Below are 103453 nucleotides of genomic sequence, written 5' to 3'. Positions count from 1 at the left end.
GAATATGTGCTTTGCCTGCAGCTTTATGCTGGCCTAGGCTTAATCGCGCAAAAGTTGCGCTCCCACAGAAGCTGATCTTTACAGAAGTAGATTTTCACAGAAGCTGACCAGCGCGCTAACCTGCTAAAAACTTGTGGCTAACCTAGGCTTTATCGCGCAAGAGTTACTCTTTTATGTCAGCGCAATAATCCGTTTCAACTACCGCTGGTGTATACCAGATAAAATCTGCACTGCCACTGTCCACTTCTTGATCGGCTTCAGCCAATATAACAACGATCTGTTTAAGCGGTTCTGCATTCTGCAAGTCATGGATATGCAAGGGTACGCCCAGATCGTAACGTACGTGATAGGCACCAGCGATTAACAATGTTGGCTTGGGCGCTTCAAGTAAAACCTTCGCCATACTGCGATCGCGCTGTTGTTGCACGGCTAGCATCGCAGGTAATTGCGCCTCAGGCAGTTTATTACAATGCCCTTCACGGATTTGTTCAGTTAAATGCTCGATTACATCGGCTCGTGTCGACTCAACGCCTGTTAACTGCGGTGGGTTACGATAAATCGCCATCAAGGCGTCACGATTTAAATTGCCCGCCAGTAATGGATAAGGTTGCTGCAGGCTATGGGATACCAAGGCGGCATACTGTTGCCAATCCCAACCTGAATGCCAGTTTAATGCTTGGGGTAAATCCTCAGCCTGTTCACCGCTCTGTATCTGCCTTTGCACCTGACTGACTGTTGTTTGCTGATCAAGCGTGAGCATTTCCATCACCACAGAGCCTTGTGGACGTCGCGCCTCAAGCGCCTGTAACAACCATAGCTGTAATGCATGATGATCCGGGTTATCGTGTTTCTCGCCCAGCAATACCAATGGCGCATCTGCTAATTCATTAATCAAATGCTCCACTGTTACTTGAGCACGGCTGTGCAGGTCCACAATTTTTCCAACCCGTGGATGACTGCGTTCACGCGGGCTCTGCCATTCAGGTAAGGTACGCTCAGTGCTTACGCGCATGGAATCTTCGAACTCTAAAGGTGCAACCTGGCAGGCCCCTAGCAATCCACCTAGCGTTAACAATAACCAGCGCATACCCACTCCAAAGAACGTCGTAAAATTGTGAAAATAATAGAATGCCTTACAACGACAAGCTAGGTTACATAAATCACCCAATTTAAGGCAAAAAAAAGAGCGCTCATCCAGCGCTCTTTTTTGTATCGAGGGGAGATTAACCGTATATGTCAAACACGCCCAAGATGTCTCCTAACCATAGGTGGACTAACATGCTGGCAACATAGCCTAAGAAAATCACCGGCATCCAGCGCAAGTGGCTCATAAAAGTGTAATGACCACGGGCTGCGCCCATTAGTGCCACACCAGATGCTGAGCCTACAGACAATAAACTACCGCCCACACCAGCAGCTAAAGTAACCAGCAACCAATGGCCGTGACTAATCACAGGGTTCATTTCCAGTACCGCGAACATCACCGGGATGTTATCCACTACGGCAGAAATAACACCAATACCAAATGCAGCCCAAGTTGCACCAACGCCGTCAAATAACATGACTGACACTAGCTGCAAGTAGCCAAGGTAGCCTAAGCCACCTACACACATTACCACGCCATAGAAGAATAATAGGGTATCCCACTCGGCACGGGCAACGTTTTTGAAAATATCAAAAGGTACCACACTACCTAAATAACGTAGTTTTTCTTGGTCAGCTTTTTGTTCAGCAATGGTACGTTTTTTAGCTAACGAAGATGGCAAGCTCATGCGTAGGAAGTAACCGAAGAATTGTAAGTAACCCAAGCCGACCATCATGCCAAATACAGGCGGTAAGCCTAAGAATTGGTGACCGCAGACTGCAGTAACAATTGTTAGTAAGAAAAGCGCCATTACGCGCTTAGCGCCTCGTTTGGTTTCTACTTTTTCACTGATACTTGCTGGCTTACCTTTAGGAATAAAGAAGCTCATCACTAAGGCAGGAACCACAAAGTTGACTACCGCCGGCAAGAAGAGATCGAAAAACTCTAAGAACTCAACTTTACCAGCCTGCCAAACCATTAGCGTGGTGATATCACCAAAGGGACTAAACGCACCACCTGCGTTTGCTGCAACAACAATATTGATACAACACATAGCGATAAAGCGGTCTTGGCCTTCAGCCACTTTAAGTACCACTGCACACATGAGTAAGGCGGTGGTTAAGTTATCGGCTACAGGTGAAATAAAGAACGCGAGAATACCAGTGACCCAGAAAAGTGTCTGATAGCTGAAGCCTTTGCGTACCATCCATGCACGTAATGCCTCGAAAACGCGGCGCTCTTCCATAGCGCTGATATAGGTCATAGCAACTAACAAGAACAGCATCAACTCACTGAAATCGAGGAAGTTAGCGCTAAAAGCTGCTTTTGTTGCGGAGGGGTCCGTACTCACGATCCCAACCAGAACCCAGATAATACCCGCACCGATTAAAACAGGTTTTGACTTGCGCAGCTGTAGTTTTTCCTCGGCCACGACCACCAAATAAGCAATGGCAAAGACAAAAACAGCCAAATAACCAGCAAGGGTACTTGTAGCATTTAAATGCGGTACTGTTTCAAGGGATTCAGCCGCGAACGCAGGCGCTGATAAAAGCGCAGCAACAAACATAAATAAACTTCGTAGCATAAAATTCTTCTCAAGTGTGGCCTAAAGGAGCGTAGTGCAAGATAAGCGCTACGGTATGGCTACAAATAGTAACAAAATGTGAAGTGTTACGCATGGGTGTGCTAAGCAATTTTTATAAAAGCTTATTTAAAACAATTTTTACTAGTGCTTCATGCATTAACTGAGCTATTGCGGCTGCATTGCTACACACCTAGGAGTGTCATCGTTTTTTAAACGACGCTGGAAAAATAATCCGTCTATTGTTGTGGCTGGTTGAGTGGCTTATTGCACAACCACTCTTGCTACTTCATCGTCAGAAAACACGTGCATGATGATTTTGCTTGAGCAAAACACACGCATTACGGAAGCAATAAAAATAATGAGCGAGCGGATCGAGCAACTGACTAACAAACGAATGAAAAATGAAATTTGTAGACAAAAAAGCGTTAGGTTAACTTCGCAGAGCAGGGCCCAAGGTTGAAATCATGGCTTACAGCGGTGTTCATATTTGTGTATACTGCGCGGCCTGCACCCACAGCCCAGCTAGATAGAATGCACCCTCCGAAGGCAATAATGAAGGTAATTGCACATCTTCATTGAGCAGTATTTAAGTGACGTTTTGCTGAAAGATCGCATAAGCATCATGCTCCTCATTCAGTACCAACGTAAAACGAATATCGCGCAAGGCAACAGGTGAGTCTGCATCATGCACAAAATACTGCGTTCTAATGCGTCTATGCGTTCATCTTTTGGCTACTGCGCCAGCTCTCCCAGCGGGTTGTCTGGCAAGACTTTTTTCTGCCCTAATAGGCAATCCAAAGGGCGCGTATAGTGTACTAAATGCCCATCTTTACTTTGGCGCAGCAGAGTTACGCTGCCATCAAACTTCTTCGTGGTGGCCAGTAAAATACAGCGCTGATACAAGGCAACTTGAAAAGGGAAAAGATGCTGCAACATACTGACAGCCACTTGCGCCTTACCCTGAAGGTCCTGCTCTGCTGCAGCAATCAGCGCCTCTATATCTGTGCTCAACCCATTGAGCAGCTCGACACAGGCCTCTTGTAAACGCCGCACCAGAGTAAAGTTGCTTTTATCGAGTTGACCTTGCAGCAATGCAAACTGAGGTTACCCTAGGCCAAATACGCTGACAGCCGTGAGCAATGGATTTGACTGAGCTCTGGACTGGAAATCGAGCCAAAATAACGCTGCCCGCGCTGCTGAAAAAACGACCCCAAGGTCTGCCAAGCTTTCTGCATCAACAACCTATGATAGCCGTGCATCATGTAGCCCTAGATGTTTGCGGCTGAACTATACGGTGTGTCATAATCGCTGCCTTGCTCAGGCTGAAAAAGCAAGCAACTGCTACACTAAAAAGCATAACACTCACCAACAGTGTCACTATGATAAAGCCAAGCGATCCATATCTTTTCGAGACGTAGCACAGCACCTTAACCCTTATCACCAAGCTCACACAGTGACAAATATCGGTACCTGAGGTGAAAGAGCAACGCCTGCTCTTGTTCGCTAACACGCTTTGTCATCATTCTGTCACTTTCGCACGTTGTAATACTCATGACATATTTCATAGTGAAGGACAGGACTAATTCATGACCGGTAAAACAGTACTCATCGTGGATGATGAAGCTGCAATTCGCGAGATGATTGCAGTGGCTTTACAGATGGCGGGCTACCGCTGTTTAGAAGCTGACAATGCACAGAATGCGCACGCGATTGTCGTTGATCATCAGCCGGATATTATTTTACTCGACTGGATGATGCCGAACGTCAGTGGCATCGAGTTGGCGCGTCGTTTAAAAAGGGAAACAGCGTATGCCGATATCCCCATTATTATGCTCACCGCGCGCAGCGAAGAAGACAATAAAATCCAAGGTCTGGAAGCCGGCGCTGACGATTACATCACCAAGCCCTTTTCGCCGCGCGAGCTGATCGCCCGCTTAAAGGCTGTGTTACGTCGTACGGCCACAGCCGGTATTGATGAGTCGATAGAGATTGAGGGCTTGCGTTTAGACCCCAGCAGTCACCGGGTCAGTTCTGGCGACACCGAGTTAGAGTTTGGCCCTACAGAGTTTCGCTTGTTACAGTTTTTCATGACTCACCCTGAGCGCGCCTACACTCGCAGTCAACTGCTGGATTATGTGTGGGGCGGTAATGTTTATGTTGAAGAACGTACCGTCGATGTGCACATTCGCCGCCTACGTCTGGCGCTAGGCACAAAACACGAGCATTTGGTGCAAACTGTGCGCGGCACTGGCTATCGTTTTTCCACCAAGGTGTAATCAAATAATGATCAGCGGTCATTTATGAAGCGCTTATTGCAAAAAGAACTTCTGCGTCTGCTGGGCTGGGTGCTGTTTGCCGCTGGGCTCGGCTATCTGTGGGATCATCCAGCATTGGGGGCTGCGATTGCGCTGCTGATACTGCTGGGCCAGCACATTTGGCAATTACAACGCTTAACCCGCTGGTTACAAGCTCCGCATGAGGCACCACCTGAAGCACAGCGGCTCTGGGGTGAGGTTTTTGACGGCATCTACCATTACCAGCGCCGTCAAAAAGCCGATCAACAACAGCTCACTCAACTGCTCAAGCGCATCCAAGACTCCAGTCAAGCATTACGCGATGGTGTGGTGATGATTGATCACAAAGGTGATTTGGAGTGGTGGAATGAGGCTGCAAAACAGTTACTGGGGTTATCTGCCGCCAGCGATCGCGGTCAGCCGATCACCTATCTGCTGCGCCAACCGCAGTTTGTTGACTACTATGAAAGTCAAAACTACCTTGAGCCTTTAATACTGCCCTCGCATATCCATGAAGAACGCTTGCTTGAGTATCAAATTACTGTATTCGGGCAAAACGAACGTCTGTTACTCATCCGCGATTGCACTAAAATGCGCCGCCTTGAGCGCATGCGCCAAGATTTCATTGCCAATGTCTCACACGAACTACGCACACCTTTAACTGTGCTATCCGGTTATTTAGAAACCTTCAGTGACTATGCCGATGAACTGCCTGCGCAATGGCAACGTGGTTTGGCGCTCATGACGCAACAGTCTGCACGTATGGAACACTTGGTCTGCGATCTGCTGACCCTATCGCGATTAGAAACCAGTGATTTCAAGGCTGAAGCCGAGCCAATTAACGTTGCCGAGCTTTTGCACGCGATCCGGCTCGATGCACTGGCATTATCAGGGCATCAACACCAAGTGCTGCTGGATGTGGATCAGCAATTATATGTGCGCGGTTCTGCCAGTGAGTTGCGCAGCGCTTTCTCTAATTTGGTGTTCAACGCGGTTAAATACACTCCGCACGGCAGCACTATTGAACTGCGTTGGTATTACAACCCAGACGGAGCCTTTCTTGAGGTCAAAGATAACGGCCCAGGTATTGATAGCAAACACTTAGCCTTTCTCACGCAGCGTTTTTATCGTGTCGACAGCAGTCGCTCCAGCCAAACCGGTGGCACAGGTTTGGGATTGGCGATTGTTAAGCATGTGTTATTGCGCCACCAAGGGCGTTTACAGATTAGCAGTAGCGCGGCGCACGGCAGTTGTTTTACCTGTTGCTTCCCACTTAGCCAAACGTTATTAGCCCATGCGTCATAAGCGGCGCTTGGCAGTCACCGCCTGTAACGCATGTAAAACACTTAAGGCTAACCCTTAATTATTAGGCTGCAGCGAGCGTCCACGTTGAGCAATGGCAGCTTCAATCTGCTCGATTTCGCTGTAACGCACATCTTGCCCTTCCACGAGATAAATCACATATTCGGCAATGTTGCTGGCGTGATCACCGACGCGTTCTAATGAACGCAGCACCCACATAATGCTCATCACTTGTGAAATGGAGCGTGGGTCTTCCATCATAAAAGTGATTAAAGCGCGTGTGGCTGAACGGTATTCTAAATCGACATTTTCATCTTCGCGCAATACGGCCAGCGCCTGTTTGCTGTCAAAGCGCGCAAACGCATTTAAAGCATCTTGCACCATTTGTCTTACATGATTGCCCAAATGACGCACTTCAATATAGCCACAGGGTGAAGCGCCTTCTTCGGCCAATTTCAAGGTCGCACGTGCCACTTTACTGGCTTCATCACCAATGCGCTCCAGATCAGCGGTGGCACGAATCACCGCCAGCACCAAGCGCAGATCTGAAGCGGCGGGCTGACGACGGGCAAGAATCTGTGTGCAGTACTCATCGATATTCAACTGCAACTGATTGACTTGATGGTCTTTGGCGCGCACTTCGCTGGCTAATTGACTGTCACCATCGAGTAATGATTGCACCGCATCTTTAACTTGCTGCTCAACCATGCCGCCCATTTCTAGCAGCTGACTGCGGATCTCTTCCAGTTCTTGATTAAATTTCTGGGAAATATGCGTGCTATGGCTGTCTTGATTCATTTTCATATCACCTGCTCACCTGTGGATAAATAATTATATGCAATGTTTTTAGAGTCTCATTCTGTCACGCTGCCATTCTCGGTCGCGGGCATGGCCCGCTCCTACAAGATCCATGCCCAGCGCTCAAGGCCCTCATCTACAACAAGGCTATGGGAATGCATGTTTAGCGAATCTCTAGCCATAACGACCGGTAATGTAATCTTCGGTTTGCTTGTTGGCGGGGTTGGTAAACACGGTATCAGTGTTATCAAATTCCAGCAGTTGGCCCAAATACATAAACGCGGTGTAGTCAGAGACGCGCGCTGCTTGCTGCATATTGTGAGTGACGATCACAATGGTGAAGCGGTCTTTTAAATCGTTGAGCAATTCTTCAATTTTCAAGGTAGAGATCGGGTCCAATGCCGAAGCAGGCTCGTCCAGCAGTAACACTTCTGGCTTGACGGCAATGGTGCGAGCAATCACCAGACGCTGTTGCTGACCACCGGACATACCTAAAGCAGACTCATGCAGACGGTCTTTGGTTTCATCCCAAATGGCTGCCGAACGCAGCGCCCATTCCACGGTTTCATCCAGTAAACGCTTATTTTTAATGCCTTGGATACGCAAACCATAAGCGACGTTTTCATAAATGGTTTTCGGGAACGGATTAGGCTTTTGAAACACCATGCCAACGCGGCGACGCAAATCAGCCACGTCGACACCTTTAGCATAAATATCATGGCCATCAATGGTCACTTGGCCTTCAATGCGCACACCATCGACCAAATCATTCATACGATTAAACGAGCGCAATAAGGTCGATTTACCGCAGCCCGACGGGCCAATAAAAGCGGTGATGCGTTTTTTCGGGATTTGCATGGTGATGCCGTTCAAGGCTTTGCTGTCACCGTAGTACAGATGCATATTGTTGACATCAATACAGGGCGTTTCATCGGCCAAGCTCAGTTGCTGTACGGAACGGCCCAGTGCGGTGAATTTCATGGCATGGGATGCGGCTGTGGTTGAGTTCATCATGACTGCCTTTTGAGAAAATAAAAAATCAATTACATATCCAGCGCACGGAATTTCTCGCGCAGACGATTACGAATACCGATGGCGGTAAGATTGAGCACGGCAATCACCACAACCAACATTAAAGCAGTGGCATACACCAAAGGGCGCGCCGCTTCGACGTTGGGGCTTTGAAAGCCGACATCATAAATATGAAAGCCCAAGTGCATAAACTTGCGCTCTAAGTGCAGAAACGGCGCATTGAAATCCAAGGGTAAGTTGGGTGCTAACTTGACCACACCCACCAGCATCAGCGGTGCAACTTCACCGGCGGCGCGCGCGACCGCAAGAATCACGCCCGTCATCATCGCAGGGCTGGCCATTGGGATCACCACACGCATTAATGTTTCAAATTTGGTTGCACCTAATGCTAACGAGCCCTCACGCACCGAGCGTGGAATCCGTGACAAACCTTCTTCGGTAGCGACAATCACCACCGGTAAGGTCAGCAATGCCAAGGTTAACGAGGCCCAAAGTAAACCTGGGGTACCAAAGGTTGGCGCCGGCAAAGCAGCGGCATAAAACAGCTGATCTAAATTGCCACCAAGAAAGTAGACAAAAAAGCCTAAGCCAAACACGCCATAGACAATGGATGGCACGCCGGCAAGGTTATTCACGGCAATGCGAATAATGCGGGTCATTAACCCTTGGCTGGCGTATTCACGCAGATACACGGCGGCAATCACGCCAAAAGGTGTGACGATCAACGACATAATCATCACCATCAGCACGGTGCCAAAAATCGCTGGGAAAATACCACCTTCGGTATTGGCTTCGCGTGGATCGTCAGAGACAAACTCCACCAGTTTCAACACGTAGTGCTGCACTTTCTGCCATAGGCTCAGCGCGTTAGGCTGATAGAGACGTACCACTTCGCTGAAGTTAACTTCTTTATGTTGGCCATCAGCGCTGACTAACAGCAAGGTGTCACGCTTGAAGGGCGTATACAGCGCCATCAACTCCGCTTCTTGCGTAGCATAGTCGGCCTGCAATAGGGCTTTTTGCGCCTGTAACTCGGCTAAGTTTTGTGCGCTGTCTTGACCTTGCAGTTGCAAACTGCGCTCTGCGATACGCAGCTTTTCCAGCTCATAGTTGAGCGCAGCAATCGTTCCACCTTCTAAACTTTGAATACGCTGATAAATGTCACCGGCACGCTCAGCGCGGCGCTGCACTTCATCCCAAAGTTGATTCTGACCGGGCTCTTGTTCAGCAATCAGCTGGCCATTTTCTTTGATACCGACAATGTAGCCATAAAAATTACCCCACTCACGGCGCTCCAAAGCCACCGCATGTTTAGGGTATTGCAGATCGCTCAGCTGATGCTCTAAAACCCAGCGAAAGTCCGAACCATACAGCTCGCGGTTACCCACTTTAATCAACTGACGATCAAGAGTCTGCATCCCTTGCGGTACCGACACGCCGGCATTGCGAATCTGTTCTGCAGTCACTTGTTCACGCTGTACTCGCTCACCCAACACTGGGATGTGCATACCTTGGTCATCGGTATATTGGTATTGTTGCAGGCTGGCAGGCCAAAAATGCACTAACCCTCGCGAAGCAATCACACCCAATAAGCCCAAGACCAGCACCACACTGATGGCAACTGCCCCCGCATTCAACCATACCCAAGGGCTACCACTGGCCACCCATTTTTTCAGCGAAACCTGCATCTTCTCTGCTCCTAAACCTGTGTCAATCTGCTCGTAAAAATGGCCTATTAAAGCGTGCTGTATTTGTTACGCAGACGTTGTCTGACCAAGTCGGCCAAGGTGTTGACCACAAAGGTAAATAAGAACAGCACTAAGGCAGCTAAGAACAAAATTCGATAATGGCTGCTGCCCAGTGCTGACTCGCCCATCTCCACGGCAATGTTGGCTGCCAGAGTACGCATCCCTTCGAAAATATTGGCGCTCATCACTGGCGTATTACCGGTGGCCATTAAGACGATCATGGTTTCACCCACCGCACGCCCCATACCGATCATCACCGCAGAAAAAATACCTGGACTGGCGGTCGGCAACACCACCCTAACTAAGGTTTGCCAAGGCGTTGCGCCAAGGGCTAAAGAGCCATGGTTGAGTGATTTCGGTACACCAAACAAGGCATCTTCAGCAATCGAATAAATGGTTGGAATCACCGCAAACCCCATGGCAAAACCGACCACCATGGCATTGCGCTGATCAAAATCAATACCTAGATCATTACTCAGCCAGCTGCGCATATCGCCATTAAAAAACCACAGTTCCAGCGGCTGACTTACGCTAAACGACAACCACCCCAGCAACATCACCAGCGGCACTAAAACCACCACATGCCAGCCTTCAGGAATCAGATCACGGATACGCTCAGGCAATTGCGCCCAAGCAAAAGCAAAGGTGACGATACCCAAAGGCATCAGCAGCAGCACGGCAAACACTCCGGGCAAGTGGGTTTCCATAAAGGGTGCAAGGAATAAGCCCGCAAAGAAACCTAAAATAACGGTCGGCAAGGCTTCCATTAATTCAATCACTGGCTTGATTTTGCGCCGCACCGCGGGTGCCATAAAATAGGCAGTGTACATTGCGCCACACACCGCCAGTGGCACCGACAGCAACATCGCATAAAACGCTGCTTTCAAGGTGCCAAACGCAAGCGGTGTGAGGCTGAACTTAGGTTCAAACTCGTTAGAGGCTGATGACGACTGCCAGGTATGTTGCGGCTCGCTATAACCTTCGTACCACACTTTGCCCCAGAGTGATTTCAGCGAGGTTTCTGGATGCGGATTGTCGATCGCATAACGGTGAAAAACCCCCTGTGCATCTTGCATTAACAACATTGAGGCGCGTGGCGCTAAGGCCGCCAGCAGCGGCGCTGCATCGAGCAGCGGCTGATCAATCGCCTTTTTCTCTGCAGTGGTATTAAACAGCCCGACCCGACCGCGATCATCCACGGCCACAAAGCCCTTGCGGCGCTGCTCAGCTTCCAGAACTTTAATCGGTGCATCGGCTAGTTTTAAGGTGCGAATTTTCGTCAGCTGTTGCTGATTGTGCTCATCGCGCACCATAAAATACTGCGTAATCTGCCCTTGTGAGTCACCGATTAATAACGATTGCTGCGCCAGCTGAAAGATCATCTGGGTCACCTGCTGCCCAGGTTTAACCAATGCCAAGGTCTGCGCCAGCTCAATATTGTGCAGATCCCTTGAATCATACACATCCAAATGCCCGCTACTACGCAAGGCAAACATGTAGTGATGGTCCGGTGCGATCAACACACGCTGATATAACGTGGTACTTGGAAACTCGATAGGCTCTAGCGTTTCCTGTACTTCACCGGTGATAAAATTACTGCGCTGACGCAGTAAGGCCATTACCACCTCACCCTTATCCACTAAACCGGCCAGCAACACCCCACCAGGCGCTGTCTGCTGGGTAATGTAGTGCAAAGGGCGTTGCTGTGCGTCAAGCGGCACAGTTTTTCCGTTAAACAGCTGTGTGACCTGCGGTTTAACACCCAAACGCTGGCCTTGCGCATCAAAATCCACTTTAAAAGTGGTTGTCAGCGCCAGGGCTTGGCCATTATTGAGGCCCAGCAATAGCGTGTCATCGCCCGGTGTTTTACCTTTAATACTGCTAATTGCAGCATCCAGCAGCGGCAGTTGCTGTTCAGAGACAGGCTGGCCGTTGTGTGCATTAATAAACAGCAGCTTGCCACTTTCGCTCAGCAGCGCAGCAATTTCATTTTGCTCTTCGGTGAACAGGGTCAGAATCTTATCGCCATGCAGCGACTCTGGCAGCGCAAAACTGCTTTCTTGTTCAATGCTGGCGCTTTTAAACAGCGGCATCACTTCATACAACAAGTAAAAGAAAATCAGCGTAATCGCAACAATCACGCTCAAACCACCCAGTGCAATTGCCCGTCGCGCAAAGCGATCTTTCAAAGCACGAAAATTACGCCGAGTGCGCATGCCTGGACTGTTGAGTTCCTGCTCTAATAGCGACGATATATCCTGCATAGCCTGACCCTTGAAGAAACTTTGCCTGCACTTTAAGACTTTTATGTGACAGTTAAATGACAAACAAAAAAAGGAGCCGAAGCTCCTTTTTTAAATCGACCAACGGCTGTTACAACTCAAGGTCTTTATACAACTTCTCAACCACAGCGGACGGCAATGGAACATAACCATCACGGTTAACCACTTCTTGCCCCTGCTTGGATAGCATCAGCTTGACAAACTCACGATCTAACGGTGCTAAGGCTTGGTTAGGGCGCTTGTTGACATACACATAAAGGTAGCGTGCTAATGGGAAGTCGCCAGATGCCGCGTTTTCAGGCGTTGCCTCAATATACGCATCACCCGCTTTGACCGCCAAAGGCACAGCGCGTACCGACGATGTACGGTAACCAATGCCAGAGTAACCGATCGCATTCAATGATGAAGATACAGACTGTACAACCGAGGCAGAGCCAGGCTGCTCATTAACGTTATTTTTAAAGTCGCCATTACATAAGGCTTTTTCTTTAAAGTAACCATAGGTACCTGATACCGAGTTACGACCGTACAACTGAACCGGACGCTCAGTCCAAGCATCCGTTAAGCCCAACTCTCCCCAGCGCGTAATATCTTTGCCAGTACCGCAACGTCGTGTTGAAGAGAAAACCGCATCCACTTGCTCGATGGTCAACCCTGTAATAGGGTTATCTTTGTGCACATACACAGCCAAAGCATCAATCGCCACCGGAACAGCTGTCGGGCGGTAGCCATGACGCTCTTCAAACGCTTGAATCTCACTGTCTTTCATCATCCGTGACATCGGCCCCATATTGGCTGTGCCTTCCGCCAAGGCTGGCGGCGCTGTTGAAGAACCAGCGGCTTGGATCTGCACATTGACGTTTGGATAATTCTTTTTAAACTCTTGCGCCCATAAGGTCATCAGGTTGGCTAAGGTATCTGAACCAATACTGGTCAGGTTGCCTGAAATACCACTGGCGCGTTGATAGTCGGGCAGCTTTGCATCCACGGCAGCCGTAGCTGAAAACGTGGAAAACGCCGTGCAAAGCGTTAACGCTGTAGCAAGTGCTTTGATTTTCGCAGTCATAGAAATCTCCGATTGATTCATCAAGCTGATCTGATACCTTTGCATCAGCACGGAAGCCTGTGCTATCCGATGACTGCATCCTAAAACGCTTAAATGACAGTTTCATGAAAATGCTGATATTGCCATTTTTATTTATCAGAGTATTTCTGTCGGGCACTCAGTAAAAATGATTTATGCCATACTACGATCTGGATTTTCATCGAGAAAACAACCATGTTGCAGTCCATAAAATGGAAAACCATTTGTGCTCTAATCTTTGTCAGCGTACTCGCTGCATGGCTGTTGTTAGGTTCGAACCCTCTGGCCAATGCCAACGCCGGTCAGTTGATTCTGCAACAGCACATTGAACAACTGGCCGATGTTAAACAGACAACCACCGAATAAAGCGCCGGTCAAAGCTTTTGTTCCCAGTCAGTATCATAAACCTGACGCCAGCACACTCAAGCAACAACTGACTCGCGAGCAGTACCATGTCACGCAAAACACACGCCAAACGATCGTGACGCTGCTTAAGCATCTCACCCTGCTTTTCCACCGCAAATTCAGGGTAATCAGTGGCATTGGTTAAATCACAAAAAACCACTTTTTAGACAGGTTGCAAACGTGCTTTATTTGAAGGTCACTTTACGCGGTCAGGCAGCTAAGTTACACGCCTAAACTGGTGCGCAGAAACTGAATTTTTTCACTGACATGGGCACGCAACTGCTTAACTTCTTGGCTGCCAGCATTAGCGCTCTGCTCCATGGCCTGCATTTGTCGGCTAAAACTCGCAACACTTTGATATTGTTGCTCGGTGAGACTTGAGCTTTGTTGCGCCGTTTGTGACGCTTGCAACGAGTGCTCACCAACCTGACGAGAGATGCCTTGTAGGCTCTTAGCCAAATCACACTGGTACTCAGTAGAGTGCGAAACCGCTTCAATGTGCTGCTTAACACGGTCAGTCACGCTATTAAGCGCGCTAAGTAGCTCTGTCGATTGACTGACGGCTTGATGCGTTTTTTTTGATAGCTGACGTACTTCATCGGCGACGACAGCAAAGGCACGGCCATGCTCACCCGCATGTGCAGACTCAATAGTCGCGTTGATCGCTAATAAATTCGTTTGGTCGGAAATATGATTGATTTGATCGAGGATACCCATCACATGCTGTACCGCTTTAACTAGATCGAGCAACGCCAATTGGCTCAAATCAATTTTATTGATCGCTTGCTCGCCAGCAATGACCACTTCACCGGCACTATTCTCACTATTGCTCATTAGGCTTGCGGTTTCCTCAGCAAAGCGTCTGACTTTAGCGGAGCTGTCGTTAACCTGTTGTGCTAACTGATTAAGCTCTTGACTGATAACTCTAGCCTGCTGCAATTGCTCTCTCGTGGTGTCAGCGTTGGTAATGATAGAATCGAAGCTGCTGAGCAACTGCTCAAGCGTGACACCGATATCTTGTAGCTGCTGGTTTTTTTCTTGCTGCTGCCGTTGCATATTGGCAATAAGCTGATTAAAAAGCGCCGCAATTTGCCCCAACTCTGTACGATCAGCGTTCATACCGACCATACTCAAATGACCCTGCTCAACCAATGCCGCTAATGCAGACTGCAGCTTGGCCAGATTATTGATGACAAAACGTTTTTGAAACTCATAGAGCATCACAGCCATCAGCAATAACCCTGCGACAAATGCAAAAAATAGATTTTTAACCAATAATTCAATCTTATCTTTACTCTGATTAACGTATTGCTGGCCTTGAATAATTTCTTGCTCAAGGTTGTTAATAAGCTGATTCACCTGATTTGAGCTATCCGCCCGAGCCTGCAATCCTTGAATGGAGCGCTGCATTTCTAAAGGGTAACGCTGATGCAGACTACTGAGTTGACGTAAAATCTCATCGCCTTGCTCTTCAGCATTAGCATTTTTTGCACGCACTGCCCAACCCGCTAAACTCGCATACTCATTTTCTTGCTCTACAGGGTATAAGCCAAGACGCGGCAAGCGCTCAACCTTCTGCAATTCTTGGTTATATTGCTCGCGAGCTTTGTCGATTTGCTGCACATAAACATCGTTACCATTGCTCCAGAATTTTTCGCGCAAACTTTTTATCTCTGACAGCAAACGTGTTAAGCGCAAGGTTGCCTGTAAATACGCCATCGCCGTCTGCGGCTGCTGTTCTATTGCCTTTAATGCATAATTTTCCAATCGTTTAAGCGCTGCAGCTGTTTCTCGTTCGTTTTGATAGAGTAACGCTTGCTCATCTCCGGCCAGTTTCCCAGCACCTAAAAACTCATTGCTGAGTCCTGAATACAGAGCATCGGCGACAGGCTTGAGCTGTTTGGCTAAGCTGGCTGGCAAACCTGGCAGAACCTGTTGATTTAAATAATCTAAATCAGCCAATGCCTGGCTATTGAAAGTCGCATCACCGGTAGTTAAATAGGTTTGGATTTTAGTCCGCACATCCACGGCGACCTGACGATGTAACTCTGAGTAATTCAAGGTGCTGACAAAAGACTGATTAAGCTTATCTAGCCCCCAGTACAAAATCACCGCTAGAGAGAGAGCTAGCAAAGTCAGCATCACAGTAGCTATGCGACTGATGGTAATAATACGCATGACAAACCCCTAATAAGTTGCTCAACACCAGCTGCTAACAGTTTGCTTGGTTAACAAGCAATGCAAGTGCTCGTACTTAACCATTGCTGCCCACTTTGAGCTGTGGATGCTCAAATCCGGTCGGAAGATGGACAATCGCACCGGATAGCTCAGCAACTAAACTATTACCAATGGTATTTTTCGCTTCAGCTTTAATCCGGCTCAGCCGGCTGGACACTGTTGCCGCTGAATCTAAGTGTGTCGATGTTGAGTCAATGGCAGCGACAGAGATGCTCATTAGATTAAAAAAACGTTTTTCACCAAAACGGTCTTCAGCCCAAATGCCATTATTTTTTAAATGCTGGGAATTATAAAAAGAACAACACTGACGCCTGAACTCATCCAGCGCTGCTTGGACATAGGACTGCCAGTTGCTGCTACGAAAAACCACAACATAATCATCACCACCGACATGACCGACAAAATCAAGTTCAGGCTGGCAATGCTTTTGCAGTAACTGTGCGACCCCCAGCAGAACCACGTCACCCTTGGCGTAGCCATATTGGTCGTTATAGGGTTTGAAGTTATCGAGATCAAAGTAGCAGGCGACAAAGGGTTTTTTACTCGCGATCAGCTGATCAATATGTTCTTGAATCAACAGATTGCCTGGTAAGCCAGTCAGTGGATTGGCGTTTTTAGCATTTTTGACCTGTATCGCGGTCATCATTTTTAATAAGTCGATAACCTGACCTACACCAAAGTACTGACCTTGCTCGGTAATAATAAAGTCGTCCTGCAGTTGCTGACGATTTCTTTGCACGACTAATTGGCTAACCACTTCAAGTCGAGTATGCCGCTCCACACTGATAAACTTATCATCCAAAACCTGACGAACTGCTTTTTTAACGTACAAATCACGCCCAAAAGGTTTACTCAGTGTTTGTAGCAACTGTGAGCGTCTAATCACCCCAATGACCACGCCATCTGCCACAACAGGTAAAGAGTGCCAGTGTTCGTTACTCTCAAATATTGACACCACTTCTTCGATACACAGGTCAGGAGCAATCGCGCTAACGTCCAATTTCAATTGGCCAATCTGTTCCAGCTCCTGGTAGATTTCACGACTTTGCTTGACCTGCTGCCATATTTTTTGTGCACTTTTGCTAATCTGTTGTGCAGGTATGGGGCTGGGTTTGGCAAAGTAATAGCCTTGCAAATAATCCACACCAAGTTCGCTTAAGGTTTCAAACTCTTGTAAGGTTTCAATGCCTTCAGCAATCACTTGGCTGTTGACCGAGCGCGCGATATCAATGATCGAACGCACAAAGTCGCGTTTCACTCTGTCTTTTTCAATGCCATTAATAAAATGTCGATCTATTTTTACAAAATCCGGTTGGACTTCAGACCAGAGACGTAAGCTTGAATAGCCGCTACCTAAATCATCCAGCGCAATAGAAAACCCTTCCGCCTGATAATGTTTAACCGCACGACGCATCAGCTCGTAATCATGGGTTGGCGAATGCTCAGTTATTTCAATTACCACTTGCTCTGGACTGATACCAAAAGTGTTAATCAGCTCAAGGGTAAAACCTCGATGGTGATCGGGCTGTAGAAGCGTATCTGGCGATACATTAAGGAACAACTTGCCAGGTAACTGCTGCTGCGTAAATGTCGCAACGGCTTGCGTTCGACAGACACTTTCTAAAGCAAACAGCTTTTGCTGTTGCTTCGCTTGCTCAAACAAATTAATCGGACTAAAAAAGATGCTGCCTGAAGGTCCACGACTTAATGCTTCATAGGCGTAAATAGACTGCCCATCAGCACTAATAATCGGTTGAAAATATGTGTTAATCATTTTCTCATTAATAATGATTAACAATTCATTTTCTTTTTGCATCGAGTATGAACCCCTGTAACTTTAGAGAAGTGGGCGATTAGCGGTGCTGTATATCTGACTGTATAAGTGTGCAAAGGCATCCGAGAGAGTTCTCCCTATTTCTTAGCGACTGCAGATATGCGCCAATGGCTCAATGGCTAATTGATGTGATTATTACAGCAGTTCATCATGACAAAACGGTGACAGGGCACGCTAGCAACCGTGCACTTACAGTCTTTCGAGAACTTTTTAGCGCCCAATAAAAAAGAGCCATACCCTTCTATCTTGAGGTGTATGGCTCTTTTTGTGAGGCTAAGTTAGCTGTTACGCATTGAGCTTAGCGGCAATTTTAGCCACATGTGCACCCTGATGACGGGCGATCGCTAACTCACGTGGATCAGGCTGACGCAAGCCATCGCCACCAGCAATCGTCGAGGCACCATAGGGCGTGCCGCCACTCACCTGAGATATATCAAACAGCTCGGGCGTGGTGTAACCGGTTGGCACAATGATCATGCCGTGATGTGCTAGCGTGGTCCAAGTTGAGGTAATGGTCATTTCTTGGCCACCACCGGTACCTGTTGAAGTAAAAACACTGGCGACTTTACCGGCCAACGCAGCTTTTGCCCACAGGCCACCGGTCTGGTCGAAGAAGTTGCGCATCTGCCCGCTCATGCTGCCGAAGCGCGTAGGTGTACCAACGATAATGGCATCGTAATTCGCCAGCTCTGCTGGTGTCGCCACTTCTGCCGCTTGATTCACCTTACCGCCAGCATTTTTAAAGATTTCCGCATCCATGGTTTCTGGTACACGTTTTACCGTCACCTCGACACCGGCGACGCTGCGCGCCTTCAGCGACCGCATTGGCCATGGTTTCGATATGGCCGTACATTGAGTGATAAAGAACCAATACTTTAGTCATTTTTTGTTTCCTCTTTTAAGATTTAACGTTGTTGATTTGTTTGCCAATCGAGACAAGCCGCTTGCCAAACGTCCCTTGATAGCGAGGCTTCTGTTAAACGTTCAATGTTAAGGTCAGCGCAACTCACTACACCTTCATACTGAGCATGGATAGCCTATTTTAGGCGACATCCACCAGCACGATTTCGCTGTCCTGCTGAGCACTGACTTTGAGTAAAGATTCATCACTGATCGCCACACCATCACCGGCTGCAGCGACAACACTGTTGATCTCGATCTCACCACTGGCTGGCACTAGATACACTTTGCGCCCTGGGGCAATGTGATATTCGGTGCTTTGCCCAGCCTTCAAGGTTGCCGCGACTAAGCGAGCATTGGCACGAATCGGTAGCGCATCAGTATCTCCCGGTAAACCACTGGCCAGAGTAATAAAAGAGCCACTGCGCTGCTCCTTTGGAAAAGGCTTAGTCCCCCAACTCGGCGGCAAGCCCTTTTCGTCAGGCATGATCCATATTTGGAAAAGCTGAGTTGCTTCATTTTCTTCATTCATCTCACTGTGAATAATACCGCTGCCAGCGCTCATAACCTGCACATCGCCAGCCTCAGTGCGACCACGGTTACCCAAACTGTCTTGGTGAGTAATGGCACCGCTGCGTACATAAGTGATGACTTCCATGTCACGGTGTGGATGCGCTGGAAAGCCTGTATGTGGGGCGATAATGTCATCATTCCAGACACGCAGATGGCCCCAGCGCATGCGTTTAGGATCGTAATAATTCGCGAAAGAAAAATGATGGCGGGTCTCTAACCAGCCATGCTATGCCGCCTGCGGTGTTTAAAGCCTTTGCACGCAGTGTCAGCCGCGACTGGCACACAGCCCGTGCCGGTTTTGCGCAGCTGTGCGTGCAGGGCGAGCGCGGCGAGCATACCGATGCGGTGCTTGCACGACTCCAAGCCCCGGAGGCCGCAGCGCCCATGTCCAGCCTGAGCTGGCTCGAACAGCTCGACAACCGAGACGCGATTACACACATGCGCTGCCGGCAACTGCACCTGCTGGCCGACAGCATGCACAGCTTTATTGAATCGGCGACGGGAGCCGACCATGACTGATTGCCACGACAGTCCTGTCGCCCGCAACTTCTCCGCTGCTGCCACCCGCTATGACAGCGAGGCGGTGTTGCAGCGCGAGGTCGGCCAGCGCTTACTGCAACGCCTGCCAGACGGCTTGGACGCCAGCCGTTGGTTGGATTTGGGCTGTGGCACGGGCTATTTTTGCCGCCAACTTGGCCTGCAATATCCACAGGCCACAGGCATCGGGCTAGACATTGCGCGCGGTATGCTGCACCAAGCACAGGCACTGCGGCCACAGGCCCGTTACCTGTGCGGCGATGCCAATGCAATTCCCCTACAAAGCGGCAGCCAGTCGCTGATTTTCAGCAGCCTGGCCCTGCAATGGTGCAGCGATTTTGCCGGCGTGCTCAACGAAATCCACCGTGTGCTGGCCCCCGGTGGCGTATTCGCGTTCAGCAGCCTGGCAGACGGCACCCTGCACGAACTGAGCCAGAGCTGGCAGAGTGCCGGCGCCAGCCGCCGCGTCAACCGATTCCGCACCCATGACGACTACCAACACCTGTGCGCAAACAGCGGCCTGCACAGGCTGTCCCTGGAATGCCGGCCCTGCGTGCAGCACTACCCGGATGTACGCACCCTCACCCGCCACCTGCAGCATATCGGTGCCCAGCACCTGCAACAGGGCCAGCGCCCCGGCCTGCTAGGGCGCCACAGTTATCAGCGTCTGCTGAACAGCTACGAGCTCCTGCGCCAGCCCGCCGGCCTGCCCGCCACCTGGCAGGTGGTGTATGGCGTGTTGCGCAAACCTGCCTGACCCCACCGTCATCAAAGCGTCATCTGGTGGTAACCGCACTGCCATATGTGGTCACTAACATACCCAGCAACCACAGCCAACACGACAAACGCTGTATTCTGTCCAACACAAGGGGATATGTAATGACTAACAAGCTCAACGCTCTCAAGCCCACTGGCCGCTATCTGGCCGCTCCGGTCGCCGCGCTGGCACTGGCCGTATCCGGCCAGGCCATGGCCGAGGTGACCCTATACGGGCGCGCCCATGTTTCGGTGGATTACCTGGACGATGGCGCGAAGTATTCAAAAACCAACGTGTCCAGCAACTCGTCACGCCTGGGTTTCAAGGGCACCCACGAGATCAGTCCCGAGCTGACCGCTTTTTTCCAGATTGAACAGCAAATCAACTTCACCACCGGCAGCAAAGACGGCGACAGCGCCAATTTCAGCACCCGCGACACCTTTGTCGGCCTGCAAAACAGCCGGCTGGGCGCCATCCAAGTGGGCCGCTTTGACAGCCCGTTCAAAACCGCACGCGGCCCAGCCAACCTGTTTGGCGACCAGGTCGGCGACATGCGCAACCTGACCCGCGTCGGCGACGCACGTTTTGACGAGCGCTATGACAACACCTTTCAATACAGCTCGCCCACCTACAAGGGCCTGGGCCTGAAACTGGCCTACTCGGTGTACGAAGGACAGGCCGCGCAAGAAAAGGATGGCAGCAGCAATGCCGCCAGCCTGTCGCTCACCTATGCCGACGGCCCGCTGACGGCAGCACTGGCCTATGAAAAGGTCGGCGAGGACAACAGCCGCGGCAAGCGCAACGGCGTGCGCCTGGCCAGCTCTTACAACGTCACGAACGACCTGAAGCTGGTCGGCTTTTACCAGACAATTGACTACAAATCCGGTGACAGCGCACTGCGCAAGCAACTCTCGTCCGACACCTACGGGCTGGGCGGCGAGTACAGGCTGGGCAAAAATACGGCACTCAAGGCCATGTGGATGACCCGTGACGCAGACGACTCCGACTACGGTGCCGACATGTGGGTGGTGGGTGTCGAGCACAAACTGGACAAGGCCGTGCGGGTGTACGCCAATTACGCCTTTATGGACAACGACAAGCAGTCGAAGCTGACCCCCTGGGCACAGGCGCGCAGTGCCAAGCCGGGCGCCACCGCAACCGGCACCGAAGCAGCGGGGCTGTCGGTCGGGCTGCGTTACGATTTCTAAACCCTTGCCCCTCCCAGAACGCCCGCATCTGCGGGCGTTTTTGTGCCTGTCATCCAGCGGCGTGCGCCTGATGCGTGTTACTCAAGACGGTGCGGCTTGCTCCACAACAACGCCCATTCATTCCACCCGGCCAGCCTGGGCACGCCGCCCTTCAAAATGACGGGGTGCCTACACAACGCACGCGCGTGTTTCGGGTCGGCCCCGTTACATAAGGTGCCTGTATGTGTGGGCCTGGCGTGGTCAGCCACACCGCATCCACCAGAAAACCTTAACAGGGTACCGAACCCGCCGGAACCTAGGGCACACGGCCGGCGCGTGATGCGACGGGTGGCCGAGGGATATGCAGTGCGGCTGGCACAGGCTGGCCAGTGTGTCGAATAGCCTGATGCAGGCTACCGGTTACTCACGCCCCATAAAAAAGCCCCGGCATATAGCCGGGGCTAAACCCTGAGACAGGGTGAGGAGTAACCGGATCAGTCCTGTGTCCAGCGCAAAAAGCTGCGGCGGCCTTCGTCATCCAGCATCAGCCACAGGTGTTGCAGCGTGGTCAGAGTGGCATTGTCGTTGGGCAGCGTAGCGCCCGAGCGCGCAGGAACCTGTGTGGCCAGCGGCTCTACGGCGTTATTCACGGCCAGCGCTGGACCACCGCTCAACAAGCCCGACATGCCGGACCGGCCACCTTCCGCTTCACCGGCAATGCGCTCGCCGGTACGGGTGTTTTCGGCCCAGCCGGTAAAGCTAAAGCGCTGCTCGCGGGCGTCCTCAAGGCTGCGGGGGGCGGCAAACCCCAGCGTCCAGCGCTCGCCCGCCTCGCCCTTGATGTGGAACAGTGCACTGGTACTGCGCACCACCTCGTGCGACAGACCGCCGTCAATATCGAAGATATTTTTGTAATAGGCACTGACCCGGTATTCGCCCGGCTGCAGTTGTAACTGACGCGGCTGGTTGCCGGTCATCCGGTTGGCGGCCGGTACCGGCTGGCCATTGATATGTAAAATCTCCAGTGCCGGCGGTACATCTAGGGTAACCAGTTGGGTATCCGGCTGACTGCTGCCGGCATACAGCTGCACAGGGCCATTCTGGGCGCAAGCGCCGAGCAGGCCGGCAGCGGCAAGGATAAACAGGGGGCGCATAACATCTCTCCATGTCGGGAAAACAGGGAAGAACCGGACGCCCGGCACTTCCGTGGCAGGCGGGCAGTCTAGTCGGCGCAGATTGCAGTTGTGTGACAGGCAGGGCATTGCGCCCGCCGGAGAGCCGGCGGGCAGGAGACAATCAGTTTTGTACCACTAGGTTATTGACTAACATACAAGGTCGCTAATCAACGGCACGCCTTCTTCCTGGGTCAGCACCTGCTGCACCCGTTGCAGCGCTTCCATACGCACCGCCTCCTTGCCCTCAAGGGTGGCAAAGTCTTCTTCCGTTTTTTGCGAAAACAGAATAATCAGCTGGTCGCGGATCAGCGGCTCGTGCTGCACCACGCGATCCTTGGTGTCATTGCTGGCACGCAGGGCAATGTCGGCTTTGTAAATTTTTAATTTCTTGCTACCAAGCGCGTAATGACCAACCAGCGCCGGCATCAGGTTGATATAGCTGACGGTATTACCCGCAGGCGCTTCACTGGCGTGCGCAGCGGGAGCCAGTAGCAGGCTGAGAGCCAGCAGGCAGCTGGGTAGGGTTTTCAACAGGTTGCGCATAATCATCATCCACAGGCCAACGGAGCTGCACAGTGCAAACGCAAACCGCCCGAACACGAAACATACGCCCGAGTGCCCCCCAAGCCAGTCTGGCGCTCAAAATACCGTATAATCGCGCCCCTTGATTACCCAATAGACGCGCCCTCATGCTCTGGATTGAACCCCTCGCCGCCCTGCTGGGCATTGCCTCCGTGGTGCTGATGACGCGCCAGCAACCGCTCGCTTGGCCGGTGGGCTTGGCTATGGTGCTGCTGTATACCGGTGTGTTTTACGACGCTCGGCTGTACTCAGAAATGCTGCTACAAATGGTGTATGCACTGCTGCAGGGGTAGTGAAAAATATCAACTTGAGTGGTTAGGTTAAACAGCTCTAGAACGCCCAGAATAATGGAACCAAACCAATAGAAACAGTGGCCACCACCAGATTAAGAGGCAGACCTAGGCGCACATAATCACGCCAACGGTAGCCACCCGGCCCATATACCATCAGGTTGGTCTGGTATCCCAGCGGAGTGATAAAGCTGGTAGAAGCAGCAAACATGATGGCAATAACAAAAGGCATAAAGCTCACTCCAAGCTGTTCGGCAACAGCAACGCTGATTGGAAACATCAGGACAGCAGCAGCGTTATTGGTAATTAGCTCAGTCATGATTGACGTCATGATGTAAATCAAAGCCAGTGCCAGCCATGGATTGAGTGGCCCATCTCCGAAGCCAAGAAAAAGCTGTGCAACACTTATGGCAGCTCCTGTTTTGGTCAGGGCGGCACCAAGAGCAAAGGATGCGGCAATGGCGACGATTACGCTTAAGTCAATAGAGCGACGGCCTCTGGCCACAGTGATGCAGCCGGTCGCCAGCATGCCGCCTGCCGTGATGTGCTAGCGTGGTCCAAGTTGAGGTAATGGTCATTTCTTGTTCCCTCTTTTAAGATTTAACGTTGTTGATTTGTTTGCCAATCGAGACAAGTCGCTTGCAAAACGTCCCTCGATAGCGAGGCTTCTGTTAAACGTTCAATGTTAAGGTCAGCGCAACTCACTGCACCTTCATACTGAGCATGGATAGCCTATTTTAGGCGACATCCACCAGCACGATTTCGCTGTCCTGCTGTGCGCTCACTTTGAGTAAAGATTCATCACTGATCGCCACACCATCACCGGCTGCAGCGACAACACCGTTGATCTCGATCTCACCGCTGGCTGGCACTAGATACACTTTGCGCCCTGGGGCAATGTGATATTCGGTGCTTTGCCCAGCCTTCAAGGTTGCCGCGACTAAACGAGCATTGGCACGAATCGGTAGCGCATCAGTATCTCCCGGTAAACCACTGGCCAGAGTAATAAAAGAGCCGCTGCGCTGCTCCTTTGGAAAAGGCTTAGTCCCCCAACTCGGCGGCAAGCCCTTTTCGTCAGGCATGATCCATATTTGGAAAAGCTGAGTTGCTTCATTTTCTTCATTCATCTCACTGTGAATAATACCGCTGCCAGCGCTCATAACCTGCACATCGCCAGCCTCAGTGCGACCACGGTTACCCAAACTGTCTTGGTGAGTAATGGCACCGCTGCGTACATAAGTGATGATTTCCATGTCACGGTGTGGATGCGCTGGAAAGCCTGTATGTGGGGCGATAATGTCATCATTCCAGACACGCAGATGGCCCCAGCGTATGCGTTTAGGATCGTAATAATTCGCGAAAGAAAAATGGTGGCGGGTCTCTAACCATCCATGCTGGGCGCCGCCAAGCGTGTTGTAAGGTCGTAATTCAATCATGGTCAAACCTCCTGCAGATCAAGGTAGTTACCATCACTGGCGTCCATGTGGCCGAGTCAAATCCAACACTGGACCTGCCGGCACCACACCACTTGGATTAATGGTGGAGTGACTGCGGTAATAGTGCTCTTTGATATGTTGCATATTGACCGTCTCAGCCACGCCAGGCCACTGGTACAACTCGCGCATATAACCGGCTAAATGGGGATAATCTTCAATCTGCTTGAGGTTGCACTTAAAGTGACCGTGATACACCGCATCAAAACGAATCAAGGTGGTAAACAAACGCCAGTCTGCTTCGGTGATCTGGTCGCCTACTAAATAGCGCTGTTTGGATAAACGCTGTTCAAGCTCATCTAGCGCTTCAAACAAGGGGAACACTGCCAGCTCGTAAGCTTTTTGACTGGTCGCGAAACCGGCTTGGTACACACCGTTATTGATGCTGTCATAGACATGCTCGTTGACACGATCAATCTCAGTACGTAACGCCTCGGGGTAATAATCGCCAGATTTGGCGCCAATCTCGTCAAAAGCCGAGTTGAACATACGAATAATCTCAGACGACTCGTTGCTCACCATCACATTGTGTTGTTTATCCCAAAGCACTGGAATGGTCACCCGACCGCTGTATTTTGGATCAGCAGCGGTATAAATCTGATGCATGTAATCTGCTTGGAAGAGGGGATCTGCAACCACCCCTGGGCCTTCAGCAAAGGTCCAGCCATGCTCACGCATCAACGGATTGACCACTGACACTGAAATCATCGATTCAAGCCCTTTGAGCTTGCGAAAAATCAGTGTGCGGTGCGCCCAAGGACAGGCTAAAGAAACATATAAGTGATAGCGTCCGGCTTCAGCTTTAAAGCCTGCTACGCCGCTTGGTCCAGCGCTGCCATCAGCGGTGACCCAGTTACGAAATTGTGATTCACTGCGCTCGAATTTACCGTCAGTGGAGTCAGTGTCATACCATTGGTCATGCCATTGGCCGTTTACTAATAAGCCCATGTTGGACCTCCATTTGTCTGTGTTAAGCATGCACGAGAGAACTTTTTAACCCAACGCGCGTGCTGTATTTGCTGATGCGCTACACTTGAAGCTTAGAGTTAGCCAAGAAGCATCAGTTAGGTTGTTCGATGTAACTACTATAATAAAAAGGACCAACAGATAATAACGGAACGTTTTGACCTTTATGATCAGGAAAACTGAACTATGACGTTGCTTATCACTTTAGATGCCTTGCAAACCCTTGACGCAATCGAGCGCCGTCACAGTTTTGCCGCAGCGGCAGAAGAGTTGCACCGTGTGCCCTCCGCCGTTTCTTACACGATTAATAAACTCGAAGAAGATTTGGGTGTTGAACTCTTTGATCGCAGCCGGCGTAAAGCTGAACTAACCGCCATTGGCCGCCTAGTGTTGGAGCAAGGCCGGCATATTCTGAAAGCCTCGCAAGAGTTGACCGCCTTGGTACGCCAAGCTGCTGATGGCTGGGAGACCGAACTGCGCATCTGTATTGAGAGCGTCCTGACTTGCGACCCTATCTATGAGCTGATTGAAGCATTTCAGCAAATTCAGCCCAAGACCGAGATACGCCTCAGCGAAGAAGTCCTTAGCGGTAGCTGGGATGCGCTTATTGATGGCCGCTGTGATTTGGTGATTGGTGCCGAAGGCACAGCGCCTGCTCCGGGCTATGCCATGCACTCATTGGGCCATGTGGTCTTTGAGTTTGCGGTGGCCGGCGGTCACCCACTCACAGAGCTGCCCATGCCGATCCCTGCCAGCGCGATACAGAGCTACCCCACCGTAATTGTGGCCGATAGCTCGCAACGTTTACCCACGCGCTCAGCCGGATTACTGGACGGGCGCAGCCGCATTTATGTACCCAGCATTGAGCATAAAATAGCAGCACAATGCAAAGGGCTGGGCGTTGGCTATTTGCCACGTCACCGAATTACTCGCGAGCTGGCTCAGGGAAAACTCGAGCTCTTAAGCCTAGATGCACCACGCCCGCCTACCGAAATATCAGTGGCTTGGTCACGCAGCAATACCGGCAAAGGGCTCAAGTGGTTTGTTGAACATCTTAAAAAAATGGAGTTCGATCCGCTGCGCGGCATCTTGACGCAAAGCCTATAAATGACTTCAAGGCCAGCTAAGCAAGCAGGCTTGTTTAAGCAAGCGCATGCGTACTTAACCAACCCGCTTGGCTAATGCAGCCCGCCCGGCCAGCTTAAGACTGGCGATCCTTGGCATATTTCTGAGTAACCATGCTGGCATAATCTTCCAGCGAAGCAGCCACCGCCTGCTCAAAACTGGCCAACTGGCCACCGGCATCGGCCATCGCAGCCTCAGCAGCGGAACGCTGGGCAAAGGCATATTTGCTAACCGGACTCATCACTGCACGCAGGCTAGATCCAAGCAAATAGGTTGCAGCAGAGGCCTCGGTCAGCGGTTTGGGCTCACCCTCTACGCCAAAATCCGCAGCATAAATGGCTTTAAAACCGCGCTTGCGCTCGCGCACCATTACCTCGCTGGTACAGTTGATTGAGCAGGTTCCTTCGGCATGCTCATCGCTGTAGTGCAGCAGGTGGCGAGAGAAATGAAATTTGCTGCGATCCATATTACAAATAACACAGCGCGGATATTTCTCTAGTTCATTATCCAACGGGGCTGGATCGGGCTTACTCACCGGCTCGCCTGCTGCAAATGTTTGGCCAGTTAACACGCCCATAGCTGCCGCGCCGGTGATGGCCAGTCCGGTACTTTTTAATAGTGTTCTGCGCTTCATGGATATTTCCCCGCTTGTAGTGGTAAGAGAGTGCAGCACGCCCGTTAGCCAACAAGCTGCTATTGGATAGTATGGTATTGGCAAGGCATGACAAGTGTCTATTTTGTCGCAGAGCAGGCACAAGGCCAGACAATGGGTGTTTTTATCTGCTGAATGTGCCTACAAAGGCGCTTTAGCGCTAGCCGCAAACCCAATTTCAGGCTCGAGTAACTCAAGCCGACAGGACCACTACTGCTGTGTAACGGTCCTGACCTGAGCTTTAGCGAAACTCAAAACACTCCTGATGAAAGCGCAAGGAAATGGACTGCGCTTTGAGTCCGCTGCGCAGCGCTGTGGCCAGCAGCGTCAGCCAAGTGTTTAAGGAGGCGCTGATTAATTGCGTCATCGCGAGAAGCGAAGCGACGCGGCAATCTCTAATGCATTGATATATAAAGTTAATCAGATTGCTTCACTTCGTTCGCAATAACGATTTTGATTTATTCAGAGCTTCCTTTATCTTATGCCTTCTAAGCGGCTTTATATTAGGAGTTTATTTTGAAGAACTTAAAAAGATTAGTAACACCTTTCTTGGCAAGTGTTTTATCAGTTTCTGTTAGTTATGCAGCAGCAGAGCAAGTACCCGCCCAAGGAAAAAACCAAGCGCAACAGCAACAGCAACAGCAACAGCAAAACCAGCGCATGGGTCAGGGCCAAGGCATGCAACAAGGTCGTGGCATGGGGCAAGGGCAAGGCATGAACCAAGGTCAGGGCCGTAACATGGGCCAGGGCCAAGGTATGAATAATATGCCGACCTTTGCAGACTTTGACCTGAACAGCGATGGCAAAATCAGCGAAGCCGAGTTTACTGAAGCACGCACTGCACGTATTAGCCAACGCGCCACCGATGGTGGTCAAATGCGCGGCCTTGCCGATGCCCTCTCGTTTGCCGAGATCGACACCAATAGCGACGGCTCAATCTCTCCAGAAGAGTTTGCCGCAGCCAAGGCGCTACATGGTCAGCAAATGGGCCAAGGCATGCAGCAAGGTCAAGGTCGCGGCATGGGGCAAGGGCAAGGCATGAACCAAGGTAAAGGACGCGGTATGGGCCAATAACCTTAAGTGACTCAGCCTTCAATGAGTGTTATGCAGACAAAGCGTAGAAATTACTCTGCGCTTGGTCAAACTCATACTTGTGTGCAATGCGCACCAAGCATCCATAACCAAGCTTGATAAAGTACCGCTCTGCAAAGGGAAAAACGGCACTGTGGGCAATTCTCATAAATCATGTATAATCGCCGGCTTGCACTAGTAGCTCAGCTGGACAGAGTACCGCCCTCCGAAGGCGGGCAAGGGTCAAAAAGCTTCAAATTTGTTACACTTCTTCAAATGCACTCGTAGCTCAGCTGGATAGAGTATTGCCCTCCGAAGGCGGCACTCAAGGCGAAAATCCAGATTTAGGGCGAGGGTCAAAAAGCTTCAAATCTGTTACACTTTTTCAAATGCACTCGTAGCTCAGCTGGATAGAGTATTGCCCTCCGAAGGCAAGGGTCGTGGGTTCGAATCCCGCCGAGTGCGCCATTTCCCTTTAAAATCAGCATGTTACAGCTGCTGATTTTGATCAAAAAAGCTCCAAGAGTGCCGCCCCTAAAAAGCAGAGGTCATTTTTTATTGGTCTCTAGGGCGGATGTCATGACCTCCGCCTGTCTGGTCGCAAAAATCGCTGTTTTTTAATTGAGACCGAGTTGAGACCAAACAGAGACCAGCTTGTTTTTGCCCGAAAAAATGCAACGCAAGAAATGACTGCCACCCCTATGCCCTATATGTCAGTGTTCTGGTCAACCAAAATTAGACTCTTTGTGTTTACAGTTTTTATATTTAACAGGACTCATTGAGCTGGATCGTCATGACTGTACATTCCTCAACACTGTTTAGCTGTGTGCCGCGCCCTTTCGAATCCAGTATCAACTGTCAGCGGCAACTGAAAACTGACCCGGCGCGGGAGTTCTCGTCAGCGCCATTTAAGCTGAACAACTCTTGCTAACATTACTTCACCCCCTCAGTACCGGCATACCGAATCAAGCTATTTATCAGTCATCGGCTTGAGTCGCTTTCATCTGCTGGTTCGGGCAGATGCTCCGCAACTTCCCCGATAGGTACGCCGAAGTATGTGCACAGCTGATCAAGCACATTTGTATTGGTGACGTACCCTCTCTGGTTCGCGATTTTAGAAAGCGTGGTGCGATGAATCCCCGTTTCTTTTGAAACCTCATCCATTGTTATTCGCCGCTCTTCTTTAAAGCCTTTGTCTGCCATCAGTTCTTTGAGACGAAATCGAATCATTTTTATCTCCTGTTTATCTTTCCTGATTCTACAGGCAATTCCGTCTTTATGCTTGCTTTGCGCTTCTTAGGTATAGCCATCCACTCCTACGTAGACTTTACTCTACATTAAATGCTTGACATGTGCTTTCTGCTGAACTAATGTAGACCTAGCTCTACAAAAACACGTCAGGAGATACAAAATGAAGACTACATACCTAACCACTTCCGAGCTTGCCGAGCGCATTAAGTACGACGCACGCACCATCCGTAATCAACTCAAGGATTCTGTTCTGCTGGAAGGCATTCATTACATCCGTCCATTTGGTGGCCGGAAGATTCTGTATTTATGGGAAAAGATTGAGGTCGATATGTTTAAGGCTCCTGCTATCAATTCCCTGATGATGGGCATTCGCTAGGAGGTGCGATATGGCAAGCGTAAATGCTAGAAATGGGCTGTTATATCTGGACTTTCGTTATAAAGGGCAGCGCTGTCGTGAGTACACAAAACTTGCTGACACTGTCGCGCACCGAAAGCGTTTAGAGAAAGTCGGATCACGCATCGAAGCGGAAATTGTTTTGGGCACCTTTGTTTACCGAAACTACTTTCCAGACAGCAAGCGCGCTGATGTTTTTGAGGAATATGACCAGAAGGTGGAGGCTGCTCGAAAAGGGCTGGCTGAAGAGGTGGAGGAGGATATGACTCCTACACTTGCTGAGTTCACTGAGATTTGGCTGTCTGAAAAGCAAGTTGAATGGCGCGACAGCCACTACAAAGCAGTAGTCGGTACTTTGCAGGCTTATGCTATACCGACATTTGGAGAAAAGAAGCTCAACGACATCACCAAGGCTGAAATACTGCAGTTTCGCGCAACTCTCGCCAAAGATCCGCTACGAAAAAGCAGTGCATTAAAAGCATCCACCGTGAACAAAGCAATAACCCCGTTCAGGATGATTATGAATGAAGCCGCTGAGCGATACGATTTTACCTCACCGTTTCTTGGAGTTAAATCTTTAAAAATACAACGGACCGATATTGAGCCGTTTTCACTAGACGAGGTAAGCCTGTTTCTGACTAAGGTGCGTGAGGACTACAAGGCGTATTACGCCGTACGGTTTTTCACGGGCTTGCGAACAGGTGAGGTCGATGGTTTGCGTTGGAAATATATAGATTTTGAGCGTCGAGAAATCTTAGTTCGTGAATCAGTTGTTCAGAACAAAATGACCTATACCAAAAACGATGGTTCACAACGTGAAATTTTCATGTCGCAGCCGGTATATGACGCGCTACGCGAACAACACAAGGTGACTGGAGGCCAGGAATTTGTTTTCTGCAACCGTGATGGGAATCCACTGTATCACCACAATGTGACTCGCAGAGTCTGGCACCCAACGCTTCGGCATTTAGGGCTGAAGCGCAGACCGCCGTATCAGACACGGCATACAGCAGCCACCTTATGGCTAGCTGCTGGAGAGGCGCCAGAATGGATTGCTCGGCAAATGGGGCACACAACTACGGAAATGCTATTCCGAGTGTACTCGCGCTATGTGCCTAACTTAACTCGCCAAGATGGTTCGGCCTTTGAGCGCCTGATACTTAATGGCCTATCTGAGGAGAATGAGAACTCATGACGCACATAATAAAAGCAAACAAAAGACTGGGTAAGCCGCTTACCGCTCGGAATGTCACGATATGGCTAATTGATTATTACAGCATCGCCAGAGGTAACGAGCTGTCGTTGTACTGGGGGCTGCCATACTGGGTGGACAATTATGAGGCCATACGCATGTGGGTAGAAAATCTTATGCAGCAGCCAAGACCTGCGGGCAGAACCTTAGGTGACGTACGGATGATGTTCGAAGAGCAGCTGCCAATATAAATATAGGCCTAGCACGTGCTGCGCTCCTGATCATGGAGCGCACATAGATTTACTGAAAAGCGGGTGAAATTATGAAGAAATTAATCAATCAAATTGCCTTGATCACCAAAATAGATCATCACAACAACCTATGGCTACTCACGACAGCAGGCAATCAGTGGCCTACCTACAATAATAAGGGGCAGCTAACAAATGCTGTTGATGAAGAATACGTAGCCATTGCACAGATTGATCTACAGGCTAAGAAACCACACCATGTGTCCGCACCACTTGAGCTGCATGTGAGTGCCAATACTGTGCAGGCACACATGATTTGGTGTAGCTCAACACAGATGCCAGCACAGGTTCAACTGTGGCAGCGAGCGTCAGAGATTAGCGATACAGCCCTTAAAGAGTTTTTGATAGCGGTACTCAGCGATACCAAAATCATGATGCCGTTCTATATGGGCAAGGCAAGTAAAAGCTACCACCACCACAAACAGGGTGAACTATTCATACACAGTGTTGAGGTGGCAATTGCTGCACAAAAAATGGCCAGTCAATACAACTTACCTAAGCGTACTCAGGATTGTGTCTTTGTAGGCGGCCTGCTGCATGATATTGGAAAAACCATGATGTTCTACAACACTGGCAATGGCAGCAATAAGGGTGTTAATGGCCAGCATGAGAGCTTCAATTTTATGGTTTTAGCAGAGCACCTAGAGCGGCTTAAAGATCAAGATAAAACACTCTTTGAGGCTATGTCAGCAATGCTAGCCCCGCAGGTGAATAACAAAAAATACTATGATTACGTTGAGGAGCTGATAGTGCGTTCGGCTGATCGTATTTCAGCACAGTGCGATGAGCTGCAAAGCCTGTTTAAAAGTAAGCCGGCAGACCAGCTGTTCATCAGTGCGAACGGTGGTCGCAAATACAAGCGGCTTGGGCAGGCGCAGCTGGCATCATGAAGACTTGGTATCTAGCAAAATAACCCAGCGTGAGCTGGGTTTTTGCTTATGGACGCTTTAGCTGGCTGATACTGGAGTGGGCAAGAGACGTAGGTATGCTTTTCATATGGCTTTCTGCGCTGAGGTCATGCCAGCAAAGACATTTGGTGTAGGTAGTAGAGTGTGTTCAGGGTGATGCTGGGTAAAGCCTGAAAGTAAGCTCTTGTTTTTAAATTCATGTCTAGATAATATGCTGTGTAGCGCTAAATTCTAAATTGGGCGCTACACTAGGTAGCTAGCCTAGCAAAACAAATAGTATTTAATAAAATTTATGGCTGCTTTGCATCCGTAAAATCAAAAAGGTGCTTTGCACCCACGTCTTGTAAGAAAACTTGCAAGACGGTTATATTGACGCGATTGACGCGTATCACTACGAGTGACTAATCAGTTTCTCGTATCATAACTAACGTGATGTTATTCAATGTATGGGTAATGTCTACGCAGTATAAGCTTGCCTTTAAATTAACATTTAAACAATAAGCTTAATATAAAAAATAGCCAGCTATATATTCAGAATCTTTGCCTGGATATTCCTGTGCGCTCGCACATCTAATTCTTATTAATAGTTTTCTAAAGACAATACTCTCCTGCTGCGGGGCTATATTGTCTTTAAAAAATTATTTACCAAATCGCTTTAATTTAATTATTACTTGGAGAGAGTTTATGCTTGATAACTTCATAAGAAAAGAAATTATTTCGCAAATCAGTCCTAATACTAAAAAAAATGACATCAGTATAGTATTTAAGACTTCTAATGCGGGAGCAAAAATCAAGTTTGATACTGAGATAATAACTGTTATTAAGGATTTTTTAAGCAAAAAAATAACCCCGCAACATAAGAATACATTTCGCTATGCTTTGGAGGGAGGGATTGATAGCAACAATCAACTTGATAGCAGCATACTGGTTATTTATATGCAGGAAAACTCTGACTATGATATGGAGTCAATATATTTATGTGCAAAAAAACTGATTCGCAAATGCCTAAACAATCTAATAGAAATATCAAACAAACACAGTGGGAATGTACATAAAGTTAAAATTTTATCTGCGAGCAAAAAAGTAACTGCTTCCCCTGACATTTTTATTGCAGACTCGGAAGATGAAATTCTCTTAACGCAAAGCCTTATTTATAATGTGCTGAGTCGATCTAAAAACAACTGTACTATATTTTTTAAAATTGATGAGGAATATTTCGACTTGAACTTAGTGCGTAGTATAAATCCGAAAATGGAGTCGAAAGAAAAAATTCAGATCAGCTGTATAGTGACCTCTGTAGATGATCACTATGGAGTCATCGCAGTAAAAGGTGCAGATATAAAAGGTAATAAACAATATCAGTTTGAGCCGCAACATAGACAGCAGCTTTTAGAAGCTCAGCTTGCTGGTGATGAGCTAATTATTGATGTAACACCAATGGAAAAATTCAGCCAGGGTGAGCTGGTTGAATGTGGCGGGAGGATTACCAATATAAAAACAGTTAAGTATGAGAAGTTAATATAATTAATTTTATGTGGGTGCCTAACGCCCGGCTTTGGGGGCGGCCTTGTAGCTGCAAAGCAGCGGAAAGGCTGTCCCAGCCCCGGAGGGGCGACAACAGCCGCTTGTTATATCTCGTATCCACAGTACTCCGGCTTCCGAAATAGGGTGCGTTGCCTAGCTTCATCCAACCAAGAAAATTTCTCATGCAGCCCATACGCAACAACAAGCCGTTCTGCGAGTTCGACTTTTTGCAAGAAATAGAGCGAACGCAAGATATTGTGCAGCGCATTTGTCTTGTCGAAAATATGGAAGTACTGTGACCTTACAGAGTCTTCTGAACTTACGAACGAACCTTTGGCCTCCTCAAGATCAAGCTCATAAATCCGAGTGTAGCTCTCCGAGAAGTCTAGATCACGCGCGAAATAGAACAGAGCCGACAAACCAGCTAGTTTTTCTGGCGTGAGATTGGACTTAACGGCCTCCCAAACCTCCGCACGTCTTTTGGTGTCGTTCACAATAGCTTCAAGCATTTCGTCGGAACCCCACTCGCTAGCTTCAACTTCGATTGGGACTTTATCAGATTGAAGGTCGTGGTGCTTAAACCAATAGCTGAAAAACTCTTCAATATAGGCCTCTTCAATGCCGAGTAAAGGAATCGTAATCCCAATTTCCGGCGCGAGTTCAAAATGCGATTCGATGAGTTTAATGCTCTCAGAGAGTTCTTTGCTACCAATATTGAAGTGTTTCTTGAGAGACTCCTTAGTTGTACCAAATGAATCTGCCGCCCACGTTGTTCGAGGGGGAAGAATGGATGCCATTTCGAACAAATTCTTTCGCGATAGTCGTTTTGTAAAAGACCTGCATCCATACTCATCGCAAAGGAATTTATTTAAGCGATGTAAGTCATCCAAGGCTTCTTCTAGCTCCCCGAAACTACGCTTCAATACTACAAAGTTGATGACCGCGACATCCACGAGATGCTTTTGACTTTTATTATCAAGTGGGTACCGAAATGTCTGTCCGGTGGCATCGACTTCAGCGAAGTCCCTGATCTTTGTATCAAGCCTTCTGATTATCGGCTCGTACCGATCGTCTGCAGCTTGGGCCTTTTCAGCGAAGAAACTCCAAATATTTCCTATATCATGTGAACCGGCCAAGTCGAATTGGAGGTTACGACACCTGGCTTTTTCGATAAGGATAAGTTCTGAAATTGCGCCTTTCAGGCGAAGTTCTAGTGAATGCCTCATATTGAAACAAACCGGATAAACCATCTCGTCAACCGAGTGCTCTAACCCCCGTTCACTAAGAACTAAGTCAATCAGAATAGTTGCTGCTTGGGAAAACCCCTTGGCGTAATCCGAGTACCCAGGGAAGCCATTTTCGCCTACACACGCATTTGCCCAAGTGGGGGCACTACCAATGAAAGTTGTATTGTTCCTAGCCACTGCAGTCACCAAACGATATAACGCCTCAAACACCGGAGGATCGGAGCGACGTCCGCATGCTTTGACTTGTGCACGCCCAGAATGGGCATGAACTAATGAGGTGAAAGTCCTCTGTAGGAAGGCCACCATCATTAGCGATTTATGATTGTTATTAGATGTTAACTACTAGCGAATGGCAAGGGCAGCGCCGCGAGGCGCTGCAAGTGCGGAAACTCACGAATTGTAACTGGGGGGTGTCAATGAAATACCAGCTGCTTAAGGTCAGCCAATATTTACGCGGCTGGATAAACTACTTTGGTATTGCCAGTGGCTATCAGCACTGCGTTGAGCTGGATCATTGGATCCGGCGCAGGGTGCGAATGGCCTATTGGCGACAGTGGCGCAAGCCACGCACTAAAGTAAGATACTTAATGCGGCTGGGTGTTCATGTACAAGCTGCAGTTGCATGCGGTATTACCAGCAAAGGCCCATGGCGCAGCTCTAAAACTCCGGGAATTAATCAGGCATTATCAAATGCTTACTTAAAATCTCAGGGTCTGTACGCATTGCGCGATGGTTGGATTAAGCTTCACCACTCTTAGTGAAACGCCCTGTGCGGAGCCGCATGCAGGGTGTTGTGGGGGCTGAGGGCTAGAAACCCTCGGCTACCCGATTAGCTGGCACTCACGGCCCCCAGTAGTTGAACTTGAAGGTGTTACCAGCTGGAATGGTGAAGCGAATTTCCCCGTTGCAGTCGATAGTGTGCACACCCGGCCCTACTGCGCCAGATTCACCAATCGCGTGCGGCCACTTGGCTCCGTCAATTTTTATTTGATCGCAGTTGTTGCCCTCGGCCACGACTAGGTAGGTGCCCCCATCATGAGATGGCTCAACGGACCCTCTCAAATGGCCGTCGCCACACGATACGCAACCCAACGCGAAAGCACAGAGGAGTGCTGATCTCGGCAAGTTCATGTAGCCCCCCATGCCAGCTAACGCCAGCAGCAGGGGCGCGACGTAAGGAGCGCCCCTTGCCTGCTTTTGTTATGTTTATTTGTCGGTCCTTTCAGGCTTTTGCTTGCCCGAATAAATGCAGAAAGCTGAGTTGTAGTCATTGTAAGCTATGGCGTAATTGAAATCGCAAAAGTAAGCTGGGTTTTTAGTTGCTATCGCATCCCCTGCTTTACATTCTGACTGTATACCCTCTACTAAGGAATCATTGTCTGCCCCTAAGCATGCCTGGCCTGTTGTTTGGTCCCCACATGCTGCTAATACAGCGCAAATGCTGACAAGACCAATAATTTTCAAATAGGACTTCATTTTTACTCCATCAGTTTTAAGAACATACGCCTGTAAATACCCCATTTATAACACAGTCATCTCGTAGAGAATTTATGCCGCATTTCGGTACTCTAACGGCGTCATGTCATTCAGTGAGTCGTGTGGTCGTTCAGTGTTATATAACTCAATCCAGTTTTCGGTTATTTGCTTTACCTCATTCAGGTTGTTGAAAATATATAAATCCAGTACATCATCACGATACGTTCGGTTAAATCGCTCAATGTATGCGTTCTGGTAAGGGCAACCAGGTTTGATGTAATCAATCATAATGCCATGCACTTTTGCCCAGCTGGTGAAGACTTCTGAGGTAAATTCACTGCCGTTATCAACGCGAATTTTCTCAGGGTAACCGTGCCATTCAGCCAGTTGGTCCAGATAACGTATTACACGCAACGATGGCATACTGGTCGCGATATCAATGCCGAGTATTTCACGGTTAAAATCATCAATAACATTGAATGTCCGAAACCGGACTTTGCTGTGCAAGCTGTCGCTCATAAAGTCCATTGACCAGCACTTACCCAGCGCACTAGGCGCAACCAAAGGCTCAGGGTTGCGGTTAGGCAAGCGTCGCTTTCCTTTGCGCCGTAGGTTCAGTTTTAACTCAGTATAAACACGATACACTCGTTTGTGGTTCCAGCGGTGGCCTAGCTTGCGAAGACGTTTGAAGCACTTAGGAAAACCCCAGCGATGATGTTTTTCAATCAACGCATTGAGTGCATCAATGATTGCAGTGTCATCGGTTAACTTAGGTTCGTAATAATAAGCGGTACGGCTGATGCCAACCGCATTACAGCAGGTTACAACGCTCGCGTTATACTGCACCTGTAGCTCACGTGCCCAAACTTTTCGTTCTGCCACAGGTGCTAAAGCTTTTTTATAATATCTTCTTGCATCTGCGATTTTAGGCTCAAATCCGCATACATTTGTTTGAGTCGCCGGTTTTCTTCTTCAAGCTCTTTTAAACGGCGCACATCGGATGCTTCCATACCACCGTATTTTTCGCGCCACTTATAAAACGTTGAATTGCCGATGCCATACTTACGGCAGAGATCTTTGATCGGCATACCAACTTCAGCTTCTTTCAAAATCGCCACAATTTGGCTTTCAGTCTTTCGTTTAGCTTAAAAGAAATTCTATGAGTAATCTGTATTATTTTACGGGGTAGTTACACTGGCAAACTCCTCACTGAACTTAACAGATCAGTGAGGAAGCAAACGATGAACCCAACCACACAGCCACCCACAAACTCAGTACACCCAGCGCGTCAGCAGCGGATTTTGCGCTTGCCCGAGGTAAAGGCCAAAACAGGCTTTGGCCGCAGTACCATTTATGCCCTGATGGCCGCAGGCTAGCTAATCCCCGATGGTAATCGGCCACAGCGCAAAGTCAGCCTGCCCGACAACACCCGCCCGCGAATGTACTGTGTGAAAGGCAGCATCATGGATGACTAAAAAGGTGATGAGCCCTGTGAGGGTTTGTCGCCTTGCAGTACATCGCCAGTCAACATAAATAGATAGCGAGGCTTGAAGTCCAACACAGACAATACCGCTAGAGGCATTCCCGTGAACCGCCAGCGTACCAATAACCAGCACCGAACGAATAACAAATACGCTTAATTATTTGGTCTTAACTCAAATAAGTTGAGAATAATCATAATCGTGGTAGGGTGCACAACAGTGAAAAATCCCCAAGTTTATGGTTAAGAAAACACCATGGAGAGAGCATGATCCGCTGCCACCTGGCCCGATTAATGGGTGAGAGAAAAATGCGCATTAGCGACGTGATGCGTGAAACCGGCCTCAGCCGTACCACCGTCACGCTACTGTACAAAGAAACCGCGCTCAAGGTGGACTTAGAGGCGCTCGATAAGCTGTGTGATTTGTTTGATTGTGAAATCCAAGATCTATTACAAAAATCGCCAGCAGAAACCGAATTTAATGAGAACAAGTAATGACAACAACCAACGATAAAAAGCCATCAGAAGTACTCGCCATCGAAGATGGCATGATGCTGGATTACCTAACGAATAATCCTATCAAAGAAACACCTAAAGAATTGGTTCGTCAAAAAACCTTACGCGCCTTGTTCCATGAATACGGCATCAGCGCTGAAGATATGGAGCTTGATGTAAAAGTTAAGATTGATGGTAAGCAGAAGAAAATTGATATCGCTATTTTCGAGCATGGTGCTGAACATATTCCTGAAAATATCCGCCGCATTGTTATCTGTGATAAAGAGCCGAAAAAAGGCAAAAAATCCGCAGTAAAAATGCGTGATCACGACCAAGCGCATAAAGACCTGCAGTTGATGGAAGATATGATGCGTGAACAGGTTGGTGATAAGTACCTGCTAGAAAAGTGCCAGTGGGGTTTATGGACCAACGGCATCGAATTTTTCTTTGTTGAAAAAGAAGAATCGCGATTCGATACCAAGTTCAACGCAGTTGGCGATTGGCCATTAGCCGATGAGACTTTGGGGAGTCGAGACGTTGCATCAAACGCACAGCTAAGAACCGCTGACCGTGAGATGCTACTTACTGCATTCCGTCGTTGTCATAACTTTATTCATGGTAACGAGGGGATGCCTAAAGATGCGGCATTCTGGCAGTTCTTATACCTTATATTCTCTAAAATGTATGATGAGCGCATCGGCAATCGAGACCGTGAGTTTTGGGCATCACCAACTGAGCAGTTTGACGACGAAGGTCGTAAGAGAATCAGAGCACGCATTAACCCCCTATTTGAAAAGGTAAAAAAAGCCTATCCAGAAATTTTTGCTGGCAACGAAGAGATTACTTTGTCAGATCGGGCTTTGGCATTCATGGTTTCTGAACTTGCTAAGTACGACTTTACCCGTACTGAAATGGACGCCAAAGGTGCAGCCTATCAAGAAGTGGTGGGTGATAACCTACGTGGTGACCGTGGTCAGTACTTTACACCTCGCGGTGCAATCAAGCTTATTGTCGAAATGATGGCACCGCAACCACATGAAAAAGTGCTGGACCCATCATGCGGTACAGGTGGTTTCCTAGAGCAGACCCTGAGTTTCATCAACAAGCAGCTAAGAGAAAAAGAAGCTATTAGCCTGGCAGCTGAAACCACCGAAGAATTTATTTCTATTCAGCAACAAATTAAAGAGTTTGCCGAAAACAATCTGTTTGGTTGTGACTTTGACCCCTTCCTGTGCCGTGCATCGCAAATGAACGTGGTGATGGCAAGTAATGCCATGGCTAACATCTACCACATGAACTCATTGGAATACCCACACGGACATTTAAAGGGTGTAGACCCCGCCAAGAAAACGATTCCTGTTGGCGATTCCAGCGGTAAAGACGGCAGTGTTGATGTGATCTTAACTAACCCACCGTTTGGTTCCGATATCCCAGTTACCGACAAGCAGATTCTAGAGCAATACGACCTTGCCTATGTGTGGGAGCGCACTGAAAACGGCGGCTTTAGAAAAACAGAGCGCCGTAAAGATGCAGTTTCGCCCGAAATTTTGTTTATTGAGCGTTGCGTGCAATGGCTTAAGCAAGGCGGACGTATGGGTATCGTGTTACCCGACGGCATTCTAGGTAACCCAGGTGACGAGTATATTCGCTGGTGGTTAATGCAAGAGTGCTGGGTGCTTGGTTGTGTCGACTTACCTGTTGAGTCATTTATCGTTGAAGCTAACGTAAACATCTTAACTAGCCTGCTGTTCTTGAAAAAGAAAACTGATACTGAAAAAGATGCTATTGCCATCGGTGGAGAGCCCGAATACCCGGTATTTATGGCCGTTGCAGAAAAAGTAGGCTTTGATCGTCGTGGTAATACGCTGTATGAGCGTCACCCAGACGGCGAAGAGAAAGTTATCGAAGAAGAAGTTGAAGAGCGTATTCGCATCAACGGCCACAATGTGGTGCGTAAGCTAAAGCGTCGCAGCAAGATTCTAGATGACGATCTGCCAAAAATTGCCAAAGCCTGGAAAGAGTTTCGTGCTAGTAATCCGGAGCCATCAGTATGATCTCAGGTTTTGATACTAAAGTGCTCAAACCCACCGATCCTAAAGCAGCAATTGATGCGGTAAGAAGCCAAAATTGGGTGCGGAAAAAAAACCACTCTCAGCTGTTTAAGCGTATTGCCAAAGATGTGTCTTTTCGTGGTTGTGAAGATGAGTCATTTAATAGCTTATTGCATCAGATTCAGGCTTGGTATTCGAGGGTTTACGCATGATTATTAAAAAGGTGCTTAGCACTTGGTTTCAAGAAACCGGATTGCGTTTAGATTGTGCTCCATATGCCACTGGTGCTCTAGAGGCGAAGCAAGCTCTACGTGATTTGGATTCAGAATGCGATCACTTGGGAGAGCTCACTGCTGGTTATAAAGGTGGGATCTACAATGGCCCAGTATTTAAACGTAATTATGTTCAGCACGAAGAGTATGGGGTTAAATTCTTAACAACGAGCAGTATGATTCAGGCGAGGATGAATAGAGTATCTTTGCTAAAAAAAGAAGATGCATATTCAAAGAAATTATCCTATTTGGAACTGAAAAAAGGCATGACGATGATTTCATGCTCTGGAACCATTGGCCGTATGGTTTACACGCGTAGAACAATGGATGGAACTTGGTCATGCCAAGATATGCTGAAGGTTGTATGTGACACAGATAAAGTCCAAAGTGGTTATGCCTATGCATTTTTGGCAAGCAAGTTTGGTGTTCCAATAATTACATCCAGTACATACGGGGCAATTATTCCCCACATTGAGCCGGAGCATATCGCTAATCTTCCAATTCCTAGATTTGCTAAATCGCTAGAAAATGAGATTCACGAGAAGGTAGATAAAGCTTCAGAGTTTAGAAGTGATAGCGAAGAATTGTTAGACAAAGCGGGAGAAATAGTAAACGCAAAATTTTCATTTCCGGAGAGGCTTGCTATTTCACACCGTATCTTTACTCATTCAGCAGCATCATCATCGTTAGTACAAAAACGTATGGATGCAACATACCACGATCAGATTGCACAAATGAGTGATGATTTGGTTGAACAGGCTGGCGCTGAGAAAACATTAGCTGAGTTAGGCGTGAACACTGGTGAATCTGGACGAATGAAGCTGATTTTTACCGAGAGTGATCATGGGGTTCCATTTTCGACGAGTGGTGAGATTTTCCGTGCTCGTTACGAGCCAAAACGATTTTTAGCAAAATCAAAGTTAGGTGATGTTGCAGATTGGGGTGTACGACAAGAAGATATTCTATTGGCTCGAAGTGGGCAAGTAGGCGGCATTATTGGCACAGGTGTTTGGGCTGATTCCCGCTTTGAAAACGCAGCAGTGTCAGTCGACGTGATAAGAATTAAAGCTCAAGAATCAGAGGTTTTACCTGGTTATCTTTATGCCTATCTTATGTGTACGGATGTCGGTTACAGACAACTTATTCGGTCAGCTGCTGGAAGCTCAATCCCACACTTATCTTCCGACGATGTTTTGAAACTAAAACTTCCTCGTATGGGAACAGCGGAAGAAAAAGCAGTACATGAGCTAGTTCAAAAAGCAGGTGAGCTGGCTGCAGATGCACAGAAGCTCGAAGATGAAGCAGTAAAAATGGTCGAAGACGCAATAGAAGCCGCAGCACCAAAGCATTAAGGAGAGGTTATGGCACAGGTATTTGCAATTGGTGATGTGGTTAACGATGAAGAGCGTAAAGCCATCGCTTGGTTAAAAGAAAAGTTACCCGACGATTACTTTATTATTCATAGCTTTGAAGTTGAACAGTATGACCAGCTGTTTGAAGTGGATATCTGTGTTGTTGCGCCCCATGCGATTTACTTGGTGGATGCCAAGGGCATCCACGGCCAAGTTGAGGTGGACGGCACCATGTGGCACACCGCCCACAACAGCTATCGTTCACCGCTACCTAAATTACGCGGCAATGCAAAGTCGTTATCGGGCCTCATTTGTAAGCAGAATCGCGCAAATAGAGATTTAAAAAACATCTATGTGGATACTGCGGTGGTGCTCACCATAGATGATTGCGAGTTCAAGGACCCAGAAGATCGCGAGCGCGGCCATGTAGTGGCACTAAAAAACAGCACCCGTTTCTTCACCGACAGTGCCCGTATTCCAGAGCGCTTTGAGCGCAATGTTACTAAGTACATTCAGATTATCGCAGAGGCCTTGGGTAAATCGGCCAAAAAGCGTAGCCATGGTGTACGTTTTGGTAACTGGGAAGTGGCTGAAACCTTGACCGATAATCAGTACTTTACGGAATACCGTGTATTTAACATTACCGCTGGTCGCAAAGGCGGCACTGTGCTGGCTAAAGCCTATAAAGCCGACCCTTACTTACCAGATGAAGAACGCAGCAAGCAAAAGCGCCTGATTGAAAACGCGTATCGTGCCATTGCAAAAATGCCCTCGCATTCCGCCATTATTGGTGTGAAAGACTTCTTTGTTACCGAAGCGCAAGATAAATACTTGTTATTAACCGATGATATTCCTGGCGAAATCCTTAGCAAAAAGCTTAAAGACGCAAGCTCGCTGCTCACATTGGATCAGAAAAAGCGCATCGTTAATGATTTGTTGTTGGCGTTAGCGCATTTATGCCGCAATGGCGTAGTCCATCGCAATATTACCCCTGAGCATATTTTAATGGGGGCCGATGGTCAGCCAAGGCTGATTGATTTTGACTACGCTCGGATAGGGAGTGAAAACACCACCACGATTGCAGACGAAGTACAGCAGCGGATCTCAAACCGTTATAAAGCCCCCGAACTCTGGGCTGATAGCCATGCAGCGAGCTGCGCCTCGGATATGTACAGTTTAGGTCTGGTTATTTTTGAGCTGTTTAGTGGTGATGCGGCCTTTGATTCGGTCACGCAAGCTATTGAGAAATCGTGTCTGCTCAATACAAAGTTGAGTGAACGATATAAACAGCTACCAGTAGAGTTTGATGATTGGCTGCAAACCTTATGTCACAAAGATGCACTGCAACGGCCAAGCCCTGAAGATGCGCTGGCGCAATTTAATGCACTCTGGCAACCCAAAGCAGCAGTAGGAACTATTGAGCCTAATAAACCCGAACAGCTGAGTGTTAAAACGCAGAATAACCATGAGCTTTCAGTCAATTACAAGCGCTTACCGAGCGGCTACCAGCTAACTAATAAATACGTCGTACAGCAACCGCTGGGTAAACCTGGCGGTTTTGGTATCGTTTATAAGGTAACGGATACCTTTGGTGATGTTTCGCGCGCAGTGAAACTGATTTTGAATGATAGAGAATCGGTATTAGAGCGTTTAAAGCAGGAATACCGCACCTTGGTTAAACTGCCAGAGCACCCTTATGTGGTAAAGGTGTACGATGCAGACGTACTTCCTAATCAAGGTCCTCCTTATATTGTTTTTGAGTACCTTGAAGGGCTAGATGTCAGTGAGCTGATCCAGCAACGCTCATTAACGGCACACGAAGTGTGGACCATGGCTAAGCAGGTAGCGGAAGGTTTACAGCATTTACATGACAACAATATTTTCCACTGTGACATTAAGCCACAAAATCTGATTTGGAAAGACGGTAAAGTTCGTATCATCGATTTTAATGTATCGGTAGATGCTGAAGACCTAACGTTAGGGGGCGGTTCACGGAAGTATTTACCACCGGATTTAAGCATTACTGAAACACCGCAAGCTTCTGATTTGGTTGACAGGGATTTATATGCCTTGGGCATTACCCTGTATCGCGCCATGACCGGTGAATACCCATGGGCCAATGTGCAGTGCCCACCTATGGACGAGTTAGCACGTCATCCTAGTGAGTTTACCCAGAGCTTTAATTTAACCGATGATGTCTCGGCGGTACTGCTAAAACTGATCGCCCCTAAACGAGTTGACCGTTTTGAATCTGCCGAGCAATTGCTCAAAGCACTGAATAAAGTGCAGCAGTTGAAAAAGGCGCAAACTTTATCGGAAGAAAGTACTTCGCAGTTTCATTTGCCGCCACTTGCCGACGGCTCTAACCCGAGTAAATCTGCGTTTCATGATTTTATGCTGACGCTGTATAGCCAAAGTCGGTACTCAAATGCCGGCACCCGTGGCTTAGATGATTACGCAAAGTTAATTTACGTTGAAACCGCCTTAGATACCGAGCTTGCTCCTGCAATTCTGGCTGGGCAACTGCGCTTGGTACTGATTACCGGTAATGCAGGTGATGGCAAAACCGCATTTTTGCAGCAATTAGAGGCTCAAGTTGAAGCGCAAGGAACAAGCGTTCACTTAAACCCACAAGGTAATGGAAGTTGGTTTGAAATTCATGGTGATAAATATCTAATTAACTATGACGGCAGCCAAGATGAAGGCAGCAAAGATAATAATGCTGTGCTGGAGGACTTCTTTAGCGTTTATCAAGGTAACGATTCAAATGCATGGCCACATCACGAGACCCGGTTAATTGCCATTAACGAAGGTCGGCTAGTCGACTTTTTAACCCAACATTCAGAAAGGTTTTCTGCTCTAAAAGCCGTAGTTGAACAAAGTTTAAAAGATGGCTCAGTGCAAAATGACGTGGCGGTAGTTAACCTGAATATGCGCGATGTGCTGGCTTCGACGCAAAGTCAACCTGAGTCTATTTTTGAGCGAATCATCGGAAAAATGACCTCGGCCAAGGTTTGGCAAGGCTGTGATTATTGTGCGCTAAAAGACAAATGCTACGTTAAGCACAATATTGCTACCTTTCAAGACGAGCAAACTGGCCCAAAAGTCATCGAGCGTTTGAAGTATATTTACAAACTGACCAGTTTACGCAATCAGTTACATATCACGATGCGAGATTTACGCTCGGCACTAAGTTATATGCTAGTCGGTGAATACTCCTGTAACGAAATTAAAGAAATATACGCCAATGGCGAAGCCAACAAAATTCTACATGGTTATTACTTTAACGCTTGGTGCGGTAGCGAAAATACCCAAGATCGATTGTTAAAGCTGCTAAGAGAAACCGATATTGCTCAAGGGTCTGACGTTCGCTTAGATCGCGGACTGGACTTTTTAGGTTTAGATGCTGTTGATTGGTTGCAGTTTGAACAGCGCAGTGATCACGAAAGCCAGTTGCTAGCCAATGTTCATCAGAGCTTACCTAATGGCACTGCCTTAAGTGAGAGTAAAGAACGCTATCAATCTCATCGTAATGTTGTGGGGATGTTACGTAGAAAGGCCTACTTTGAGCGCCGTGGAGAAAATTGGCAAACATTACTGCCTTATCGTTCAGCGAAGTTATTAGTACGTTACCTCGAAGACAGTACGTTACTAAATGAAGCGAAATCGCTTGCCATTAATGCAATTAACCGTGGCGAAGGTTTGCATAATCCGATGTATTTTAACGGCCAGCTGGCGATGCAAGTACGTAAGGTACACTTAGGCACTATTAGAAGTTATCGCTTATTCCCATCGGATGTTTTTTCCATTGAAGTGAAAGACTCAGCGATGAACTCGTCATTTGTGGAGCATAGTCCGCAGTCACTATTGCTCAAGTACCAAGATGCAACCGGCCTTACCGCAGAGTTGGAATTAGATTTGGACTTGTTTGAAATGCTGCATCGTCTTAATCAAGGCTACGTGCCTTCGGCGCAAGCGGAGCAGAGTTTTTATTTAAGTTTAACCGTATTTAAGAACGTACTGGCTTCAGCGCCTTATCAAGAGGTTTTGTTAACTACCAACGGCCAACAGTATGAAAAAATAACCCGCGACGAAGGTGGTGTGTTGCAATTAGAACGATTGGTAGCGGAGGTTCAGCCATGAAGTTAGGTAAAAAAGATAAGGCTTTTCGCACCAATAAAGTGAGCTATCTTGATTACAAAATTGTTGAAATGGATAGGGTCTTAACTCATCTATTCGCTCGGCTAAAGCACAATGGCGCTTCTAGTAAACTAAGTGCTAAAGGTATGACGGTTGAGTTGTTTAAAGACGAGTTTCTAGACTCTCGTAATGGAAAGCATTTTAAAAACTTTTCTCAAGCCCCTATTACTATTGAAAAGTGGATTGAAACCCACTTGGTGGACTTAATTAATCGTGGCAAGGCTAACGAAGCGGTTGCTGCGCCGAGACCACTTCACGGCAATACTTATTTGTTTCGAAATCCTAAAAATTGTCGGGATTATGGTGCCTCTAAGCAAGTATATGAGTTGCTTTATCATGCCAATAATGGTCAGACCGCGATTAACCGACTCAAACAGTTTTTCTTTGCTGGTGTCGATTCTACGACAGGTCAGTATGATAGTTCGTCGCAAGTAGATGTTGAAACGCAGGCAATATTAAGACTGTCTGATCAAGTAAAGTCTGACGCGCCGGATCATGCTGACTTACAAGAACGGTTTGCGCCGCTTAATCAACAAGCTGCGGATATTTTAGCTGAAGATATCATTAAGCTTCTGACGTATCGCCAGTATATTCCTCGTTCAGTGATGGTTGAGTACATAAAGATATTGTTAGCCTTTCACCTGGCGCTATACCAATTGAAATTGTTTAAGTTGCTACCGGCTTTGGCTAAGAGTAAGGGCCGTAATCTCCAAGAGAGCAATAAACAAAAGACGGCGCTCTATGTGGACATGACAAATGGCGCTAATAGCTTGAGTGAATCGATGGCTGAGCAAAGTGCGACGTTACACTACAAGCGTATTCCAGCTTTTATTAAAGCCTATTTCGGCGTTAAAAAACTCGATGAATTTGCAGAGTATCTATCGAAAAAAGGTAAATTATCGGGGGCAAAATCGATAAAACAAATGTCAGTGCCTGATTTGTTCACTCTGCTGGAGTCGCCGTTAGAGCAAGAGCGCGATCAGTTTTTTGGTCAACGTAACGCTGGGATTTTAGATGCGTCAGTGTCATCTGCACATGAGTCAGAGGACATTCCGCCAGAGATTCATGCTATTACCCAGCTCGGCTTACCTGAGTATGAAACCTACATAGAGATTTTGTTATTTGTCCAAGGTAATGCAATTCGCTCTGGTCTAGTCAAAAACCTAGATAGTTTTATGCTCAAGAATAAACCTGGTGCTTTGTTAGAACAACAAAGTGGTAGCACTGGTGGACGTCGATTTAGCGTTGATGGACGACTGCTAGAAGTGTTGTTACAGCTGGCAGTACTCACCAAAGGTGGTGACTTGGGTTTTCACACCAAGGAGTTAAGAGTTGATGAGCTGTTAACTTTCTTAAAAGAACGATATGGCATCTTTATTGACTCGTTACCCGATACAGATGCTTTCTGTGAGTCATCAATTGATGTGAATAAAGCGCTTAGAGATAACTTATCTGGTTTTAAACGCCGGTTACGAGAAATTGGTTTTTATCGCGATCTTTCTGATGCGTATGTAACACAAACGGTTACTCCAAGGTATCAGATAAATAGTAAGCAAAATGAGAGTATGAAAGGACATAACGCATGATTAAGGGAATTCAAACCGTTATTAAGTCAGATATTGACGGCAGCTTAATCAGTGTCCTTGTACCTAAGTTTAAGTTGTTACTAGAAACTCGCGGTGCAGGCCACTGCATGAAGGTATCTGATTTAGAAACAGAGCTGATGTATCAGCTTAGTGAAGTCGTATCAGGTGCGGTTGAGTATGCCCAGGTTGCCGTATTGGCAGAGAAAGCGACGCGCAATTTTTCGGTTACCAGTACCAAGCTTGTTGAACTGCGAAACCCTGATGAACACGGCCAGCTTCGCCAGCCATTACTGATTTTTGTACCCAATGAATTAAAAACGTCCTCTGAAGACTCTTTTGGTGCTGCGACCTTTGAACAAATTGATATTTCAGATGCTTATTGGCTTGCGTTTAATCAAGTAAAGGCTGAATCCCCTGATCCGATTAAGCGGTTGTTAGACGAAATTTACTTCATTCTTCAAGAAAAGGCGGCGCTAAAACTCAGTGATTATCAATGGTTGCGATACGCGCTAACAATTAAGGTTAATGGCTTTGATCCAAGTATTGCTGGTGCTGCTCTTTACGAGCTGGGGTTGATTCCTGATCTTGAGTTGCATCAAGATCATTCCATGTTGGTCCGCAAATTAGTTAAAAATCGTGAGTGTGTACAAATTATAAACCGCTCTGAGAAATCAGCGATTGCAACCGTTTATGACCTGCAACTAGAAGGTGAAGATTTTAACAAGAGATTAGCGCTCTTTTTAAATGATCAGGAAAATCTACTCGATAGCAGTTGGCGCAAGCAATTAGTGGTGGATAGCAGCAACTGGGCACTCACTTTTGATAAATGGCGCTTTCAGTATGAGGAAGATGCCACTGATGCGGTTTGTTTAACGGTGACTGAAGTGGGTTTGCCGCTTATTCCTGATGATGAAACCGATCCAAACTTGCAACAACTGATTGGCCAACAAGTATTAACTACTGGCCAAGGTGGTTTGAAAAAGTTTTCTGTGACTTTTTCTGTTTCACCAAAGCCTAGTGAAGTTAATGGTTTAGCGAAATATAAAGCTCAGGTGTTTACTCAACAAGGTGATTTTGTTGGGTTAATTAAGGTAGGTAAAGCTACATCAAAATCCACAGTTACAATCACGTTTAACAAGTTGACTGGAATCGAATGGGAAGAAGGTTGGCATTACATTCGAATTCAAGCGTTTGATGAAAACGATGAATTATTACCTTTGGTTGATGACAAACAGTGTCCAATACCGTGGGGTACGTCCAGTGCGGAGGAAGCTGGCTCACGAATTAATGAAAGTGATCTGTTTTATGTATTGCCAGCAGCAGATGCAGAGGTTGAGCCAATTGAGGGGCGAAAAGTCAGAGAGGCGTCATTAGCGCATGCGAAGATTAAAGCTGAATTTGCCAACGTCATCGAAACTGAGAAATTTGCCAATGCTGAAGTAATGGAAACGACTTGGCAGGATAGTAAGAGTAAGGCTGAGTCGATCGTCAATGTGAAATTCAAGAAAGGAAGTGGTATTCAAATCCCCGTTACCACTTACTTAAAAAACTTTGAGCAAAAAATTCTAGCTAATCCAATGGCCGCTTTGACTTGGCGTGTAGAAATTCGCAATCAAGAAGCAAGTGAGTCTGGTGCCGATGCTGTAGATTGGCCAATAAAGGGTGTAGAAAGCCAGTTTGAAAAGTTTAAAGTGGCACGTGAAACGTACTTTCAAATTATACATCAAGATGAGAAAGAGCTAATTTCTGTCGCTCATGATTATGTGTCTTCATCACATGAGGCCTACCTGTATTCGAACAGCTATCTAGAATACCTAGCAGCGGTATTTCAGGAAACTGAAAATGGACATGACTATTCGACTGAATTAGCCGCGTTACTTCGCTTGGATTCACTTTCAATCGTGATATGGAATTATGACGGCAGCTATAAAAAAGCCATGTTACTGGGGCCTACACATCCACTGAGGGCTTTATGGCTAGGTGGATGGGCTTCTCTTGCGGAAGCTTGGGCAAGACAGAGTGAGAAGGTTGGTAAGGAAATAGCGGTAGGAACTAAAAACAGTTTATTAGAAGAACTCGCATTAACCAATTTTCCTTATGTTCTGCCAGACTCTCAAGGCCAGTTGATGGTCGCACTTGATAGTATTCATCCATTTTGGAGTATTCTGTCGTCTGCACAAGAAAAAGAGCCACAAGCACTCATTGATAAAATCAAAACTGCATTTGGAATTAAAAATGATTACCAGCAAGTTGGTAAGCAAAGTAGTGCCTTTCTCGCCACTAAGGTCGAAAGATATCTGATACAACATCCCTATGTGAACTGTTTATCGATCAATGTGTTTAACGCGGGGTCTGCGGGAGCCGTAGCGGGCATGTTGTTGGCTTTGAGAAAGAAACCGGAGCTAAAGCATATTAGTTTTGATATTCGTCTATTCGTAGCTGACCCATACGCGACAGAAGTAGGCGCTGATTTATTTAAGCTGATAAATAGTGGCGAAGACAGTGAGAATGAAAATCAGCTATTTCATTCAGCAGAAAATCACTTGCAGCCAAAGTTAAGCATTTCGCTCAGAGCTAGCTCTGAGTTTGAGCATTCGCCTGATGAGTTTCAGTCTCATCTAAGCATGTTATTCGATGTGTTCCCTGCACAAGAGTTATCGGTAGTAAAACCGCAGGCAGATGAACAAGTTGCGCCTATATATGGGTTGTATCAGGACTATTGCATTGATTACTTCGATGAGAATGGGGTTGTTGCTTGGGATCGTCACACGAGACATGGTGCTGCGAAAATGCTTTTTGGTGGCCAGATATCTGAGACTGTTGCCAAACTGCCTAAAATGATGTCGGGAATAACCGCATCATTAGCGACGGGCGACTTTTCTTTAGAACAGGTGCCTGTAGTCAGGTTGGCTCTTGATAGCGCTGAAAGAGCTTTGTTAAATCAATTACACGAAGTCAGTGATTGGGTATTCACTGTGGATAGAAATTTGGGCATTGAATTTTTTGATCACGGTGGTAAAGATGGTCGTCCAGATTATCTGATTGATCACAGCCCTGAAATGGCTTCTTCAAACACGCACAACTTTGTTATTACTTCGCGTTCTACTACAGAAATAGAAGCATTATTGAGAGGGACCTTAGAACAGCATCAAATTGTTCCTGATGTTAATAAGGCGACGAGGGTTTTAGACTCACTTAGAGCGTTGTCAGGCAGGCTTGCACTAAAACTGGCTTCAAATAGCGCTTCAAAGTCGGAAGCCTTAGGGTTGGCGCTATCCAAACTTTATCTTGAATACCAGGGGGTGTTCAAAGATCAGATCATTGTTCCTTTAGATGCCCACCTAGAGCTATATTCCGAGCTTCAAAAAGGAGATGGGGAGCTTGGTGCTGACGTTAGCTTTAAAAGAACTGATTTAGCATTGTTCGATTTAGATGCTTCATCACGCACAATTCGTTGTAATTTAGTCGAAGTTAAGTGTTATTCAGAAGTCGGCGATATGACGAAGTACGAAGGTTTAAAAAAGAGTATTGCTGAGCAAATCTCGGAATCTGAACGTGTTCTTCAGCGTCATTTTGATTTGACTCGTACAACACCGGATAGACCTGATCGCTTGGTTAAAACACAAAAGCTCTGTGTCCTTCTTGAACATTACCTTAAACGATCTGAACGTTTTGGTTTATTGACTTCTGAAGTTGTTGAGGAGGCGAGATTTTTGCTTCGGACCTTGGAACAGGGATACAAGCTTTCAATTACCCGAAGTGCAGTTATTTTTGATTTCGGTCAGAATAGTTCTGGCGTTGAAAAAGAAGTTGGTATCGAGTTTCATCGTGTTGGGCGAAACCATATTGACGAATTGCTCTCCGCTAAAGTGCCTGAGGATAATGAACTCAGTGAAGGAACGTTGGATTCACTTGAGCTAACGCTGCCTAAGTTAACTTCGGCCGAATTTTTACATAAAGAGCGAGATAGAACCGTATCTTGGACTGAATTAGTATCTCAAGCTGCGATCACTTTACCTGAGCGGCCAGATACTTCGAAAGATGAAACGATTAAAGTACTGCCTTTTAATGATGATGAGCCAGCTACTGTTTCGCCGTCGATTAATCAGGGCGTTGAAGAAGTAAAACCTGTTGGTAATCCAGCTCCTGCAATAACTAATACTGTAGAGCCAGAGCCAGAGCCAGAGTCTGACGAAAATTTGCACATCCCTAACATCACAACGGGTAATAAAATTGAGGTCGTTCCCCATGATATTGTTCTTGGTGTCAACGGTGACTCTGCTCAGTTTGGCCTATTGGGAGAGGTCCATGGACGGAAAATAGCCTTAGATTTAAACCATACACACACACTAAGTTTATTTGGTGTTCAAGGTGGGGGCAAAAGCTATACATTAGGCTCAGTTGTGGAGATGGCAACTAAATCAATTCCATCGATCAATACGCTGCATAAAGAGTTGGCCAGTGTGATATTCCATTACAGTGCTACTCAGGACTATAAACCTGAGTTTACGTCGATGATAGCCCCAAATGACGATGTTACGCAGTTAGCTAAGCTTAAAGAAGTATATGGTGCGGAGCCAGCTTCCTTAGATGATGTTGTGTTGTTAGCTCCTGAAGACAAGTTAAACGAACGTCGTGCTGAGTACCCTGGAATTGAGGTACATCCGTTGAAGTTTTGTTCTTCTGAATTGCAAGCCGGGCACTGGAAATTTTTGATGGGGGCTATCGGCAACCAAGCCGCATATATCCGCCAACTAGGCAATATTATGCGTAAAAATCGAAATAACCTCTCGATCCAAGCGATAAGGGATGGAATACAAAACTCTAGTCTTTCGGATTCACTTAAAGACCTAGCAGACATGCGTTTGGATTTTGCTGAACAATACATTGATGACCGAATAAATGTTAGTTCCTTGATTCGTCCTGGCCGAATGATCGTTGTTGATGTGCGAGATGAGTTTATTGAAAAAGATGAGGCTTTGGGCTTGTTCGTGGTCTTGCTGCAAATTTTCTCGGAGGCAAAGTATCAGGGTGAGACGTTCAATAAACTGATTGTTTTTGATGAGTGTCACAAATATATCGATAGTCCCGACCTCGTAAAAGGCCTGGTAGAAACTGTGCGTGAGATGCGTCACAAGGGAACCAGCGTAATGATTGCTAGCCAAGATCCGCCATCTGTACCAGTGGAACTTATTCAGCTTTCATCACAGATTATTCTGCATAAGTTCAACGCTCCGGACTGGTTAAAGCATATTCAAAAAGCCTGTATCGGTTTGAAATCACTAACGCCTGAGAAGCTTGGAGCGTTAAAACCAGGTGAGGCATATATTTGGTCTAGCAAAGCCAGTGATAATGCATTTGTCAGCGACGCAATGAAGATTCAGTGTCGCCCAAGAGTTACTAAGCATGGTGGGGATACTTTGACTGCCGTGTAAGTATCTTGGTCACTTGATATTTAGCCGCTGACTGTATTGATGTTTTTTGTTGGTTAAGCTTTTGATTTATCGGGGGGTGGCTGGTTACGCAACCAGTTACGGTACTAAGATAGTTACGATGGTTCGCGCAAATGCGATCACCCAGAAATTCTGGGCAGTTCTAATTGAAGCAAAGGCAAGCAGGTTAGAGGTAGCGACATATACAAAAATATCGAGCTATTTGGCGCTTTTGATATTAAAATCGCACCAACAACACCCCTCCCGCTACCCGTTAGATCAGCGCCCTGTGAGGGGTTACTCTTTTTTCAGGCTTCTAATTTTTGATACCGTAATGAGTTACGGTACCAAAACTCGCTTTCATCCACACATCATTCTCCGGCCCACAAAGGTGGTGCAGCTGTAAATACCCCATTTATAACACAGTCATCTCGTAGAGAATTTATGCCGCATTTCGCTACTCTAACGGCGTCATGTCATTCAGTGAGTCGTGTGGTCGTTCAGTGTTATATAACTCAATCCAGTTTTCGGTTATTTGCTTTACCTCATTCAGGTTGTTGAAAATATATAAATCCAGTACATCATCACGATACGTTCGGTTAAATCGCTCAATGTATGCGTTCTGGTAAGGGCAACCAGGTTTGATGTAATCAATCATAATGCCATGCACTTTTGCCCAGCTGGTGAAGACTTCTGAGGTAAATTCACTGCCGTTATCAACGCGAATTTTCTCAGGGTAACCGTGCCATTCAGCCAGCTGGTCCAGATAACGTATTACACGCAACGATGGCATACTGGTCGCGATATCAATGCCGAGTATTTCGCGGTTAAAATCATCAATAACATTGAATGTCCGAAACCGGACTTTGTTGTGTAAGCTGTCGCTCATAAAGTCCATTGACCAGCACTTACCCAGCGCACTAGGCGCAGCCAGAGGCTCAGGGTTGCGGTTAGGCACGCGCCGCTTGCCTTTGCGCCGCAGGTTCAGTTTTAACTCAGTATAAACACGATATACTCGCTTGTGATTCCAGCTGTGGCCTAGCTTGCGAAGACGTTTGAAGCACTTAGGAAAACCCCAGCGATGATGTTTTTCAATCAACGCATTGAGTGCATCAATGATTGCAGTGTCATCGGTTAACTTAGGTTCGTAATAATAAGCGGTACGGCTGATGCCAACCGCATTACAGCGCGTTACAACGCTCGCGTTATACTGCACCTGTAGCTCACGTGCCCAAACTTTTCGTTCTGCCACAGGTGCTAAGAGCTTATTGAATTAATAAATCGCACACCAAGATTTACTTACGCGGTATTTGTCATTGCTTTTGTTACAGAGTAAGGCTACAGCTTAGCTGAAGCAGCACGATTTCGTGCCATCAACGATGCAAACCAAAAAGGAGAAACAAAAATGACGGGTACAATAATAGCCTTTGGCGGTATTGGCATGATGTTGGCACTGGTTGCCATCATGTACGGTTCTCTTGTTTTTTACGCCAACACGCTTAAGGATGAATGATAGGCGCAATGAGCTGGGCTGTTCGGTGATGGCCGGCTGAGTCATCCGTAACAACGCATATCTTTATTGCAATGCTGGGCTGGAAGCTTGGTTTATTTTGTTGCACTGCCTTTGTTCCTGTGTCAGGGTTCGGGGTTTTGTAAGTGTGCGTGCTGTTTTCTACTGGTTCATAGACGTAGGCTGCCTGTAAACACGCAACAATCTGACTGAAATTGGCGTCGAAAATTGAGCATAGCTAAAGGAGTTCTTACTATGGCCTCAGATAAAACGACAACAGCTAAGGAGGCGCTGAACAAACCCCATCCCCAGCGCATATCTTGGTAAAATAGCCCAATTCGTCAACACTGAGTCCGTACCCATGCAAATCACCTTCGCCGACGCCGAGTTCGCCAGCAAAAAGAAGCAAACCCGCCGCGATCGCCTGTTTGCCGACCTGGAAAGCCTGGTGCCTTGGCCTGTTCTGGAGGCGGTGATTGAGCCGCACTATCCCAAAACAGATGGCAAGCAAGGCCGGCCAGCCATGGGGCTTTCTCGAATGCTGCGCATGTACATCCTGCAACAGGTGATGGGGTTTTCCGATGAAGGCACGGAGGATGCGGTCTATGACAGCGCGGCGATTCAGCTCTTTATGGGCATCGACCTTGGGCGTGATGCCGTGCCGGATGCAACCACCTTAATTGCGCTTTCGGCGACTGTTGGAAACTCACAATATGACCCAGCAAATTTTTGCTGCAGTCAATTACCAGCTGGCGACTCAAGGGCTATACCTGAAGGAGGGCACGGTCGTTGATGCCACCATCATTTCTGCGCCGCCTTCTATCAAAAACGAAAGCAAAAGCCGTGACCCTGAAATGCGTCACGCCAAGAAAGGTAACCAGTATTACTTTGGCATGAAAGCTCATATCGGCGTTGATGCGGCCAGCGGCCTGGTGCATACGATGGTTACGACTCCCGCGAACGCTCACGACGTCACCCAGGCGCATGCCTTGCTGCATGGCGAAGAGCAGGAGGTCTATGGTGACTCAGGGTATCAGGGCGTTGAGAAACGAGAAGAGAACAAGGGCAAAAAGGTAGACTGGGTGATTGCCATGCGTCACGGGAAGCGCCGCAAGCTGCGTGAAAGTGGTACAGAAGAAGGTCGACTTGTAGATAAAATCGAGCAGCTCAAGAGCCAGATTCGCGCCAAGGTTGAGCATCCGTTTTATTGGGTCAAGGTGCACTTTGGCCATCGCAAGACGCGCTACCGTGGTCTGGCGAAAAATACCGCCCAGTTGTATAGCCTGTTTGCTTTGGCGAACTTATTTTTGTCGAAGCGATGTATGTCGTTGGCGGGATAAATCCGCCTAAAAACCGGGATGCTGCCCGGAAAAGCAGCAAAAACGGGTAAAACCGTTCAAAAATAGATGTTTTTATGACTCTGACGCTCGATTTTCAGAGCTGATTTGTAAAATTGATAAATTCGCTCGCTTGAGCGAATTTGTTCAGCGGTTCCCTAGCTTGCGAAGACGTTTGAAGCACTTAGGAAAACCCCAGCGATGATGTTTTTCAATCAACGCATTGAGTGCATCAATGATTGCAGTGTCATCGGTTAACTTAGGTTCGTAATAATAAGCGGTACGGCTGATGCCAACCGCATTACAGCAGGTTACAACGCTCGCGTTATACTGCACCTGTAGCTCACGTGCCCAAACTTTTCGTTCTGCCACAGGTGCTAAAGCTTTTTTATAATATCTTCTTGCATCTGCGATTTTAGGCTCAAATCCGCATACATTTGTTTGAGCCGACGGTTTTCTTCTTCAAGCTCTTTTAAACGGCGCACATCGGATGCTTCCATACCGCCGTATTTTTCGCGCCACTTATAAAACGTTGAATTGCCGATGCCATACTTACGGCAGAGGTCTTTGATCGGCATACCAACTTCAGCTTCTTTCAAAATCGCCACAATTTGGCTTTCAGTCTTTCGTTTGCTCATCGTCAAACTCCTTTCGTTTAGCTTAAAAGAAATTCTACGAGTAATCTGTATTATTTTACGGGGTAGTTACAAACAGGCGCTGCGCGGCTTTGTCGCGCAGCGTCCAGCGTCCGAGGGGAGCAGGGTTGAGCGCCGTGTTATACATGGCTAGTTCACGGTGAACATGCTCAGCTTCTGACAGAATATTGGAAGTAGGCTTTCTCTATCTACGTTGTACCGCCAAAGTGACTGTCCGAACCCCTTAATCGGATCGTCCGCGTCAATGCCTTGATACTCGGATTCAGTGAGCATTGAAAAGCGAATCCAATTCATCAGCCAAAACAACTTGCGCTTGCCTTCCTCTTCTTCGTTAAGTCCAAGAAGACCAAGTTGTTCGCACAGCGTCGAAAACGATATTCTCCCCAATAGGAGATTTCCAAACACATTCGGGTTGATGACCTTGACGACTGCGATGAAAACAATGACAGGAACGAGTCGAAGATGATTCTCTCCTGACGTGGTGTAGATGATCGCCAAGTTTGTAAAAACTTTCTCCAACTGTCTCAGCGAAAGATTGAAATGCTGAGCCAAAGGAATCAAGCAATCAACGATATTGCGATCATCGCCCCAGGTTGTAATCTCATGCAATTGAAGTAACTTCTTGGTGTACAACTCAATGTCGTTGCTGTATCGGTCAGTAATCCTCTTTGGAATGGATGTTTCAACGTTAATGAATTTTTGGAGATAGGTGTGGGCGTCAATATTGCTCCCATATACGCTCCTAATCGCTTCCTCTAGTTGTTGCTTATGCATCACAAGCAGAAAGACAACATTCTTGACGGAAAAGAGGTGCTTTATCTTCTCAAGAACCTCCACTGCGAAGGAAGGCTTGCATCTATCTAGTTCGTCAATAACGATAACAAGACGACCACTGCTGTTATCCATCAGATTTGCTGGCAGGTCCGATAGAGACTCTCGAAATGACTGGATGAGTTCAGTCTCTTTGTCGTGTGCGCTAAGACGCTCCTTGACCAAATCTGCGATTGTTTCGGAAGTATCGGCGGCAACGTCGTCACCTATCTCAGACAAGGTTTCAATGTCGGATTCCTTGATGATTCCAAGTGTTGCTGCTTTGATGCCGATCTTCGCTGTCCATGAGAGCAGGCGTACCCCGACTTTCTTTGCTTTATCCTTAAAATCCGAGCTTTTCTGAGATTCGGCGGAGTGCTGATCTACGTACGAAGTGATTGCGCTCGCAATCGACATGAATGCATCTTCCGTGTAGTCATTTTGAAACGCGTCGATGTAGATACTCGGAATGCCTCTCTCATTCAAAAGGCCCTGCCACATCTTTACGAATGTCGTTTTTCCCTCACCCCATTTACCATCAAGCGAGATTACTAGTTCGTCCGTCGAGCGAGTGACCAAATTTGATAGAGCTTCTCCAAACTGTTGGCGCTGGAGCACGTCGTTCCTGAATCCGTCTGAATCTTCAACCACCAAGGAGGGAGTGACAAGTTTCATAGGCGTCTCGAATGGGTATAACGCCGCATTCAGCGGCTTGTCCGCTGCAATGCCTTGTTAGGCCAAGCCCTTTCCGCGCGCATTTTCTCTAGCTCCTGAAGAACTTCTTTACGCTCATGCTTGTAATCAAAATGCCGGTCGATTTCAGCAATATACTTATTGCCGTTGTAAACCCAGTCATTTTGTGGTGAAAGGGTGTCTACCATAAGATCGCCGACTGTACTTACACCTGATGCGTGGAACGTAAAGACTAAAAGGGTCGAGTACACTTCGCTTAATAGTTCCGCCACTTCTTGCAGTTGCTCAGCTCGCTCCAACCCTATCGTGATACCCTGCTCATACAGGGCAAACCGCTCTTCAATTTGTCTTATAGAAGCATGGACATACTCGCAAGCCTTATAATAGGCCTGAGTGTATTCGGAACAAAATGACTTCTTTAAGCCTTGGTCGTCGATCATATGAAGGTCAATATCGTTAATGTATTTTATATTCGACTTATCTATTTTTTTGTCAAAATATAAAACTTTTTCATTTAGTTTTCCTCTCCACAACTGCTGATCGACAAACAAGTATCGCATGCTCGAATCAATGAGATAGCGCATTTCTCTTTTCGCGGGATTTATCCCTCCTTCTCTGAGCATCGTCAAGATCATAATCGCTGACATGAAATAATCATCAATATGACTAAGCGAAAGAGAGTTATCTCGGAAATCAATGCCTCGGCTGCAATACATTGAACATGACTTCATGCCTTTTATGAAGTCGAAAGTAACCACTTCTAGAAGTCTGAGAGAACTCTGATACTCATCGGATTCGAGATGTTTCTTGTGCTCAATGATTTTAGCCTCACGCTCAGATTGAATCTTGGAGAGCATGCTCTGTATATCATCCATACTTAATCCTTAAGTGGGCCTAACGCCTAGCTCACAGGAAAAATGCGAGCGCAGCGAGTATTTTGTCCGGTGGAGCTATTTGTTAGGCTATTTTCCATATTCCAATGAAGCCATTTTGATGCCAGTTGATATCAGCGTGATACCTGCTGCCTTATTGATAAGTGTTGTGACCCACGATTGAAGTTGTTGCTTTGCTATGCGATCGCCTAACCGACTGAATACGCTGTACACAACAATATCAGCTAATAAGCAAGACGCGCCCATAAGTAGCATTTGAAACAGCACAGGCTTCGACGGATCAATGAACTGTGGAAGTAGCGCTGTAAAATACATAAGCGCTTTCGGGTTAGCTAGCTGGACTACTAATCCTTGTGAGAAGAGTTTTTTTCGAGTGCTTTCTTTTCTTTCTGCCGAAAGCTTAATTACTCCCGATTTGCTGAATAGGGCCGAGATACCAAGATAGAGCAAGTAGGCCACACCGAACCATTTAATCACTGAGAACATTAGGTTGGAAGCAAGTATTAGCGAGGCGATACCTGTAGCCGACAAAGCGAAAAATAAGACATCGGCGCTTGCCACACCAAGCACACCAAAAAATGCTCGCTGAGAGTTATGCGAAGCCCCCTGGGCTGCGACTGTGATTGCAGCCGGACCGGGCACTAAAATTAGCATCACCGTAGTGACAAGAAATATTAAGTAAATGCTTATATCCACTTTTGTTCTCTTTTTAGCCTAACGCCTTGCTCACCGGAAAATTAGGAGCGCAGCGAGTAATTTTTCCGAGTGCAGCAACTTGTTATGCATTTATCCAACCAGAAACCAGAAGCTTAAGATTACTCCATCCAGACAATACACCAATAATCGTAGCGATTGTTACTACAATGGATAGTATAAACATCCATTTTTGAAGTTTATACATCACATATATGCTTTGTACTGACAAATAGTTTGTCAGTCCTGAGTCGATTATGGCTGCAGCTTCCTTAACTTGCTTCAGCTGATAATTTGCATTATCAATCGTATTTTTTCCTAAATTCACAGTCTCTTTTCTAAGTAGGTCTATCAGTTCACCAACCTCTGAAATTGAGTGTGCAATCCAATGTCCTGACTGCTTAACTTCGTGCTCAAACCTCGAAATAATTACTATCGTTCTCTTTAGCTCCTGAATGTTGTATTGGTTTTTTCGAGTTAGTTTTTTTCTTTTGTAAAGGTTTTTAAAGCCATGACCACGCAAAATTTCAATTTTATTTCTGTATTTTTCTATAACGCTAAAAATCGTAGATGAAACAGCTATAGCTCTCACTTTATATTCAAGAAAATCACCAAATTCTGATTCACTCTTTGAATCAAATTTGGCCACCACATCTGATACCATATATTCCTGATTGGTAGATCTTGGTCTTGAAACTAAAAAGTCTTCTCCTTCTAAAGTATCAAATCCATTAGCATCTATTCCGTATTCATTAAGCCAGCCACTATTTTCACGTAGCCAATTTCTGCGTTCATCTGGGTCTGTTGGGTTTCCTGATATTTTGTAAACATCAATATATGAGGCTGCTTCCATTGTTTGAGGCTTCCAGCTAAAGCCTTTTTTAACCCAAGCCTCAATTTCTTTTCTGACGGAGTCTTTTTTATTGTTAATAGATTTAATAGCACAATCGTTACCTGTGCCCATTGTGTATCCACGATGTAGACTACTAAGAGGCCATAACTTTTTGAATTCCACGGGTCCAAGATAAATCTGATTTTGAATCGCACTTAATGCTTTGCTTACTGAATCATTTAACTGAAACTCAAATATGATGCATGCTACTGATGGAAGTATTCTGTGAAACGATAATGAAACATTTTTAACGTCTATAGGTAGGCTTTCATCTACAGCCACATCAGGAAGGTAAACCCCTTGCTCCCTAGCTATATAGCCGAGATTGTGCCAACTACTTGCATGCAGTTTATCTACAGATTCTTTAAGAGATGTAACAAACGTCTGTATTTTTTCATTTTTGGGGAAATATTGCTTCAACCCTTTTATTACATTATTAAAATCTTCGTGCTCAAAAGTTAAAATCAAAGTTATTTGGCTTAGTTCGATATTTGATTCTTTAGGCGCGTTTCGCCTTTCAAATTCTTTAGACGACCATTTTTTCTGTCGCTCTCGAATATCCTGTAAACTTGAAATCGTGCCTTTTCTGAATCGAGGAAGGCCTTCGACTAAATCAAGAATTTTGGTTGAAATTTTGAGTTTTAAATTATCCATTTATAAACAGCAACCTTACTTCGATTTTGATGCATAACGCTCACCACACAGGCGAGCAACTTGTTGCGAGTCCAGCGACCGCAGGGAGCGAATGTGCTGGTGTTTGTTAGGATTCGACAACTTCTTCAAGCTCTGATGTTCCTGTCGTTTGATCCCCAGTAAACCATTGCCAACTTTCCTTGAGAACCAGCTTTCCATCTGGATTCTGATGAGGTGTTGAACAGCATTTGCCAGCCATCAACTCACCGTGAATATTTTCGTGATGGTACATAAACTCAAGGCTGCCATCGGCAAATACCTTCCCTTGAAGATGCCCACTTACAATCTCACCGCCAGAGTAATCAGCCCAAACTCGATCTGCGTTTTGATAGTAATAAAAACGTGTCGATTCGCTGACCTCACCATTCGCCGAATTGGATTTGCCACAAAATATGCGATTGTTATAGTTCATAAGTACTCCTAACGCATAGTTGAGCGGCGGGCGCAGCCCGTCCGCTTGAACGCCGAGTTGGGCATCAGATGCCCTCGGCGCGGGTCGATGCACTTTTCGCACATGCCGCTCAACGCAAGATTCTCTCAATCGTTGCTTTGGCATATCGAACGAACGCGGCCGTCTCTTCGACGCGCATTGCTAGGTCGTCGTCCTCGCTACCCAGGTACGCCGCACGTGCCTTGCAGATGAGGGGCCGATGCTCGGCAGGCAAACGCTCCGATACCCATGCGGCAGCAACGTCCTTAGGAGCAATGAGACCAGTTGAAGCGCTGTACCAAATGCGAGCAAGAGCAAGAACGACGTTCCGCTCGTCACCCTTCCAATCCGACTCTGCATTCCACTGGGCAATAGTGTCGAAAAGCGCCTTGGAGAAATGCTCCTTCGGCACCGGCTCGAAAAACGTGGCTGCGGATGGGCCTAGAAGCGCAAGGCTGTGTTGCCTCGCCTTGGTCAGCAAAATCGCAAGATCGTGATCCAGAACGGCAGGCTCGAACGTTCCGGAAAGGATGTCGTGGCGGAGCCACTCACCGAACTGAAGCTCACGCCGCGCCGGATAGCGCCAAGGCACTACTTCGCTTCGAGCGACAACAGTTAGCTCCAGCGGTCGCCATGTTCCGCCATCGCCTGGCGGTGATGAGACTTTCAGCAAATCGAGCATTAGCGCCTGCCGGAGCGAATCGTTAGGTGCGGCGCTGACGGTCACGAGCAAGTCTATGTCGCTATCCGGCTTCAGCCCTCCATCGATCGCAGATCCGAACAGGTGGATTGTGTCCAGTGTCGCAGCCAGATGGCGCTCGACCACCGCGCGAGCGTGGGACAGCTGCTTGAAAACTTGTGCAGGGAAAAATTCACCCATGATGCCTAACAGCTTATTAGTATGCATGCTCGTTTTACCGCTAGATCCGGCATGGCTTTAATTAGTATATGACTCTGAATAATAAAGCCTTTATCAATAAAAACAAGCCATCCTTCAGGTGCAATTCAAGCATGCCGTCTATCTTGCTAATGGCATGCGCACTATCCTGAACACAAAAAACATAACCCTATGATTTACATGTCTTTATTGTTGCTTTCAGCATAAAAACGAGCACCTCTTATCGTTAAAGTGCGCGCCTCTCGAAAGCTAGACTAAAATAAACTGTGTAAATAGCTAGTCTCTAGCGTTTATCTACCAGCTAGCGCTCCAGACGATCGAGCCATACCCTACGATTCATGCCTTTACTAAGCAAAAATCAGTGCCTTCGCTGCTTATTCTGCTCACACTGAGCTGCCCTAAAACAGGAGGCTAGTTTATTTAATGGCCAGCGCGATGAATAAGGCGGGCAAACAAATTATATTTAATCTTGGCAGTTATAAGTATTATTTACAGTTCACCCTTGTTTCATACCATGTAAAAATAAACTGATAAAATAAAAAATATCCTAGTAAGCATTTGCTTGCTATTTATCAAGTTATTACGCTGTTTTGTTGAGATTAATTTAACCTCTTTGCTAGAAAGTTTCCTGGCTAAACTTTTTTCACCTGAATAACTATTTGGTATATCTTTTATTTCTAAAGCCAGCTCTGGGAATAGCTTTTCTCGTATACTCTCAAGGGCTGTTTGTGACCTTGTATCATTGATAATATTTTCATATTTTTTTAGCGTACGCTGCCAAGTTGTAAATGCGAGTTTAAGCTCAGTTTTATCAAGCTCATTCAGCTTTTCAATTACATGAGTTTTATTTTCTAGAGTTAAAATTATATTATTATTTTGCAGTGTGTAAGCTGCTTGTTGCGACAGCTGCTCAATCAGCTTCTCTCTCTCGCTTTCGTCTATAGTCAGTAAATGATTATGAGAAATTTCAACCTGATAAAACTCAAAGCCTGTAGCTTGCTCAGCAAGCGATGCTGACTCTATAATTTCATATGCCGTTTTAGTATCGATGAAGAGCTCATCAGCAACAAGATCGACTGCCTGCTTTGTTTCGCGCAGGCGAATCAGTAGGCGTTCAATATCTACTGGCTGGATTATATGCTTGGTCGTTTCCAAACAGCTTTGATTAATAATTTCTGGGCGCTCCTGTAGAGGAACGTCTGCGACTGGAATCGAGCTGTCTAGATTAAATAGGGTCTGGCGCTTTATTCGCTGTCTTGAGTTGTCATGTGAGATTTGCAACGCATAGGCAAATACCTTTGCTGATGGTTGTTGATGCGTTGCCTCAAGATTTAAGCATGCATCAATTGCATGAACATAGCTTGTCAGTGTGGTGCTCTCGTGCAGATGGCCAAGTGCAGTTGATATGCTGGAGAGCGGATATGTAGTGTTATGGCTGCCTATGAAATCAGTCCAATACTGAGTCACGATGCTTTTACTTGCCAGCGGGTGCTTTTTCTCAGACTGTCGTGAGTAGTGATATGCATACAGCCGTGTGGCCCAGCTATGGCGAAGATGATGAAAGCGCAAATTACTGTCACCAGTTTTGAGCTTTATATACTGACCCAGTGTCGCAATTGTTTGGTTGCGCTCGATTAAATCCCGCGAGTTGCTAGCCTCAGCCATCAATGCCGCTTGTTTGTCAGTTTGCCACTGGACTCCAGCCCATGCTAACAGCTGTGTAAAAGCACTAGTTTCTGTTTCAGTTAGCGTTTCTAGCAATGGCACAACTCGTTGGCCAGCACTGCTTTTAGTCTCACCGTAAATACTGTTGCGTACGACAATATTGATTTCACCTTGGTACTTTTGAACATCTCGGTACTGTAGGCGATGCGCTTCGCCAAATCGCAAGCCAAATCTGTAACCAAGCATAAGCAGTACCACGTATTGAGCACGTAATCGGTCTGATAAAAAGCTGCTTTGCTTCACTGATTCAATAATGGCTAAGTATTCATCCTCGGCTATGAAGTTAGCATCAGCAAACCCTTCACTTTTTCCTAGATTTGATAGTCTGAAAATCTCGCTCCAAGCGGGCTCCTCAACTGCGTAAGCTTGAGATAAAAAACAATGAAATTCATACAGTCGGCCAGCAACATCTTCTCTACGGTGTTCCGGTTGCGACTCAAGTATTTCAAGGTAGTAGTTTTCGTACGCATCGGCTTCAAGAGAAAGAAAATCGATATTTGTCATGGTGTTTAGTAATGCTCTGGCTACCATGCAGACATATTTATCTACAGTGCTGAAGGCAATATCTTTTTTAGAGCGTGTTCCAAACTTACAGAGGTGAATAGCCCATGCCATCAGCAGCATAGCTAGCTGGGGCATCAATTTTTGTTTTGGGATGACATCCTCTTTTATTAGCTCCTCAAGTTTGCGCTTCTTGGTTGTGGAAAGTTTTTGATTTCCTGCCGAAGGTGTACTGGCCGCCTGATTAATTAACTGACGTAGCAGCCGCATAAATACGCGTGAATCTTTTTCGGGGCTGCTCGTTGCTGTGAAGCCGGTCACGCTAACCGGCGGTCTTATTGTTTGTTTATCTGATAGCGTTGTATTTGTTTGCAATGCTTTGCCGCTGAGTAAGCGAATCCATTGTGGTCGAGGAATAGAGACGCTGACCAGCTTGCCGCTTAGAAAATCGGATGCGTGTCCTGGCACTTCAAATATGGCTAAGCTTTTACCGACCTCAGCTAGATACTGCCAAACATTGGCTGGCTTATCGGCTCCTGCTGCTATGAGCATTTCAGATATCATTGAACGCAGTGTTTGCTTTGTGGTGCTTGTGGTTTTTTTAATTCTGAAAAAGCCTTGAATCAAAGCGTGGCATATGTCGTCAGGATGCCACCTGAAAACTGCTTCAGTACTATTCTCTGATAATGGTATTTCAACGCATAACTGCCCAGCGTATTGATAAGTCTCAGCAGACAAAGCCTTCGGGATTGCTTGCAGAAAAGTGGTATTGCCAAACCTGCCAAAAAGAGCGGCTGCAATTATTACTTCAGCAGTTCTGCGTGTAGGGCATGGTGGCTGCTTGCCGTATGAGTTATTTAGATGCTCAAGGAAGTTTTTGCGTAGTGACTCAGCATTTTTATAAGCAGTTATTGAGCCCGCCTCAAATGGCGACGCTTCCACGTTAATAGCTCGAAGCTGCGCTTGATTTCTCAGTAGCTTCTTGCCTTCTCTGGTTCGTGAAATAAACCTATAGAGTAGCTTCAAGCAGCGGTTGGTTTGAGATACGGGTGCGTGTACTGCGATATATTTAGCAGCATCTTGAATGTGCTCAGTTGTGCTAATCCTTTCAGCTTCATTTGTAGCTTGGGCTAAAGCTGCTCGAATAATGTCTTTGTTTTGGCCGGACTTCAGCCTGCGTTGCTTTTGCCGCAGGGCAAAACCCAGTATTTTTTTCTCTACAGAACTGATGTTGTTGGGTGACACCTTCAGCGAGGTAGCGTTTTTTGGGAGCCGGACAGGCGATGGTATTGCCTCCCAGGTTAGCTTTTTCATGTAGGCCTGAGCATGTGTACGTATTTCTGACAGTACCGTTTGCGCTGACTCGCTAGCAGTCGAGCCAAAGGGGTGATCGCTTCCAGTAAAGTGGCCAAGCTGGATTTGAGCAAGTGCGGCTTGTGAAGTACTCAAGCTCAACTCTGTTGCTGTTGTATGACGTAAAAAATTGATGGGGAGGTGCCAGTAGTCACGCCATCGCTCAATCATTTTTGACGGTATAATCGACTGTACTGGATCACCTTTTGTTAAATCCAAGTAGAAAAATAATGGAATCGGATCAGCTCCAGCTATAAGGCTGCGTACTTGGTTACGAGTTTTAAAATAAGTTGGATTTTGGTCTAACCAAGCTGCCAATCTCGGCAAATAGTCTAGATAGTGCTGCATCTGTTGGCAGGCAATTTCGGGCAGAGCAACAACACGCCAGCTACGCTCTTCATGTACCACTTTGTCTGAAATCAGCAACCAACCTTTATCTAAGTCGAAAAGATTTTTTGAGTGGACTGGATCTACCACTGGTCTATGCCCGGTAGCGCAAAATAGCAGAGCGAGCGTGTAGTCAGTAAATGCATTATGGCGTTCTGCAATATCATCCGATTCCATTGCAGTGGTGATTCGGGCTGCCGCCTGTTGAATGAGCCGATTAAAAGTGGTTTCTGCTGGGTAGTATCCTGTACGACTCATGGGTTCAGCATCTCCTGTGTTACCTGAGAGTATATTTGTTGAATCATCTCTACAGGGTACGCCGCGTAGTACGAGAGTTTAGGTGGTGCTTGATTTGCGGTTGCAGCAACTAGATATGTGACCAGTGGATCTTGGTATGCCAAAGTGGCTTCAAGAGCCAATGCAGCAGGAATTCGCTCTAACCTGATACGCTGGAATAATCCATCCTGACGAATCTCATGTAATAACGATCTAACCAACTGTGCTGCTTCTTTCTGCTGGAGGTTAAGCAATTCTCCAAGTGGCTTTGTTTCGCCAGTACATGTAGTCGATATCCACTGCCTTACTGGCTCAGGTAACTGCAGGATGATTCTGTTGGCTTTTGGCTGAAGGGCAGATAGTTGTTCCGGACTGGGGTTAAAAGCTCCTTCTGGTAGCTGAATTTCCCTGATATAAGAACCGCTGTTTGTGAATGTTTGATCTGGGCCTGTTTGCGTTAAAAGTAAAGACTCGATGCTTAAGCCGGTCACATACATGGAACCAAGAATTGCCGCACTCAGAGCTTGTTTAGCATCAGCTGATGCCATGCCTGTTTTAATTGAGTGTGCCAAATGCTTGCGCTCAATACGCGTGAGACGCCCCCAGTCCGTTGGTACAAGCCTGTGATGTCTACGCAGCCAGTATTCAGATGTTTGCGCCTGGCTATCTGCTGCTGACTCATCTAGCAGCTGAGGAGAAACCAGATCTAAATCGTTTTCATCATTAGTGTTATCCGCATATAAAACAGCCGAGAACACGTCAATAAATTCAGGTGGCTCATTGTTTTCAGCATGGTCGCTGTCAAGCTTTAGGGACGAAATATTCTTTGCAGGTGTTTGTGTGTTTTCACTAGTTGGCGTCAAAACTGTCTTTGCTACTTCCGGTTCGAATTGTGCGCGACTTTTTGTACTTTGTGCTGGTCTAGCAGCTGGTGCTAGTTCAAGTAGGGTACGCAGACTACTCAATAATGGACTCTGATTTTCAGTAGTTATTAACAGCTGTACTGAGTCCCTGAGCTGCTGATAGTAGTTAAAGAACTCACCCGTAAATTCCGGTAATGATAGAAGTATCTGCAGATCATCTGTATTCGTCCGAGTTGATACACGTAGCTGAATGGCATGACTAATAAGCCCATCAGAAGAATTGCGCCTTAACAAAGCGTTTAGGAATAGAAGTTTCAAACCTAGAGTTTGTTGTGCTGCTTTAAAATGACCATCTTGCAATAGATATGCACAAATCGGATAGCGTGTGAAATTACGATTCAGAGGGTTTCTATCAGGCCCAGTTTTAGCTGTGCGCGGCCATGTCCTTGCCTCGTTAGTTTGGGCTGTATATTGCATGACATCCAGCCACTGGCTTGCTAGGTGCAATGGCTCTAAATGTGGCAGCAACTCCAGGAGTGTCTCGACCAGATTTTTGGGTGCAGGGAACGATAAATCAATATCGAGTATTGACTCAATTTTTAGCAGCAGATGAAAATGTGAGTCGGCTGACTCCAGAGTTTTTGCTAGCCTTCCAAGACTGTGTATGTGTTGCATATAGGTGCTGGCCCTCTGAGTCTTGGCCCGTGCAGCATGGTGTTTTGTGGTGGATAATTGGAGCACCATGCAGCTGGGTGAGTGTCATTTTTGATAGCTCTAACGTAACATATAGTGAGACCTAAGTGTGACGCATGATACAGATAATTGAGACTGCGACCATTTTAAATGACCTTAAATGTCACTAATTAATCTAGCTATAACCAAGTAATGCGTGGCTTCTAGGCGGTAAATGTCAGTTTATGTAATTTAAGGTAAAAATATCAAACTCTAAGTAATCTAATATTAACGCCCTCCGAAGGCAATCCCGCCGAGTGCGCCATTTCCCTTTAAAATCAGCATGTTACAGCTGCTGGTTTTGGTCAAAAAGCTCCAAGAGTGCCGCTCCTAAAAAGCAGAGGTCATTTTTAAATGGTCTCTAGGGTAGATGTCATGACCTCCGCCCGTTTGGTCGCAAAAATCGCTGTTTTTTAATTGAGACCGAGTTGAGACCAAACAGAGACCGGCTTATTTTTGCCGAAGCAGAATACCAGAACAAAAAGCGTAAGACGCGTCGTGAGATTTTCTTGGAAAAAATGGATGCCATTATTCCTTGGAAGCGCTTGGAGAATCGCGCCGCTAAGCATTACCCAAAAGGTGAAATGGGGCGTCCCCCTTATCCGCTCAGTGTGATGCTGCGAGTGCACTGTTTGCAGTTGTTCTACAACCTTAGCGATCCGGCTCTGGAGGATTCGCTGTATGAAATTGAATCAATGCGCCGCTTTGCAGGATTGCGTTTATCAGACAATATTCCTGATGAAACAACAATTTTAAACTTCCGTCACTTCCTTGAAAAGCATGGGCTGGGCAAGCTATTTCTGAAGGAAATTAACAAGCACTTGCAGCATCAAGGCTTGCTGTTTCGCGAAGGCACCATTGTGGATGCCAGCATTATTTCCGCACCGAGCTCAACGAAAAATCAAAGCCGCAAGCGCGACCCAGAAATGCATTCCAGCAAGAAAGGCAACTAATGGCACTTTGGCATGAAGATGCATATCGGCGTGGATGATGTCACAGGTATGATTCATAGCGTGGAAAGTACGGCTGCCAATGTGCACGACGTAACCATGACTGCAAGCCTTCTACATGGCGAAGAAAAGCGTGTATTTGGTGATGCTGGATACCTAGGTGTTGAAAAACGCAGGGAAAACAAAGAGCGCAAAAATCTTGCCTGGCTGATCAGTGCTCGAATCAGTAAGCGTAAAACCATGACCGAAAATGAGCAGGAAATTGAAAAAATGAAAGCCAAGCTACGCGCTAAAGTTGAGCATCCGTTTCGCTACATCAAGTGCGTATTTGACTATAACAAAGTTCGTTACAAAGGGCTTGATAAAAACCATAACCGTTTGTGCCTGCTGGCGGGGCTAACGAACCTCATGATCGGTAGGAAATACTTGCTGGCTTAGGGTTAGTGCGCCCTTAATCCGCCAAAACGGCGAATTAAGGGCTAAAAGAGATGGTTTTACCTCGAAAACGGCCTTTTTTAGCTGTTTTTTTGAGTTTTCGAGTAATTTTCTGAAAAGCTCAATAATAAGCTGAGATTTTCAGAGGTTCCTTAAAAACCAATACGTTTTTTATACAGATAAACACTCGACCGACTAATGCCCAGCTTTTTAGCCACCTCATCAGACTTCATGCCTGCCACGAGTAAGGTTTTTATTTCTTCTGCGCTTATGCTTGGTTTACGACCTAGCGGATAACAACAGCTCGGTAATAACGAAGGTTGAATTGTATATACAAATAGATATACAATAATGCATCTAAAAATATTTCCGAGGCTAATATGTACAGTTTAAGTCAGTTAGAAAAACAACAGGTTGGCTTACGCTTGCCACGCTACTTAATTGAGCAGCTTGATGAGCTGGCCTCCAGCCACTCGCTTAATCGCACCGATCTTATCTTTGAGGCGATTCGCTCTTATCTTGAAAAGCAAAAAGAAGAACGGTTTTATGAAGAATTTGCGCAGGGCGTGTCTGAGTTAAAACAGATACAAAAAGGCGGTAAAGCCGGCATGCCACTGAGCGAGTTGATTGATGAGCTTTAACATTCGTGCCCTTGATAGTTTTACCAAGCAGGCCAAACGACTGGCAAAGAAGTATAAGCGTATATCAGAAGACCTGACCGACTTGCAGGCTATATTAACGGACGATCCTAAAGCTGGCACCGCGTTAAGCCATAACTGTTTTAAAATTAGGCTACAAAACAGCTCAACAAAAACAGGAAAAAGTGGCGGATTTCGTATTATTTATTATTACCTGTCACCAAAGACTGATATTTATCTGGTAAGCATTTATTCCAAGACAGAACAAAGCAATATTGATGAGGCTAAAATAATTGACTTGCTTATGGAGGCAGGGCTAGCAGAGTTTTAGCTGTCTTTTATTAGCGAAGGCAAATGCAACACATTAAAAACCAATACGTTTTTTATACAGATAAACACTCGACCGACTAATGCCCAGCTTTTTAGCCACCTCATCAGGCTTCATGCCTGCCACTAGTAAGGTCTTTATTATGCTTGGTTTACGACCAGGGTAAGCTTCAGGGCGCTCTCTTTTGGCTTTAGCAATGCCTGCGGCTTGTCGTTCGCGGCGAATATTGGTTTCAAACTCTGCAAACACCCCCAGCATCTGTAAAAATGCGCGGCCTGCACTCGTAGCTCAGCTGGATAGAGTATTGCCCTCCGAAGGCAAGCACAGTACTAAAGCCTTCGACCGCTGAGCTTGCTTACATAGCTCACCGCCTTGCATAAGCTTTCGCTTGGGACGACAAAGCTTATTACGCACGTTTACCATGCTCCTAACTTCTATAAAGCTAGTATTCTGCTAGCCAATCCATCTAGCCGTTCTTTAGTTTTTTCCCAGTTGGGCATCACCTGGCTTAAAAGCCGATAAAATCGTTCACTATGATTGTGTTCAGCGATATGACACAGCTCATGCAGGATGACGTAATCGATGCAATCGCGGGGGGCCTTAACCAAGTGTGGGTTTAACGTAATGCGGCCATTAGGTGAGCAGCTGCCCCATTGGGTTTGCATGGTAAGGATACGAATGGATGGGCGTTCTTGCACCCACAGTGCTTGCTCTAAAAGCACATCCAGCCGTCTGGCAAACACTTCTCTGGCGCGTATTTTATACCAGTCGATAAGCAGGTTTTTTACTCTAGTCGCATCGCTAGCACGCACTGACACGTCCAACTTGCCGCGAAGCAGTTTGACACCTTGAACTTGATCTGGCTCTACGTGGACTTTCAACAGGTATTGCTTACCTAAGTAGTAATGGCTTTCCCCGCTGATGTACTTACGCAAGGTGACATGTTCAAGCTGCTGGCGAAACTCACGCAGTTGCTCGTAAATCCAGCGTCCGCGCTGTTTAACGGCGTACAAAACCGTCTCACTGGTAGCATCCTCTGGGGCTGATACCACCACTCGACAATCTGGATGCACCTTGATTAATACCTTGCTAGTGGCTTTCGGGCGCAGCACGCGCTCAAAGTTGATGCGCTCATCACCGTAACAAAAGCTCAGCGGCTGACAGTTTGACTTAATCAAAGCGTTCATAACGTTACGCGACACTCAAGCCAACACGAGTGATTTGCACCACCATCTCGACAACTTTCTTGGCTTGATCCATCCCACCACCAATAGTTTTGCACTCCTTGAACATCAGCGGCAGTAGCTTTTTGCGGATGTCGGCTTCGATGTTCTGCGGGTTGATAGAGTTTTCAGCGACCGAAACATCGACCATTTGATCCACTTCAAACGCCAGCTTGATCCATTTGTCTTGCACTTGCTGGTCTGTTGCCACAAACACTTCTGGCAGCAACTTTTTAAATACCCCAAAGTAAGCTTGAGCGTGACGATTGCCGGAGAAAACATCAGGGATATCATCTAAGCGGCGCTCTTGCACTTGCTCTTCAAACTCATGAAACAGCAGGTATTGCTTCAGTGGATGCTCGAATAGCTTTTCGGCTTCCTCAATGGCTTGGCGCAGTAATTTCGAAAACGCTTCTTGTGCATAAGGGTCATCGCGTAACTCCTGTTCAATCATGCGTGTCACGCGGGTTTTGATGATATCGGTCTCGTTGCGAGTTTTATCTTCGCTCCAGTCCTCCATCTGCTGCTGACCCATCTTGCCGACTTCATACACACCGTCAGGGTCTTTTACTTCCACGCCGACCACATGCTTATCCAGCAGTTTTTTGACCTGCTCTGCATATTGGTCATAATCGATTTTTTCGCCAGCATCCTGTTGCACCATTTGCCGTAGGCCAGACAGCTGCTTAACTGTTTCTTTGTAATGGCGGCGGTCCTGATCGCTGAAACTCTTATCTTCAAAGAAAGTGGCCGATTGCAGTGCAACTTTTAAGCAACTGGCGAATGCGGTCAAGGCTTCGTAGAAGTCTTCACGCACCTTTAAGTTCACATCAACCAGCTCTCCGCTACGCTCTTCAATCTTTGGAACCAGCACCTGACGCAGCTGCTCGATGTCGTTCTTGTTTTTCGCACCATCGAATATGGCCCATAGTTGCTTATACAGCTGCGGTAGGCGCTTGTACTCGGTACTCATCTGATTATAAAGGCCAGCAATATCATTGATGTCGTAGCCGCCCTGAGTGCGTGAAGCCAGATCCTGATATTTCTGAATGGTGGTATCGAGCTCGCTTAAAATGCCGCGATAATCAATCAATAAGCCAAATTTTTTATTAGGATGCAGACGATTTACTCGGGCAATGGCTTGAATCAGATTGTGTTCTTTCAGGGGCTTATCAATATATAGAACTGTATTTTTGGGCTCATCAAACCCCGTCAGCAGCTTATCCACTACAATCAGAACCTTGAGTGAATCGTCCTTATCAAAACGTTCAATTAGATGCTTGGTGTAAGCCTGTTCATCTTGGCTGCCAACATTATCTTTCCACCACTGAGTGACTTCTGGGGTAGTGGATTCATCCACGGCGGTGTTGCCTTCACGGCTATCGGGCGGGCTCATCACTACCGCGGATTCAAACAAGCCTGCTTCATCCAGATATTTTTTGTATTTAATGGCCGAGGCTTTACTATCGCAGGCTAATTGGCCTTTTAAACCCTCATCGATATTTTTGATGAAATGGTTGGCAATATCTAAAGCAATTAAACGAATGCGATCATCGGCTGCATAGACTTGACCTTTTCTAGCGAACTTGCGTTTCAAGTCTGCTTTTTGTTCGTCTGCAAGCCCTTCGGTGATCCGCTCAAACCAGCTATCGATCGCACGCTCGTTAACATCTAAATCAGGAATGCGCTCTTCATACAGCAGGGGCGTAACCGCTTGGTCTTCCACGGCACGCTGCATCGTGTAAGCGTGCACAATAGGGCCAAACTTATTGGTGGTTTTGTCATCTTTTAGCAGTGGTGTGCCGGTGAAAGCCACAAAGGCCGCATTGGGTAGTGCCTGCTTCATACGAATATGGTTTTCACCGCCTTGACTGCGGTGGCCTTCATCAATGAGCACAATAATATCGGCGCTGGTATTCACACATTCCGGCAGCTTGGTTGCCGTGTTGAACTTCTGAATAAGCGAGAAAATAATACGCTCATTACCTTTACCAATTTGCTCAGCTAAGCGTGTGCCCGAGGTGGCCATGGCTGCGGCTTTGTCTTTTTTACCAGCCAGTTCACCGCCAGAGGCAAAGGTATTACTCAGCTGGTTTTCCAAGTCGACTCGGTCAGTGACCACCACAATGCGGCATTGCTTGAGGCTATCGTGCAGAATCATGGCTTTACTTAAAAACACCATGGTGAATGACTTACCAGAGCCCGTGGTATGCCAGATCACCCCACCTTCACGGCGGGTCGCTCTCGGCGTCCTGCCTCCCGCGACATTAGCACTTCCCTGTGCGTCACCTGCAGGGTTTTTGGTGTTAATGCGCTCTATCAAGCGCTTAATACCGAATACTTGCTGATAGCGAGCAACGACCTTGCCGACCTTCTTATCAAACAAAATAAAGTAGCGAGTCATTTCCATTAAGCGGGCCGGGCTTAGCAAGCTGATTAAGAGTTGGTCTTGCCCAGTGACAGCCAACTCACCGCCAGCGATAAGGTTTTGATACCACTGCAAGTCGGCAGTTGGCCGGTGGCTAAATAGTTTTGTTACTTGTGTGGCTGACAGTTGTTTGTTTTTAACCGCATACATTTGGGCATCGGTAAAATCTTCTTCTCGCCAAACTGCCCAAAACTTCGCCGGCGTACCACAGGTGCCATAACGCCCTTCATTGCCGTTGATCGACAGCAATAGCTGGCTGTAGGCGAATAATCGCGGTATCTCGTCGGGGCGTTGATTGCGCAAACACTGTGAAATACCTTCATTGATAGTCGGCCCTTTTTGGCTGTTGCCATCGGGGCGTTTAGCTTCAATCACCACCAGCGGTATACCGTTTACAAAACACACCATATCAGGCCGACGGCTGTCTACGCCGCCAGAGCGGGTGACGGTAAATTCTTCGGTAAAGACAAAGCTGTTATTGCTTGGGTTGTCCCAATCAATCAAGGCAACGGTGGGGTTGGCTTTTCTACCATCAACAAACTCAGTCACGGAAATACCGTACAGCAGGTGGTTGTACAGCCGCTCATTGGCAGTTAAAAGCCCTTCATTTAGCGCGGGGCTGCACACCTCGGCTATCAGGTTATCGATGGAGTTTTCAGACAATGGGTAGTCTTTACCAGCAAAGGTAAAGGTACGTTTTTGCAGCTCACTACGCAGCACCTGATGCAACACCACCTCGTCCGTTTTCCCACCACGGGCAGCCAGCGCTTGCTCAGGCGCGAGAAACGACCAGCCTAAGTTAGTCAATAACGTCAGCGCCGGTAGTTTGGCACTGTATTCTTCTTGGAATTTGGGGGCGTAGTGGGTCATGTTATTTGCTTCCTTAGGTCACCTGTATTTAGCATGAACTCACTCGTATTTGAGTTATTGCCTGCAAGTAATGGCAGCGGGTTATCGGTCATCGGGATAGCCTTCCTGCTCAGTTAAGCTTGACTCGACGCTTACCCGTCAGTAGCTGCTGCATCAGCGCTTTTTTCTCTTGTTTTAAGGCTTCAATTTTTTGTTGCAGGCTATCGATTTCTTGGTCGGCTGAGGAAAGCACGGCGGCAATTTTTTGCTGCTCTTCCATCGGAGGCAACTTAAAAGGAAAACCGCACAACGCATCAAACCCTACAGAATCACGTACAGAGCCTTGAGTGCTCCCTGCTATTCGTTGTTTTGCTTCGTTTGAACTCATCCAGTTCAGGAAGTAATCGCTGTTAAGGAGTTGCTTATTGAGACTAAAAACAACATACATGGGGCTTAGCAAGCCCTCGTCGTAACTATCTAAACGGGCAAATGACCCGACATTCAGCCGTGAAGGGTTATAACCATATTGACCTTTTCTAACCACTTTGTAATTGCTGACATTGACACTCGCCACACGCTTTGAAAACTGCTCTTCTGGTAATACAAAGCCACTATGATTTGTTACGCTAAGGACCCTTTCAATGGCATTATCTTTGTTACGAGACTTTTCTTCACGCAGCACATCTTTTAAGCGGATGTCCTCCCACTCCCCACTAAACCTAACTCCATTATCATCCAGCAGGCGTTTTTTGCCGGTGAGCAGCTGTTGCATCAGGGCTTTTTTCTGCTGCTGGCTGTTGGCGAGTAGTTGCTCTGTGGTGGTGATGGCTTTATCCCATGTGGATAGGATTTGGGCGATTTCATTTTGTTCTAATATTGGCGCAAGTGGGAACTCAATAGAGTAGAAATCCTTATGATTCAAATCAGGAATAGTGCTTGCCCCTGCGTTTACTTGTATTACATGCTGGACTCTAGGTGATGTGAGGTAGTTGACTAAAAATACAGTGTTGATTTTACTCTTATCAAAATCAATTAAAAAAAAGTTATTGTGGAATACACCTTCAACTCCTGTTACAACAATTCCTGTATTTCCAGTTCTTGTCATAAGAACATCGTCTGTAGTACAAGTTACACGACTGGAGGGCGATTCAACATATTCACGCTCTTGATTGTGCCGATTAATAGACTGAATCGTTATATACTCTTTTGATGTTGCAGTAGGCACTAGAAGTCTTTCGGATATAGGGATTTGCAAACCTTGTCGAACCTTCGTTATTTCACCAAACTTTTTATTTGTCCATTCACTTGGGAGCTTACCTAGACTAGATGGTTTAATCACAATTCATCTCCTTTAAATAACTCTCCATTTCCTCTTCCATTCCCAACGCCCACCAATAAGGTTCAAAACTGCGTTTAACGCTTTCTGCGACCAGTGCAATAAAGCTGCTGTAATCGCCGGTGCAGCGCGCGGTGTCGAGTGCTTCGTAATCTACTAAACAATGCTCGCCTAGCTTGGTTTTTAGCTGAATAAACAAGCTGTTGTTAGTCATGCTCACGCCTCTTTAATACGTTTAAGCTTTCTTTCGACCCTATTGTCGACGCTGGGACAATGGTTGTCTGTTGTGGCTTAGTCATGGTCATACTCCGCGGCTTGTTCTTTTAAGAAGCGATCAAAATCACTTTCAAACAGACGGTCTTGGGTCACGCGGTACTTTTCAAACTCTGTTTCTGCGTGGAGCCTGGCTTGTTCGTGCGAGATTTTTCCCGGGCCGGTTAAAATCTCGTTGCCGTTAAACTCTAAAAACCCGTCTAGGCGCTTGGCCCAATCGGCCATGCTCATGGGGATTTTGCGTTGAGCTTGTAGTTCGCCAAAATCTAAATAAAGACTGACAATGCGCTCTAAATAATCGAGTTCTTCTTTATTTAAATAGTTTTTAGCGACACTCACATCGGTTTTCACGATTTTCCCACTGGGTGCACTTTGCCAGTGGGTGAGCCCCATGTGCGGCTGATTAGCGTCTGCGCGGGCGACAATCAATTCGGCAGCGGTATGGCGGTGTACAGCCCAATGTAACTTGTTTTGCACTAGGGCGAAAAATTCGCGAGTGGTTTGGGCATGGCTGTCGTAATCAAAGGCGGTGGCGTACAGGTCGGTGATTTTCTGGTAAAAGCGGCGTTCCGATAGGCGGATCTCCCGAATAACTGCTCGCTGACGCTCGAAGTAATCGTTAGTAAACAGGTGATCATGCTTCAGGCGCTCCACATCCATGCTCCAGCCCTGAATGGTGTAGTCCTTAACGATTTGGTTGGCCCATTTGCGAAACTGCACCGCACGTTGGTTATTCACCTTAAAACCCACAGCAATAATCGCCTGCAGGCTGTAGTGTTTGGTGGTGTAGGTTTTGCCGTCGCTGGCAGTTATTAAGTAATCCTTAATAACTGCGCTTTCGTCTTGTTCGCCATCAGCAAAAATGCGTTTTAGGTGCTGATTTATCGCGGGCACACTGACATCGTAAAGTACCGCCATCATTTTCTGCGTTAACCAGATATTTTCATCTGCGTAACGCATGTCGACGCTGGTTTCTTGGTTGCCCGTGGCTGCTATAAAAGTCAGATACTCCGCTGTAGAAGAGCGAGCAATGGAAGGTGTTTTTTTATTCATCGCCCAGCTCCTTCAGACACTCCTGTATTTGGTCTTCCATGCCCAACGCCCACCAGTAAGGTTCAAAACTGCGTTTAACGCTGTCTACGACCAGTGCAATAAAGCTGCTGTAATCGCCGGTGCAGTGGGCAGTGTCGAGCGCTTCGTAATAGGCTAAGCGTTGCTCTACTTCAATAACGGTGGCGGGAAAGCCAGACTGCATGAGTACTAAGTTCATCAATAAGCGTGAGGTGCGGCCATTGCCATCGGTAAAGGGGTGTATCTTTACAAACTCGCCATGCACACGGGCAGCACGCTCAACAGGGTGTAAAGCTTGGGCGTCGGTTGTGTACCACTCTATAAAGGCTTCCATCTGTTCAGGTACTTGCACGGCTTGTGGTGGTTTGTGGTTAGCACCAGAAATCAGCACGTTCACTTGGCGATAACGGCCAGCATTATTGTTAGAAGGGTCGGCATCGATGTTTTTCAGTACCAGTTGATGCAAAGATTTAATGGTGTACTCATCTAAAGGCTGTTGCTTGGTAACTAAATCTTCAACAAACAAAATGGCATCACGGTGGTTAATGGTTTCAACGTGTTCACGCAGGGTTTTGCCGCCAATGGTAATGCCTTCCAGTGCCACCTTGGTTTCTTTAAGCGTGAGGGTATTACCTTCAATCGCGTTGCTGTGGTAGGTCCACTGCAGAACTAAATTCTCGTGTAGGTTGCTGACTATTTCAGCGGGCAACGGGCGCTGTTCGTCTAGCTTGGTTTTGAGTAAGTCAGCAAGCTTAAGCTGTTTGTTATTATTCATTGTCAGTTCCCGCAGCGTCAGAGTCTTGTGGGAGTGTTTGGCTTTGCTTGGCTAACTTTTTTTCTTCTGCTTTAACGCGCCTTGCCAGCTTTGTTAAGTCTTCTTCGGCTGGAAGATTTTCTGGCTTAATTCCACGCTGCCCAAGCATGGAGCGCACACTGGTGTTATTTTGTATATGCTCTGCAGTTATTGAGCCTTCACCCTGTAAGTTTTCTTGTTGAACATTATGATTGGTCATTTCTGTCGCTAAATTTTTAGCTGCGATAGTTAGCGTAGGCAAAAAGTCGGCTAATGGTCGAGCAGCCACGATGCCATAACGTTTCTTCATGGCTTGAGTTGTATTGCCGCCAAATAAGGCCTGATCACCTTTCGAACGAATACGGCCAAAACCTTTACTATCTACCCCACGTTCGTGGATGTTTTGTGACAGTTCTTTTTCCGACTCTTTCAGACGCTCCCTAGCATCCATACGTGCCTGAAGACGCATTCTATCTTCAATAATTTCTTGCTTTCTGGTTTGCACGGCAAAGTAGCTTTGCGCAAAAGCAATTTCAGGTTTGCGTGAATCACCATTTTGAGCAATCAGTAAGCAGGCATAGCGAGTAAGCATATAGTCTTCAACAGGGCGGTTTGCACCTTTGCCTGTTTCGATCATTTTCGTGACGCCACGAAAATGATCTGAAGCTAGGATGTTTGCGGCTTCGCAAGATTCTATAGCGCGGTTGATAGCTGTTTTAAAGTTTTCCCAGCGCGCATAACCAAGCGGGGCTTGAAGGTCACGAGCAAACCAAAACTCTATGCCTTGCTCGTCGGTCTTTTGAACCCTTGATTCCAAGGTCTGCCTAAGTGTTTGTAGGTGTGTGCTCATGGCTAGTTACTCCCCACATCATCAATTTTTCGCTGGTTACTTGTATCAATTTCGACCATTTTGCTGACGTCAGCAAAATGGTCGGAAATCCCATGCTGTTTCATTTGCCACTCCTTATGCACCGCTGTGGGTGTAACCCAGCTCTGCGAGGTAGCTTTCCATTTGCTGTTCCAGTTCGGCCAGCTGAGTTTTGAGCTGCTCACGCTCAGCACGCACCGCCAGCAGGTCAATTTCTTCCTCTTCTTCAAAGGTATCCACATAGCGCGGAATATTGAGGTTGTAATCGTTATCCTGAACTTCTTTCAGGCTGGCTAAATAGGCGTATTTATCAACCGTTTCGCGAGCCTTATGGGTGGCCAGGATTTTAGTGATATTTTTTTCGCTAAGTTGATTTTGGTTTTTACCTGATTCAAATTCGCGGCTGGCATCGATAAATAGCACATTGCTGTCTGTTTTAGCTTTTTTGAAAATTAAAATAGCGGCTGGAATACCCGTGCCATAAAACAGTTTTTCCGGCAGCCCAATAACTGTGTCCAGCAGATTCTCATCAATGAGTTGCTTGCGAATGCGTCCTTCTGCTGCGCCGCGGAATAACACGCCGTGCGGTACCACAACACCCATACGGCCTGTTTTTGGTTTTAGGGTTTCAATCATATGCAGGATAAAGGCAAAGTCACCCTTGGTTTTTGGCGGTACACCACGACGGAAACGGCTGAACTTGTCGTTTTCGGCATCTTCATGCCCCCACTTGTCCAAAGAAAAAGGCGGGTTGGCTGTCACTATATCAAACAGCATTAAATCGCCGTTTTTGTCCAGTAGCTTAGGGTTGCGAATGGTGTCGCCCCATTCGATTTTGTGGTTGTCCTCGCCGTGCAAGAACATGTTCATTTTTGCTAATGACCAAGTGGAACCAATGGCCTCTTGGCCATAGAGGGCGTAGTTTTTGCTGCCATGGTTTTCAACAACTTTACGCGCGCACTTCATTAATAATGAGGCGGAGCCACAAGCAGGGTCGCAGATGCTGTCGCCAGGCTGTGGATCCAATAGTGTTGCTATTAACTCTGATACTTCGGGCGGAGTATAGAACTCACCAGCCTTTTGGCCACCACTGGCAGCAAAGTTTTTAATCAGGTATTCGTAGGCATTGCCAATCACATCCAGCGTGCCGACACGGCTGGGCTTGAGGTTGAGCTCGGGTTTGGCAAAGTCTTCCAGCAGGTGACGCAGAATGGTGTTTTTTTGCTTTTCTTCACCCAAACGGTCAGTGTTGAAAGAGATGTCTTGGAACACACTTTTGCCAGCGTCTTTCAGCTTAGTGCCGTTGGCTTCTTCAATGGCATGCAAGGCTTGGTCGATACGCTCACCGTTACCTGGCTCGTGACGACGCTCGTACAAGGCATAGAAACTGGCTTCTTTGGGCAGCACGAAGCGCTCGTTTTTCATCATCTCATGGATCAATTCAGGCTCGTCGCCATACTCAGCCTGGTAGCCTTCATAGTGGTCTTGCCAGACGTCCGAGATGTATTTGAGAAACAGCATGGTGAGGATGAAGTCTTTATAGGTGTCGGCGCTGATGGTGCCGCGGAAAGTATCGCAGGCGGCCCATAAAGCTTTGTTGATGCTGTCTTGATTAACTTTGTTGTTCATGAGCTTTTCTCCATAAGTAGGTGCTGGAACATGCCTTGCAGCATGGTTTCACGGTTGCTTAATAAGGCTTGTGTCAGCTGTTGTTCCTTCTCCCACAGCTCATTTAAACGCATAATTTTCTGCTGGATGGCTAGGGTGGGAATGTTTAGTTGTAATGCTTTGGCTGTAGTGGCATTCAGCATAACGAGGCTTGTACCTTGACTTCCAGCGCCCTCAGATATCCAGTGTTGCATTTCTGGGCGGTTAAGCGACCAGCAAAGAAATTCAGGCAGTATGCCTTGCTTGGGGGTGATCATTAAAAACTGGCTACTGACAACTACAGGCAGTTCAGATGACTGTTCTGACACTAAGCACGAGGCTCGAAAATAACCGCCTTTACTGCCGCGAGAGGGTAGTAATACAGTGCCTAAGCTAGCGAAGGCTTTATCTTTTCCTTCCCATTTAATCATGGGCAGCTGATGAGCATGCAGCCTAGCAGTATGAGTTGTCTCCCACGCGCTTCGTACATCTTTAATCTGCGCCACATGCGCGTTACCACCGCTTGTGAGTTCATCAACTTTCTCGCGAAAGGTAAACCCCGAGCGGATATCAGCTATATCGCCTAGAGCCTTTAGCTTAATGGGTTTGCGCATCTTGTGCTCCTTTATGGGTGTTGCACAGGGCTGGCTTTAAATACAGCGGCAGGTGGCAATCTGTCGCTGATACTAGCCCTTAAAAATATACAGTAGGCAGTTAACGACTGCCTACTGTAAGCGCATACTGCACTGGCAGTGCTTTGTTGTCAATAAAAATACGCAGTAGAAGGATAATGACTTACGAGGGCTGTTTAGTTTTGTTAGCTTACGGTGTAATTCAAATAGACACTTCAATGAGAGACAATAGACCCCGTCTCGTTTGAGGTGACATATGAATCAGAAGCGCGTGTATAAAACGTACACTCGGGAATTTAAAAAGAAGCTGTTGCTATCAGCTTATTAAAGGACCCTGGCATGCTGCCGAGCTTGAAAAGCTATTTAAACAAGTGTTTTACTGTAGACACAATAACAACCAGAGGTTCAGCAAGTGTCTGCCTATTACCGTTTACGCGAGCGTCACATCAATGAACAGGGCGTAGCCATTGCTCACTACGAACCGACCGAGCACGCCCAGGGCGTGTGGAACCCCAATGAGCAGCATATGGCTCCGGCGACTGGTGTGCTCTGTAATGAGCTGGAGCAGTTTGCGCCCCGTCCGGAACTGCGTTATGCGCGGATCAACCTAGACATCTGGGGCATGATCCGCTTTGCTCCCTTCACCATTGAAACCCGCATCTTGCGCCCAGGTCGGACCATCGAGCTGGTTGAAGCACGCATGCTGTTAAAAGGGCAAAGCTGCATTGTTGCCAATGCTTGGCGTTTGCAAACCAGTGATACCAGCAGTATCGCGGGTCTGGAAGATGAGGCGATTCCTGACCATGAGCAGATGGGCGACTGGCATACTTTTTCGACTTGGGGTGGCGGTTATATCAACAGCTTGCAGGTGAAAAGCAATGATGAACGCCGTCCTGGTCATGGGGTGGTGTGGATGAAAAATGAGCTGGAGATGGTCGAGGGTCATCAGACTTCGGCGTTTGTGCGCCTGATGGGCATGGTTGATACGGCCAACGGAGTCGCGGCCCGTACCGAACCGGGTGCCTGGGTTTTTCCTAATGTGGACCTGAATATCAACCTGTTGCGTATGCCACAGGGACGCTGGCTGGGCTTTGACACCCACCAGCAATACGGCGATGACGGTATTGGTTTGACCAGTTCAGTGTTGCATGACGAGCTGGGTGTGTTTGGCCGCAGTGAGCAGACACTGACCATACGGGCGCTGGGTCCGGTATCGTCCCGATAGCTACAATTTGACATCCTCCCCCAGCTAAAGCAAGGGGATTCCTACAGCTAGACGGCCATGCCCGACCGCGAGAATGTTCTTGGCCGCGTTTACATCGCGGTCGCTGTGCGTGACACCACACGCACTGCACGTCCATTCTCTTATTCCAAGCCCTGCGATACCTCTCGGCCTGCTATCGGGCAGTGCGCCACAACAGCTACAGGTTTGGGTGGTGTATGCCTCGTTCACTTCCTTAAAAACGTTCCACTACTTTCGATAACCACTTCTTTACGCTTGCTATCAGCGGGCAGCAAGTGTTCATGCAAAATTCGACGTATTTCAATAATGGCAGCAGGTTTTTCTTGCACGCTGTGCCAAGAGTGAATCACTTTTTCTGAGGCAGCGTTTTTCAGGTGAGCGCTGCGATAAGGCACCACTCCATCGCTGGAGTCTATCAGTGGGATTTTTGGTTTCTCGTGCCCAATTATCGAGTGATAAGTCACGTTGGGCGAGACAGGTAGGCCGGCAGTTATGCTAATAAACGGGGATTGATCGCTCAGGTTGTCGATACTGTTAAAGCGGCGGGTGATGGGTGCTGCTTGTGCGCTGCTGGGATCTACCAAGATTTGGGCTATTTCTGTAACACGACCGAGCATTGAGAAGGGCAGCTTTATTAGTTGGGCTGACCAGCGCGCCAGTCGATTTTCGGCGATGGGTGTGCCGCGGTGTGGTGCGGCAATAAAGATAGCCCGCTGAACCTGAGGCATGGGCTCAAACCAGGCGTAGTCTTTTAGCACTTCCTGTGCGCGCCGCTTGCGTGATCCGTTGAGTTGGTAGTGCTGCACCATTTTATCCCACAGCTGATCGCCGGAGGATGAAACCATTAAGCGGGCGAGTACACCGCCCATGCTATGCCCAATCAGAATAATGTCCTGAGTAGCGGGGTGTAGGTTGGTGGGATCAAAAAAAACCAGAGTCTGCTGTATGGTTTGACGAATAGTGTGCAGGTTTAACGCAATTGGGGCGTTGGTGGGGTAATACAGCTGCCATATTTGATAATTTTTGCGCAGGGTTTCATCGCCCAACATCTCGTTGGCAACGTTTATCCAAGCCTCTGGACTGCTGGCTAGGCCGTGCAGCAATAGAATAATACGACGTTCCGGATCATAGGGTTGCATGAGATAAATATGCGGCTGTTCCAGTACTTCACCGCGGCCGATTAAGGTTAGTAATGATTGGCTGGCAAAACCTGAGCGCGCTAACCAAAGTCCGTAGCCGGAAGTAAAGTTGGCGGCTAAGGGTACGGTTTGCTGTGCAAGTTCTACTTGGTCGCTGCGGTAGGGGTCAAAGCCAAGCAGTTCAACCTCTTGTGTGGCTAATACCTGAGCTAAGTTTTCTCCCGGAAAACGCAGTATTACGGTTAAAGCGGGGAAAGGCGTTTCGCTAAAGGATTGCTGAGCGCTATGACGGTCCACCACTTTTTTTGCCATTACAGCCACCAGTTCTGCGCCTATGCCATCGCGGCGGTATTGATTGCGCATGCCTTTGAACGTTAACGATGAAGCTGGAATTAGCTCGCTGGGTAGGGCTTCGCTATGCGCTAAGCGCAGTCTTCTCAACGAGCCGCTAATGGTCCAGCTGTGGACTTGGGTATGAAAGCGGCCTTGTTCATCGAGGCTGGTGTGAAAATCTTGTTGATATTGACTAAATATGCCAGTGACTGCTTGTTGTACGGCAAAGTTGTAGTAGTCGCGTACTTGGGTTTGGCGGTCTTCTAGGGCGCGTGATTGTGGTGTGCGTTCCGAGAAAAACAAGTAGGCATAGGCGTAGCGAGCAGTTTCCAGGTAGGCGTTGAGTTGGGTCTGCGGCAATGGTTGGTTTTTGCCTTTGCTGTCTTTTTTATCCAGCGCTTGCTGTAGCCAGAGTTCAGCCAGGGTGGCCATGCGTTGCTCGTTGGTTAAGCCAGCGCTGTGTTTGAGTCTATTGCGGCAGGTATCTAAATGTTTAAGGCAGCTGCGCTCACTGAGACCAATCACTTGCAACGCTGCGTAACTGCTGGCGCTGAATTCGCCGGTGGTCAGAATATCGCCACGGCGCAATGAAATATAGTCGGCGGTGTCGACACTGACGGTTTTAACCCCAGCGCAGCCGCTCAAGAAGATAATTAAACAGATAAGTAAGCAAGAGAAGCGAAATGACTGTGGTTTTGGCATGAGCTTTAAATCGGTGCAGTCTAGAAGAGGTGCACTAGTTTAACCAGCAATACTGTGTTTGTCCTAAGGTGTGATTGAGCCATAACCAAAAGATGAATATAGGTTGTGGTAAAGCAGTTGGCGCGTTTAATGGCTTAAGCCGTCTTGTCTTTCCAGCGCTCTGCCAGAAATACCCCTAGCAAAATGATGGCCGTACCTATCCAGTGGTATACCTCAATCTGTTCGCCCAAGGTCAAAGCGGCGATAAACAAGCTAAGAATGGGCATGAGGTTAAAAAAGATAGCGATTCTGCTCGGCCCCATCAGCCGCACACCATGCAGCCAAGCCAATGGCGCAATCATTGATGCGGCTAAGCAGGCATAGAGGACCAGCGGTAAATTATCAAGGTTCAGCCCAGTTTTCGGTTGGGATAAAAACAGCGGCAGCTGCACGATAATGGCGGCAAGCATTTGTAGGTACAGCATTTGCAGGGCTGAAATACCAATTTGCCAGTGTTTCAGCAGCGTGCTGTACAGAGCATAGGACAGTACCGCCACGACCATTAAGGCGTCGCCACGATTGACTCCTCGGTTAATGAGCTGCAGCACTTCGCCGTTGGACACCACCAATAACACACCAATGAAGGCGGTGATGGCGCCGATTACGGCGGGTGTTGTTAACCGTTGTTTGAGCACTATCACGGCCAATACCAGTGCGGTGCTGGGAGTGAGTGCTTGGATTATGCCGATGTTGGCTGCGCTGGTGTATTGCGCGGCAAAGTACATCAGGCTCTGGAACATGGCCATGCCCAACGAGCCCATGATAAAAATTTTCCCAAGGTGGGGACGAATACGCCACCAATTACGCAGGGTAGGACGTAACACAAAGGGCGTCAGCAACAGCCAAGCAAACAACCAGCGGTAAAAACCGATTTCAGTTGGCTCGATGTTGGTGGCGGACATTTTGGTGATAACGGTATTGCCGGCCCAGGCGAATACCGCCAATAAGGGAAAGAGATACTGCATGCACTCGCTTCGTTAGTGGGCTAATTAATTTGTTGTCCGCAAGACTACAGTATTAAGCACCTTATTCCGAATGTGAATTATAGATTTATCCGCTAACGAATGCGCAAGCACAGCTTGCTGTAGCCGCTGGCTGGGTAGCGTGCAAATACAGGGCAGCGGTTGGGTACTAGTTGTAAGGTACGGCAGTGTTTCAGCAGGCTGCTGATTGCCACTACTAACTCCATCCGCGCTAAGGGTGCGCCCGGACACACATGAATGCCGGCGCCATAGAGCAGGTTTTGTTTGGGATCGCGCTGCCAAGAAAACTGCTCAGGATTATCAAACACTTCGGGATCACGGTTGGCTGCTACCCAGTTCAGGGTGATGGGTTGTTCTGCAGCGATAGCGCGACCACCGATCTCAACCGGGCAAGTGGTGCGGCGGCGGTTTTCTAGTAAGGGGTTATGCAAACGCTGGATTTCATCGTTGGCATACCAGAGTTTGTCGGGGTGTTGGCGTAGCTCGGCTTGTAGCTCTGGATTGCAGGCTAAATAGTGGGCAATAACGCCAATCGCAGCGGCAATGGTGCTGACTTCGCCGGCGGTCCAATTGCGTAAGATACTGGCAATTTCTGCCTCGGTTAAGGGGCGATCATTAATCTGTTCATGCATCAACTCGCTGGTAATGTCAGCGTCTTGAGGCGCTTGCGTTTGGCGGCGCTGCTCCAGTTGCGTGCTAATAATACGGGCAAACTCGTTGGCCAGCGCTGCAGTTGCGCTACGGTCACGCGCAAGGGTGGCGACCTGACTGCGCTTTAACCAGTCGAGTAAGACATCAGCCAGCTCTTGTGGCCAACCCATAAAAGCGCATTGAATTCGAGCAGCGAAGGGATAAGCAAAGGCGCGCATCAGATCAATGGCGTCTTTTTGCACAGCGGCCTGTGCAACCTCGTCAGCGATTTGCTGGCAGATAGGTGCAAACCAGTCGACCCGCTCTTGGCTAAAATAAGGTTCGATAAGCGCACGGTATAAGCCGTGCTCGGGCGGGTCCATGCCGTTAGGTACAGAAATGTGTTGCGAAACCTGATTGCTAAAACTCTGGTGATCTTCTAACACGCGCATCACATCAGCATGGCGAAACAGTGTCCATTGGCCGTCGCTGCTGTGAGCAACGGGGCATCTTTGGCGCATTTTGTCATAGGCGTGTCGTTGGTTTTGTAACACAGACTCGGCGCGTGGGTCCCAGTCGGGTTGAGTTACATCGGTCATGGGGCCTCCAGTAATATACGAGTAGAGTCGCTAGAGGCATTAACCTACCTTGCAGGTGGGATTTAGAGCTTGTTTAGAATCAAGAATCGTTTTTTCTGCTGTATGCGCGCTTTTAGCTAGGCCTGCTCGACTTCATCAGCGGCATATTCAACACAGCAAACACGATTGCGCCCAGCATTTTTTGCTTGATACAGCGCTTGGTCAGCCTGACTTTGCACGCTGTTTTCATCCTGCCCGTATAGCAGCGCTACACCAATACTGATGGTGACGTAGATAGTTTCTGTTTGCGTGATGGTGGGCGTTGCCGCGACGTGTTCACGAATTCTTTCGGCTAGCTGCTGGGCGTGCTGCAAGGTTGCCTTGGGTAGCAGCACGGCAAATTCTTCTCCACCTAAGCGGCCGGTAATATCGTCTTGTCGCAGGCTGTCGCGTATTCCCTGGGCTATATTGTGGATGACCAAATCTCCAGCGGGATGCCCGTAGGTGTCATTGACCCGCTTGAAATGGTCAATATCAAGCAGTAACAACGCCCCCGGGCAGTGCGGTGTGCTGATCTTAAGCTGTTGTTGCAGAATGTCTAAAAAGCTACGACGGTTATGCAGCCCCGTGAGTGCGTCAGTGGTCGCTAAAGTGACCAGTTCTTGCTCTTTTTTCTTACGCTCACTGATGTCTTGAATAAACCATGCATGCCCTAAAGAGCGAAAATTACGCCGAATGGGCACCCAGTCGATTTCAAAGGTGCGTCCTGCGCTGTCTTTGACTTCGCGCAGCTGGCGCTGTTTAAGGTTGTTGCGTGCCATAGGCAACCAAGCTGCCTGTTCTTGCCCTAGCATGGTTAACAGCTGTGAGTGGTGTAAGCCGATCAGACTGGAGGGCTCAGCATCCAGATTAAGCAGGGAGAGCAGGGTCGAGTTTACCATGACAATACGGTTGTTTTCGTCTTCGAGTAAAACACCCGAGGGAACCCGGATTAGCAGGGTCGCCAAACGTTCTTGCGTTTGTAGTAAGGCTCGGTTTTGCTTGGCTTTAATAACCACTAAGCGTGTAATCCAAAGCGCCGCAAGCAGTAGCAGAATGGTCGCTAATAGGTTTTGTGTTTTGCTGGCTTTAATTGCCAGCTGTACGGACGAAAGCACTTTTTCTCTACCTAAACCCAAGCTAATGACAGCAGGAAAATCAGGTATACGGTGCCACGCATAAATCCGCTCTACTCCATCAATAGGAGCTACAGCGTTATAGTGACCGCTCTGCAGGTCGGGTCGATGAAGAAACTCACGTTCGGCTGGGACTTTTTTGTCTAAGGACTCTTCCAAGGCATGGGTACGAGCAAGATATTGACCGTCATTTAGCACCAGCAGCACAACATCTTCATGAGCTGGGTATACCTGCCTAAAGGCTTCAGCAAGGTGCTCAGCGGGCACAGAAGCGAGAATTATTCCGGCAAACTGACCGTCAATCAGCATGTTATGACTAAACTGCACCGTCCATTGATTCGTCAGTACGTTGCGCACAGGACGGCTGATTAAAAAGCTGGGCTCGTTTCGTTGTGCTAGCTGTTGAAAATAATCGCGTTTCGCAACCGATAGCTCAGAAACTGGTTGGTCAGATTGCGTATGGCTGTTAAACAGCACCTTACCTTCAGCGTCAGTTACGATAATGACATCCAACGAGCCTTTGAAAATACCCTGCTGTGCAAGCCCGACCAGCTTACGAAATACGGCTTCGTCATGGTCTTGCCAATGCTCAATGAGGTGCTCAAGTATAAAATTAATGCCGAGCAACTGTGAACGCACCTGCATACTTAATGCATGTGCTGCTTGGCTGGCGCGTAACTGTGCTTGTACCTGCGCTTGCGCCAGTTGGTTTTGGTGGGAGAAGTCTAGGCGCAACCAGTATGCAGCCAAAAGGCCTAAGAAAATTAGCCAAGCTAAATCTAAGCGTGTCCAAATGCGATGGTGTGCAGGCTTGTTGGATAGCATGCTTAACTCTTCAAAATATAGGCGCAGTAAATGACTACTGCGCCTGCGTAAAGCTAATGTTTTATTTATTAAAGCTGGTTAGTAAAGAGACCAAACCAAGCAATACCCATAATGATTGTAAGTATATCACTTTGATGGTAGATGGTTCTGAGATTAGTCAAAAGAAAGTTGCGCGGTGGTTAGCCGGCAGTTACCGCAGAACTGCTTACAAGGACAGGCTGATTGCACGACGATCGCGCAAGTCTTTAAAAGCCATGGCCAGTGCAAGCAAAATAATTAGAATAATGGCAGCAAAACCGACACTTACTGCGATGGGCCACGAGCTGAGAGGGCGCACAGCAAAGACGATTGCCGTAATTACCGCGATGCCTACGGAAGTGCCAATACGCTGCCCGGTTTGCATGATCGCACCTGAACTGCCGGCATAAGCCAGCGGTACTTCAGCCAAGGTAAGCGTTTGATTGGGGCTGATGACTGAACCCTGACCGAGGCCAAACAAAGCCAGCGATAGCAACAGCCACCAAATACTTAGGCCGTAAAACTCGTGCAGCAAGATAACGGCAACGCTGGACAGTAGGCCCAATAGCGCAAAGCTTAAACCACCAATAACGATTTTGCGCCCGTAACGATTAACGCGCTTACCCGCCCAGTTAGCTGAGTAGGCGGATAACAACGCTGAAGGAATGCCTACCATGCCGGCCTCAAAAGCTGAAAAACCAACACCTTGCTGTACATACAGGGGTATGAGTACCCACACGCTGGTCATGCCCAAAAAATATAGCGCCATAATAATACTGCCGTTGCGGTAGCTGGACGTGGCAAAAATTTTCAAATCCACCATGGGGCTATAACCGCGCTTGGTGTACCAGCGCTCCCAGCGTGCCCAGAGAAAAAACAGCAGTAAACCGACGGGCAACAGTAGCCAAACTAACTTGGAATGCTGTGACTCGACAAAGGGAAACAGCACCGCTAAAACACCTAAACCCAGCAATAAAGCACCGATAGGATCGAGCGAGCTTAAACCTGATTGTTGTTGCAGCTTGGGTTGGCGTATTAACGGGCGGGGAAACCACAAAAAAGCTAACACTAGGGTCAACACGCCGACGGGCACGTTAACTAAAAACGTGAGTCGCCAGCCGTTCTCTGCACCGCCAAGCTCAATCAGCATGCCGCCAAGAATGGGGCCGATAGCGACTGAAACTCCGACCGTGGTGCCAAAAAAACCAAATGCGCGCCCCCGTTCTGAACCGCGAAAATACTGCTGAATCATGCCAACGCCCTGCGGATTGAGCAAGCCTGAACCAACGCCCTGCACAAAGCGTGCGGTATTCAACCACTGTGCATCTGGTGCTAAGCCTGCAGCAATTGAAGACAGAGTAAACAGCGCCACACCCAGGATAAAAAAGCCGCCGCGACCCATTAAATCCCCGGCGCGGCCAGCGCTAACCAGCACTACGCCAAAGGTCAGCGCATAACCAGACAGCACCCATTGAATATCGGACTGGCTGGCGCTTAACCCTTCTTGAATTGAGGCCAGCGCCACATTGATCACGCTCACGCTCATCAGCGACATAAAAATCGCCATCAGCAGCACCATCAGAATACGCCAGCGAATGGGATCGCTGCTGTAGTCGAGGTCGTGAGGGGTTTGCGTGATCGGTGCGGTCATTCGGTCACCAGTTATTGGAAGACTTGCTTAAACTTATCTTCATCTAAGTAACGTTCAAAACCACTGATTGAGCGGTTGACGTTGGCATCGTTCATTAACTCTTGCATGGCAACTTCGCCCACCAGTTTGAACGCATTAACCAGTGCTGCCGAACCGTGCTGCTTCATGGCAAATTTCACTTGATTGGGACAGTCTTGTGTCATCAGCCGGGTAATGAGATTGGCAGTAAACAGGTCTGTGCTATCCCTGTCTGCAGTCGAGATATTGGCATAAGGCTCAAGCGTGCTGTGTGTAGAAATAGCGACAAATATCCACTTGGCGAGCTCTTTTCTTTCTCGCCCGTTTAGCGAGTCGGTAAAACAGGAGGCTAGCTGCTGTGAGGATTGATTGGCCTGCGACAAGGGTGGAAATAATAAACCAGCCATCACAGATAAAATAAGCAGTGTTTTTTTCATAATTATTCCTTGAGTAATCCTGTACATAAGACGAGTAAAATCGCCCCACCAATATAACCTAATTAGAAATCTACCTCAGAATAACTTCTCAAAATCCATAAGCGTCCGTAGACACCGCCTGCAGGAAGCATCTGTGAGGGCTCTAGTGGTTGGCACAGCTCTTGTGGGAGCGCAACTCTTGCGCGAATGGGATTTGCCGGCAGCACTTAAGTTGGCTGATGCTCTCATCGCGCATAAGATGCGCTCCTACAGTACAGGGTAAAGGTTCAGCTTGATTATTTTGGCTGTGGCGTTTATTGTGCAGCGGCTTTTATGTTGTAAGGTGGCTGGCAAATTCCAGCCTGAAAAGGGAAGTTTAACGACGCTGCCCCCGCAACGGTACACGACGCGTTTCTAACGCACGCTTATGCCATAACCACTGGTGAACACTGGGAAGGTGCATAGGTTTATCGTCAGCCCGGAGACCTGCCTTACTGCTTTGAACTGGTGTTGCGGAGGGCTGCACCGTCAAGTGCAGTCTGTCTTTCCCTATTCCCGCACTTGCTCCTGCCCTCCTCAAAAAAACTTTTGAGGAATCCACTGAAATGAAACTGTCCCGCCTAGCGCTTGCCGTTGCGTTGCTGCCTGTATCGAGTCTGTACGCAATTGCAGATAATAATGAAGATGCTTTAAAACTATCCAGCACAGTCATTACCGCTAACCGCACCGTCGAGTCTCGTAAAGACTCCACGGCTGCAGTAACGGTATTTACCCGCGAAGATATTGATCGTCTGCAGCCGGTTAACGTGGCAGATTTGTTGAGCCGCGTGCCGGGAGTACAGATTCAGCAGTCTGGTGGTCGTGGTAGTCAGACTGGTGTATTTATTCGTGGCACTAGTACAGCACGTAGCATTGTTCTAGTAGATGGCGTGCGTGTCGGTTCTGTCACTGCGGGTGGCGCTAATGGTGCGTTAGAACATTTAAACATCGATCAAATTGAGCGTATAGAAGTTCTGCGTGGTGCTCGCTCAGCTATGTATGGTTCTGATGCAATAGGTGGTGTGATTCAGATTTTTACTCGCCGTGGCTCAAGTGAAGGGATACAGGGGCGTGTGCGAGCTGCTGCAGGTAATAAGGGTGTTTGGGAGCGTAGTGCGGGTGTTTCAGGCGGTAACCAAGATACTCGCTTTAACCTCAGTGCTAATTTGGATGAAAGGAAGGGATTTGATCGGACAAATAAATCCTTTGATTCAGACGCTGATCGCGATGCGTATCGCAATAAGTCAGTGAGCCTTAGTTTCTCCCATGCATTTAATGAGCAATTTAGAGTAGGTGTTAATGCACTGGACCAGCGTGGGAAAACAGAAGCAGATAATCCTGCCGGGAGTGGCTGGCCGATAGCAGTTGGTACGCAAGAGTACACTGAGTTTACTGCCAGCTCTGCGTCTACCTTTCTTGAGTTTCAAGCAACAGAAAAGTGGTCAAGTCGCTTAGAGTTAGGGCACAGTGAGGATAAGTTAAGTATGTACAATAAACTGTCATCGCCCTCACTGTTGCGCGATATTAATTCATATCGTGATTCTGCAGTTTGGCTAAATACACTACGACTCCATGAACAGCATACTTTACGCGCTGGCGTTGATTACTTAAATGAGAAAGTACGTACAGATAAAAACACCACTTATGAGGAAGATAGTCGCTGGAACCAAGCGGCTTTTATTCAGCATAGTTACAAGGGTGATGTGTTCGGTACAGAGCTGGGTTTACGCCACGATAAAAACCAACAGTTTGGTAATAGAAATACGTGGAATGCAGCGTTTATATTACCGGTAGGGCAAGCTAATGAACTTAGTTTATCGTATTCGGAAGGGTTCAGGGCGGGTTCGCTAAGTGACTCTTACGGTCCTGCGAGTTGGGGGGCTAACCCAAATTTAAAGGCTGAAAAATCTAAGAGTTATGAATTGCAGTGGCGCAGCCAATTGACGGATGGAATCTCCCTAGAAACATCGCTCTATCATACAGAAATTCGAGATATGATTGTATATGTGAGCGACCCAGTGACGTGGGTTGGCGGGATGGAGAACGTGGATAAGGCGCGCATCAACGGTCTTGAAACATCCTTACAGCATGAGATCTTCGGTGCGAATGGTGCTTTAAACCTCAGTTTTGTTGATTCGCGTGACCAGGAATCTGGACATCAAAATCCACGTATAGCCAAACGCACTTTAAGCTACGACTTAGACAAGCAGTTAGGTGCTTTTGGTGTAGGCGGTACATGGCGCATGGCTAGCAGCAGCTTTAATGATGTAAATAATAAGCAAGAGATTGCAGGCTTTGGCACCATGGATCTACGCGGCAGCTGGCAAGCAACGCAGGATTTAGGTCTTGATCTGCGTTTAGCCAATATCTTTGATAAAAAATATTCCCGTGCTTTATATAGCTATGACGGAAAAAACTACGGCTATCGTGAAGACCGTTTTACCGTACTGCTAGGTGCAACTTGGACGCCTAATCTGTAAGCAGCAGATAAACCCAGAACCCCTTAAGTAGCAAGGATGCTACTATGACTAGGACGTTCAAAAGCAGGTATGCTTAAAGCGGTGCTACTTCTTGTAGGCACCGCTTTTTTATTCTAAATCACTAACGATTTTTATTGCTGGTGAAAACTACTCACCGGCAATATGCGTACCGGCTTCGCCAGCGAGTAAGGCGAGGGCGTCGGATAGGCGACCGATGGCGCTAAAACCACCGGCGGCGGCAAAGCTGGCGCAGGCTCTGATTTTTGGCCCCATAGAACCGGCAGGCAAGGTCATGGATTGCGCTTCGGCTACGGTTAGCTTGCTTAGCTTCTTGGCTTGCGGCGTGCCAAAGTCTTGGTAGACCGCTTCAACGTCGGTCAAAATCAACAGTGCATCCGCGCCTATTTGCTTAGCTAAAAACGCACTGGAAAGGTCCTTGTCGATCACCGCCTCAATGCCCTGCAAGCTGTTATCAGCTTGACGTACTACAGGAATACCGCCACCACCGTTACAGATCACCACAATATTTTGCTCGATGAGCAGTTTTAGTACCTGCAGGTCGGGAATTTCTAGCGGCTGTGGCGAGGGAACTACGCGACGCCATTTATCGCCATCTTGTGCGATTTGCCAGCCTTGCTTGGCGGCGCGCTCGTGCGCTTCTTCTTTAGAGTACACCGGGCCGATGTATTTGGTGGGCGTGGTAAACGCAGGATCATTGGAGTCGACCACGACTTGGGTTAACAAAGTGGCGATAGGGCGGCTGTTTTGCAGAGTGTTTTTTAACTCTTGTTCGACGAAATAACCGATCATGCCGGCAGTTTTTGCGCCGAGCACATCAAGCGGATAGCATTCGTCAGGCTTGTAGGCTTCACCCTGCAATGCCAGCAGACCCACCTGAGGGCCATTACCATGGGTAATAATTAATTGGTGTCCGGCGTTGATAATTTGCGCCAACGCTTGCGCGGCTTGTTTTACATTTTTGCGCTGAACCTCGGCTGTCATGGGCTCACCGCGCTGTAATAGAGCATTTCCGCCCAATGCTGCAACAACTAACATAAAAATACACCTTAATAAAATCACTGATAACTAGGGTACCCTGTCACGGGGAGCCCAGTTTAAAATTGTCGATATTGTGGCACAGCGTGTAGATATGTACAGGATTAATCAGCGGGCTATTGAGGTTTTCTGTCTAAGGAAAATGCTGTTGTGGGTTGGCATAGCTGTTGTGGATTGGCATAGCTGTTGTGGATTGGCACAGCTGTTGTGGGAGCGCAATTCTTGCGCGAATGGGATTTGCCGGCAGCATTTAAGTTGGCTGATGCTCTCATCGCGCATAAGATGCGCTCCCACAGTGTGCGTTTTACGCGATTGGTTTTTCCCTAAACGCTCAAGCTGGCTTATAGTCCGCTATCACCCAAGAACTAGGCTTGTACAAGAGTAAAGTTAGGATGCAGCACAGATTCGGCACTATTGAATATCAACTAAAGCGCAGAGCGGTTAAGCACATGCGTATTCAAGTATTGCCGCCTAATGGGGCTGTGCAGGTGATAGTGCCGCACCATGCCAGTGATTCTGCGATTGCTCATATGCTTGAAGCGCGCACTGACTGGATCATAAAACACCAACAGAATTTCTTACGTCGCCCACAACCAATCGAGCTGCAATGGGTCAGCGGCGAGCAGCATTATTTGTGGGGTAACCCTTATCAACTCGAGCTGATAGAACAGCAGGGTAAGCATCAAGTGCTATTGAAGCAGGGCAACCGCCTGCAATTACGGGTCCGCCCGGACACAGATACGGCTAACAAAGCTAAGGTGATGCAGGCCTTTTATCGGCAGCAACTTGAGCAAGCAGTCCCGGCGCTGCTAGAAAAATGGCAGCCGTGCATGGCCGTGGCGGTTAATGAATGGCGCAGTAAGCAAATGAAAACCCGCTGGGGCACCTGTAACATTAACGCCAAGCGTATTTGGTTGAATGTTGAATTGGTCAAAAAACCCTATCCTTGTTTGGAATACGTGGTGGTGCACGAGTTGGCGCACCTGCTTGAACCTAGTCATAACCATCGCTTTGTTGGTTTTATGGATAAGTTTCTTCCAGACTGGCGTGAGCGCCGTAAATTGCTGAATCAGCGCCCTTTGATTTGAGCTTATAGGCCTTAGCGCTAGCTGCGCTGCCTGGGTGGGGCGTTTCTGTTACCATTGCGCGCAAATTATTATTCTTACTGTCATGGAGTGTTCAATGTCTGAGTTCCCACCTTGCCCAGCCTGTGCTGAAGAAATTACCTATCCTGATATGCACAACTATGTGTGTGCTACCTGTGGTCATGAATGGCCCATGCAGGAAGATACCGAAGCTGAGGATAAGCCCAAGTTTCGTGATGCCCACGGTACGCCTTTAGAAGATGGCGATACGGTTACATTGATTAAAGATTTGAAGGTCAAAGGCAGTTCGATGGTGGTCAAAATGGGTACGCGTATCACCAATATCAAGTTGGTTGAAGGTGATCATGATGTGGATTGCCGTGTGGATGGGCAGAAGCTGATGCTCAAGTCCTGCTTTATGAAAAAGGCGTAAGTACCTGTTGGAGCGCGGCTGCAGGATGAGGTGGATTATAAAGCTGGTTTAGGTGTTGCCAGAAAGTCCAATCGCGCAAAAGTTGCGCTCCTACAAAATCGTGCCTGTACAAATCTGTTGGAACCTAACTTCTGCACGATGCGAGCCAAAAACCAACTCAAAAACCGCCGGAAAATTATAATCGCGCAAAAGTTGCGCTTCTACAAGAGCTAAGTCCGCTCCAACAAGGGCTCTGTAAGAGCCCTGCTTTATTGAGTAACGGCCTCAGCAACTTTTAGGCGGGGTGCGCGCCTGCGCTGTAGCCAATAGATGAGCATAAATAACGCCAGTCCCGGTAGCCACATCACTTCTTTAGGGACTCTTTCGCTGGGGATGCGTGCACTCACGATTTCTTGGTCAAACTCAAGACCGATTTTAGCGGCAGGGCTAGCAAAGGCGACGTTATCAATAATCAGCTTATCACCCTCATAGATGACCTCTAAGCCCATTTCAGCTAAGCGTTGCTCGCCATCGCCCTCATTAGGAACGGGGAGCAGTACAACAAAGCTTTTCTCATTACCAATGTAGTCTTCGCCCTTAATACGCAAGCGTAGCTGGGTGCCGGGTGTAAGCGTGCCGATGCTTTCAACAAAGGTCTGGCGATTCAAATCCTGATAGGGGTCATCCACCATATCCAACCAAAAACCCGGTCTGAATAGCGTAAAGGCAACGACTAGCAGCAAAATACTTTCGTACCAACGGCTGCGCGTCACGAGCCAGCCTTGAGTACCGGCAGCAAAAATCAGCATCGCACCGGTCGCTACGATGAAAATAATGATGCCGTGTAGCCAGTCGACATTAATCAGCAGTAAATCCGTGTTAAAGATAAACAGAAACGGCAACGCGGCTGTGCGCAGGCTGTAGTAAAAAGCTTGCATCCCGGTTTTTATCGGACTGCCTTTGGAAACTGCAGCAGCGGCAAAAGAAGCCAAACCCACCGGCGGGGTCACGTCGGCCATGATGCCAAAATAAAATACAAATAGATGCACAGCGATTAATGGCACAATTAAACCGCTTTGTTGCCCTAACGCCACAATGACCGGCGCAAGTAAGCTGGACACCACAATATAGTTAGCAGTGGTCGGCAAGCCCATCCCCAGAATCAGGCTAAATACAGCGGTTAAAATTAGCATCAACAGCAGGTTGCCCATCGACAAAAACTCGACCAAGTCAGCCAGTACCAGACCCACTCCGGTTTGCGATACCGCGCCGACAATAACGCCCGCAGTGGCGGTGGCAATGCCTATGCCGATCATATTGCGCGCACCGGTAATCAAACCTTCACGCAGATCCACAGCACCATCGCGGGTGGCGTTTTTTACTTCGCTAAGGTTGCCACGCATCCAACACAGAATAGGACGTTGGGTGAGCAGAATGCCAATCAGCATCACACTGCCCCAGAAGGCGGATAAACCGGGAGATAGGCGCTCAACCATTAGGCACCAAACCAGTACCACGACCGGTAAAATAAAGTGCAAGCCAGATAGCAGCACTGTGCGGGTATCAGGCAAGGTTTCAATGGGCTTGTCTGGATCTTCAATTGGCAGCGGCTGGCGACTGGCGGCAACTTTTAATAAGCCCAGATAACACAACGTAAGCATGAGGCAAATAACTAAAAGAGCATAGTCGCCCAGCATAGGCTTGAGCCAGCCTAAACCATAATAAACGGCTAGGGATACACCAGAAATTAACATAGCGCCAAAAGCAAAACCCGTTAGACGTTTGAGCCAAGGTTTATGCTCAACCGCGCCAATGGGCTGCATACCCAGCTTTAAAGCTTCCAAATGTACGATATATAGCAGCGCGATATAGGAAATGGCGGCGGGTAAAAAAGCGTGTTTGATAATCTCAACATAAGAAATGCCGACATATTCGACCATTAAAAAAGCGGCTGCGCCCATTACCGGCGGCATGATCTGCCCGTTAACCGAAGAAGTCACCTCAACCGCACCTGCTTTTTCCGAAGAAAAACCCACTTTTTTCATCATCGGAATGGTAAAGGTACCGGTGGTGACAACGTTGGCAATGGATGAGCCTGAGATCATGCCGGTTAGCGCTGAGGCTACCACGGCGGCCTTGGCTGGTCCGCCGCGCATATGTCCCAACAAGCTGAAGGCGAGCTGAATAAAGTAGTTGCCTGCACCCGCGCGCTCTAATAGTGCGCCAAACAGAACAAACAAAAACACAAAACTGGTAGATACGCCCAGCGCGATACCGAACACGCCTTCGGTAGTAATCCACTGGTGATTGGCTAAGGCTTTTAAGCTAACACCGCGGTGGGCAAGCATGTCAGGCATATAGGGGCCAGCCACGCTGTATATTAGAAAGAGCAGCGCAATAATAGCTAAGGGCGGACCTAAGGTGCGCCGAGTAGCCTCAAGCAGTAAAGGAATACCCAAGCAAGCAACCGCAAAGTCGGCTGTTGTTAAAGTGCCGGGACGTAAAGCAAGGTGTTGATAAAAAACAAATAAATAGGCCGCACTGGCTAACGCTAGCAATGCCAGAGCGATGTCGGTGATGGGGATGTAATGCCGAGGCGATCGTTTAAAAGCCGGATAGGCCAAAAAAGCTAACAGCAGTGCAAAGGATAAATGGATGGAACGTGTTTCGGTGTCGTTTAGCACAGCCCATTTAAAAATAAAGGGCAAAGGTGAGGCGATCCATAATTGAAACAAAGACCAACTTAAGGCAATTGCTGCAATGAGAATGCTCATTAAGCCTTGGGGAGAGCGAGCGCCTGATTCCTGCGCAATTAATTCTTCTGCGCTAATATGCTCAGTGCTAGACATATTTACCACCTTGGAAATGAAAGAACGGCTTCTCTAATCAATTAAAGAAGCCGTCCGGTTATGCGAATTACATCCAGCCGCGTTCTTTATAGTAACGAATAGCGCCTTCGTGTAGAGGGGCAGAAAGCCCCGCCTTAATCATTTCTTTCTCATCCAAGTCATTGAATGCAGGGTGGATTTTCTTGAAGCGGTCAAGGTTGTCAAACACAGACTTAACTACCTGATAAACCACATCTGGGCTAATTTTAGCGCTGGTGGATAGTACCGCTTTACCACCGATAGAAGCCGTTGGTTTGTCATTACCTTTGTACATGCCACCTGGAATTTGCGCCTTGGTGTAGTAGCTTTTTTCTGCCAGTAGCGCATCAATTTCAGGACCTTCAATAGGAACAAAAACAGCGTCAACAGTAGTAGTGGCTTCTTGAATAGAGCCGTTAGGGTGACCCACAAAATAGGTCATTGCATCGATGTTGTTATCGTTAAGTGCGCTGGCTTGCTCGGCTGGTTTTAGTTCAGCAGCCAATGAGAAAACCGACTTTTCCCAGCCTTTCTTCTCCATGATTTCTTCCAGCGTGTCACGCTGACCAGAGCCTGGGTTACCGATATTAACGCGCTTACCTTTTAAGTCGTCGAGTTTAGCGATATTGGCATCACGGCGCGCCAATACGGTGAACACTTCGCCCTGTACGGAGAATAACGCACGTATGTCCTCCATTTTACCTTCAGCAGCAAAAGGTGCTAAACCTTCCATTGCCTTGTATTGGTGATCGGATTGCATCACGCCAAAGTTAAATTCACCACTGCGAATACCATTGACGTTAGCTACACCGCCGCCACTGGCCGGTGCGTTACATTTGATGTTATGGGTTTTGGTGTCGCGGTTAACAAAACGGCAAATGGATTGGCCGACTACATAGTAAACGCCGGTTTGACCGCCTGTACCGATGGTGACGTAATTGTCTTCAGCTTGAGCAACACCGGTTAGGGCAGTGCTGGCTAGTGCCGCTGAGAAGGCCACCGCTAGGGTTTTTTTATACATGTTTTTTCTCCTGAGGTTAGCTTGTGACGTTACGTGAAACATTGGTTTTACGTAACACGCTTTGCTCGGTTACAAGGGGAATGAAGTACTGCATTGCGAGGTGGCTTCGGCGCGCTAAGTGCGTCAAAAATACCACATGGTTAGTTTATACCCCATCTAGCCACCAGAATAAAACCTTTAAATGCTTTTTCTAAAGACTTTAGAATTACGTTGGTAGTTATACAGCGCCGCTTTTTGTTGTGGTAGCTGCTCTATTGAGCAGGGCTCAAAACCGCGCTCTTGAAACCAATGCGCTGTGCGTGTAGTAAGTACAAATAAAGAATTTAAATTCAAACGCTTAGCTTGGTTTTCTAGGTGCTCAAGCAGGGTATCGCCACGACCGCCGTGACGGTAGTCGGGATGCACGGCTAAGCAAGCCAGCTCAGCTGTTTTTTCTTCCACAAAAGGGTATAAAGCTGCACAAGCGATAATCAGGCCGTCACGCTCGATCACGGTAAAATTGGCATACTCCTGTGCCAGCAAATCCTGCGGGCGACTGACTAGTACGCGCTGTTCTTCGAGTGGACGAATCAGTGCGGCTAACCCAGCAATATCCTCAACACCGGCTTGGCGCACTTGCTCAAAATGACCGTGATCAACCAGAGTGCCGCAACCGTCACGGGTAAACAGTTCCGAGAGCAAAGCGCCGTCAATCTGGTAGCTGATAATGTGGCTACGTGACACGTTATGCTGGCAAGCAGAGATGGCCGCCTGCAACGCCGAAACATTGGGTTGCTCAAATAGCTGGGCGTGCTCAATCGCTTGCTCTAGCTTGAGCTCGCGGATTAGCTGCTGTTGCTCGTCCAGTATGCCCTGTTCAGCTGTAAACAAAATAAGCTTGTCGGCGTTCAGGCTAATGGCGGTTTGGGTGGCTACGTCTTCACAGGCAAGGTTAAATACTTCACCGGTGGGCGAATAGCCCAAGTGGGGCAGTAGCACGATGTTGCGCTGCTCCAGTAACGCCTGTATGCCTTCAGCATCGACACGGCGCACTTCACCGGTATGCTGGTAATCAACACCGTCAATAACACCGCAAGGTTTAGCCGCAACAAAATTGCCACTAACCACTTTTAATTTAGCGCCCTGCATCGGTGAGGCGGCCATATTGACAGACAGCTGGGCTTCTAAATAAGTACGTAACTGTCCAGCCGCATCAATCACGCAGGCCAGTGTGCGCGCGTCGGTAATGCGCAATGCGTGGTGGTAGTTGGATGCAATTTGTGCCGCCTTTAGGCGCGCCTCAATCTGTGGGCGTGCGCCATAAACTAAAACCATGCGTACACCCAAGCTGTGCAGCAACACTATGTCGTGCAGAATATGGGTAAAGTTTGCGTGTGCTATGCCTTCACCGGGCAGCATGATGACAAAGGTGCGCTCGCGGTGGGCATTGATATAGGGTGAGGAGTGGCGTAGCCAGCTGACATAGTCGTGCATAAAGCAGCCTAAATATTCTGTGATTTTAATAGGCACTAATATAACAGGAACGCAATAGCGCGTAAGCCACAAGTTCCATGTAGGAGCGCAACTCTTGCGCGATTGGAGCCCGAACCTGGCACAACTGGTTTTATCCTGTTGCTCATGTGGGTACCTCAAGTCCGCTTCGCGCATAAGATGCGCTCCCACAGGGTGCCCTTCTCTAGCACTTCGTCCAGAAGCTGGGTTCCAGCAGGGTGTCTTGGCTTAACCTTCGTCCAGAAGCTGGTTTCCCACAGGTGTTGTGCTTGCTGGC

Annotated in this window: 84 protein-coding genes, 1 tRNA gene, 3 pseudogenes and 1 riboswitch; of the genes and pseudogenes, 33 read left to right on the top strand and 55 right to left on the bottom strand. The window is 47.5% G+C overall.

Going from position 1 to position 103453, the window contains the following annotated elements:
• Positions 1-163 precede the first annotated feature (163 nt).
• The 3 genes from QEZ41_RS08605 to QEZ41_RS08595 all read right to left on the bottom strand — a co-directional run bounded on the left by QEZ41_RS08605 (position 164) and on the right by QEZ41_RS08595 (position 3761).
• The gene (locus tag QEZ41_RS08605) at positions 164-1087 is read right to left on the bottom strand and encodes a ChaN family lipoprotein (protein ID WP_289411026.1); all 924 of its coding nucleotides are present in this window, start codon (positions 1085-1087) and stop codon (positions 164-166) included.
• A gap of 136 nt (positions 1088-1223) precedes the next feature.
• Complete coding sequence (gene nhaD, locus QEZ41_RS08600) at positions 1224-2669, bottom strand: sodium:proton antiporter NhaD (protein ID WP_289411024.1); 1446 nt, start codon at positions 2667-2669, stop codon at positions 1224-1226.
• Positions 2670-3401: 732 nt separating this feature from the next.
• A complete protein-coding gene (locus QEZ41_RS08595; RefSeq protein WP_289411023.1) occupies positions 3402-3761 on the bottom strand; it encodes a hypothetical protein in 360 nt (119 codons plus the stop codon).
• Between the two features lie 494 nt (positions 3762-4255).
• On the opposite strand from QEZ41_RS08595, the gene phoB reads away from it, so the two are divergent.
• Positions 4256-4945, top strand: a complete 690-nt coding sequence (gene phoB / locus QEZ41_RS08590; protein ID WP_289411021.1) for a phosphate regulon transcriptional regulator PhoB — start codon at positions 4256-4258, stop codon at positions 4943-4945.
• A gap of 24 nt (positions 4946-4969) precedes the next feature.
• Positions 4970-6268: a phosphate regulon sensor histidine kinase PhoR gene (gene phoR, locus QEZ41_RS08585; RefSeq protein WP_289411020.1), complete on the top strand. Its 1299-nt coding sequence runs from the start codon at positions 4970-4972 to the stop codon at positions 6266-6268.
• A 54-nt stretch (positions 6269-6322) separates the two neighbouring features.
• Here phoR and phoU read toward each other — a convergent pair whose 3' ends face one another.
• The 5 genes from phoU to QEZ41_RS08560 form a co-directional block, all read right to left on the bottom strand.
• On the bottom strand, positions 6323-7069 hold the full coding sequence (gene phoU / locus QEZ41_RS08580; protein WP_289411019.1) for a phosphate signaling complex protein PhoU: 747 nt from the start codon (positions 7067-7069) through the stop codon (positions 6323-6325).
• A gap of 168 nt (positions 7070-7237) precedes the next feature.
• On the bottom strand, positions 7238-8077 hold the full coding sequence (gene pstB / locus QEZ41_RS08575; RefSeq protein ID WP_289411017.1) for a phosphate ABC transporter ATP-binding protein PstB: 840 nt from the start codon (positions 8075-8077) through the stop codon (positions 7238-7240).
• 29 nt (positions 8078-8106) lie between these two features.
• Positions 8107-9783: a phosphate ABC transporter permease PstA gene (pstA, locus tag QEZ41_RS08570; RefSeq protein WP_289411016.1), complete on the bottom strand. Its 1677-nt coding sequence runs from the start codon at positions 9781-9783 to the stop codon at positions 8107-8109.
• A 47-nt stretch (positions 9784-9830) separates the two neighbouring features.
• Positions 9831-12107, bottom strand: coding sequence for an ABC transporter permease subunit (locus tag QEZ41_RS08565; protein ID WP_289411014.1), 2277 nt, complete (start codon positions 12105-12107; stop codon positions 9831-9833).
• Positions 12108-12216: 109 nt separating this feature from the next.
• Positions 12217-13191 carry a PstS family phosphate ABC transporter substrate-binding protein gene (locus tag QEZ41_RS08560; protein WP_289411013.1) on the bottom strand — a complete coding sequence of 325 codons (975 nt, stop codon included), beginning with the start codon at positions 13189-13191 and terminating at the stop codon, positions 12217-12219.
• Between the two features lie 213 nt (positions 13192-13404).
• Here QEZ41_RS08560 and QEZ41_RS08555 point away from each other — a divergent pair, with 213 nt between their 5' ends.
• Complete coding sequence (locus QEZ41_RS08555; protein WP_289411011.1) at positions 13405-13575, top strand: hypothetical protein; 171 nt, start codon at positions 13405-13407, stop codon at positions 13573-13575.
• Positions 13550-13759, top strand: coding sequence for a hypothetical protein (locus QEZ41_RS08550; RefSeq protein ID WP_289411010.1), 210 nt, complete (start codon positions 13550-13552; stop codon positions 13757-13759). Before QEZ41_RS08555 ends, QEZ41_RS08550 begins: the two co-directional genes overlap by 26 nt.
• A 77-nt stretch (positions 13760-13836) precedes the next feature.
• Here the strand turns inward: QEZ41_RS08550 and QEZ41_RS08545 are convergent, their stop codons facing one another.
• The 4 genes and pseudogenes from QEZ41_RS08545 to QEZ41_RS08530 all read right to left on the bottom strand — a co-directional run bounded on the left by QEZ41_RS08545 (position 13837) and on the right by QEZ41_RS08530 (position 19325).
• Positions 13837-15792, bottom strand: coding sequence for a methyl-accepting chemotaxis protein (locus QEZ41_RS08545; RefSeq protein WP_289411009.1), 1956 nt, complete (start codon positions 15790-15792; stop codon positions 13837-13839).
• Positions 15793-15868: 76 nt separating this feature from the next.
• Entirely contained in the window at positions 15869-17668 is a 1800-nt protein-coding gene (locus QEZ41_RS08540; protein ID WP_289411008.1) for a GGDEF domain-containing protein, read from the bottom strand.
• Between the two features lie 303 nt (positions 17669-17971).
• Positions 17972-18569: pseudogene (gene wrbA / locus QEZ41_RS08535) on the bottom strand (NAD(P)H:quinone oxidoreductase).
• A 159-nt stretch (positions 18570-18728) separates the two neighbouring features.
• A complete protein-coding gene (locus QEZ41_RS08530) occupies positions 18729-19325 on the bottom strand; it encodes a pirin family protein (RefSeq protein ID WP_434556806.1) in 597 nt (198 codons plus the stop codon).
• Positions 19326-19399: 74 nt separating this feature from the next.
• Here QEZ41_RS08530 and QEZ41_RS08525 point away from each other — a divergent pair, with 74 nt between their 5' ends.
• The 3 genes from QEZ41_RS08525 (at position 19400) to QEZ41_RS08515 (ending at position 21661) form a co-directional block, all read left to right on the top strand.
• Positions 19400-19678 carry a hypothetical protein gene (locus tag QEZ41_RS08525; RefSeq protein WP_289411007.1) on the top strand — a complete coding sequence of 93 codons (279 nt, stop codon included), beginning with the start codon at positions 19400-19402 and terminating at the stop codon, positions 19676-19678.
• The gene (gene bioC / locus QEZ41_RS08520) at positions 19671-20453 is read left to right on the top strand and encodes a malonyl-ACP O-methyltransferase BioC (RefSeq protein WP_289411005.1); all 783 of its coding nucleotides are present in this window, start codon (positions 19671-19673) and stop codon (positions 20451-20453) included. Before QEZ41_RS08525 ends, bioC begins: the two co-directional genes overlap by 8 nt.
• Positions 20454-20575: 122 nt before the next feature.
• The gene (locus QEZ41_RS08515) at positions 20576-21661 is read left to right on the top strand and encodes a porin (protein WP_289411004.1); all 1086 of its coding nucleotides are present in this window, start codon (positions 20576-20578) and stop codon (positions 21659-21661) included.
• 473 nt (positions 21662-22134) lie between these two features.
• Here QEZ41_RS08515 and QEZ41_RS08510 read toward each other — a convergent pair whose 3' ends face one another.
• Both QEZ41_RS08510 and QEZ41_RS08505 read right to left on the bottom strand, forming a co-directional pair.
• A complete protein-coding gene (locus QEZ41_RS08510) occupies positions 22135-22794 on the bottom strand; it encodes a DUF2057 family protein (protein ID WP_289411003.1) in 660 nt (219 codons plus the stop codon).
• A 168-nt stretch (positions 22795-22962) separates the two neighbouring features.
• Positions 22963-23358 (bottom strand): flagellar basal body-associated FliL family protein, encoded by a 396-nt coding sequence (locus QEZ41_RS08505; protein ID WP_289411002.1) that lies wholly within the window; start codon positions 23356-23358, stop codon positions 22963-22965.
• A 146-nt stretch (positions 23359-23504) separates the two neighbouring features.
• On the opposite strand from QEZ41_RS08505, the gene QEZ41_RS08500 reads away from it, so the two are divergent.
• Positions 23505-23690, top strand: a complete 186-nt coding sequence (locus QEZ41_RS08500) for a nicotinamide mononucleotide transporter (protein WP_289411001.1) — start codon at positions 23505-23507, stop codon at positions 23688-23690.
• 37 nt (positions 23691-23727) lie between these two features.
• Here the strand turns inward: QEZ41_RS08500 and QEZ41_RS08495 are convergent, their stop codons facing one another.
• The 3 genes from QEZ41_RS08495 to QEZ41_RS08485 all read right to left on the bottom strand — a co-directional run bounded on the left by QEZ41_RS08495 (position 23728) and on the right by QEZ41_RS08485 (position 26128).
• Positions 23728-24216, bottom strand: a complete 489-nt coding sequence (locus tag QEZ41_RS08495; RefSeq protein WP_353061901.1) for an SLC13 family permease — start codon at positions 24214-24216, stop codon at positions 23728-23730.
• A 208-nt stretch (positions 24217-24424) separates the two neighbouring features.
• A complete protein-coding gene (locus QEZ41_RS08490; protein WP_289411000.1) occupies positions 24425-25123 on the bottom strand; it encodes a pirin family protein in 699 nt (232 codons plus the stop codon).
• A gap of 33 nt (positions 25124-25156) precedes the next feature.
• Positions 25157-26128: a glutathione S-transferase family protein gene (locus QEZ41_RS08485; protein ID WP_289410999.1), complete on the bottom strand. Its 972-nt coding sequence runs from the start codon at positions 26126-26128 to the stop codon at positions 25157-25159.
• A gap of 204 nt (positions 26129-26332) precedes the next feature.
• Here QEZ41_RS08485 and QEZ41_RS08480 point away from each other — a divergent pair, with 204 nt between their 5' ends.
• A complete protein-coding gene (locus QEZ41_RS08480; protein ID WP_289410998.1) occupies positions 26333-27253 on the top strand; it encodes a LysR family transcriptional regulator in 921 nt (306 codons plus the stop codon).
• A gap of 94 nt (positions 27254-27347) precedes the next feature.
• Here the strand turns inward: QEZ41_RS08480 and QEZ41_RS08475 are convergent, their stop codons facing one another.
• On the bottom strand, positions 27348-27905 hold the full coding sequence (locus QEZ41_RS08475; RefSeq protein WP_289410996.1) for a nitrous oxide reductase accessory protein NosL: 558 nt from the start codon (positions 27903-27905) through the stop codon (positions 27348-27350).
• Between the two features lie 534 nt (positions 27906-28439).
• On the opposite strand from QEZ41_RS08475, the gene QEZ41_RS08470 reads away from it, so the two are divergent.
• Complete coding sequence (locus tag QEZ41_RS08470) at positions 28440-28997, top strand: EF-hand domain-containing protein (RefSeq protein WP_289410995.1); 558 nt, start codon at positions 28440-28442, stop codon at positions 28995-28997.
• A 388-nt stretch (positions 28998-29385) separates the two neighbouring features.
• Positions 29386-29462, top strand: a tRNA-Arg gene (locus QEZ41_RS08465).
• A gap of 513 nt (positions 29463-29975) precedes the next feature.
• Here the strand turns inward: QEZ41_RS08465 and QEZ41_RS08460 are convergent.
• Positions 29976-30224: a helix-turn-helix domain-containing protein gene (locus tag QEZ41_RS08460; RefSeq protein WP_289410994.1), complete on the bottom strand. Its 249-nt coding sequence runs from the start codon at positions 30222-30224 to the stop codon at positions 29976-29978.
• A gap of 181 nt (positions 30225-30405) precedes the next feature.
• Between QEZ41_RS08460 and QEZ41_RS08455 the strand changes: the two genes are divergently transcribed.
• From QEZ41_RS08455 to QEZ41_RS08435, 5 genes are all read left to right on the top strand, one after another.
• On the top strand, positions 30406-30621 hold the full coding sequence (locus QEZ41_RS08455) for a hypothetical protein (RefSeq protein ID WP_289410993.1): 216 nt from the start codon (positions 30406-30408) through the stop codon (positions 30619-30621).
• A 10-nt stretch (positions 30622-30631) separates the two neighbouring features.
• Positions 30632-31834 carry an Arm DNA-binding domain-containing protein gene (locus tag QEZ41_RS08450; protein WP_289410992.1) on the top strand — a complete coding sequence of 401 codons (1203 nt, stop codon included), beginning with the start codon at positions 30632-30634 and terminating at the stop codon, positions 31832-31834.
• Positions 31831-32082, top strand: coding sequence for a hypothetical protein (locus QEZ41_RS08445; RefSeq protein ID WP_289410991.1), 252 nt, complete (start codon positions 31831-31833; stop codon positions 32080-32082). The genes QEZ41_RS08450 and QEZ41_RS08445 overlap by 4 nt, the downstream gene beginning before the upstream one ends.
• Before the next feature lie 71 nt (positions 32083-32153).
• Complete coding sequence (locus QEZ41_RS08440) at positions 32154-33029, top strand: HD domain-containing protein (protein ID WP_289410990.1); 876 nt, start codon at positions 32154-32156, stop codon at positions 33027-33029.
• 642 nt (positions 33030-33671) lie between these two features.
• On the top strand, positions 33672-34571 hold the full coding sequence (locus QEZ41_RS08435; RefSeq protein WP_289410988.1) for a hypothetical protein: 900 nt from the start codon (positions 33672-33674) through the stop codon (positions 34569-34571).
• Between the two features lie 104 nt (positions 34572-34675).
• On the opposite strand, the gene QEZ41_RS08430 is transcribed toward QEZ41_RS08435, so the two are convergent.
• A complete protein-coding gene (locus tag QEZ41_RS08430; RefSeq protein WP_289410987.1) occupies positions 34676-35995 on the bottom strand; it encodes a hypothetical protein in 1320 nt (439 codons plus the stop codon).
• A 155-nt stretch (positions 35996-36150) separates the two neighbouring features.
• On the opposite strand from QEZ41_RS08430, the gene QEZ41_RS08425 reads away from it, so the two are divergent.
• The gene (locus tag QEZ41_RS08425; protein WP_289410985.1) at positions 36151-36576 is read left to right on the top strand and encodes a group II intron maturase-specific domain-containing protein; all 426 of its coding nucleotides are present in this window, start codon (positions 36151-36153) and stop codon (positions 36574-36576) included.
• 790 nt (positions 36577-37366) lie between these two features.
• Here the strand turns inward: QEZ41_RS08425 and QEZ41_RS08420 are convergent.
• Positions 37367-38415 (bottom strand): IS3 family transposase gene (locus tag QEZ41_RS08420; RefSeq protein ID WP_434556808.1). Its coding sequence is split into 2 segments (ribosomal slippage): positions 37367-38193 and positions 38193-38415, totalling 1050 coding nucleotides; the frame shifts between segments, so codons are not numbered across the junction.
• Positions 38416-38535: 120 nt separating this feature from the next.
• On the opposite strand from QEZ41_RS08420, the gene QEZ41_RS08415 reads away from it, so the two are divergent.
• The 8 genes from QEZ41_RS08415 (at position 38536) to mads8 (ending at position 54165) form a co-directional block, all read left to right on the top strand.
• Positions 38536-38670: an AlpA family phage regulatory protein gene (locus QEZ41_RS08415; protein WP_434556805.1), complete on the top strand. Its 135-nt coding sequence runs from the start codon at positions 38536-38538 to the stop codon at positions 38668-38670.
• Between the two features lie 371 nt (positions 38671-39041).
• Complete coding sequence (locus tag QEZ41_RS08410) at positions 39042-39269, top strand: helix-turn-helix domain-containing protein (protein ID WP_041588353.1); 228 nt, start codon at positions 39042-39044, stop codon at positions 39267-39269.
• Entirely contained in the window at positions 39269-41323 is a 2055-nt protein-coding gene (mads2, locus tag QEZ41_RS08405) for a methylation-associated defense system DNA methyltransferase MAD2 (protein WP_289410982.1), read from the top strand. The genes QEZ41_RS08410 and mads2 overlap by 1 nt, the downstream gene beginning before the upstream one ends.
• Positions 41320-41532 carry a hypothetical protein gene (locus QEZ41_RS08400; protein WP_289410981.1) on the top strand — a complete coding sequence of 71 codons (213 nt, stop codon included), beginning with the start codon at positions 41320-41322 and terminating at the stop codon, positions 41530-41532. Before mads2 ends, QEZ41_RS08400 begins: the two co-directional genes overlap by 4 nt.
• Positions 41529-42944 (top strand): methylation-associated defense system restriction endonuclease subunit S MAD5, encoded by a 1416-nt coding sequence (gene mads5, locus QEZ41_RS08395; protein WP_289410980.1) that lies wholly within the window; start codon positions 41529-41531, stop codon positions 42942-42944. Before QEZ41_RS08400 ends, mads5 begins: the two co-directional genes overlap by 4 nt.
• Before the next feature lie 9 nt (positions 42945-42953).
• A complete protein-coding gene (mads6, locus tag QEZ41_RS08390; RefSeq protein ID WP_289410979.1) occupies positions 42954-47087 on the top strand; it encodes a methylation-associated defense system protein kinase MAD6 in 4134 nt (1377 codons plus the stop codon).
• Entirely contained in the window at positions 47084-48730 is a 1647-nt protein-coding gene (gene mads7, locus QEZ41_RS08385) for a methylation-associated defense system protein MAD7 (RefSeq protein WP_131261582.1), read from the top strand. The genes mads6 and mads7 overlap by 4 nt, the downstream gene beginning before the upstream one ends.
• Entirely contained in the window at positions 48727-54165 is a 5439-nt protein-coding gene (mads8, locus tag QEZ41_RS08380; protein WP_289410978.1) for a methylation-associated defense system ATP-binding protein MAD8, read from the top strand. Before mads7 ends, mads8 begins: the two co-directional genes overlap by 4 nt.
• 454 nt (positions 54166-54619) lie before the next feature.
• Here mads8 and QEZ41_RS08375 read toward each other — a convergent pair whose 3' ends face one another.
• Positions 54620-55414 carry an IS3 family transposase gene (locus QEZ41_RS08375; protein ID WP_289410977.1) on the bottom strand — a complete coding sequence of 265 codons (795 nt, stop codon included), beginning with the start codon at positions 55412-55414 and terminating at the stop codon, positions 54620-54622.
• Positions 55415-56033: 619 nt separating this feature from the next.
• Here QEZ41_RS08375 and QEZ41_RS08370 point away from each other — a divergent pair.
• Positions 56034-57012 (top strand): IS5-like element ISPa51 family transposase gene (locus tag QEZ41_RS08370; RefSeq protein ID WP_289410976.1). Its coding sequence is split into 2 segments (ribosomal slippage): positions 56034-56351 and positions 56353-57012, totalling 978 coding nucleotides; the frame shifts between segments, so codons are not numbered across the junction.
• A 144-nt stretch (positions 57013-57156) separates the two neighbouring features.
• Here the strand turns inward: QEZ41_RS08370 and QEZ41_RS08365 are convergent.
• The 10 genes from QEZ41_RS08365 to QEZ41_RS08320 form a co-directional block, all read right to left on the bottom strand.
• On the bottom strand, positions 57157-57381 hold the full coding sequence (locus tag QEZ41_RS08365; protein ID WP_289410975.1) for a hypothetical protein: 225 nt from the start codon (positions 57379-57381) through the stop codon (positions 57157-57159).
• A gap of 5 nt (positions 57382-57386) precedes the next feature.
• Positions 57387-57647 (bottom strand): transposase, encoded by a 261-nt coding sequence (locus QEZ41_RS08360; RefSeq protein WP_286640193.1) that lies wholly within the window; start codon positions 57645-57647, stop codon positions 57387-57389.
• Between the two features lie 147 nt (positions 57648-57794).
• A complete protein-coding gene (locus tag QEZ41_RS08355) occupies positions 57795-59150 on the bottom strand; it encodes a KAP family P-loop NTPase fold protein (RefSeq protein ID WP_289410973.1) in 1356 nt (451 codons plus the stop codon).
• Between the two features lie 29 nt (positions 59151-59179).
• The gene (locus tag QEZ41_RS08350) at positions 59180-60043 is read right to left on the bottom strand and encodes a hypothetical protein (RefSeq protein ID WP_289410972.1); all 864 of its coding nucleotides are present in this window, start codon (positions 60041-60043) and stop codon (positions 59180-59182) included.
• An 87-nt stretch (positions 60044-60130) separates the two neighbouring features.
• Positions 60131-60757: a LysE family translocator gene (locus tag QEZ41_RS08345; protein ID WP_100562782.1), complete on the bottom strand. Its 627-nt coding sequence runs from the start codon at positions 60755-60757 to the stop codon at positions 60131-60133.
• 82 nt (positions 60758-60839) lie between these two features.
• Positions 60840-62300, bottom strand: coding sequence for a hypothetical protein (locus QEZ41_RS08340; protein WP_289410970.1), 1461 nt, complete (start codon positions 62298-62300; stop codon positions 60840-60842).
• A gap of 106 nt (positions 62301-62406) precedes the next feature.
• Positions 62407-62751, bottom strand: a complete 345-nt coding sequence (locus QEZ41_RS08335) for an avidin-fold protein (protein ID WP_289410969.1) — start codon at positions 62749-62751, stop codon at positions 62407-62409.
• 109 nt (positions 62752-62860) lie between these two features.
• The gene (locus QEZ41_RS08330) at positions 62861-63649 is read right to left on the bottom strand and encodes an ANT(3'')-Ia family aminoglycoside nucleotidyltransferase AadA5 (protein ID WP_000503574.1); all 789 of its coding nucleotides are present in this window, start codon (positions 63647-63649) and stop codon (positions 62861-62863) included.
• A gap of 525 nt (positions 63650-64174) precedes the next feature.
• Positions 64175-67891 carry a tyrosine-type recombinase/integrase gene (locus tag QEZ41_RS08325; RefSeq protein ID WP_289410968.1) on the bottom strand — a complete coding sequence of 1239 codons (3717 nt, stop codon included), beginning with the start codon at positions 67889-67891 and terminating at the stop codon, positions 64175-64177.
• Positions 67888-69447 carry a hypothetical protein gene (locus QEZ41_RS08320; protein WP_289410967.1) on the bottom strand — a complete coding sequence of 520 codons (1560 nt, stop codon included), beginning with the start codon at positions 69445-69447 and terminating at the stop codon, positions 67888-67890. Before QEZ41_RS08320 ends, QEZ41_RS08325 begins: the two co-directional genes overlap by 4 nt.
• 485 nt (positions 69448-69932) lie before the next feature.
• Between QEZ41_RS08320 and QEZ41_RS08315 the strand changes: the two are divergent.
• Positions 69933-70892, top strand: a pseudogene (locus QEZ41_RS08315) (IS5 family transposase).
• A 149-nt stretch (positions 70893-71041) separates the two neighbouring features.
• On the opposite strand, the gene QEZ41_RS12015 reads toward QEZ41_RS08315, so the two are convergent.
• Positions 71042-71215 carry a helix-turn-helix domain-containing protein gene (locus QEZ41_RS12015; protein WP_353061903.1) on the bottom strand — a complete coding sequence of 58 codons (174 nt, stop codon included), beginning with the start codon at positions 71213-71215 and terminating at the stop codon, positions 71042-71044.
• A 54-nt stretch (positions 71216-71269) separates the two neighbouring features.
• Here QEZ41_RS12015 and QEZ41_RS08310 point away from each other — a divergent pair, with 54 nt between their 5' ends.
• Positions 71270-71530 carry a ribbon-helix-helix domain-containing protein gene (locus tag QEZ41_RS08310; RefSeq protein WP_289410966.1) on the top strand — a complete coding sequence of 87 codons (261 nt, stop codon included), beginning with the start codon at positions 71270-71272 and terminating at the stop codon, positions 71528-71530.
• Complete coding sequence (locus tag QEZ41_RS08305; protein ID WP_289410965.1) at positions 71520-71858, top strand: type II toxin-antitoxin system RelE family toxin; 339 nt, start codon at positions 71520-71522, stop codon at positions 71856-71858. The genes QEZ41_RS08310 and QEZ41_RS08305 overlap by 11 nt, the downstream gene beginning before the upstream one ends.
• A 33-nt stretch (positions 71859-71891) precedes the next feature.
• On the opposite strand, the gene QEZ41_RS12050 is transcribed toward QEZ41_RS08305, so the two are convergent.
• The 11 genes and pseudogenes from QEZ41_RS12050 to QEZ41_RS08255 all read right to left on the bottom strand — a co-directional run bounded on the left by QEZ41_RS12050 (position 71892) and on the right by QEZ41_RS08255 (position 82957).
• The gene (locus QEZ41_RS12050; protein ID WP_434556807.1) at positions 71892-71972 is read right to left on the bottom strand and encodes a hypothetical protein; all 81 of its coding nucleotides are present in this window, start codon (positions 71970-71972) and stop codon (positions 71892-71894) included.
• A 72-nt stretch (positions 71973-72044) separates the two neighbouring features.
• Positions 72045-72128 (bottom strand): annotated as a pseudogene (locus tag QEZ41_RS12045) (recombinase family protein); the annotation flags it as partial.
• Positions 72129-72289: 161 nt separating this feature from the next.
• On the bottom strand, positions 72290-73042 hold the full coding sequence (locus QEZ41_RS08295) for a M48 family metallopeptidase (RefSeq protein ID WP_289410964.1): 753 nt from the start codon (positions 73040-73042) through the stop codon (positions 72290-72292).
• A 4-nt stretch (positions 73043-73046) separates the two neighbouring features.
• On the bottom strand, positions 73047-76376 hold the full coding sequence (locus QEZ41_RS08290) for a type I restriction endonuclease subunit R (protein WP_289410963.1): 3330 nt from the start codon (positions 76374-76376) through the stop codon (positions 73047-73049).
• Between the two features lie 109 nt (positions 76377-76485).
• Positions 76486-77694, bottom strand: a complete 1209-nt coding sequence (locus QEZ41_RS08285) for a restriction endonuclease subunit S (protein ID WP_289410962.1) — start codon at positions 77692-77694, stop codon at positions 76486-76488.
• Positions 77687-77905 carry a hypothetical protein gene (locus QEZ41_RS08280; protein WP_289410960.1) on the bottom strand — a complete coding sequence of 73 codons (219 nt, stop codon included), beginning with the start codon at positions 77903-77905 and terminating at the stop codon, positions 77687-77689. The genes QEZ41_RS08285 and QEZ41_RS08280 overlap by 8 nt, the downstream gene beginning before the upstream one ends.
• Positions 77906-77982: 77 nt before the next feature.
• Positions 77983-79017, bottom strand: coding sequence for a virulence RhuM family protein (locus QEZ41_RS08275; protein WP_289410959.1), 1035 nt, complete (start codon positions 79015-79017; stop codon positions 77983-77985).
• Entirely contained in the window at positions 79010-79810 is an 801-nt protein-coding gene (locus QEZ41_RS08270; protein WP_289410958.1) for a Fic family protein, read from the bottom strand. The genes QEZ41_RS08275 and QEZ41_RS08270 overlap by 8 nt, the downstream gene beginning before the upstream one ends.
• Positions 79803-80678, bottom strand: coding sequence for a DNA damage-inducible protein D (gene dinD, locus QEZ41_RS08265; protein ID WP_289410956.1), 876 nt, complete (start codon positions 80676-80678; stop codon positions 79803-79805). Before dinD ends, QEZ41_RS08270 begins: the two co-directional genes overlap by 8 nt.
• 114 nt (positions 80679-80792) lie before the next feature.
• Positions 80793-82325, bottom strand: a complete 1533-nt coding sequence (locus tag QEZ41_RS08260) for a type I restriction-modification system subunit M (RefSeq protein WP_289410955.1) — start codon at positions 82323-82325, stop codon at positions 80793-80795.
• Complete coding sequence (locus QEZ41_RS08255) at positions 82322-82957, bottom strand: restriction endonuclease subunit S (RefSeq protein ID WP_289410954.1); 636 nt, start codon at positions 82955-82957, stop codon at positions 82322-82324. The genes QEZ41_RS08260 and QEZ41_RS08255 overlap by 4 nt, the downstream gene beginning before the upstream one ends.
• Before the next feature lie 430 nt (positions 82958-83387).
• Between QEZ41_RS08255 and QEZ41_RS08250 the strand changes: the two genes are divergently transcribed.
• Entirely contained in the window at positions 83388-84200 is an 813-nt protein-coding gene (locus tag QEZ41_RS08250; protein WP_289410952.1) for a thioesterase family protein, read from the top strand.
• 24 nt (positions 84201-84224) lie between these two features.
• On the opposite strand, the gene QEZ41_RS08245 is transcribed toward QEZ41_RS08250, so the two are convergent.
• The 7 genes from QEZ41_RS08245 to QEZ41_RS08215 form a co-directional block, all read right to left on the bottom strand.
• On the bottom strand, positions 84225-84428 hold the full coding sequence (locus QEZ41_RS08245; protein ID WP_289410951.1) for a zinc ribbon domain-containing protein: 204 nt from the start codon (positions 84426-84428) through the stop codon (positions 84225-84227).
• The gene (locus tag QEZ41_RS08240) at positions 84425-86392 is read right to left on the bottom strand and encodes an esterase/lipase family protein (RefSeq protein WP_289410950.1); all 1968 of its coding nucleotides are present in this window, start codon (positions 86390-86392) and stop codon (positions 84425-84427) included. Before QEZ41_RS08240 ends, QEZ41_RS08245 begins: the two co-directional genes overlap by 4 nt.
• Before the next feature lie 134 nt (positions 86393-86526).
• Positions 86527-87396 carry a DMT family transporter gene (locus QEZ41_RS08235; RefSeq protein ID WP_289410949.1) on the bottom strand — a complete coding sequence of 290 codons (870 nt, stop codon included), beginning with the start codon at positions 87394-87396 and terminating at the stop codon, positions 86527-86529.
• Between the two features lie 92 nt (positions 87397-87488).
• Positions 87489-88643 (bottom strand): cytochrome P450, encoded by a 1155-nt coding sequence (locus tag QEZ41_RS08230; RefSeq protein ID WP_289410948.1) that lies wholly within the window; start codon positions 88641-88643, stop codon positions 87489-87491.
• A 116-nt stretch (positions 88644-88759) separates the two neighbouring features.
• On the bottom strand, positions 88760-90622 hold the full coding sequence (locus tag QEZ41_RS08225) for a sensor domain-containing diguanylate cyclase (RefSeq protein WP_289410947.1): 1863 nt from the start codon (positions 90620-90622) through the stop codon (positions 88760-88762).
• A 205-nt stretch (positions 90623-90827) separates the two neighbouring features.
• Entirely contained in the window at positions 90828-92291 is a 1464-nt protein-coding gene (locus QEZ41_RS08220) for an MFS transporter (protein WP_289410946.1), read from the bottom strand.
• Between the two features lie 11 nt (positions 92292-92302).
• Positions 92303-92746, bottom strand: a complete 444-nt coding sequence (locus tag QEZ41_RS08215; protein WP_289410944.1) for a hypothetical protein — start codon at positions 92744-92746, stop codon at positions 92303-92305.
• A 303-nt stretch (positions 92747-93049) separates the two neighbouring features.
• Positions 93050-93233, top strand: a riboswitch (cobalamin riboswitch).
• A gap of 97 nt (positions 93234-93330) precedes the next feature.
• Here QEZ41_RS08215 and QEZ41_RS08210 point away from each other — a divergent pair.
• Positions 93331-95244 (top strand): TonB-dependent receptor domain-containing protein, encoded by a 1914-nt coding sequence (locus QEZ41_RS08210; protein ID WP_289410943.1) that lies wholly within the window; start codon positions 93331-93333, stop codon positions 95242-95244.
• A 147-nt stretch (positions 95245-95391) separates the two neighbouring features.
• Here the strand turns inward: QEZ41_RS08210 and arcC are convergent, their stop codons facing one another.
• A complete protein-coding gene (gene arcC / locus QEZ41_RS08205) occupies positions 95392-96300 on the bottom strand; it encodes a carbamate kinase (protein WP_289410942.1) in 909 nt (302 codons plus the stop codon).
• Positions 96301-96692: 392 nt separating this feature from the next.
• On the opposite strand from arcC, the gene QEZ41_RS08200 reads away from it, so the two are divergent.
• Entirely contained in the window at positions 96693-97388 is a 696-nt protein-coding gene (locus QEZ41_RS08200; protein WP_289410940.1) for a M48 family metallopeptidase, read from the top strand.
• Positions 97389-97482: 94 nt separating this feature from the next.
• Positions 97483-97818: a zinc ribbon domain-containing protein YjdM gene (locus tag QEZ41_RS08195; protein WP_289410939.1), complete on the top strand. Its 336-nt coding sequence runs from the start codon at positions 97483-97485 to the stop codon at positions 97816-97818.
• A 248-nt stretch (positions 97819-98066) separates the two neighbouring features.
• On the opposite strand, the gene QEZ41_RS08190 is transcribed toward QEZ41_RS08195, so the two are convergent.
• From QEZ41_RS08190 to argA, 3 genes are all read right to left on the bottom strand, one after another.
• Entirely contained in the window at positions 98067-100646 is a 2580-nt protein-coding gene (locus tag QEZ41_RS08190; RefSeq protein ID WP_289410937.1) for a TRAP transporter permease, read from the bottom strand.
• Positions 100647-100713: 67 nt separating this feature from the next.
• Entirely contained in the window at positions 100714-101685 is a 972-nt protein-coding gene (locus tag QEZ41_RS08185) for a TAXI family TRAP transporter solute-binding subunit (protein WP_289410935.1), read from the bottom strand.
• A 177-nt stretch (positions 101686-101862) separates the two neighbouring features.
• The gene (gene argA / locus QEZ41_RS08180; protein ID WP_289410934.1) at positions 101863-103158 is read right to left on the bottom strand and encodes an amino-acid N-acetyltransferase; all 1296 of its coding nucleotides are present in this window, start codon (positions 103156-103158) and stop codon (positions 101863-101865) included.
• Between the last annotated feature and the right edge of the window lie 295 nt (positions 103159-103453).

The organism is Thiopseudomonas acetoxidans (assembly GCF_030362935.1).
Classification (GTDB): Bacteria; Pseudomonadota; Gammaproteobacteria; order Pseudomonadales; family Pseudomonadaceae; genus Thiopseudomonas; species Thiopseudomonas acetoxidans.
Note: the sequence above shows the minus strand (reverse complement) of the source record. Positions and strands in the feature narration are given on the sequence as shown.

Coding starts and splice junctions, on each gene's coding strand:
- QEZ41_RS08260 (WP_289410955.1), bottom strand. CDS start 82,325: ATGAACAACAAAGTTAATCAAGACAGCATCAACAAAGCTTTATGGGCC.
- QEZ41_RS08565 (WP_289411014.1), bottom strand. CDS start 12,107: ATGCAGGATATATCGTCGCTATTAGAGCAGGAACTCAACAGTCCAGGC.
- QEZ41_RS08445 (WP_289410991.1), top strand. CDS start 31,831: ATGACGCACATAATAAAAGCAAACAAAAGACTGGGTAAGCCGCTTACC.
- mads6 (WP_289410979.1), top strand. CDS start 42,954: ATGGCACAGGTATTTGCAATTGGTGATGTGGTTAACGATGAAGAGCGT.
- arcC (WP_289410942.1), bottom strand. CDS start 96,300: ATGTTAGTTGTTGCAGCATTGGGCGGAAATGCTCTATTACAGCGCGGT.
- QEZ41_RS08425 (WP_289410985.1), top strand. CDS start 36,151: ATGTTAACTACTAGCGAATGGCAAGGGCAGCGCCGCGAGGCGCTGCAA.
- QEZ41_RS08605 (WP_289411026.1), bottom strand. CDS start 1,087: ATGCGCTGGTTATTGTTAACGCTAGGTGGATTGCTAGGGGCCTGCCAG.
- pstA (WP_289411016.1), bottom strand. CDS start 9,783: ATGCAGGTTTCGCTGAAAAAATGGGTGGCCAGTGGTAGCCCTTGGGTA.
- QEZ41_RS08310 (WP_289410966.1), top strand. CDS start 71,270: ATGTACAGTTTAAGTCAGTTAGAAAAACAACAGGTTGGCTTACGCTTG.
- QEZ41_RS08440 (WP_289410990.1), top strand. CDS start 32,154: ATGAAGAAATTAATCAATCAAATTGCCTTGATCACCAAAATAGATCAT.
- QEZ41_RS08235 (WP_289410949.1), bottom strand. CDS start 87,396: ATGCAGTATCTCTTTCCCTTATTGGCGGTATTCGCCTGGGCCGGCAAT.
- QEZ41_RS08550 (WP_289411010.1), top strand. CDS start 13,550: ATGTTAAACAGACAACCACCGAATAAAGCGCCGGTCAAAGCTTTTGTT.
- phoU (WP_289411019.1), bottom strand. CDS start 7,069: ATGAAAATGAATCAAGACAGCCATAGCACGCATATTTCCCAGAAATTT.
- QEZ41_RS08515 (WP_289411004.1), top strand. CDS start 20,576: ATGACTAACAAGCTCAACGCTCTCAAGCCCACTGGCCGCTATCTGGCC.
- QEZ41_RS08560 (WP_289411013.1), bottom strand. CDS start 13,191: ATGACTGCGAAAATCAAAGCACTTGCTACAGCGTTAACGCTTTGCACG.
- nhaD (WP_289411024.1), bottom strand. CDS start 2,669: ATGCTACGAAGTTTATTTATGTTTGTTGCTGCGCTTTTATCAGCGCCT.
- QEZ41_RS08500 (WP_289411001.1), top strand. CDS start 23,505: ATGCTCTGGATTGAACCCCTCGCCGCCCTGCTGGGCATTGCCTCCGTG.
- QEZ41_RS08215 (WP_289410944.1), bottom strand. CDS start 92,746: ATGAAAAAAACACTGCTTATTTTATCTGTGATGGCTGGTTTATTATTT.
- QEZ41_RS08450 (WP_289410992.1), top strand. CDS start 30,632: ATGGCAAGCGTAAATGCTAGAAATGGGCTGTTATATCTGGACTTTCGT.
- QEZ41_RS08545 (WP_289411009.1), bottom strand. CDS start 15,792: ATGCGTATTATTACCATCAGTCGCATAGCTACTGTGATGCTGACTTTG.
- QEZ41_RS08330 (WP_000503574.1), bottom strand. CDS start 63,649: ATGGGTGAATTTTTCCCTGCACAAGTTTTCAAGCAGCTGTCCCACGCT.
- dinD (WP_289410956.1), bottom strand. CDS start 80,678: ATGAGCACACACCTACAAACACTTAGGCAGACCTTGGAATCAAGGGTT.
- QEZ41_RS08340 (WP_289410970.1), bottom strand. CDS start 62,300: ATGGATAATTTAAAACTCAAAATTTCAACCAAAATTCTTGATTTAGTC.
- QEZ41_RS08540 (WP_289411008.1), bottom strand. CDS start 17,668: ATGCAAAAAGAAAATGAATTGTTAATCATTATTAATGAGAAAATGATT.
- QEZ41_RS08305 (WP_289410965.1), top strand. CDS start 71,520: ATGAGCTTTAACATTCGTGCCCTTGATAGTTTTACCAAGCAGGCCAAA.
- QEZ41_RS08270 (WP_289410958.1), bottom strand. CDS start 79,810: ATGAATAATAACAAACAGCTTAAGCTTGCTGACTTACTCAAAACCAAG.
- QEZ41_RS08195 (WP_289410939.1), top strand. CDS start 97,483: ATGTCTGAGTTCCCACCTTGCCCAGCCTGTGCTGAAGAAATTACCTAT.
- QEZ41_RS08255 (WP_289410954.1), bottom strand. CDS start 82,957: ATGCGCAAACCCATTAAGCTAAAGGCTCTAGGCGATATAGCTGATATC.
- mads8 (WP_289410978.1), top strand. CDS start 48,727: ATGATTAAGGGAATTCAAACCGTTATTAAGTCAGATATTGACGGCAGC.
- QEZ41_RS08360 (WP_286640193.1), bottom strand. CDS start 57,647: ATGAGCAAACGAAAGACTGAAAGCCAAATTGTGGCGATTTTGAAAGAA.
- QEZ41_RS08200 (WP_289410940.1), top strand. CDS start 96,693: ATGCAGCACAGATTCGGCACTATTGAATATCAACTAAAGCGCAGAGCG.
- QEZ41_RS08355 (WP_289410973.1), bottom strand. CDS start 59,150: ATGAAACTTGTCACTCCCTCCTTGGTGGTTGAAGATTCAGACGGATTC.
- QEZ41_RS08320 (WP_289410967.1), bottom strand. CDS start 69,447: ATGCAACACATACACAGTCTTGGAAGGCTAGCAAAAACTCTGGAGTCA.
- argA (WP_289410934.1), bottom strand. CDS start 103,158: ATGCACGACTATGTCAGCTGGCTACGCCACTCCTCACCCTATATCAAT.
- mads2 (WP_289410982.1), top strand. CDS start 39,269: ATGACAACAACCAACGATAAAAAGCCATCAGAAGTACTCGCCATCGAA.
- QEZ41_RS08555 (WP_289411011.1), top strand. CDS start 13,405: ATGTTGCAGTCCATAAAATGGAAAACCATTTGTGCTCTAATCTTTGTC.
- phoB (WP_289411021.1), top strand. CDS start 4,256: ATGACCGGTAAAACAGTACTCATCGTGGATGATGAAGCTGCAATTCGC.
- QEZ41_RS08510 (WP_289411003.1), bottom strand. CDS start 22,794: ATGCGCCCCCTGTTTATCCTTGCCGCTGCCGGCCTGCTCGGCGCTTGC.
- QEZ41_RS08230 (WP_289410948.1), bottom strand. CDS start 88,643: ATGACCGATGTAACTCAACCCGACTGGGACCCACGCGCCGAGTCTGTG.
- QEZ41_RS08225 (WP_289410947.1), bottom strand. CDS start 90,622: ATGCTATCCAACAAGCCTGCACACCATCGCATTTGGACACGCTTAGAT.
- QEZ41_RS08290 (WP_289410963.1), bottom strand. CDS start 76,376: ATGACCCACTACGCCCCCAAATTCCAAGAAGAATACAGTGCCAAACTA.
- QEZ41_RS08495 (WP_353061901.1), bottom strand. CDS start 24,216: ATGCTGGCGACCGGCTGCATCACTGTGGCCAGAGGCCGTCGCTCTATT.
- QEZ41_RS08475 (WP_289410996.1), bottom strand. CDS start 27,905: ATGAAGCGCAGAACACTATTAAAAAGTACCGGACTGGCCATCACCGGC.
- QEZ41_RS08455 (WP_289410993.1), top strand. CDS start 30,406: ATGAAGACTACATACCTAACCACTTCCGAGCTTGCCGAGCGCATTAAG.
- mads7 (WP_131261582.1), top strand. CDS start 47,084: ATGAAGTTAGGTAAAAAAGATAAGGCTTTTCGCACCAATAAAGTGAGC.
- QEZ41_RS08480 (WP_289410998.1), top strand. CDS start 26,333: ATGACGTTGCTTATCACTTTAGATGCCTTGCAAACCCTTGACGCAATC.
- QEZ41_RS08490 (WP_289411000.1), bottom strand. CDS start 25,123: ATGATTGAATTACGACCTTACAACACGCTTGGCGGCGCCCAGCATGGA.
- pstB (WP_289411017.1), bottom strand. CDS start 8,077: ATGATGAACTCAACCACAGCCGCATCCCATGCCATGAAATTCACCGCA.
- QEZ41_RS08240 (WP_289410950.1), bottom strand. CDS start 86,392: ATGCCAAAACCACAGTCATTTCGCTTCTCTTGCTTACTTATCTGTTTA.
- QEZ41_RS08415 (WP_434556805.1), top strand. CDS start 38,536: ATGAACCCAACCACACAGCCACCCACAAACTCAGTACACCCAGCGCGT.
- QEZ41_RS08220 (WP_289410946.1), bottom strand. CDS start 92,291: ATGACCGCACCGATCACGCAAACCCCTCACGACCTCGACTACAGCAGC.
- QEZ41_RS08280 (WP_289410960.1), bottom strand. CDS start 77,905: ATGACTAACAACAGCTTGTTTATTCAGCTAAAAACCAAGCTAGGCGAG.
- QEZ41_RS08410 (WP_041588353.1), top strand. CDS start 39,042: ATGATCCGCTGCCACCTGGCCCGATTAATGGGTGAGAGAAAAATGCGC.
- QEZ41_RS08185 (WP_289410935.1), bottom strand. CDS start 101,685: ATGTATAAAAAAACCCTAGCGGTGGCCTTCTCAGCGGCACTAGCCAGC.
- phoR (WP_289411020.1), top strand. CDS start 4,970: ATGAAGCGCTTATTGCAAAAAGAACTTCTGCGTCTGCTGGGCTGGGTG.
- QEZ41_RS08275 (WP_289410959.1), bottom strand. CDS start 79,017: ATGAATAAAAAAACACCTTCCATTGCTCGCTCTTCTACAGCGGAGTAT.
- QEZ41_RS08485 (WP_289410999.1), bottom strand. CDS start 26,128: ATGGGCTTATTAGTAAACGGCCAATGGCATGACCAATGGTATGACACT.
- QEZ41_RS08505 (WP_289411002.1), bottom strand. CDS start 23,358: ATGCGCAACCTGTTGAAAACCCTACCCAGCTGCCTGCTGGCTCTCAGC.
- QEZ41_RS08295 (WP_289410964.1), bottom strand. CDS start 73,042: ATGAACGCTTTGATTAAGTCAAACTGTCAGCCGCTGAGCTTTTGTTAC.
- QEZ41_RS08210 (WP_289410943.1), top strand. CDS start 93,331: ATGAAACTGTCCCGCCTAGCGCTTGCCGTTGCGTTGCTGCCTGTATCG.
- QEZ41_RS08325 (WP_289410968.1), bottom strand. CDS start 67,891: ATGAGTCGTACAGGATACTACCCAGCAGAAACCACTTTTAATCGGCTC.
- QEZ41_RS12050 (WP_434556807.1), bottom strand. CDS start 71,972: ATGAAGCCTGATGAGGTGGCTAAAAAGCTGGGCATTAGTCGGTCGAGT.
- QEZ41_RS08190 (WP_289410937.1), bottom strand. CDS start 100,646: ATGTCTAGCACTGAGCATATTAGCGCAGAAGAATTAATTGCGCAGGAA.
- QEZ41_RS08335 (WP_289410969.1), bottom strand. CDS start 62,751: ATGAACTATAACAATCGCATATTTTGTGGCAAATCCAATTCGGCGAAT.
- bioC (WP_289411005.1), top strand. CDS start 19,671: ATGACTGATTGCCACGACAGTCCTGTCGCCCGCAACTTCTCCGCTGCT.
- QEZ41_RS08530 (WP_434556806.1), bottom strand. CDS start 19,325: ATGCGCTGGGGCCATCTGCGTGTCTGGAATGATGACATTATCGCCCCA.
- QEZ41_RS08400 (WP_289410981.1), top strand. CDS start 41,320: ATGATCTCAGGTTTTGATACTAAAGTGCTCAAACCCACCGATCCTAAA.
- QEZ41_RS08460 (WP_289410994.1), bottom strand. CDS start 30,224: ATGATTCGATTTCGTCTCAAAGAACTGATGGCAGACAAAGGCTTTAAA.
- mads5 (WP_289410980.1), top strand. CDS start 41,529: ATGATTATTAAAAAGGTGCTTAGCACTTGGTTTCAAGAAACCGGATTG.
- QEZ41_RS08350 (WP_289410972.1), bottom strand. CDS start 60,043: ATGGATGATATACAGAGCATGCTCTCCAAGATTCAATCTGAGCGTGAG.